Source organism: Nocardia sp. NPDC046473, from assembly GCF_040645995.1.
Taxonomy (GTDB): Bacteria; Actinomycetota; Actinomycetes; order Mycobacteriales; family Mycobacteriaceae; genus Nocardia.
This window is the reverse complement of record NZ_JBEYZJ010000001.1, coordinates 55,545-169,473: the sequence shown is the minus strand read 5'-3', so window position 1 is coordinate 169,473 and position 113,929 is coordinate 55,545. Positions and strand designations below refer to the sequence as shown.

Below are 113,929 nucleotides of genomic sequence, written 5' to 3'. Positions count from 1 at the left end.
CTTCGGCCACCTGAAGGCAACACTGAAGGGGCACACGGGCTGGGGCCCGATGGTGTTCATCAATGTCGTCGAAGAAATCACCAAGCCATTTTCGCTGTCACTGCGATTGTTCGGAAACATGTTCGCCGGCGGTGTGATGCTCTCGGTGATCACGTTGTTCCCCTTCTGGATCAGCTGGGGCCCCAATGCCGTCTGGAAAATGTTCGACCTGTTCGTCGGCGCTATTCAGGCGTTCATCTTCTCGCTGCTGACAGTCGTGTACTTCAGTCAGTCGATGTCGCTGGAGAACGAAAACCACTGATCGGCACATGCCGATCTGGACAACATCCGAGAATAGGAAGTAGAAAATGGCAGACCCCACCACCGCGTCCATCATCCAGGGCGCCCTCATCGGCGGCGGCATCATCATGGCCGGCGGCGCCATCGGTGCAGGCATCGGCGACGGCCTAGCCGGCGCTGCGCTGATCAATGGTGTCACCCGTCAACCGGAGGCTGAGGGGCGGTTGCGCGGCATCTTCTTCCTGACCGTCAGTCTGGTCGAGGCGGCCTACTTCATCAACCTAGCCTTCATGGCGCTTTTCGTATTCGCGACTCCCGGCAAGTAACCGGGCATGTCTCCGAGAACCGATGTAGTTGCCGCGGAGAACTTCCTTATCCCCAACGGCACCTTCTTCGTCGAGTTGCTGATCTTCCTGATCGTGCTCGGCGTCATCTGGTTCTTCGTCGTTCCACCGATCCGCAAGGTGCTGGAGGAACGCGAAGAGCGGACCGCAGAGACCATGGCGACGACCAAAGAGGCGAGGCAGTTGTTCGCCGAGGCCGAAGCCAAGCATCAAGCGGCACTGGAGAAGGCGCGGTCGGAAGCGGCCGCGATCCGGAGCAAGGCGCGCGCCGAGGGCCGGGAAATTCTCGAGGAAATGCGCGGGCAGGCGCAGCAGGAGGCCAACGGCGTTGTCGCGGAGGCCGAGGCGCAATTGCGGGCGCAGGCAGATCAAATCGCCGCGGAGTTGCGTGAGACGGTCGAGCCACTCGCTCGGTCACTGGCCGACCGCGTGGTCGGCGTCGATGATGAGCGGCGGGCCCGAACAAGCCGAGGCCAGCAGACAGGACGGGCGTCGTCATGACTCCTAGCAGCGACATCCTTGCCGAAGGTATCTACCAAATCCATTTCGAGTGGCAGGTGTTCGTCAGCCAGCTGTTCGGCTTCGCGGTCATTATCTGGGTCTTCGTCAAATACCTTCTGCCGATTGTCAAAAGGATGATGGCCAAGGCGCAGGGCGACATTCGGAAACAGATCGAGGAGAACGAGCAGGCGGCGGCCCGCCTCAGCAGAGCCAAGCAGGTGTACGACGAGGGCCTGGCCGAGGCGAAAGCCGAACTCGCCCAACTGATCGAGGACGCGCACGCCGACGCCGACGCCATCGTGGTGAAGATGCGGGAGACCGCCGCCGCCGAGGTCGAACGGGTCGGCAAGCAAGGCCGCGACCAGATCGAGTTGATGCGCAGGCAGCTGATCCGCGACCTCAAGGCCGATTTCACCAAGCAGGTCATGACGCACACCACCGAGAGCGTGCGCGAGCAGGTCCAGTCGCCACAGATCAAGTCCGACGCCGTCGAACGGTTCCTGGACGACCTGCAGGCGATGGCGAACACCGGCTCGTCCGGCCGGACGCACACGCAATCCCAGTGGAACTGACAACCCACCCTCGACGGACCTGAGCCCCACTCGCCGCACTCGAGCGGGGCCCTCCGGCAAGAAAATCGCTCGGCCATCTCCGACTGCGGTCATTATGCTGGCGCTTGTTCGAATACTGCCATGCCGTTATGGATCGGAGTTCAACAATGACGGAGGCAACGCCCACCCTCTACGAATGGGCCGGTGGCACAGCGGCTTTCGAGGCGCTCACCGAGGTTTTCTACCGCGAGGTCCTGAAGGACGAGCTGGTCGGCCCGCTGTTCGCCGGCATGGATCCGGGACATCCGAAATATGTCGCGATGTGGCTGGCCGAAGTCTTCCGCGGACCCGAGACCTACAGCACCGAGCGTGGCGGCTACGCCCATATGGTCCGCCAGCACCTCGGCAAGGCGATCACCGAACCGCAACGCCGTCGATGGGTGAATCTGCTCATGGATGCCGCCGACGAGGTGGGCATGCCCGACGACCCGGAGTTCCGCTCCGCCTTCTTCGCCTACATCGAGTGGGGCACCCGCCTCGCCCATTCGAACTCCCAGCCCGATGCCGCACCGCCCTTGAAAGCGCCGATGCCGCACTGGGGTTGGGGCGAGGCGCCGCCCTACCAGCCCTGAGTCAGCTGAAGTAGTCCTTGAACAGGATCTCGCTGACCTTGGTGACGGTCTCCTTGCCGACCTGGTAGCCGTTGTCGACCACCTGGGTGTTGTTCATGATGGCGACGGTGAACTGCTCACGCGGCCCGACGAATCCGACCGAGTTCATCAGCCATGAGCCGTCGTCGTTGTCGTCGGACCAGCCGTTCTTGTTCCCCGGCGCCGCCTTGTCGCCCGCGCCCCAGACACCCCACTGTTGGTTGGTGTCGAGCGAGTCGCCGCCGTCCACCGCGCGCATCTCGCCGACCAGGTAGTTGCGGTGCCGCGCGGGCACCTTCTCCAGGACGAAATCGATGAGCTGCTCGAGGTCGTTGGCGGTGGCCAGGATCCAGCCCCAGGAATCCGGGTGGCCGTCGGCGAACTTGATGCCCGCCATGCCGAACGACCGGAACCGCGGCGCGAACGCCTTCTCGCCGCCGTAGCGTTCCCACAGGGTGGTCGCGGCATCGTTGTCGCTGGCGTGCAGCATCCGGTGCATCAGCTCGCGGTCCTCGGCGCCCAGCGTGATCGAGCCGAGGTCGTCGCGCAGCAGCAGGTCCACCGCCATCGCCAGCTTCGGCGTGGAACAGGCCCAGATCGGGGTCGCCGCATTCGCATTGCGCCACACCGCACCCGTGCGGCGGTCGCGCACCACGATGCCGGTGAACCCGGGACGGCTCTTCGCATAGGCCTCCGCCTGGGTGATCCGCGACTTGAACGCGGGATCGAAACCGCGCGGTGATCCGATCTCCTCGCGCGCCGGACCCGTCGGCGCCGGCGCCGCGTGCTCCGCGCCGCGTGGCTCGTACATCAACGCGGCCGCGACCAGCGACCCGGCGACCAGTAGACCGGATAGCACCAGGGGCACCCTCGACTTCCGCATGAACGTCCATCCCTCGCTGTGTCGCTAGACAGAAAACGCAGGTCACCGGTAGTTGCATCCTTCCCAGCAGACCGCGCCGGAGCAACCCGACACTCGGAGGAGGCGGTAAATCGCGGTGGGGCGGCGCTGCCCCCGACGCCGGGGGCACGATATTCAGTGCGCCCCGGATTGCGTGAAACTTAGTAACACGCACCGCAATTGACCCGATGACTAGTTGTCAGCGCAGGTTCGTGGATGGAGGACCACGTTCGTGCCCCGGGCGACCGGAGCAGTTGCGCAGACCCCGCACTACGGAAAACTACAGACGACCACACCGATTCCGGGGGTTCAATGAACATCAAGTCATGGGCTTTTGCCGCACTGGCCGCGAGCGTCGTCCTCGGCGCGACCGGCTGCGGTTCGAGCAGCCCAGAGCCACAGGCGACCAGGACGCCGATCCCGTCGGCCGCGCCCGCAGCGCCGAGCACACCGGGTAACGCATCGGGTCCGGCGCAGCCGGGCAACACCGATCAGCCCACCAATCCGCCGCGGGCGCAACCGAACGCGCCGGAGACCAGCGAGGCACCGCCGCCCGCGAGCGTGCCGGTCAATCAGCAGGAACCCGCACCCGCACCGCCGCCGGCCTCGAACCAAGGGCCCTACGGCAGTGGACACGGGTTGTGCTTCGACCTGAACTCGGAACTCGCCCACAACGCGGTCGGCCGCTTGGCGCCGAACGCCGGGGGCTACCCGTGGACCATCGTGGAGGCGAGCACCGATCCGATCTCGGCGGGCTGCTCCGGCTTGCTGTCCTACTTGGTGGTGAACTGGGACGGCAGCCATCCCGGGTACCACGTCTTGTACTTCACCGACGGCAAGTACCTGGGGACGGCGACGTCCAAGTACTACGCCTACACCACGGTGCTCGGTAAGACCAGGAACACCGTTTCGCTGCAGTACCGCTGGGCCAAGCCGGAAGACGCGCTGTGCTGCCCGTCCGGCGGACCGAGCAATGTGACGTTCACCTTGAGCGGCACCACCGTCACGGCACAGGGACAGTTCCCCCCGAATCCGGACAAGTAAACCGCTGGTTGGTCAGCGCAGGTTCGCGGATGGAGGACCGCGTTCGTGCTCCGGACGGCCGGAGCAGTTGCGAAGACGAGCAGCAGTAGCGATCTATCTACGACAACACCGATTCCGGGGGTTCGAATGAACATCAAGTCATGGGCTTTTGCCGCACTGGCCGCCAGCGTCGTCCTCGGCGCGACCGGCTGCGGTACCAACTCGACACCACAGCCGACCAGGACGCCGATCCCGTCGGCCGCATCGCCGGGCCGGCCCGCCGATGCATCACAGGCCACCATCGCGCCGCCACCGGCGAGTGTGCCCGTCGACCAGAAAGAACCGGCGACGTCCCCGCAGAACGCCGACCAGGGACCCAATGGCAGCGGACACGGCCTGTGCTTCGACGTGAACTCGGAGCTGGCCCACAACGCAATCCAGCGGCTGGGCACGCCGCCCGTGGGCAGCAACGCGCAATGGGAGATCGTCGGCAGCGGCACCGAGCCCATCTCCAGCGGCTGCTCCGGCGTCCTGTCCTACCTGACGGTGGAGTGGCAGGGCATCCATCCCGCCACCCACATCCTGTTCTTCGCCAACGGAACCTGGCTCGGCACCGGCACCGCCAAGCCCTACAGCTACACCCAGGTGCAGGAGCGAACCAGGAGCACCCTCGCGGTGCAGTACCGATGGGCCAAGCCCGAAGACGCGCTGTGCTGCCCGACCGGCGGACCGAGCATCGTGACCTACGTCTTGAACGGAACCACGGTCGAGGCGCGCGGCCAGTTCCCGCCCGACAACTGACCCGACCACGATCCTGACCGCTCCACCGCGGTCAGGATCGTTCCGCCACCCTCGTTATCCAAAGCGCTCGGGCCGCAACCACAGCCAGATCGCCACGCGAGAACCCATCCCTACCCCCACCATGTGTCTCACGACCATCCTGGCAGCGGGCGTATACGCGGTGTACGGCTCACAGAAACGGTGAGCGCTGTCATCGGGCTGTAGGGCGGGACCCCGCTGTTGGTGGCAGGCGCACTCTCTCTCGGGATCTGCACTCGGAATAGGGCCCTATTCCGAGTGCAGATCCCGAGAGAGTGCGGATTTTCGGCGCTGGGGGCGGGGGTTAGGAGGGTTCTGCGGCGGAGCGTAGTCGGGCTAGGTCTTGGTGGAAGGTGTGGGTGAATAGTGGTGTTAGTAGGCGCATTCCTAGTGTGCCTACCAGGCCGAGCGGGGGGTGTAGGTGCTCGGTCCAGGCGAGGTGGGTGCGGGTGTTGGGGAGTTCTGTCAGGTGGATGTCGCCGCGGCCCTTGACCCAGCCGAGGTGCTCGATTCCGAGGTGGGCTGGGCTCGATCCGTTCGGCGGGTCCCACACGTCGACGCGGATCCGGTCGCGGGTGGCGATGCCGGCGATTCGCACGGTGGTCGCTACCGTCACGCCGACGCCGGAACGGTGTGGTGAGGTCACTTCGAAGTCGGAGGCTTCGCGCATCCACTCGCCCTGGTTCTCCCAGTCGGTGAGCAGGTCCCACAGTCGTTGTGGCGCAGCCGAAATGTCGGCGCTTACGGTAACCACCACGGGGCGCATCGTGAATCACCGCCCGATCAAGGCCACGACGGCTTTGGGTGCGGCCAGCCATTCGCGGATGTTGTTGCGTATCAACGTTGTCCGACGGCAATCACAATAGGCGGTGACCCCGTCGGCATCGATGCCTTCGGCGCGGCACAAGGCGACGGCTCGCGGCACATGCCGGTACTGGGAGACGATGATCGCGCGATCGATGCCGAACAGCCGCTTGGCGCGTTCGCAGGTGGCACGGGTCGACAAACCTTCGCCGTCGGATCGCACGAGCGCCGGATCGACACCGTGGTCGACGAGATACTTTGTCATCGAGGCGATCTCATCTCCTGAGGTACCGGCGGCGTCACCGGACACCAGGATCTCACGGGCCTTACCGGCCGCCAGGAACTCGATCGCGACATCGAGCCGTCCACGCAGATATGCCATCGGCGCACCGTCAGGGCCGACCTTAGCTCCGGGCACGATCACGACCGGAACCGCCGGCGCCGCCTCAGGGCTGAACCGATGGCCCGACGACACCATCCGCAGCCGGACATTCGAGCCGACCACGACCAGCACCAGTCCCGTCGCCGCGACCGCAGCCACGCCGAGCAGCCTGCGCGCCCAGCGCTTCCCCGCACCGCCCGGTAGCTTCCGATCGTCCGCCAAAACAACCTCTTCCAGTCGGTCCCGCCGTGCACATGCTGACTACGGCTGACGTCGGTCGTTATCAATGACAAGCGTAGGCGACCGGGTAGACAACGCCGGCCACAGCAGCAACCGCCACGTCGTTGACCAACCGGGCCGCCTCCGCGAGCAGTCCCCGCATGGCTGTTACGTCGGGCTCGATACTTCCTGTGTCACAGCGTCTTCGGGCTCAATCGGCTTACCCGCCCGCGACCTGGTGATCGCCACACCGGACAGGCACAGCAAGCCGCCGACCACGGCGAGCGGCCCGGGGACCTCGTCGAGCGCGATCCACGCCATCACAATCACCAAGGCGGGGACGGCGTATGTGGTCACGCCCATCTTCCCGGCCGTAGTACGGGACAGCGCGTAAGCCCAGGTGGTGAACGCCAGAGCGGTCGGAAACACGCCCAGGTACACCACGCTCAATGTTGCGGACAGCGGCGCGGCGGTGGCCTCGCTGAACAGCTGACCGGCGAACGGCAAGCAGGCAATGGCGCCGATGACGCACCCGCCGGTGGTCACCTGCAGCGCTGACGCGTGCCCCAGCGCGGGCTTCTGCGCGACGACCGCCACCGCCCAGGCCGCAGCGGCGGTCAGACACAGGACCACACCAAGCACGGCTGCGCTACCGCCGCTGGAATTCGACAGGCCGACCACCACCGCTCCGGCGAACGCGACCGCTATGCCTGCCATCAGCCGCCCCGGAAATCCTTCCCGCAGAACCAGTCCGCTCAGCACCGCGATCAAGATCGGCCCGATGTTGATCACCATCGCCGCGGTGCCCGCGTCGACGTGCTGCTCGCCCCAGTTCAGAGCCACCATGTAGACCCCGAACCACAGCACACCGGACACCAGAATCCCGGGCCACGCGGCACGGGCAGGCATGCCCTCGCCCCGGATGATCAGGATCAGCACCAGCGTGATGGCCCCGGTCAGCAACCGCCCCAACGCCAGCGCACCCGGCGAAAAGTCCTCCCCCGCAGCACGAATGAACACAAAGGCCGAGGCCCACAGCACCACGGTGACCGCGGCCGCGACAACGGCCTTCCGATCGCCCGAGCGAACGACTTGCTCCATTTATCGAACGCTAGAGCACCGGCGCCGCGAACTCACGCGGTTTTCGGACACCGCGACTGTGCCGCTCCGCACCTACGGGACCGCGATGGAATAGACCTGTTCGGCCAGCTCGGTGCGTTGACCGTGCTTGATGAAATAGACGTCGTAGAACCCGGCGCTGCCCGGTTTGGCGAGCTCGATCGTCGCACCTGCCGAGGTCTGGGCACGGTCGGCGATCGGCGGATCCAGCGGGGTCCAGCTGCGCTGGTTACTCTGCCAGCGTGTTGTCTGTGCGTCGGTCGGTTTGGTGAAGGCAGGCCAGCGATCGACGGCCAAAGTCGGTCCGTCGGGTATGTCCCAGCGGAGTTTCAGTGCGCTGGAACAGTTCTCGGGCGACGGGACGGTGGACTGCAGATCGCCCGACGACAGGTCGAGGAAGTAGACGACCGCCAGGCTGCACGCCATGTCGCGCAGATAGCTGCTGGGCACCGCGTATTGGGACAGTGCGGCCGACTTGCCGTCGGGACTGAAGACTGCGCTGTAGAAGTACGCCTTCAAGTCGGAGAGCGGTCCGTGCGTATGCGTGGTGCCGTCGGCGTCGATCGTGAAGAGCTGGCATTTGATCGAGTCGTACTGCTGCTCTATCTGATAGCGGTTCAGCAGCAGTTGATCCCCGTGGACGGCCAAGAGATCTACCCGTTCTTGCGTCTGTAGTGCGGGCGTGATCGTGCGCCATACCGTCGGCTTCGGCTGTGCCGCAACGAGATCCATGCGCATGACGGTGTCCGGTGCTTGCAGCCACACGATGGTGCTTGCGCTGAGCGGGAGGACCTGACGGCAGCCACAGGCGACCCGGAGGGGTGCCGCGGGTGCTCCGGTGGAGACCGCCGCGACGAAGGACCCGTCACCGCCGCGTGCATCTTCCTTCCAGAACGCGAATTTCGAGTCCTTGGTGACGCCGACGTCGCGCGTTGTATCGAAAGAGCCTGGCGTTCGGGACAGGATCGTGGTGCCGTCCGCGACAACCAGTTCGGTACTTGTCGCGTACGCGAATATGTCCGTGCTGGCGACAGGTTCGGTCGCGCTCGTCGGCGGGCCCGCGCAACCGGTGGCAACGAGCATCGCCAGCGCCGCGAACGCCACCAGTCGACGTCTGGTCACCTTTGCCTCCTCAACGGCAGCACCCCCGAGATGTGGTCTGGATCGGGGCGAAAGGCCGTCAGACAAAGTCTGTCCGATCACCACGCATCTGGTGGTCGATTCACAACCATGGCACGCCCGCACGAAGCAGCACGTTGGCATAGGGCCGCGCCTCACCCGTGCGAACGACGAAGCGGCACTGCCCGATCCGCCGTTTGAACTCTTCGTGCGCGAGCAACTCGGCATTCAACCGGGTCAGGATATCGGCCGCCTCCGGATTCGCGGCGACGACATCGGCGCTCCCCCAGGCGGCTTCGACGGCAACCTCATCGAGGATCAGCTCGAGCACGGGCGCGAATCGCGGCATGCCGTAACTGATTCCGAGATCGATCACCGATACACCGGGCGGCACGGGCAGGCCCGAGTCGCTGACGGCGAAGGTGTCGGTGTGGCGGAGGGCGACGAGGGCCGACATCAGTTCGGCGTGAATCAATCCACCGGTGCGCAAGGTGCTTCCAATCTGGTTGTGCGGAAACTCGAGTCGGCGGGCGGCAGCGCCGCGACAACCTGCTCCCGAGTGGGATAGGAGGCGTGGGTGCCCGCCGACTGGACAGACAGCGACGCGGCCGCCGTCGCAAAGGCCACCGCCGCACTCAGGTCGGCTCCATCGGCCAGCGCGGTGGACAACGCACCGACGTACGCATCACCCGCCCCGGTCGAATCCACCGAGTCCACCTGCGGCGCAGGCTGATACCTGACGCCGACGGACTCCGCCGAGCGTTGGGCCAGGATCGACCCGGCGGCACCCAACGTGACAACGACCGACGGCGCTCCGCGCGAACACAGCGACCGCGCGGCTCGACCTGCCTGCTCCCTGGTCGCGGTCGGCGCCCCGCTGATCGTGGCCAACTCGTACTCGTTCACCACGAGCGGATCACACCGCCGCAGCAGTTCATCGTCGAGCTCCGCCGCCGGAGCGGCATTGAGGACGAACCGCCGCGCCAGTCCTGCGGCCCAGGTGACCACTGCGAGCGGTATTTCGAGCTGTGCGACAACCACATCCGCCGACGCGAGCAGCTCGGCCTCGGCCAGCTCCGCCAGTTCGGCGTCGGATTCCCAGGCGAAGTTGGCGCCGGGGTCAACGACGATCTGGTTCTCCCCGGCGGCGACCGTGACGTAGGCCCGACCGGTCCGCATCCCTGGAACCTCCCGCAACGCAGCCGTTTTCACGCCCGCCTCGGCCATCGATTCCAGCAGGGCCGCCGCGGCCGAATCGCCGCCGACCCGGCCGACGAACTGCACACTCCCGCCCACCTTCGCCGCAGCGACCGCCTGGTTGGCCCCCTTACCACCCGGATTCGTCCGCGCCCCGACGGCCAGCACGGTCTCCCCCGGCCCGGGCAACCTCGCCACCTCGCAAACCACATCTTGGTTCATCGATCCGATGACCGTGATCCGCCCGGTCACGAGACCTGTTGTTCCACAGCAGGCTTCGTCTCCAGGTTGCCGGGCGCGGCCCCGGTGATCAGCGCAACCAGCCGGTCGCCGTCGATCTCGCCCACTCGATGCGCGGCCACCGAACGACCGCGCCGCAGCACCACCACGTTGTCGCAGATGCGCATCACCTGCGCCAGATCATGGCTGATGATCAGCACGGTCACCCCGCGGTCGCGCAGCCCACGCACCAGTTTCTCCACCGCGGCGGTCTCCCGAACACCCAGCGCGGCGGTCGGCTCATCCATGATCACCATCGATTTGCCCCAGGCGACCGCACGGGCGATGGCGATACTCTGCCGCTGACCGCCGCTCATCCGCCGCACCGTAGTGCGGACCGAGGGCACATCCACGTCGAGATCCCGCAGGATCTCCCCACTCCGGCTGATCATCGCCTTCCGATTGACGATCTTGATCGGCCAGGACGGATAGACGAGTTCCCGGTTCAGGAAGAGGTTCTGCCACACGGTCAAATCGTCGATGAGCGCGAGATCCTGATACACGGTCTCGATCCCCATCTTCCTGGCATCCTCCGGCGAGCCGAGGCGCACCGGCGCGCCACCGAACAGAATCTCCCCGGAATCGGGTGGGTGCACTCCGGTCAAACAGCGCACCAGGGTGGACTTGCCCGCCCCGTTGTCACCGACGAGCGCGGTGACCTCCCCTTCCGGAATGGTCAGCGAGACATCGTCGAGCGCACGGACGGAGTCGAACGACTTCGTCAACCCGCGAGCCTCGAGCATCGGCTTGGTCATGTGTCGTACCTACTTCCGGAATCGCGAAATAGCCGCGGCGAGAAGCAATACCGCGCCTACCGCGATCGGCTGGTAGTACTGCGAGATGCCGAGGATGGTGAATCCGTTGATCAGCGAGGTGAACAGGATCGCGCCACACACGGTGCCGAGCACCGACGCCTTGCCGCCGCTCAGCGACGAACCGCCGAGCACCACCGCCGCGATCGAACTCAACAGGTAGGTGGTCTGCAGAGACGGGTCGGCACCGCCGTTGCGGGCGACCAGCATCACCCCGGCGACGCCGCACAGCAGCCCGCACGCGCTGTAGGCGAGCAACCGGATCCGGCGCACCGGAATGCCGGTCTCCCTGGCCGAGTCGATATTGCCGCCGGTGGCGAGCAGATGCGTGCCGACCCTGGTCCGGAACAGAATGCCCGCCACACCGAGCGCCGCGACCAGGGCCAGGAGCCAGAACCAGCGCAGCGGTCCGGCACCGTCGAGCGCGAGACTCTGCAGGAACGGCGAATTCACCGCGACGCTGTTGCCGCTGGTGAGCAGCAGGGTGCAGCCGCTGAGCACGCTCAGCGAGCCGAGCGTGACGACGAAGTCGGTCATCTGGAAATGCCCGATCAGCACACCGTTGATCACCCCGACCAGCAGTCCGCCCAGAATCGCCACCACGATGCCGGTCGTCACCGGATACCCGTGACTGGTGAAGTAGCCGAGCAGCGCCGCCGACCATGGCAGCGTCGCGCCGACCGACAGGTCGATGCCGCCGACCACCACGGCGAACTGCTGCCCCAGCGCGAGCACGGTCAGAATCGTCGACGCGACGAGCAGATCGTCGATGTTGCTGGCGGTCAAGAAGTTCGGCGTCGCGATGAAGAACCCGAGCCACACGATCACCAGCGCGATCGGGGCCGCGTAATCCGCCAGCTTGGCCGGGATGCGCCGCTCACCCAGCCGCCCGGGTGCGGCGCGCGCGACGTCGGCGATGCTGATCATTTGTTCACCAGCCCGGCCAGCGGATTGTCGAACGTGGCGATGGGCTGAGGAAACGCGCTGATCTGCTGGTCGACGTTGTCCTGGCCGATGAACGCGATCGGCGCGACCACCCGGTCCGGAATGCTCTTGCCCTGATGCTTCGCGAGACAGGCCTGGACCGCGAGTTGGCCTTCGGCGTAAGGGTATTGGGTCACGGTGCCGTAAACGGCGCCCGCCTTGACCGCGGCCAGCGCCGCCTGGATGCCGTCGACCGAGATCACCTTGATCTGCCCGGTCCGGCCCGCGTTCTTGATCGCCTGCGCGGCGCCGAGCCCCATGGTGTCGTTGGCGGCGAAGATTCCGGTGATGTCGGGGTGCGCCTTCAGGATCGCCTCGGTGACGGTGAGGCCCTTGTCCTGCTCGTAGTCGGCGGGCGCCCGCTGCACGATCTCCAGCTTGCCCGCGACGGTGTCGGTGAAGCCTTTGTCTCGGTTGATGCCGTTCTGCTCACCCGCGATGCCTTGCAGCACAATCACTTTGCCGGTGCCGCCGAGCGCGTCGAGCATCTTCTCGCCGGCGATCTTGCCCGCCGCAAGGTTGTCGGAGCCGATGAAGCTCGCGAAGTCGACCCCGGCCTGCTTCGAGGCGTTCACGTCGATCTGGGTGTCCAGGTTGAGGATGGGAATGTTCTTGCGGGCCACCGGAACCAGCGGCGTGATCACGTTGGTCGCGTTGACCGGCACCACGCCGAAGCAGTCGTAGCCCTGCGCGGCCAGGGTGGAGATCTGGGCGTTCTCGCCATCCGCGTCGGTCTCGGACTGCCCCGCCTGCACTGCGACGTCGACCCCGAGCCGCTTGCCCTCCGCCAGCGCGCCGTCGCGCAGCGCCGCCCAGTACGGGTTGGTGAAGTTGCGGGTGACTACGGCAATCTTGAAGTCGGACGAGGCGTCGCCGCCGCGGCCGCATCCGGCGGTGAGGGCCGCCGCGCTGACGAGGGCCAGGGCCACAAGCCCGATCCGGTATCGAGTGCTCATCTGGTTTTCGACCTATCCTGTACGAGTTCAACTCGTGTTGACAACACGAGTTGATGTGTAGTGTGTGACCCGAATCACGAGACTGTCAAGGGTTCTTCGACAAGCTCGCACGAATTGCCAGCACGACAGGAGCGACCCGATGGCAGTCACCCGAGCCGACGTGGCCCGGCTCGCCGGCACCTCACCCGCCCTGGTGAGCTACGTCCTCAACGACGGCCCACGCAGCGTCGCGCCCGCGACCAGGGCCCGCATCGAAGCCGCCATCGAGCAGCTCGGCTACCGCCCCAACATGTCCGCGCGCAGCCTGCGGATGAACCGCGGGCATGCGCTCGGGATGGTCATTCCCGATGGTGCGAATCCGTTCTTCGCCGAGCTGTCCGCGGTCGTCGAGGCGGCCGCGTTCGCGCGCGGCTTCCCGCTGATCGTCGGGAATGCCGCGGGCGACGAGGCCAGGGAGCGCGCGTATGTGAGCGCGTTCATCGATCGTCGGGTCGAAGGGCTGCTTGCGATTTCGTCGTCCTGGGAGTCGGGCATCGCCGACGCCTGCGCGGCGGCGGACATGGCGTTGGTGGCGGTGGACCGGATCATCGATCCCGCCCGCTGCGCCCATGTCATGTGTGATTCCCTTGCCGGTGCACGGATTGCCGTGGAGCACTTGATCTCTCATGGGCATCGCGAGATCGCCTGCCTCAGCGGACCGCACGTGTCGACCGCCGACGAGCGGGTCGCGGGTTATCGGCAGGCACTGCACGATGCCGGATTGCCCGAAAGTGTCATCGTCCGTGCCGAATTCGGCGGAGCCGCCGGCTATCACGCGCTGGATGAGCTGATGAGCGGTACGAACACACCAACCGCGGTCTTCGTGACCAGCGACCTGCAAGCAATGGGCATGCTGCGCGCGGCCTACGACACGAACCTGCGCGTCCCGGACGATCTCGCGATCGTCGGGTTCGACGGTATCGAGTACGCCCGCTACACCCGACCCGGGCTGACCACCATGGTCCAGCCGACCCGGAAGATGGGCGAACTCGCGGTCGAACTCTTGCTGAAGCAGATCGACACCGGAACGGCCGAGCCAGGAGTGGTCAGCCTCGGCGCGGAATTGAAGACGCGCGGATCCTGCGGCTGCACGGATGAGTTCTGAGCTGAACCACTGAGGCGCAACGTATTACGCGATGCGGATGCTGCTGCTGAGATCGCCGTCGAGCAGTGCCGCGCCTAGCGTCGTCACCTCGTGGCGCATGGCATTGCGGTGCCGCCAGCTATCGACCAGCCCGGCCTCGCGCAGGATCGACGCGTGCTCGCTCGCCGTCGCGGGCGAAACCCCCAGTCGGCGCGCGAGTTCGGTGGTGCTGCAGCCTTCCGCGATCACCTGCAGTGCGGCGGCCCGGGTGCGGCCGAGCAGGGCGGTCAACGCCTCGTTGGTCGCGCGCGGACCCCACGCTGCCGCGAAATCACTGATGTTGCGCAGGACCGGAACGATCACCATCAGCGGTCCGTCCTTGTCCATGAGGGAGTGCAGGGTGAGCGGTTCGGGCCACGCGAACAGGGACGGAATGATCGTCAAGCCGCGGCCGTCGAGCTGCTCGTCGTGGCAGTCGAGCTGCCTGTGTACCTCGAGCACCGGCGCGCGCCAGGTCACGTAGGGCGTCAGCCCGGCGAACAGCTGCTCGACACCTTCGGTGGCGATCGTTCGGGCCATCCGTTCGGCGGCCATTTCGAGGTAGGACTGGATGTGCGCCCAACGCCCGGCGAACGCCACCGAGTGGAAGGCCTCCACGGCCTCCGCGACGCTGCGGCGGGCGGTGCCGTCCCGATCGGCCAGCTCCATCGTCCATGCGGGCAGGGGTGGCTGTCCCTTCTCCGCTCGGCGGCGAATGACACCCTCCACCTCGAGCCGGAGCTCGTCGCGGGACGCCAGATGCAACGCCTCGATACCCGCGGGCATCGAGCGTGCGCCGAGGGTGGGGGTGATCAGGTCCAGGAACGAATCGTCGGCGGGCAGGATGTCGGTGAGCACACCGAAGTTCGCCGGAATCGCGCCGCGTACCTGACTGCGCCAGCCTGCGAAACCGGCGACATTGCAGCGCTGCACCACCCGGGTGGCCAGCATCGTTTCCGCGATGGCGCCCAGCGGAGCTCCGATGCGGATACGCATCAAATCATCTGGCGTGAAATAAATCCGCTTCACCCGCGGCTACCTCGCCTTCGCTCGGACGGACCGGCCGCGCCTGATCCCGCACCAATTCGATACCGCAGAACGGCACCTCTGATCACCAAGAACCTCGCCACCGTACCGCGGTCAGCGGATCAACCTGCAGCAAAAGCCCATTGGCACTCGGTGGCGCCAGCGGCTCCTTCGCTACCGGTTCATCCCGACGCGACAACATCGGTGCCAACCATCGCCGCCCCCGTTTCCATTCCGTCACCGCACTGTCGGCCAGCCGGGCCACCGCCATCGCGACACCGCCATCGGCTGGCACCGCTACGTCTTTCATCATCTTCGAACTCCTCGTTGTCACTGCTCAGAGCCTATGAACGAGGAGGGGGCGCGGTCACCATCATTCGGTTCAGGCCGAAACACCGAGCAAGCGGCGAGCTAGGGGAAAGCTCTCGGCGTCAACCTCGCACGGAATCATCCGTGGTCGGCGACACTCGAATTCGTGACGATCGACTGCTCCACCCAGGTGCGTTCCTGGCTCGAACCACGTACCGATGAGATGGCCGACCTGCTGACCGCGCTGGTCGCGCACGAGACGGAGAATCCGCCCGGCCGCGGGCTGCGTGATTGCGCCCGTGCGCTGCGCGACGCCATGGCCGGTCTAGGGCTCGATGGCGAGATCATCGGAGTGCCCGCGGTGGACGCGCAGGAGGATCCGTGCATCGTCCGCGCGACCGTCGGCGATGGCCCGAAAACCCTATATTTCCATGGGCATTTCGATGTCGTGCCGGTGCAGGATCGCGGGCAGTTCACCGCTCGGCGGGCCGACGGCAAGATCATCGGGCGGGGCACCGCCGACATGAAGGGCGGGATCGTCAGCATGCTGTACGGCGCCGCCGCGGCGAAGGACCTCGGGCTGCTCGGCGACGGCAAGATCGTGATCCACCTGGTGTGCGACGAGGAGACCGGCAGCGTCGCGGGGTCGGGATACCTACGGCAGCACGGTCTGATCGATCCGACCGCGGTCGCCATGGTCACCGCGGAGCCGAGCGCGGGCAAGATCTGGCACGCCGCGCGCGGCGCGGTCAGTTTGCGGGTCACCGTGCATGGGCGCGAGGCGCACGTCGGGCAGGCGAACTTCGGCATCAACTCCTTCCAGCACATGGTGCGGATCGCGGCGCCGCTGGAGAAGTACGTCCGCACGATGCTGGACAAACACACCGCGTTCGCGATGGACGGCAAGGACGCGCGCGGCTCGATGGTCGTGGTCGGCGGGCTGTCCGGCGGTGGGTCGAACTTCAACGTGGTCCCCGGCACCACCTGGTTCACCATCGACAGCCGGTTCAATCCCGAGGAAGACCTCGAGGTCGAACTGAAGCACCTGACCACGATCATCGAGAACGCCGCCGACGCCATCGGCGCCGAGGTCACCGTCGAGCTGACCCAGTTCCAGCCCTCGGCGAGCACCGATCGGCACCATCCAGCCGGACAGGCTCTGGCCCAATGCATCTCGCACGTGACGGGCGCGCAACCATCGTTCGAGATGTGCGCGGGCATCCTCGACACCCGCTGGTACGCCCAACTCGACATCCCCGCCTTCGCCTATGGCGCCGGGCGACTCGACGTCTCACATGGGCCGCACGAGTACGTCGACGAGCATGAGATGTGTTCGGCCGCAGCCGTTTACGCCCTCTACGCGCGGGAACTGCTGCAGTGACGCCGAGGTGGCCGCGCGGGCTCCCCGGCGCCCGCCGACCCGCCCGACTCGGAATTTCCGCCAGTCGTTGACCTGGCCGGCGGGCGATGCGGGCCATAGTGGACTCATGGGTAACAAGACGACGGTCGCGGCGGTGTTCGAACCTTTGGCACGGGCCGCGCTCGGGTCGCATCCGTCGGTGCGATTCGAGTTCTGGGACGGCAGCTCGATCGAACCCGAGGGCGCGAGCGCGGGGACGATCCGGATCAACTCCAAGGACGCGCTGAGTCATATGGTCTGGGCGCCAGGCGAACTCGGCATCGGGCGGGCGTTCGTGTCCGGTCTGGTCGACCTGGACGGGGATATCTTCTCGATCCTGCGATCGCTGGCCTCGACGGCGCCCGGTGATGCCAAGCTCGGCCTGCCCGCGGCGTGGCAGGCCATCGACGCGGCCAGGCAGCTCGGCGCGCTCAAGCGCCGTCCGGAGTTACCGCCGGAAGAGGCGCGGCCCCAGCGCGGGCCGCTGCACACCAAACGGCGGGACGCGGCGGCGATCAGTCATCACTACGACGTCGGGAACGACTTCTATCGGCTGGTGCTCGGCGAGAGCATGACGTACTCGTGTGCGCGGTTCGTCGCGGACAGCGACGACGGGCAGGTCGGTGCGAACGGAAGTGTGTCCCTGGTGGATGCGCAGCGCGCCAAGCACGATCTGATCTGCCGCAAGCTCGCTCTGCAGCCGGGGATGCGGCTGCTCGATGTCGGGTGCGGGTGGGGATCGATGGCGATCCACGCCGCCGCGACCTATGGCGTGCAGGTGGTCGGCGTGACGATCAGCAGTGCGCAGATCGAGCTGGCGCGCAAGCGGGTCGCCGACGCGGGGCTGTCCGCGAACGTCGAGATCAGGCTGGCCGACTATCGCGATCTGCGCGGCGAGCAGTTCGACGCCATCTCGTCGATCGGCATGTTCGAGCATGTCGGTACCAAGCGGGCCGCGGCGTACTTCGAGACCCTGCGTGCCTTGCTCCGCCCCGAGGGTCGACTACTCAACCACGCGATCTCCTCCGCGGGCGGGTCCGTGATGGGCAGTCGCTCGTTCGTCGGCCGCTACGTCTTTCCGGACGGTGAGCTGGTCGATGTCGGCGAGGTCGCGTTGGCGATGCAGCGGGCCGGGTTCGAGGTGCGCGACGTCGAGGCGCTGCGCGAGCATTACGCGCTGACGCTGCGCGCGTGGGTCGCCAATCTGGAAAGTGCTTGGGATCAAGCGGTTTCGCTCGCCAGCGAAGGGCGGGCACGGATCTGGCGGCTGTACATGGCCGCCTCGGCGTTGGGCTTCGAGGACGGCGGGCTCGGGCTGCACCAGGTGCTCGGCGTCGTACCGGATCCGCAGGGGCACACCGGAATGCCGGGAACCCGGCGCGCATGGATGTGAGCGCCGGGCCTGGCTGATTCAGCAGCGGGTGCGCACCGGTTCGCCGCGATAGCGGGACCGGCCGCCGTTGATCCGCAGCAACCGCCACGTCAGCTTCGCGGCCGGGTTCATCAGTCCGATATCGGACGCGAGCATCCGGGCCTCGCCGAAGAAGTCGCGGCGACGAGCGCGCGCTTCGGCGCTGCGCCAGAACAACTCCCGGCGAATGCGCAGCGGAATATCGAACTCGTGGAACAGCGAACGCGGCGGCTTCACGATCAGGTCGCAGGCGATGAACATGATGATCGGGTAGGCCAGCGACAGCGTGCCTCGCTGCACGCGACCCAGCTTCGGCACCCGGTGGCGCAGGTATTCGTGCGCGAAGGCGATGTGGCGCGCCTCCTCGGCGATGTGGATCCGCATCACGTCGCGCATGATCGGGTGCACGTTCTCCCCCGCGCGCAACACCGACTTCTGCACGTGGTCGATCGGCTCCTCGCCCGCGAGAACGGCGACGAAGAAGGTGGTCGGGAAGAACCGGCCGAGCAGCGGCACCAGCGGTCCGGCCACCTTCATGAACCGGCTCATGCCCGGCACGTCCGCGCCGATCCGGTTCACCATCTCCTGGAACATCAGGGTGTGGTTGATCTCCTCGGCAACCTCGTGATTGAGGTACCGGAATTCGCCGGATCCGTTGGGCACCACGGCGAACAGATAGTTCATCACGCCGCCGATCAGCACCTCTTCGAACTGCAGCCCCACCTTCGCGATGTTGGCCTGCCGCCACATGCCGATCTCGATCTTGCGCGCCTCCGGCAGCGCCAGATACCAGGGATGCGCGCCGAGCGGATCACTGTCCGCAGGCAGGATCCAGCGCGGATCGTTCGGCACCACCGCCCACTCCGGCGCATCCCAGTCGATCTCGGTATACGGATCGAAGTGCTTGTTCACCGACCCTTCGGACAGCGTGGTCAGGATCCCCGCATACGCGCTCCGAGACGGCGCCGTTGCCGACTTTGTAGCCATGACGTCTACCTCATATCCAGTCGAGGTTAATGTGACACACGTTTACAGTAACAGCCTGTCTCACTCAGATCCAGACCTCGACGTGGAACAGATCAGATAGCTCGGGCGTTGCCATGCCCGGGGGTCGAGACGAGATTTGAGGAAAGACGTGCGGGTCGAGATTTGGACCGATATCAACTGTCCGTTCTGCTACCTGGGCAAGGAGCGGTTCGGGCAGGCCTTGGCGGGGTTCGCGCATGCGGGCGAGGTCGAGGTGGTGCATCGGTCGTTCGAGTTGGATCCGACGCTGGCCGCCGATGAGTCGGGGCCGGTGATCACGGAGATCGCGCGGAAGTACGGGATCAGTGAGGCGCAGGCCGCGGCGAACGAGCGGGGTATCGGGGCGCAGGCGGCGGAGATCGGGCTGCCGTATGTGACCGAAGGGCGTGATTACGGGAGCTCCTTCGATATGCATCGCCTGCTGCACTTCGCGTTGGCGCAGGGTAAGCAGGAGGAACTGCTGGACGCGCTCTATCGCGGGAACTTCGCCGAGGAGCAGTCGCTGTTCGGCGATCATGAGCGGCTGGTTCGGCTCGCGGTCGACGCGGGACTCGACGAGCCGGGTGTGCGGGCGGTGCTCGCCGATCCAGAAGCCTATGCCGACGCGGTTCGGGCCGATGAGAAGGAAGCGGCGCAGTTCGGCGCGACCGGCGTTCCGTTCTTCGTGATCGACCGCAAATATGGTGTGTCCGGCGCGCAGCCGGTCGCGGTGTTCGCGCAAGCCCTCGATCAGGCGTGGGGCGATCGCGCTCCCGTTATCCAGACGATCGGCGGCGCGGACGCGTGCGGTCCGGACGGCTGCGAGCTGCCGGCCCGCGATTGACCTGCTGGACAAGCACATCGAATGCAACAAAATGCCCCTGACCGATAGCGCCGGCTACCGGTCAGGGGCACCTGTCTGACTAGGCGCAGTTACTCGGGGCAGGCCTGCCGCTGTATCGACCGTCGAGCCAGTTCAGCATCGAGGGGAAGCCGATGACCGCGGTGGTCAGGTGGTCCGGCGAGGGGAAGAGTTCGGATTCCACCCGCACGCCCGCACGGCAGTAACGGTTGACCGTGTTCGCGATGGCGTCCAACGGGATCAGGTTGTCCTGCGGGGAATGCCATTCGAAGATCGGCGCATCGGGCACACCGCCGTAGAGCTCGACGCTGTTCTCGTCCGCCACCGCCCAGGCCTTCGGATCATGGGCCATCACATTGTCTTTCGCGTAGTCGTCGAAGCTGTGCCCGACGCCACGCGCGATCAGGTCGTTGGTGCAGCTGTTGGCGATCTCCCTGGCCGCGGCGAGCCCACGCTCGCTCAGGGCGTCGGTGATCGGCAGCCGGTCCGGGTATTCCCGCTCCAAGCCGAGCACGGCGGCGAAGCCGAGGCCGAACGCCGGATGCTGGTTGTGCCCGATGGCCCAGCCCATCGTCTGCAGGTTCATCGGGACACCGCCCTCGGCGGCGCCGACGATGTTCAGCTCCGGCGCGTACTTCGGCGCCAGCGCGGCGGCCCAGGCGGTCGCCATGCCGCCGCCGGAGTAACCGGCCAACGCCACCGGGCTCTTCCCGAGGCTGAGCTGCGACAGCCGCTGTGCGGCGCGGACACCGTCGAGGGTGATCTGGCCACCCAATTTCGCTGCGCCGTAGGCACTGTTCGGGCCGAGGTGGTCGGGCAGGGCGACGGACCAGCCGCGCAGCAGCGCGACGTTCAGCGCCGGCGCGAACGGGACGATGAAGTTCGTGTCGTTGGCGTAGAGGCCGTGCGAGATCGCGCACTGGGTGCCGAGCCCGTTGATGATGTGCTGGAACGACAGCAGCGGCGCGTCCGCACGGTGGCCGTTCGGCGTCAGCACCGTGGTGGTCGCCGCGATCGGCTTGCCCTGCGAGTTGGTCGAGCGGAACTTGATCAGGGTGACCGAGGCATTGGGGAAGTAGAACAGCGGCGGCATCGGGCGGCTGTCCAGCACGTCACCGTTGGCCTTGCTGCCGATGTCGGCCGGCGCGGCGTAGAACGGGTCCGGGTCCGGGTTCGGCCAGATCGGCTGGGCGTTTGCGGTGGCCGCGCCCGAGGTGACCATGACCGCACTGATCGTCAGCGCGCCGAACGCCGCGAGGATCGGTCTCAGTTTCGTGCCACCGGTTGCCAACCGAAAAAGTCGTCTACCCACTGGGCTATACCTCCACTGCATCGCGAGAATTTCAGGTGATCCGGTGAACTGCATTTCACGTGCGCGAAACGACGATAGTCATCGACTCACCACTTGTCGTGGGCGTGCCGGTGCGAAAGTGTCGCAGATTACATGCCGGTCTTTATACGAATTAAAGTTGCGCTTCAACCGCGGCGCCCAGCCGGTTGTCCGAACACGCAACAAGCCTGTTGGCCAGGGGTTTTCGTCATCGAAACGACCACCCGCGACCTCGGCGAGAAAAGATTCGTCGGCGCTGTGTAGACCGCCTTGAATCGTATGTAGTTTTCCTTAAGAGATTTTCCTGGGATTATCGGTAATTATCCGAACGTGGCGTACTCCCGAGTTGGCTGTCCCGTTGCTGTCGTGCGGTCAGCGTAATGGCGGGGGCAGCAGCGGTCTATCGGAGTAAGTACCGGTACAAAGAATTCATGTTGCTCTAACGAGGAGCTCCGGCGAAATTCACCGCGCGTGAGTCCCCCACACGCTGAACCCGGTCACTGGGTGATAGCCGACCCCATACCCCCGGCCGCACACCACGGCAAGCGGAATAATGAACGCCAACCTGACGATTGGACCGACCATGACCAGCGCTGACTTGTTGATCGATGCCTTCGGCCGGGTGCAGGAGAACGTGCACGGCGCCGTGGCCGACCTGACCGCCGACGAACTGGCCGTCCAACTGGATCCGGGCGCCAACTCCATCGCCTGGCTGATCTGGCATCTGACCCGAGTGCAAGACGACCATGTCGCCGACGTCGCGGACGTCGAACAGGTGTGGACGGCGGCGGGCTGGGCCGAGCGCTTCGGCCTGCCGTTCGACGACTCCGCGACCGGCTACGGCGACAACCCGGACGAGGTAGCCCAACTCGGCGCGGTATCGGCGGAGCTACTCCTCGGCTACTACGACGCGGTACACGCGCAGACGATCAAATATGTCTCCGGCCTCACCGACGCCGACCTCCCCCGCGTCGTCGACACCCGCTGGGATCCTCCCGTCACCCTCGCCGTCCGGCTGATCAGCGTCGTCGACGACGACATCCAGCACTCCGGCCAGGCCGCCTTCATCCGCGGAGTTCTGCTGCGCCGCAGGTGAATCCGCCTCGATCAGGCCGGTGGCCAGTTCTTGAGGACAGCGTCCAGGGCGTCCAGCGCCCTGGACCAGGAGTCCTCCGCTTTGCGCGGGTGGCTGTCGTAGCGGCCGGTCGTCTCCAGCGTCACGTATCCGTAGAAAGTACCGTGTAGCAGGCGGATCGCGTCGGTCTGGTCGGGCTCGGACAGGTCATAGCCGCGCAGGATCGCGCGGGTCATCTCCGCGTGCCGCATTGCCGCGCTGGCGGCGGCCGTCGCCGGGTCGAGGTCGAGTTGCGTTGCGGCGTAACGGCCCGGGTGCTGCTTCGCGTAGTCGCGGTAGGCGTTGGCGAAGGCGACCAGTGCGTCCTTGCCCGCGCGACCGGCCAGCGCGTCCGCGACCTTGTCGGCGAGTTCGGCCAGCGCCAGAACCGCCACCTTTACCCGCAGGTCGCGCGCGTTTTCCAGGCGTGAGTACAGGCTCGCGTCCTTGACACCGAGCTTGCGGGCCAGCGCCGAGACGGTCACGTTGTCGAAGCCCACCTCATCGGCCAGCTCTGCCGCCGCCTGGATCAAGCTCTCGTCGGTCATCCTCGCGCGTGCCATGTCGCCCTCCTCATTGCCTACATCTCTAACTAATTTGCCTAATAGCTCTAGGTAGTTTAGCGTACGTACTTGTCAAATGAGCTAGTAGGTACGATTGAGGGGAGACCTCCACCATGAACGCATCGGTTTCCCATGCCGCGCGCCCGACCGAGTTCGGCCGGATCTTTCCGCCGGACGAGAGCTGGCTGGCCGGACAGGCGCCGGAGCAGATCCTGCTGCCCGAGCTGCCGATCATCGATCCGCATCACCACCTCTGGTACCACCCCGGATTCCGTTATCTCCTAGAGGAATTCGCGGCGGACACCGGCAGCGGGCACAACGTGATCGCGACGGTGTATGCCGAGGCGATGTCGGCCTACCGCACCGACGGGCCGACGGAACTGCGGCCGGTCGGTGAGACGGAGTTCGTCGCGAATCTGGCCGCGGCCGGCGACGAGGCCGGTGGCCCGACGAAGGTGGCCGCCGGAATTATCGGGCGGGCCGACTTCGGGCTCGGCGCCGACATCGTCGACAACGTCATCGAGCACCACATCGCCGCCGGTCAGGGTCGCTTTCGGGGCCTCAGGTTCGGAGCGAGCTGGGATGCGAGCGAGGAGATCAAGCTCAGCCATCCCGGCAATCGTCCGCGCATGCTCGCCGAACCAGGCATTCGCGAGTGTGCGCGGGTCGTCGCCGATCGCGGCCTGACGCTCGATCTGTGGATCCTGGCCCCGCAGCTCGCCGACGCCGCCGAGCTGGCCGACGCGATTCCCGAGTTGCGGCTGGTGCTCAACCACTGCGGTGCGCCACTCGGCTTCGGGCCGTACGCCACCGACCGGGCCGAGCACTTCGCGACCTGGGCCCGTGGCATCCGTGAAGTCGCCGAGCGGCCGAACGTCGTCTGCAAACTCGGTGGCATTGTCGCCACCGCCGCCGCCTTCGACTATCGGACCGCACCGACTCCGCCGACATCGGAAGAGCTTGCCGCCCTGTGGTTTCCATGGTTCGACACCTGCATCGAGGCGTTCGGACCGCAGCGATGCATGTTCGAGAGCAACTTCCCGGTGGACAAAATGGGAACTCGATACGCGACGCTGTGGAACACCTTCAAGCGGCTCGCCGCCGGTGCGTCGAAAACCGAACTGGCCTCGATGTTTTCGGAAACTGCCCGCCGAACATATCGCCTGTGAATTTTGTGAACTCTAAGGAACACCCCATGACCAACTGGATCACCACCCCGATCGAATCCCCCATCCTGCGTGGCGCACTCGACCTCGAGCGCACCGCGAACGGCATACTGCCGCACCGCCTTCCGGCATGGGCGCGCAAGCAGTTCCCGGACGACTATCTGGCGATGGTCGAGGCGCAGCCCACCGGCGTGCGACTGTCCTTCCGGACCAGTGCGACCGCCATCGAGCTGGACGTGCTGCCGACGCGGACCGTCTATCGGGGCGCACCGCAGCAGCCGGACGGCGTGTACGAACTGCTCGTCGACGGCAGGCCCGCGGGCCGGGCCAGCGTGCCCGGCGGCACCAGGCACGTCGTCGACATGGCCACCCAGTCCAAGGTCACCGAGCAGGGCACGGTCGGCACCGTCCGATTCACCGACCTGTCGGCCGAGCCGAAGGACATCGAGATCTGGCTGCCACACACCGAAATCACCGAACTTGTCGTCCTGCGCACCGACGCGCCGGTCGAGGTGACTCCGGACCGCGGCCGCAAATCGTGGCTGCACCATGGCAGTTCGATCAGCCACGGCGCCAACGCCGACGTTCCGACGGCAACCTGGCCCGCGGTCGCCGCCGCCCGCAGCGACGTGCAGCTGACCAACCTGAGTCTGCGCGGCAACAGCCTGCTCGATCCGTTCGTCGCGCGCACCATCCGCGACACCCCCGCGGATCTGATCAGCCTCAAGATCGGCATCAACATCGTCAACACCGACGTGATGCGGCTGCGCGCCTTCGGTCCCGCCGTGCACGGCTTCCTCGACACCATCAGGGAAGGACACCCCAGCACACCACTACTCGTCGTCTCCCCCATTCTCTGCCCGATCCACGAGGACACCCCCGGCCCCGGCGCCCTCGAATTCGACGGCACGAGAGTGACTTTCCGCGCCACCGGCGATCCGGCCGAACGCGCGGCCGGACGACTCACCCTCAATGTCATTCGCGACGAACTGGCCCGCATCACCAAACAGCGCGCCGCCGACGATGCCAACCTGCACTACCTCGACGGCCGTTCCCTCTACGGCGAAAAGGATTTCATCGAATTGCCGCTGCCCGACCAGCTCCACCCCGACCCCGCCACCCACCGCCGGATCGGAGAACGCTTCGCCGACTTGGCTTTCGGCGAAGCGGGGCTGTTCAACGCCTGAGCACAGGCCACGTGGGCAATGCTGTCCGGTCGACAGCATTGCCCACGGCCCCGGGTTAACCGGTCGTCGCGCTCGGGCATACTGGCCGCTCGACGTACTCAAATATGTTGTGCTGCTTAAGCAAATTAAGTTGCGGTGATATTTGTTGTGTGGCGGTGACAAAGACAACATGATGTCAACCGAGGTGTGTCGTCGTGGTCACTTCACGGACAGATAGTGGGTCTGGACTGATTCGCAGAAAGGGGTCCAGTTTATGCGCCTGCAGCCCGTTGTCTGGATGACCGTTGCCGCGATTTTCGCCGGAGCTCTGGCCGCGCCCGCTGCTGCGGGCGGGCCGGGCGACGCACGATCCCAGCTGCCCGTCTCCTACCTGTTCAACGATGCGGTGGACGCGGAGGCGGACAATCCCGGCGCACCGCCGATCGGCGCCAATGACTGGACGTGCAAACCCACTGAGGCACACCCGAATCCGATCGTGCTGGTGCACGGCGGGCCGGAGACGGTCCGGCTGGACTGGGGTGCGCTCGCGCCGTTGCTGGCGAACAACGGGTACTGCGTGTACGCCCTGACCTACGGTTCGCTTCCGGGCATGCCCGCACCGCTCGGCGCGCTCGGCGGGCTATTGCCGATCGAGCAGAGCGCGCAGCAGTTGCGCGACTTCATCATCAAGGTGCGGGCGGCGACCGGTGCGCACAGCGTCGATATCGTCGCGCATTCGGAAGGCAGCTTGGTCACCGACTACTACGCCAAGATCCTCGGTGGTGCGAACAAGATCGATCGTTTCATCTCGATCGGTCCGGGCTGGAACGGCACCAACTCGCTCGGGTTCGCGGCCCTGTTCACCGCGCTGGCCGCCAGATTGAAGTTGACGCCCGCACTGGGGGCGGTCGTCGACCCGATCTGCGCGGCCTGCTTGCAGATTCAGACCGGCTCGGAGTTCCTGCGCAAGTTGAGTGCCGGTGGCCCAACGGTTCCCGGCGTCACCTACACCAACATCGTCACCAGTCATGACGAGTTCGTGGTGCCGTACACCAGTGGGATCGTGCAGAGTCCGAGCGTGACCAACCACGTCGTACAGGACTACTGCCCCGGCGATCTCACCGACCACCTGCTGCTGCCCTACGACAAGGTGGTGGCCCAGCTCGTGCTCAACGCGCTGGATCCGAGCAACACCGCGCATCCCACCTGCACGAGCACCCCGCCGAACAGCTGACGTCGGCGAGCTACCCGCCACGACAACATAACTCGTCGCCCGCCGCACCAAATCCCATGGTGCGGCGGGCTTTGTTATCGATGCGAGAGTCGCGTTCGATCAGCACGACTGCCGGAAAGCGCCACGGACACAACAGGTCCGCCGACCGCTGGCCACGGTCGGCGGACAACAAGGCACCGCCGGACGCGTCGTCGAGTCCGGCGGCACCGCTAGTGCGGCGAGTTACCAGCCCCCCTTGCCCGCGAGCTGCCCGAGGAGGTCGTCGAATTCTTGACCCCACGCGCCCCACGGCGAATCGCCGCCGTTGCTCGAAGGCTTGTCGAAGCCATTGCTCCACGGGTCCCATGCCGTGTCGCCGTTGCCCGGCTTGGCGTCGCCATTGCCCCACGGATTCCAGCCGCCCCAGGGATCCCCGGAGTCGCCGCCATTATTGCCGCCGTCGCCCCACGGATCCCACGGCGAATTGTCGCCGTTGTCCGGATTACCGTCGCCCCATGGATCGCCGCCATTGTCGTCGGAACCATCACCCCACGGGTTCCACGGATCCCAAGGCTTATTGTCCCCGCCGCCGGGCTTGCCGGGCTTATCGCCGCCGTCGCCGGGTTTACCGGGCTTATCCCCGCCGTCGCCGGGCTTACCCGGCTTATCGCCGCCATCCGTCGGCTTGCCGGGCTTACCGGGCTCGGCGGGCTTCTCGTCGCCCTGCCTATTGGATGTGCCGAAGTCCTGCGTCCAGTAGGCCGTGCCGTTGCCCGCCTTGGCGTAGCCGACACCGATGTCCTTGAGCCCGCAGTTCAGGATGTTCGCGCGGTGGCCCGCGCTGTTCATCCACGAGTTGAGCACCTCGGACGCACTGCGCTGACCGGCGGCGATATTCTCCGCCCAGGTCTGCGCGTGATAGCCCGCGGCGCTGATCCGGTCGCCCGGATCACCCTTCGACGAGTTGTGATCCATGAAGCCGCCGGCGGCCATATCCTCCGAATGGCCTTGCGCGGCTTGGGTAAGATGGCTTTCCGCTTTCAGCGGTGCGCAGCCCGCCTTGGCGCGTTCATTGTTGGTGAGGCTGACCACCTCATCGGCGACGGACTGCGATTGCGGCGCCGCTAGGGCCGCTGGGGCCCCGGCGACAGTACAGAGCGCAAAAGCCGAGATGCCTACTGCGGTGGAAAAGGACAGCATTGTAGCGGGAGAGAAACGCACTATTTCCTTCGCGAGTTGTCGATCTTATAGAAACCAAAAACAGCTCAGCCCGCGGTGCTCGGGCCGAGCGAGAGCGGGAGCCACACAGCGTCGTCGCCGGGAACGCCGGAGTCGGCGGCGGCACCGTCGTCGGCGACATCGCCGGCGGCACCGAAATTGGCGGTGTCATCGTCGGCAGCTTCGGAGTCGTCGTCACCTTCGGCACCGAAGTCGGCCGTGTCATCGTCGGCGGCACCGGAATCAGCACCAGCGGCACCGAAGTTGGCGGTGTCGTCATCGGCCGCACCGGAGTCGGCCGCATCGTCCGCGGCGTCGAAGCCGGCGTTGTCAGCGGCGCCACTGTCGGCGTCGTCCTCGTTGTCGGCAACACTCGCGGCGGGCGCGGGTGCCGCGTGCCGAGCCTGCGGGCTCGGCGGGTTGCCATTGGCGATCAGCTCGATCAAGCCTTTCGCCACTACCGGACCGACCTGCTTGACCAGGTCCTCCAGCACGGTGCGCAGCGGTGCGGGCAACGCCGCGCTGCCGGTGGCGAGCGCGTCGACAACGGCGGCCAGCGGCGCCCCGGTGCCCGGCTTGGCCGCACCGCCGGGCTGAGCGCCCATGCCCGGCTTCGCATTTCCGCCCGGCCGACCGGCCGGCCGATCAGCGCGATGCGCAGGCCGCTTGGCTGCGACGGGCGCGATGCGCTCCGGACGAGTCTGCTGCTGGTAGGTGGCGGGCACAGCCGTGAGCACCGGCTGCTTCGGCGGCGCGATCCACACGCCGTCACCCGAGGTGGTGGAGTTCGTGTCCTCGGCGATGGCTTGCCCCGCAGCGCCGTTGGCCGAGACCGCCAGGCCGATCAGCGTCGCCGTCGAGAGCATCGCCAATCGGGCGGGGACGACGTTATTTCGCGGCGCGCTGTGCTTGCCCATGAGTGCCTTCCTTCGAAATGACCGATCGCTGGCGAAGCCGACAGCCCACCGCTTGGTACGACCTGGGTTCGAACTTGCCGGTCGGGAGCCGTTCGACCGCCGCTCTGCGGTCAAGTACGCGGCAATTCGGGCTGTCGGCTTCCATCTGGAAGCGTAGAACTCGGCGATGTGACGAACAAGCAGAACGGACATTCTTACATCGAATCAAGATGCGATTAACTGTCGTGTGGACAACTAATCACAACCAGATCACACTCGGTACCCCAGCAGATCACCACAGCATCACGGCACAGACACGAACAGTCCAGTCGGACGTCGCACATCGAATCGATGGGAACGCTGAGATCGCAGGTCGCGAATGGTATCGATGCACTGTTGTTAGGGGAGCTAAAGTCATGTCAGATTTCCCTTGAATCAGCACCTCGGCAAGGCCATTTGTGGTCAAAATAGGTACGTGACATGCATCCTGCGACCGCGAAGGAAGGTCATGCGCCCTCACTTGGCGAGTGACCGTTCTCCAATGACGATCCCCAGGTCGAGGCTTCGGCGAGTTATGCAGTTGAAGTTACAAGGTGATCTAGGCAACAGGAAGGTTTAGCTTGGCGTAACGTTTGACGTAACGATCAACGCAGTAGATACTGCTTGCACACAAGTCGGCGTAACACCTCGAAGGCAGTCCTTCAGACTCTCGCCACAATTCGCGGATGAACGCACAGTTAACGAAAGAATGTGATGTGTTTGCCGGTCCACGCCGACCGGCAGGTGCCAGGACTCGGTGACGGAATGCTCACTTAATTTTCAGTGATGGACCGAAGGTGCTGCAGATGAGCCGACGGCTCGATACAAAGGTTGCCGATGTCTGATTATCCCGTACTAACTTCCAATACGATCACGCTCCGCCAGTTCGATTACTTTGTGAACGCGGTACAACTCGGCTCGCTCTCGGCCGCCGCCAGGCGGTTCGGAATAACGCCGTCCGCGATGTCGCAACAGATCGACGCGTTGGAGACCTCGCTCGGCCGGAAGGTGTTCGATCCGCGCTCGCGCAGGTCGAGACTCACCAAGTTCGGCCGCGAGTTCTTCACCCAGGCCTCGGATGTCGTCGAGTCCGCTCGACAGGCGATGGCCATGGGGCAGACGTTCGGTGACGGCGTGATGACGGTCGGCACCACGCCGACCATCGCGCAGAAGCTGTTGCCGCCGCTCATCTATCGGATGCGGCACGAACGAAATATCGACAGCATCGAGGTCAGGTCGTTCACCGACATCCGCGAGCTCAACGCGACGCTGGAAGAGGGCGCCCTCGACGTCGCCGTCGGACCGCTGGAACAGTCCAGCTCGCGGGTGGTGCATTGCTTCGGCGAGGAAGAACTCGTCGTCGTCTGCCATCCCAGCCAGCGCAGCAGCTTCGACGGGTCATGGAAACAACTGGTCGAGGCGCCGTGGATCCGCTGCGGCGCGAATTCCGATCTCACCGATACCGTTTCGCGCGAGGCGGGCCGAGCGGGCGTGCATGTCCGATTCGCCGTCCGCGCCCCCGACGTGACCACCGCGCTGAGCCTGGTGGAACACGGCGTCGGCGTCGCGCTGGTGCCGAAGATGGCACTGCACGGATCGGCCAGGCTGCTGTCCATTATTCGGCTGTCCCGTCCGATTCGCCGGGAATTGACGGTGCATGCGCGCGACAAGTCGCTGCATGTGGAGAAATTCCTCGAGGTCATCAGCGACTCCGAGCTGGTCCGAAAGTTCGGGGCCGCAGGACTGCTGGAGGTCCGGCGACCGGAACCCGAAGTGGCGCATCGCACACCGATGCCAGTTGGACCATTGCCCAGTTGATCCCCACTGCGGCAGGTGAATTCAGGAAGCGCCAGGTAAGCGCCGCGCGATAGCGGCGCTTACCGGCGACTCCGGCAGCTACGCCGCCATCTGCATTTGCATCTGCAGCAGTTCTTCGACGTGATAGATCTCGGTGATCCGACCGTCGACCACACGGACGATGTCGGTTCCGGTGAACGACACCGGACGCCCGCTCGCGGGCAAGCCGAAGGCATCGCCGGTGTGCACGGCCGTCATCCGCCAATGGTTCACCACCCAGCCACCCGGCAGTTCCTTTTGAAACACGATCTCGTGCTGCGTATCGGTGAACCCATCACGCACCTCGCCGATCAGTAGGCGCATGCCGTCGATCCCCGAGGTCGTACCGGGAACCGGGTTGTGATCGATCAGGTCGGGCGCGAACACCTCGTCGACGCCGGCGACATCTCCGGTGTCATACAGCAGGTAGTTGCGCGTGGCGACCGCGAGAGCCTGGCTGATGGTCATGGTCATGGCTTTCTCCCTTGGTTGACGTCATAGCTGGTACACGCCTATAGTTCCTTTTAGGAATCAGTTACCTCAAGGGAACTAATGGAGAAATGATGAGTGAGCTGCCTCACCCGCTGCCGGAATGCCCGATCGCGCGGTTCCTCGTCGTTCTCGACGGACCGTGGGCCACCCTGATCGTGCGCGAACTACTCGGCGGCCCCAAACGCTTCACCGCGCTGCGCACCGCACTCCCCGGCATCAGCCCCAAAACGCTGTCCGCACGATTGCAGCGATTCGAACTCACCGGACTGGTCACCCGCACCGCCTACGCCGAGGTACCGCCGCGGGTGGAATACCAACTGACTCCAGCCGGCCAACGCCTCGACTCAGTCCTCGCCAGCATGGCCCACTGGGCCGAAAACGACCTCCCCCAGGCGAACTCGTCGGTCACCGCGACCGCGTGAAACCGCACAAATAGGTCAGGCCCCGCCGAAGCGGGGACCTGCCTGCTATACCGAACCGGTATTACTTGGCCGGCGCGGGGGCCGGATTGAACGGCTGGTTGATCGTGGTGAAGTACTGAATTGCCGCACCGATGGCGACCGGGGCGGTGATCAGGATCTGGCCTGCGACGGTGCCGAGGGCGCCGACGGCGATGATGCCGCCGAGGCAGCCGACGGCGGCGGCGGGGATGAACGGGCCGAACAGGCCGATGATGGTGGCCGACGCCGCGACGACGCCGACGATGCCGCCGAGGACGCAACCGACGGCCGCGCCGCCGATGCCGCCGACCAGGGTGGCGATGCTGGCGCCGAGGCCGATCGTGCCGGTCATCCGGGACCAGGCGGCCTGTTCACGGTCGTACTCCGACTTCCACGGCGCCTTGTCCTCGAAGGGCAGGGCGACCGGGGTGTAGACGGCCTTGCTCATGTCGAGCTGCGGAGTCAGGGTCGCGGTACGGCCGGCGATGTCCGCGGCGATGGGGAACGTGAAGTCGTCGAGCCGGAACTGCAGCGGGGTGCCCGCGACAACATTTCCGTTGGCGGCCTTGATCTTCAGCGCGCCGTCCTCGGCGACGATGGAGCCCGAGTCGATGGAGATGATGGACTGCGAGTCGGTGGACTCGGCCGTGAAATTGATCGGGGCCTCGACGTCGGCGGCGGGGGCCGCGTTGACCGTGCCTGCCGCGATGCCGAGCGCGGCGATCAGCAGCGTGGCCGTCGCGGCAAAGTTCCTCATCAACATTCAGATCCTTCTTAGGTGTGGTCGGGATGAGGCGAGCTTAGGGTAGCCACACCTAATCCTGTCAAGCGGTACGTTTTTGCCCTAGCAACCAGTTCCTAACGCGCTTCACCGCCCCGGATGCCATGACAGACAACGAGTTACGCGATTCGCCGTCGATCGGCGGTCGGCCGAGCCGACTCGGCGCCACCTTCCCAACCGATCAATGCCACCGGCCACACCACCGACAGCCGAATCCAGCAGGCCCGCGCCTCGGAAGGCATCGCCCGCTGTCCCGCGACACTCGGCGACACCGCCGCTGCCGTCACCCATCTGCGCCACGCCGTCGACCTGTACCGCCACCTCGGTGCCGCCGAAACCGATACCGCGACAACCCATCTCGGCACACTCGAACCCCCACCGCACCGCAGGTGAGAGGTGGTCTCGCGTGCGGCGTAAGGCTGCCTGTTGCGGCATTGCTCACGGACCGTCCTGCTGGGCGATTACTGCCGAACAAGTTAGTACGCTAGGCTAGGCAAACCTAAATTCAAACCCTTGCTCGAGGATTGTGTTCCCGCCCGGCGGTACCTTCGCCGAAGGCCTTGTTACAGCTCGGAAGTCGTGGAGAAATACCAGATGGAAGGTACGCGCGCACGAACCAAGCGCTGGCCGGGGTGGCTGCTGGCGGCTGCCGTACTGATGGCCGTCTGTTTGCTCAGCCTCGTGATCGGCACCAAGGCCATTCCGGTCGGGCAGGTGTGGGATGCGCTATTGGGCACCGACGGGTCGGCGGACGCGCTGGTCATCACCGAGTATCGGGTGCCGCGCACGCTGCTCGGCCTGCTCGCCGGACTGGCGCTGGGCGTGGCAGGCTGCCTCATGCAGGGGCTGACGCGCAATCCGCTGGCCGATCCCGGGCTGCTCGGCATCAACGCCGGAGCGGCGTTCGTCATCGCGATGGCGGTCGCTTTTCTGGGCGTCACCGAGATCACGTCGTACGTGTGGTTCGGGTTCATCGGGGCCGCAGCAGCCTCGGTGGTGGTGTATCGGCTGGGCACCGCGGGCAGGCAGGGCGCCGATCCGGTTCGGTTGACGCTGGCCGGCGTCGCGATCACGGCCGTGCTGTCCGGACTCACCAAGGGGTTGATACTGCTGCACCCCAAGGCCTTCGACCAGATGCGGAACTGGGAGGCCGGCGCGTTGACCGGGCGCGGGCACGACGTCATCGCCGGCGCCACGCCGTTCATTCTCGTCGGCCTGATGGCGGCGGTGATCGCCGCGCGCTCGCTCAATGCCGTCGCCCTCGGTGACGACCTCGCCCACGCGCTCGGGGTGCACATCAGGCGAACCCGGCTGCTCACCATCGTGTCGCTGACCCTGTTGTGCGGCACCGCGACTGCCGCGGTGGGGCCGATCACCTTCGTCGGCTTGGCGGTGCCGCATATCGCGCGCTGGATCGTCGGACCCGACCAACGCTGGATCATCGCCTACTCCATGCTGCTCGCGCCGATTCTGGTGCTCGGTGCGGACATAGTAGGGCGGATAATCATTCGGCCCGATGAAGTGGCGGCGGGATTGGTGACCGCCTTCCTCGGTGCACCCGTCCTGATCTGGCTGGCGCGGCGTCCCCGCGTGAGTACGCAATGACCGCCATCGATTTCGGCCGCTCGGTGCTGGTGGTCCGGACTCGTCGCGTCGCCGCTCGCGTGGGTGTTCGCACCGTGGTGGTGTGCGCGATCCTCGTTATCGCGGCACTCGCCGTGGCCGTATTGTCGCTCGGCACCGGCGATTACCCGATTCCACCGGGTCGGGTGCTGCGCGCGCTGTTCGTCGGGGATCAGCGTTTCGATCGACTCGTGGTGTGGGACTGGCGATTTCCGCGCGTGGTGCTGGCGCTGGCGCTGGGCGCGGCACTGGGGGTGAGCGGCGCGATCCTGCAATCGGTGACCCGCAATCCACTCGGCAGCCCGGATCTGGTCGGCTTCACCACCGGCGCTTACACCGGTGCGCTCGTCGTCATGCTGGTGCTGGGCGGCGGCGGATTCCAGACCTCCGCGGGTGCGTTCGTCGGCGGATCGGCTGCGGCCCTTGCCATTCAGCTGCTGGCATTCCGGCACAATGTCACCGGTTTCCGGCTCATCATCGTCGGCATCGGCGTCAGCGCCATGCTCGCCTCGGTCAATACCTGGCTCATTCTGCGCGCCGATCTCACCACCGCCATGTCGGCGGCCGCCTGGGGCGCGGGGTCGCTGAGCAAGGTCACCTCGGCACAGGTCGCGCCCGCGCTCATCCTGCTCGCGGTACTGGGCGTGGCCGCGGTCGCCGCCGCGCCCCGCCTGCGGATCCTGGAATTGGGCGACGATCTGGCGCAGGCGTTCGGCATCCGGGTCGGCCGTGACCGTCTGCTTTTGATCGGGCTCAGCGTCGCGTTCTGCTCCGTCGCCACCGCCGTCGCCGGACCCATCGCCTTCCTGGCCTTGGCCGCACCGCAATTGGGCCGCCGCCTGGCTCGCACGGCCTCCACCGCCTTGGCTCCGGCCGCCGCGATGGGTGCGCTGCTGCTGGTGACCTGCGACTGGATCTCGCAGCGGATATTCGCGCCCACCACGCTGCCGGTCGGCGTCGTCACCGTGTCGGCGGGCGGGCTGTATCTGGCGTATGTGCTGGTCGCCGAGGCGCGACGGAACTAGGGGAAGCGACGATGAACGACAACCACGGCACACCGGCGGCTCGGATCCGATTGCGGGCCGACCGGGTGCGCCTCGGCTATCGCGGCCGCACCGTCAGCGATCAACTCTCGGTGGATATTCCGGACGAGGCCTTCACGGTCATCATCGGTCCCAATGCCTGCGGGAAATCCACCCTGCTCCGGGCGCTGGCGCGGTTGCTCACTCCGGAAGACGGCGCCGTGCTGCTCGACGGCAAGACCATCCCCACCTATCCCGCCAAGGAGGTGGCCCGCCGCATCGGCCTGCTCCCGCAGTCGGCCATCGCCCCGGACGGCATCCGGGTCGCGGATCTGGTTGCGCGCGGCCGATATCCGCACCAGACCCTGCTCCGCCAGTGGTCGCAGGCGGACGAGGCCGCGGTCGCCGCGGCCATGGCGGCCACCGGCGTCACCGACCTGTCGGCCCGCTCGGTGGACGAGTTGTCCGGTGGGCAGCGGCAGCGCGTCTGGATCGCCATGGTGCTGGCGCAGGAGACGCCGATCATTCTGCTCGACGAGCCGACCACCTACCTGGACATCGCGCATCAGATCCAGCTGCTGGATCTGTGCCGCACACTGAACCGGGAATCCGGCCGGACCGTGGTCGCCGTGCTGCACGACCTGAACCACGCCTTCCGCTACGCCGATCACCTCATCGCCATGCGGGACGGCCGGGTGATCGCGGCCGGTGCGCCGCGCGAGATCGTGACCGCCGAGCTGGTGCGGGAGGTCTTCGCCCTCGGCTGCCGGATCATCGACGACCCGGAAACCGGTGCGCCACTGGTGATTCCGCTCGCCGAGAACGCGGCGGGGGTGAGCTGACGCCGCATCGGGCGGCGGTCGATGCGGTGACGAGGGGATTCATTTCCCATCGGAAGCGAATTTAGGTTAGCCTATGTTTCTCTACTTCCTCGGTGGCAGCGCACCGGGTGGACCGAGGGCGGGGTCGCAATACGTTGATGGTGAAGGGGTTGGGGTGGGACTGGTGGAAGTCGTCGACGCGCGCGCAGGTCAGCCCGGTTTGCCATGCACCGGAACGCAACTGGGCTGCTGGCACGCCCAGCGCCTCGCCCCGGCATCGCTCAGTTACCCACGGGTCTCCCCACAAGACAGAAAGAACACCCAGCCATGTCGCCTCACCGAATGACGGCACGCGCCCGTGCCGCCGCCGCTCTGCTCATCCTCGCACTAGTCGCGGTGCTGGCAGGCTGCGGAAGCTCGGCCTCCGAAGTGGAGAGCACGTCCGACACCCGCCAGGTGCAGACCGCCAAGGGCACGGTCGCCGTGCCCGCCGATCCGCAGCGGATCGTGGTCGTGAACGGCGGGCTCGCCGGATTCCTCTACGACCTGGGTGCGAAGGTCAAGGCCGCGGATCCGCGGATCCTCGGCGTCACGCTGAAGCCCGGTGAGTTTCCCACCGCCTGGGCCGCGGACGCCAAGCAGCAGGGCACCGTGACGGTGCCGTCCGGTGACAGCATCAACCTGGAGTTCATCGCCGCCCAGCAGCCGGACCTGATCATCGGTGGCGGGCCGGGCTTCCCCGGCCAGCAGTCGATCAACGACTACGACAAGCTCGCCGCCATCGCACCGACCGCACTGGTGCCGTCCAACAGCAGCAATTGGCAGGACCAGCTGAAGTCGGTGGCCGACATCGTGAATCGGTCCGCGAAGGTGGACGACCTGATCGGCGCGTACAACGACAAGGTCGCGAAGGTCAAGGCCAGGCTGCAGGCGCCGAAGGGCGCGGCGGCGGTGTTCCAGTCGCGCGGGGATCTCAAGCCTTCCGTGATCGCCCCCGGCACGCCGCTGGCTTCCCTGCTGACCGCGGTCGGTATCACTGTCGACGACAAGGTCGAGGCGAAGGCAGGCAACCCGAGCCGCCCCGCGGCCGCCGACTGGGTGGCCTTCAGCCCCGAACTGCTGAGCACCGTCGTCGACGCCCCGGTGCTGTTCGTCGTGCGACTCGAAGGCGGCCGGACCATCGCCCAGCTGAAGGACGATCCGATGCTGGCCAAGCTGCCTGCGTTCCAGGCAGGCCAGGTCTACGAACTGCCCGCGACCAGCCAGCGTCCCGACTACCGCAACGCCATGGCAACCCTCGACCTGCTGGCCGAGCGCTTCAAGTGACGGCCGTCGGCGGCCTGCTCATCGATACCTCGTCGCAGCGACGTCACCGGCCGCGGCGCCGCTGCTGGGAAAGGAAACGCCTTGATGGATCGTGCCGCCTACACCGAACGGATCGTGGAGGTGCTCTCGGGTGAACACGGAGCCAAAGTCGGCTATCCGATCGGATTGTGCGAGGTGGCGGTGCTCCGCACCGAAAAGGTCGGCACCGGCCTGCTGCGCATCACCTTCGGCGGCGCGGATCTGGCCGGGTTCCACAGTTATGTTCCGGATGAGCATGTGCGCCTGATCTTTCCGGACGAACACGGTGTGCTGCTGCTGCCCCGCAAGGACGGGCTCTCCCTGGAATGGGGCTCGCCGCGACCGATATCGCGCGAATACACGGTGCGCCGCTTCAGCGCCGAGGACCGCGAACTCGATATCGATTTCGCCATCCACCCCGGCGGCCTCGCCTCGGACTGGGCGCTGAACGTGCAGCCGGGCACCAGGATTCACATCGCGGGCCCGCCCGGCGGTGTCGTGGTGCCGAAGACCTACGACAAGTATCTGCTCGTCGGTGACATCACCGCCCTGCCCGCCATCGCCCGCTGGCTGGAATGGTTGCCGCGCACCGCATCCGGGTGGGCGATCATCGAGGTGCGCGGGCCCGAGGAGGAGATTCCCCTCGATCCGCCGACCGCCATCGACGTGCGCTGGGTGCATCGCGGCGATGCCGAACCCGGCACCGGAGACACCTTCGAAAAGGCCGTCCGCAGTATCGAAGTGCCTGCCGGAGAACGGGTTTACGCGTGGCTGGCCGGCGAGTCGGGCGTGCTGAAACCGCTGCGCCGCTGGGTGCGCAACGACCTCGGCATCGATCCGAAGGACTATCTGATCGCCGGGTACTGGAAACGCGGCGTCGCCGACTACGACCGAGACGAATGAGTAACGTCGACACCGCGGTCGGCCTCGGGAGTTGGTCGACAGGAGGGGTTGAGCACCTGATGAACGAACGTTTTCGCGACCGGCCGGAGCAGTCCGCCCGCCGACGGGTACTGCGGGCGGTGGCCGGTTGTGCCGCAGCCGTGTCGGTGCTGCTGGCGACCGGCTGCACCACAGGCGAGCAGTCCACCGACACGGCCGGCGCCTCAGTGGGCGGAGCCTTCCCGGTCACCCTCCAGTCAGCGCTCGGACCGGCGACGATTCCCAAGGCGCCGAAGTGAGTGGTCACCCTCGGGTAGGGCTCCACCGACACGATGTCCGCGCTCGGCCTGCCGCTGGCCGCGATGATCGGCGGATTGCTCACCGGGACATTCGTTCTCGTGGTCAGTGCCCTGAGCAAAGCGGGAAATCAGCGGCTGGTGCTCGTTGGCGTCGCGGTCACCGCGATCATGTCGGCGTTGACGCAATGGATGTTGGTGCAGGCCGATATTCGCGATGTCGGCCAGGCGCAGCTGTGGCTTGTCGGGGCGTTGGAGCCACGGCAGTGGTCGCAGGTGTGGCTGACGTTGTGGGGCATCGGCGGGCTGACGATTCTCGCGATCGCCCTTGCCTTTCCGTTGCGCGCGATCGCACCGGGCGAGGACGTCGCCGTCATGCTCGGCGTCCGGATCACCGTGGTGCGGCTGTTGCTGTTGCTCACCGCAGTGCTGTTGACGAGTATCGCGGTCGCGGCGGCCGGACCGGTCTTCGCGGTGGCATTGATCGCACCCCAGGTGACGGTACGACTGAGCCGACTCGCGTCGCCGCCGCTACTCGCCTCCGGAATCATGGGAGCGCTGCTGCTGACCGCGGCGGACCTCTGCTCCCGGACCCTGTTCGCCGATCCACTCCCGGTCGGCGTGGTGACGGCGGCGATCGGCGGTCCCTTCCTGGTGCTGGTGATCCTGCGCGCGAACCTGGCCACCGCCGTCGGGCGCGCGCCGTTGCGGCGATGGTGGCCATCACGGAACTGAAAGTGCTGGGGCACAGCGCAGTTCAAGGGAGACGTGCTCAGCGAGCCGGTTGGTACCGGTTCTTCAGGAAGTAGTCGACGACCGTGCGGCCGAGGGTGTAGCCGTTGTCGAGGGACAGCCGGAAACCCGCGGACTGCTGCTCGAGGTGGTCGAGCACGCTCTGGCCGGGATAGGGCTGGTCGAAGTTGCTCACCGTGCGCAGCGACAGATACCGGTCGAGGTAGCCGTGGCGGTCCAGCACGGCGGCGGTGGCGTTGTCTTCCATCTGCGTCGTGCAGTAGTTGCCCTGGCCGTTGGTGCGCACGCCCATGATGTGGCGCGCGGTGTCGGAGAGCTCCTTGCCGGAGTACCAGTCGTCGCCGGTCATGGTGTCGCACTTGACAACCGACGGCTTGCGGTCGCCCTGCCCGAACTGGGCGCGTTCGGCGGCGGCCTCGGGGCTGTCGGCCAGGGTGGCGTGCTCGGTCAGGCCGAACGCGGTGTCGACCAGCTGCTCGTTCAGGTGGTAGGCGGCGGTGTTGTAGTTCTCGACCGGGCGGTAGCCGTGCGGCAGGCCCGGCGCCTCGGCCGGGACGAGGTGGTTGCCGAGGTCGAAGTCGACGATCCAGCGGGCCCAGGTCGCGGAGCCGAGGGTGGCCTGGTCCGGCGGCGCGCCCGCGGTGCCGACGGTGAGGAAGTGGGCGTTGCTGAAGTCGAGTTTCGGGCTGTCCAGCACGGCCATCATGGTGGCCGCGGCATTGGTCTTGCCCTGTCCGGTCTCGGCGACGCACAGTCCATCGGCATTGCAGTGCACCGGCTTGTACGACGTGGGCACGTCCACGGTGATCGGCAGCGACTCGCGCTGCAGCCACGGCTCGACCTCCGGGTCGAACATCGTGATGACCAGCACACCGACCTTGACCGGCGCCGCGTTCGACGCACTCCCGCCGCCGCAACCGGCCGCCATGGCGACCGTCGTGAACACCGTCAGTGCGACTATCCAGCGACGTAGAAGCATCAGATGATCCTATGACAAGCCCCCTTGCCACCAACCGGTGGACCGCGACCCGCACGAACGCCCGGTCACGCCGACCGAGGCCGACCCGACAAGCCCGAAAGGGCACCCATGTAGGTTGGACGGCAGGTTTTCTTGCGGCACAAGCGGAACCACCAGACCGCCGCTACCTGCGGATTCGGTGGGCTCGCTTGGTCGGGCGGTCACTTGCACGCTCGTTTGTCGAACAGTCGGTGGAGCGCGGCGAGGTCCGCGCCGAGTGAAAGGCCCATCAGCATGACGTCATCGGCGGGATCGAACGCACGCGCCCACATCGGGGTCACCGGCCTCGCAGTGATGGGGAGCAATATCGCGCGCAACTTCGCCCGGCACGGACACACTGTCGCGCTGCACAACCGCAGCATCGCCAAGACCGACGCGCTGCTCGCGGCGCACGGCGACGAGGGTGACTTCGTCCGCACCGAGACGATCGAGGAGTTCGTCGGCGCGCTGCAGAAACCGCGCCGCGTGCTGATCATGGTCAAGGCCGGCGATCCGACCGACGCGGTGATCGAGGAACTCGCCGCCGCGATGGACGAGGGCGACATCATCATCGACGGCGGCAACGCGCTGTTCACCGACACCATCCGCCGGGAGAAGTCGCTGCGCGAACGCGGCCTGCACTTCGTCGGCGCCGGCATCTCCGGCGGTGAAGAGGGCGCGCTCAACGGTCCGGCCATCATGCCGGGCGGGCCCAAGGAGTCCTACGAGGTGCTCGGCCCGCTGCTCGAGTCGATCGCCGCGCAGGTCGACGGCACCCCGTGCTGCACGCACATCGGGCCGGACGGCTCGGGTCACTTCGTGAAGATGGTGCACAACGGTATCGAGTACGCCGACATGCAGCTCATCGGCGAGGCCTACCACCTGTTCCGGGACGCGCTCGGCTTCGACGCCAAGCAGATCGCCGACGTGTTCACCGGCTGGAACCAGGGCGAACTGGAAAGCTACCTGGTCGAGATCACCGCCGAGGTGCTCAACCAGACCGACGCCAAGACCGGCAAGCCGCTCGTCGACGTCATCCTGGACGCGGCCGAGCAGAAGGGCACCGGCCGCTGGACCGTCAAGGCGGCGCTCGATCTCGGTGTCCCGGTGACCGGCATCGCCGAGGCCGTGTTCGCCCGCGCGCTGTCCGGCGCCACCGACCAGCGTCGCGCCGCCGTCGGCCTCGCCTCAGGCAAGCTTGCCGACAAGCCCACCGACGCAGAGCAGTTCACCAAGGACATCGAGCGTGCGCTGTACGCGTCCAAGGTGGTCGCCTACGCCCAGGGCTTCGACCAGATCGCCGCCGCCAGCACCGAATACGACTGGGATCTGCACCCCGGCGACCTCGCCACCATCTGGCGCGGCGGCTGCATCATCCGCGCCCAGTTCCTCAACCGCATCAAAGACGCCTACGACACCAACGCCCAGCTGCCGAGCCTCATCCTCGACCCCTTCTTCCAGGAGGCCATCGAGAACGCCATCGACAGCTGGCGCCGCGTCGTGGCCGCCGCCGTCCAACTCGGCATCCCCGTCCCCGCCTTCGCGTCCTCCCTCGCCTACTACGACGGCCTGCGCGCCAAGCGCCTCCCCGCCGCCCTCACCCAGGCCCAACGCGACTACTTCGGCGCCCACACCTACGAGCGCATCGACCTCCCCGGCAAATACCACACCCTCTGGAGCGGCGACCGCACCGAAATCCAAACCGACTGACCACCCACCCAAGTGCCCGGCCACCCATCGGCCGGGCACTCGCCATTTCTCCCCACGTCCACGCCGCGCACAACGTCACCCGCCGCGTTCGATACCGCCAACGATCTCGAGCGCGGCCCGAAAAGACATGCGCGGCAGTCAGTCTCGACTAGGTGTCGATGGTGGCGCAATGCGCAGCCACGGTGTCGACGAGCCGCGTACGCAATCGCGCCAATACCGGGTCGGTGCTGCTGCGATCGGCGTCGGCCAATGCGCCGGGCAGTCCGGCGGCGATTTCGCGAGTCCGTGCGACGAGTCGATCAGGATCCGTCCCTGCCTGCTGCGCGAACTTCTCGACGTGATGCAAGGTGACCTCACCGAACTTCGACCGACCCCCGATCGGCATCGCCACTCGACCCAGATCCGATCCGCGTTCCGGATCGTATGGCAGCGAACTCGCTACGTCGTAGATCGGCGCGAGAGCGATGTCGAGTCCGTTGAGGACGACCGAGTAGTTCTTGGCATGGGCATCCGGTGCGCCGAGCAAGTATTGGGCGACAACAATATCGGTGAATCGGTCGACGTCGCGCCTACTGGCCTCACGGGCGAGTAGGCCCGCGATCGCAGTGGCCGACGGCCCACCTTCCGAGGCATACTTGCGCTCGGGCGGCACCGACAGCGCTTGGCACATGTCCTCCTGATGCAGCCGGAGCACCTGGCCATCAGCACCGCGTAACCGGTCGTACCGTTCGACAACAATCGCCCCGACGCCATCGAACTCGATGAATTCCGATGCCGCTGCAACGATCCCGAGCGCCTCCAGCGCACGCAGGCACAGATGCTCGTTGAACGCCTGCCCCGGAAAGCGTCCGATTCCCGGTTTGATGATGTGCGTGCTGGCCGCGTTGCCATGCACATATGCCCACCCGCCCGCGGTGCGGACGGCTGCGAACTTGGACTGGGCTCCCGCCAAACTCCAACGCTCGTCGGCGCGGGTCCACTGCGCCGGCGCACTCCGCAGGCCGCGCAACCGCGCACCGATCTGCACGTCGGTGACTTCTTCCACGCTGCCTGGCCGGGTCAGCACATCCTCGACATCCTCGGGTGCCGCCAATTGCACAGCGCCGGCACAGTCGCGACCGATGTGTTCGAGCAGTGCGGTCGCACTGGGCGACGACACATCGAACTCGCGAGCCAGCCGTTCCCGCACATTGGCATCATCGGGCAGCAGGTTCGTCAGCCACGGTGCGGTGACGCGATGGTCGTAGGTTCGTCCCACCGCCGGAGGCATCGACAGCGACAACGGGGTGGCATCGAGGTCGACGGCGTAGTCGTCGACGTAGGTGAAGCGGGGCCGCCCGCCGACGTGCGTGACGGCCCCGACCAACACTCCGTTGAGGATCACCACCAGATCACTCATGAGGCTCCGGCGGTTCCGGGTTCGGCGGCTCCGCACCCTGCCGGATCCGATCGAAGACATCCTGAATCGCCTGTTGATCACGTGAGGTCGTGGTGCGGTGCGACATGGGCACAGTGACCACTTGCAGGCCTAGCGCACTAGCGATTTGGATGATGCGACCGATCTCCCCGTTCGGGCTACCGGTCTCGACCCGACTGACAAGTTGGCGAGAGACCCCCGCCAACTCCCCCAGCTGTTCCTGGGTCAACCCCGCGTCAACACGCGCCTTACGCAACGCCGCGCCGAGCTGGACCAGCTGGCGTCGTGTCCGAGGTTGCGTCATGACGTTACGGTACCATCACCGGCACCGCATGTTGTGGAACTACAACATTGTCCATGACAATGATGGCTCAACAGTGCACAATGTTCCAGATCCATTACATGGCGCACATGTTATAGATTCATAACATGGACAGGGCGCCCCGATGGCGGACGACCAGCTCACGCGATCGCGACGCGGGCCGGAGGTCAGTTGACTTGGTACTCGGCGCTGCATTCGCCGTTGGTGTAGTTCGGGCCTTCGCCGTGGTTGAAGACGCCTAGGTTCAGCAGGACTCGACCCGGTTTGGTGGGGAGGCCGGTGATGGTGAGGGTGTTGTCGGAGCCTTTTACCTGGGCGGAGGTGTCGGCTACGCCGCTCTTGCCGGTGGTGATGTTTGCCCAGTTGACGGTGAATTTCTGGTCGTAGGCGAAATCTGTGCCGGCGTTGGTGTGCAGTTTCAGATCGACGGCGCCGTTGCTCGAGGTGGCGAAGACGTCGCTGACGGCCGGGGTTTGGAACGGTTCCACCGGGACCGGGTAGCTCATTGTGCATATCGGCGCCGAGGGATCGTTCGGGGCGGCGAAGGCTGCGGGTGCGCCTGCGGCGGTTACGGCGAGGGCTGCGATCGCGGCGATCCGCAATAGGCCAGTGCGGGTTCCTGATTTCATCGAACCGTCCCATCAATCATCGAGATGTACTGGATGAACATGGTTGCCGCGCTGTGGAATAACGGCCGACAACGTCGGCAACCGACACAAGCCTAGCGAGCACAACGGCGTCGTGGCAACGCCAGAGAATTCGAAACATGCTCTAGCAAAAGGGATCTCGACGAGCAAGACGTCAATATATCTGGGGCACAGCAATTCTGGCGATGACCTGCGAAGACACGACGAACGGTCACGCTGCGCACCGAACCGCTCGCGAACCGATCACCGTTGTCCGACGGGTCCGAATCGATATCCGGCAACCCGGCCGAGCCGCACGAGTGTGATCCACGACACGATCTCCGGAGAAATTGCTGGCAGCTTGCAGTTGTCCCGGTCGCCGTTGCGCATCGAGGTGGCGGCACTTTGCACGTCAGGCGCGAATTTTGCCGAACGGCGCGGCATCATGGCAGATATGCGCGTACTTATTCAGCTTCGTCCGACCGTCGATCTGATTACCGCAGTGGCCGACCGTGCGGTTCCGGTGGCCTCCGCAGATGTTGCCGGGCATCTGACCGGGATCGCGTTGGATCACTCCTATACGCCGGTCGCGGTGCCGAAATCCGTTCCCCCGGTGTCCGATACCGGTCCGCTGAGCTATTCGCTAGACCCGGCGGACGCCTCGGTGCTGGTGCGCGGCGAGATCGACGATGACGACATCGCCGACAGCGTGTCGCAATTGTCGGCAGCGCGCGGTGTCACCGGCGTTTTCGCCGATCCGGTGATCCAGACCAACCTCACGTGTGGCGACACCCCCGCGGTCGGCAACTGGCACGATGTCGAAACCCTGTTGCACCACGGCGATCTGGCGGCCGCGGGCTTGGACGGTACGTCGGTGGCATTGGCCATCGTCGACACCGGTATCAACGCCGCGAAGGTCAAGCAGGTGCGCGGCGGGCAGGTGACCATCGATAAGGCGCGCAGCTGGAATCCGGCCGGGGTCACCGGCACGGCGGGCGAGTTCCCGGTGGACCACGGCTCGATGTGCGCGTTCGACGCGCTCATCGCCGCACCGAAGGCGACGCTGCTCGACCTTCCGGTGCTGCAGAGCAAGCGGCAGGGCGGCACCGTGATGGAGGGCCTGCTGTCGGACGCACTGGCCGGGTACGCCCACCTGCGCACGGTGCTCACCGATCAGCCTGCCGCGTCGCGGGCCTTGGTGATCAGCAACAGCTGGGGATCGTTCTCGCCCAGTTGGGATTTCCCCGTCGGGCAGCCCGGCAACTACTCCGACAATCCGTCTCATCCGTTCAACGTGATCGTCGGCTCGCTCGAGGCCGCGGGCGCCGACATCCTCTTCGCCGCGGGCAACTGCGGGCGCGAGTGCCCGGACGGCCGGTGCGCGTACACCAGCAAGCCGATCGGCGGGGCCAACTCGCATCCGAGTGTCTTGTCCATCGCGGGCGTCGACACCAAGGGCCAGCGGGTCGGCTATTCCTCACAGGGCCCCGGCCGATTGACCGACCGCAAGCCGGATATCTGCTCCTACACCCACTTCCTCGGGTCGACGGTGTTCGGCGCCACCGATCCGGACACCGGCACCTCGGCGGCCACTCCGGTCGCGGCGGGCCTGGTCACCGCCATCCGTACCCGATGGTCGGCCACTGAACTGCCGCCCGCGCAGCTGCGAGCGTTGTTGCAGCGCACCGCGATAGCAGAGGCCGGTGGTTACAACTACGACTACGGATACGGCGTCGCTGACGCCGCCGCGATCCTCGCGGAGCTGAATCGAACGGCGGCCCGCGCGTAACGTAGTGGCCATGCCGCTGCTCACCATTCGGCTCCCGCAGGAGGCGACCCTGGAGGCCGCCCTGCGGGAGCTGAAGCTCACCGCTGACGACGTCGATACCGCCTATGGCCTGGTCGCCGTGGATCCCGCGAACGGTCTGTACGCGCTGCGGGTGACCGACGCGGCCGCCGCACGCATGACCACCGCCGGACCCGGTGTCGAAGTCTTCGCCGACCCCCGCATCGAACCGGGCAACGGATCGATCGATCCGAAACCCCGTACGTAAGAATCAGTTCCGGAAAAGCAGCATCCCGGCGATACCGATCGGTGACGCCGGGACGCGAACTGCTATCGGGCGATCGAGTCCGCCCATTCGATGACGGCGGCCCGATACTCGGCGGTGTTCGGTGCGAGATTCACCGAATGCCCACTGCCGGGCAACACAAAGGTGCGCAACTTCGCGTCGGGGCCGAAATACGGTGCCTCCGCGGCCTGCAGCGTCGCGCTGTTCGCACAGATCGCGAAACCCGGCCCACAGGACAGGATGTCCATGCTGCCGTTGACCACCATGGTGGGTGCGGTGATGAGGCTGGACATGCCGGGCAGGGTGGACATCAGCCCGTCGGGATATTCGGTGAGCGAGAAGGTTTCCTTCGTCGCCTCGTCGGCCGCGACCACCTGTGGATCGAAGTTGTCGGGGCCGTAGAAATCGGCTCGGCGAGCGCCCGGCCGGGACACCAGGTAGCCGGGATCGTATCCGCGAAGGGCGAAGGCCGGATCCTGGACGGCCGGATAATACGTGCTGATCACACCGAGGACTCCGGGAATGTTCAGCGTGTGTGAGTATCCGGTGAGCAGCACGCCGTCGACGTCGTGATACTTGGTGGCCTCCATGACGGAGGTGCCCGAGCTCAGCGAGTGCCCACCGGTGATGACTTTGCCGAACGGCCGTGCGCCACCGAGACCCTGCCGCAGCTGCTGCACGATGAGGTGCAGCGCCTCCGCGGTGGCGGTCGCCGTCAGCGTCACGCTCGGCGGCCGAGTGCTCGCGCCGTTGCCGAGCCGGTCGACCACCAGCGTCGCATAGCCCGCGCTATTCATCGCACGCCGGAAGTTGTACGTGTCCGGCTGGTACTGGAAATCCCAGTACGAGCCGTTGTAATTGGAACCCGCCATCAACACCATGACGGCGTCCGTCGGTTTGTCCGTCGCCTGGCACAGCGTTCCGGCCAAAGTTCCCTGCGGCACCGGGAAAGTGATCTCTCGGCATTGATCCGGCGGCGAAACTTGATCGGCTAGCGCAACACCCGGCGTCAGACAAAGAATTGTTGACATGACAAAAGCCCGTATTGAGGCCCGCACGCGACGCGCTCCCCTCGGAGGTACACGAGGATAACCACTGTGGCATCCTTGTTGAGTCATCAACCGGGAGGCTATCCCGCGTCCGGTTGATGCGCAATACCTATCGCGAAGTTGTGGCTACTCCGGTCGTCCGCCACCGCCGACGGAGATGTGTTGCCGCACTTGACAACCGGCTCCATCCGTCGGGCAGCCGGCCGGACTTCGCTTTTCGGGCAAGCCGGGTCGCGACCGCCTGCGGGCGGGAGCTCGGCCGGCTCCCGCCCTCAGGGCTATGCGTGGTCCACCTCCGCATTCACTCGCGCGGTGTGGTCATCGGAACATCGCCGCCAGCCAATCCTGCACTGCGGCTTGATAAGCAGCGGTATTCAGCGCGAGATTCACCGAATGCCCGCTGCCGGGCAATACAAAGGTGCGCAACTTGGCGGCGGGAGTGAAAAACGGTGCCTCTTCGGCCGCCAAAGTCGCGGTGCTCGCGCACGCGTTCAGGCACAACCGATCCAGGCTGCCGTCGACGACCATTACCGGGACATTGATGAGGTCGGTCGCAGGCGGCAGGGTGGATGTCAGACCGTCGGGATACTCCGTCAGCGAGAAGACTTCCTTGGTGGCCTCGTCGGTCGCGAGCACCGCGGGGTCGTAGTCACCGGCGCCGTAGAAATCCGCCGCCCTGGTTCCGGGTCGCGTGGTCAGATAGCCGGGGTCGTAGCCCTGACCGGCGAAATGTGGATCTTCGGCCGCCGGATAGTAGGTGGCCACCACGCCGGTCGTCCCCAGCAGGTCGAGACTGTGCGAAAACCCGGTCAGCAGAACACCATCGACATCATGGTTGGTGCTCGCCTCGATGACCGCGACACCGGAACTGAGCGAATGGCCGCCGGTAATGATCTTGCTGAACGGCTGCACGCCGGGCAGCCCCTGCCGTACCGCACCGACGACCTGATGCAGGGCGATGACCGAGCCGGTCGCCGTCAGCACCGCGCTCGGCGGCCTGGTGCTCGCACCGTTGCCGAATCGATCGACCACCAGCGTCGCATAACCCGCGGCGTTCATCGCGCGCCGAAAGTTATACGTCTCCGGCGCATACGGGAAATCCCAGTAGGTGTGGTTGTAATTGGAGCCCGGCATCAACACCAGGATGGTACTCGTCGGTGTCGCCGGCATACAGAGAGTTGCGGCCAATGTCCCCGTCGGCGGCACCGGAAAAGAAACCGCCGTACAGGTATTCGGTGGGGGGTTGTTGTCGGCGTGGGCAACCCCAGGCACCAGACACAGAATTGTTGACACGACAAATGCTTTTAAGAAGGCCCGCACGAGACGCGCTCCCCTCGGTGTTACACGAGGATAACCATTGTGGCACCCTACTTCAGTGATAAACCGGAGGCTAGCTCGCAATCTGGTTGATGCGCAACACCTATCGAAAATATCTACACACATTCGTGACTGTCGGAACCGCCGACGGAGAGACGTTGCGACACTTGCAAATACCGCACCAACCAGTTGGACAAATGCTCAGTTATTGATCGGCGGAATGAATTTCACGAAGCCGACCTCGGGGGCGTCCGGGTTCACCGCCCCGGCGACGACCTCGAACGCCCGCGCGTCCCGCGCCGCGCAGCCCAGCTCGGCGAGGCTTGCGAACCGAAACTCGCTGCCGGACTCCCGCATCGCGTTGTCGAGGCCTTCCTGCGTGTCGTAGGTCGCATGGAGAAGAGCTGCCGCGCACCATGATCGGCCATGGCGTGCGGGATGGTGTCGTATTGCTTCTTCATGGTCGAACCGACTCCCCGGCATGGGCTGGTCGTACTTGACCCGTCGCTCGGCGAATGATGTTACTCCCCAAAGCAATTGGCGACAGTCGCCGGGAACGGCGAAGCCCGCGCACCGCCACCCCGCCGAGGCTGGTAACAGTACGACAACGAGTCGTATCGCACAGCCCGCACGATCGCGCGCAGCAAACCGTCGGTCTAGTATCCGACCCATGGGTACGCGAGCGGTGCACTTCGTGGGAAGTTTTCCGGCCGAGAGCACTGACGCAGCAATGAGAGCGATGCTGGACAGCGCCGGGCCGCAGCTACGGACGCTGCCGACGGGCGAGACCGCCCGCTACGAGTTCTACATCCGCCCCATCATCGAGGATCTGGTGAAGCAGGGCGCGCTGGAATCGAAGCGCCCCGGCCAGTGGCGCACGAGTCGGGAACGGACCATTTATCGAGCCGCGGGCGGCAAGAGGCTCACCGGCGACATGATGGATCTCGGATATTTCCGCGAGGCCGAGGAAGCACTGCCGGTGTTCAACGCACTGCGCGCCGAGCGAGATTTGTCCGGTATCACCCTCCAGCTCGGGATGCCGACCGATTTCACCATGGCGTTCATTACGATGGGCGCCGCCGGCCTGCTGCGAAACAAAAAGGCCTTCACCGACGCGACGGTGCGCGACATCGCCGCGATTCGTGAATTGGCCGGGGACGACGTCGTCATCCAGTTCGAGGCGACCGCAGAGCTGGTGCTGATGGCGCACACACAGCCGTTCCACAATCTGATCAACTGGGTGTTGGGATTGGGTAAGGGCATCGCCGAACTCGCCGCGGCATGCCCGCCGGGTACCCGGTTCGGAGTGCACCTCTGCCTCGGCAGCATGAACAACAAGGCGCGGGCAAAGTTACGGACCGTTCAGCCGTTCGTGGATCTCGCCAATTCGATAGTCCGGCATTGGCCCGCGGAGCAAACCCTGACCTTCGTGCACGCACCGTTCGCGGCCGGCGAGATCCCGCCGTCCGAGAAGCCCGAATTCTATGCGCCCCTTGGGAACCTGGCGCTGGGCGAGGGCACCGACTTCTATGCGGGCATGGTGCACGACACTCCCACCGAGGCGGAGCAGCTGCACACGTTGCAGGTCATCGAGCAGGCGCTGGGCCGACCGGTCGACGGCGTCGCCACCGCGTGTGGACTCGGCCGCCGCCCACGTCCGGTCGCCGACGCGCTGATGGCGCGAGCGAATACACTTGCCGCCAAAGGGTGATTCGGTAAGTGGGCTTCGGCGCGTCTGCACCACTGTGGCATAGCACAACATTCCGCCGGGAAGATCGCTACGATTGTGGTCGAGGATCGGGAGGACACCTTGTCGGACATCGATCGAGCGCCAGGACTCAATCCGAATGTGCCGAGCTCGGCCCGGATTTATGACTACATGCTCGGCGGCAAAGACAACTACGACATCGACCGTGAAGTCGCGCACCGCATGCTGGCCATCGCACCCGACACCAAGACCTTGGCGTGGTTCATCCGTCAGTTCCTGGTGAAGGCGGTCGAGATGGCCGCCGACGCGGGTGTCCGGCAGTTCATCGATCTAGGCGCAGGCATCCCCACCTCACCGAACGTGCACGAGACGGCCCGCAAGATCGAACCATCGGCGCACGTGGTCTACATCGACAACGACCCGATCGTGCACGCGCACTGCGACGCGCTGCTGGCGCATTCGCCCGGTGTGACCGCCTTGAAGGCCGATATTCGCCAGCCGGACGACATCATCGACCGGCTGAAAACCGGCTCGCTCATCGATTTCAACGAACCGGTTGCCCTGCTGATCATCGGCGTGCTGCATTACGTGATGGACGACGAAAACCCGTACGGGATCGTCGCCAAGTTCCGCGACGTGATGGCGCCGGGCAGCTTCCTCGCGATTACGCACGCCTCCGGCGACACTCATCCGGACTTCATCGGTCAGTCGCAAGAGGACACCAACAGCTCCCCCTCCCAGGTCGTGTACCGAACTCGGGAGGACACTGCGGCGCTCTTCGACGGCTTCGACCTCATCGACCCCGGTGTGGTGCCCGCGCAGGAATGGCTCGACGACGACCTGCCCGCTACCCGACTGGTGATCTACGGCGCTATCGGCCGCAAGTCGAGCTAGACCTGTCAGCTTCGGCGACGGCGCCCGTCCGACTGTTCCAGCGGCGGAAGCCGGAAACCGATGCGCGCCCCAGGCCCGTGCTCGGCGAAAACCGTGCCGTGGTGTGCGGTGATGATGTCCTCGACGATGGCGAGCCCGAGCCCGGACCCCGGTGTGCCCTGGGTGTTCGCGGCACGATAGAACCGATCGAAGATCGCGGCGGTGTCGTCGGCGGCGATGCCGGGTCCCTGGTCGCGCACCGTCAATTCGGTGCGGTGGATGTGCACGTCGACCGGGGTGTCCGGCGGGCTGAACTTGATCGCGTTGCTGAGCAGATTGTCGATGCACCGGGCGAGGGCCCGCGGCCGAGCCAGCACGGGTCCGGGATGGTCTGTGGTGACGGTGATGGTGCGGCCGCTGCGATGGCGGAAGCGTTGTGCGCACTCCTCGGCCAGCGTCGGCAGGTCGAGTTCGGTGGGTTCCTCGGCGGTGTGCTGGTCGGTGGCGAGTTCGACGAGCTCGGCGACCAGGTCGTCGAGCGCGGCGGACTCCTGCACGAGGGTGTCGAGGACCTGCGTCTCGTCTTCCGGCCCGAGCCGGCCGCGGGCGCGCTGCAAGAGTTCGGCACTGCCGCGGATGGAGGTCAGCGGGGTACGCAGTTCGTGGCTGGCATCCTGGACGAGCCGGTGTTGCTGCGCGCGGGAGCGGCGCAGGGCGGTGAGCATGGTGTCGAAACTGCCGGTGAGCCTGCCGATTTCGTCGCGGCCGGTGGGCGGCAGCGGCACCGACAGGTCCTGGGTGGAGCTGATGTGCTCGGTGGCGGCGAGCAAGCGGCGGACCGGTCGCAGGATGCGGCCGATGGCCAGCCAGCTCAGCAAGGCCGACAGCGCCACCGCGATCGCGGTGATACCGCCGGTGCGCCACAGGAATTCGTTGTCGATCCGTTCCGGCTCGTGGTAGCGCTGCGCCACCATCACCGCACCGCCGCCGGGGCGCGGTTTGGTGCGGATCCCATAGGGCTCGCCGTCCAGGTCGAGATTGTATTCGGCTGTGCCGCTACCGGTTCGGGCCACGACCCGATCGGCCTCGGCCACCGGCAACGGCATCCGGTCCGGCATCAACGGATGCGCCGTACCGTCGGCCGACAGCAACTGCTCGATGGTGTCGGACCGCTCGGGCAACACTGCGGGCAGCACGGCGATGACGGCGTCGACCCGGTCGTTGAGGCTGCGGTCGATCTGATTACCGACCAGCTCACTGACCCCGCGATACGACGTCGCGAGCGTGACGACGATCGCCGCCACCACGGCGACGATAACCACGAGGGTGATCCGGGCGCGCAGCATCACGCGGGCCGAACGGCGTAACCGACGTTGCGGACGGTGTGAATCAACCGGGATTCGCCCTCCTGCTCGGTCTTGCGGCGCAGGTAACCGATGTACACATCGAGCGAACGGGAATCGGTGTCGAAGTCGAAACCCCAGATGTGTTCGTAGATCCGGCTGCGCGTCAACACGATTCGCGCGTTGCGCAGCAGCAGCTCGAGCACGTCGAACTCGGTCTTGGTGAGCTCGATAACCCGATCACCGCGATACACCTCGCGGGTCGCCGGATTCAAGGTCAGGTCCGCGACCGACAGCACGGTGTCGTCCTCGTCCAGGGTGCTGCGCCGCAGCAACGCCCGCAGCCGAGCGAGCAGTTCGTCCGTCGCGAACGGTTTCGGCAGATAGTCATCGGCCCCGGCATCCAGCCCGGCGACGCGGTCGCCGATCTGGTGGCGAGCGGTGAGCACCAGAATCGGCAACCGATCCCCGCGTCGGCGCAGCAGCCGACACAGCGACAGTCCATCCATTCGCGGCATGACCACGTCCACCACGGCCATGTCCGGCTGGATCTCGGTCAGCATTTCGAGCGCCTGTTGCCCGTCCACGGCCAGGTGCACGGTGTAGCCCTCGAAGCGAAGCAGCTGGTCGAGGGTGCTGCGCACGTGCGGATCGTCCTCGACGACGAGCACCGATGCGGCGGGTGCGGACGAGCTGGGTGTGGTCACGCTGTCATTGTTGCTGGTGAGTAGCGAGTTTGTGGGTATCGGCCTGTTCACTTCGTGACCGCCGTCACCGCGACGGACGCCAATGATGGCCACGCTGGTTCTCGCGCGCATCGCCCAACCCTCGCCGACCCGCGGCAAGGCAGCACGAAGCTGGTGCCAGAAGCGGGTAAGAATCCAGCTCGGACTCGGGCGTGCGGATTCTTACGTGATTCTTCCGTGGCCCTCGCCGACCATTGACTTCGGCCGTCCAGGATTTCTCTCAACGCTCCGCTGAATGTGGGAGACGTACCGAGGGAAGGGATTTCGAGGATGCGCAACGGAATGCGGGCAGTCGCATGCCTGGTAGCCGCACTGGCCGCTACGACTCTGGTCACGGCGTGTGGTGACAGAGAACCAGCCGGTCCCGACTGGTGCCCGACGGTGCCGGGACATCAGGTCGATTGCGGCGTGCAGTCACGACCGCTGGTCGCGGACAAGCCCGAATTGGGCACCATCGCAGTGAGTTACGCACTCATCAAGCGCAGCAATCTGGACGTGCCTGCCGCGGGCACGATCGCCCCGAACCCGGGCGGGCCCGGTGTCCCGCTGATCGACCATGCCGCGCAGGCCACTCAGCTGTCCGCGCACTTGCTCAACGATCACGACCTGCTGCTCATCGATCCGCGCGGCACCGGGCTGTCCAGCCCGTTGGACTGCGGCGCGGACGAGGCGGGCTACGAGGTCGGCACTCGCGAATACCAGCAGCAGACGGTGGCCCGCTGCGCCGAACAGCTCGGCCCCCGCGCCGCCGGCTACACCTCGGCGGCCACCGCCGACGACTTCGACGCGATCCGCGCGCGGCTCGGCATCCCCAAACTGGTCCTCTACGGCATCTCGTACGGCACCTACCTGATGCCGATCTACGCCGAACGCCACCCCGACACCGTGCAGTCCATCGTGCTCTCCGGCGCCTACCCGCCCGACTTCGACCTGCTGTCGCGGCCCAATGCCGAAGCGGTATCACTTGCGCTGCAACGGATCTGCGATCGCAGCCGGGCTTGTGACGGCGCGACCGCCGTCGCCGACCTGCGCACCGTGGCGCAGCGATTGGCCGTTCAGCCGCTGACCATCGCCGGCCGTAATCCGTTGCAGCTCAGCGAGAGCAAGCTCGCGACCCTCGTCTTCGAGGTGGCCAGCACCAATGTCGGCGCCGATCCGACATCGCCGACCCTGATGGGCGCGCTACCTGCCGCGCTGCACGGCGCCGCCAACGGCGACGACACCGGGCTGCGGCAGTGGGCCGAGCAGGCAGGCAGTGAGCCGACCGCCGAGAACATCGACCTCTTCATCACCGTCGCCTGCAACGACTACCCCAACCTCTGGCAGCGTCAGTCCTCGCCCGCCGAGCGGGTACAGCAGTACCGGGACGGGCTCGCCACGGCCGGACCCGACGGCGTCGGCGCCTTCAGCGCAGCGGGATTCAGCGCGGGCGTGCGCGACGGCGGTGACGCCTGCATCCAGTGGCCGGCCGTCACCAGCGCATACCCCGGCCGCCCGGTCGCCGCGCTGCCGAATGTCCCGGTGCTGGTCATGTCCGGCGACCTCGACGCCATCACCCCGGACGCGAACGGCAAGCGGGTGGCCGCCGGCTTCCCGAACGCGACCTTCCTGTCCGTCCCGAACACCGGCCACGTCCCCGACCTGGAGCCCAGCGGCTGCGTCACCGACCTGGTAGCCCGCTTCATCCGAACCGGCAACACCGGGCCGACCGGCTGCGTGGATTCGATCCCGGCCATCGCGGTCACCCCGATCCCCCGCTGATCCAGCCTGCCCGACGCCCAGCCCCGAGACAGCGCGCGCTGATCGAAAGTCGAACAGCCGCAATGCCATTCCCGTGAAAGCGGGAGGCAGCAGCTGTTGTCGGGGCTGGGCGCTTCCGCATGTGCACGGCCTCGAAACTCGCGTGTCGCCAGTCACTTTCCCCATCTTGCGTGACTGCGATCACTTCGCTATCTTGTGCAATGTCACACGTCACATGACATCCAGACTGGCTGTTGGTCTGGACAATCGCGCAGATGGAGGCTTCACATGTCCGAACCGATCACCTCAGCCGTGACCAAGCCCTGGCACGGGATCCTGGTCGCGACGACGCTGCCGTTCGCTGAGGATTACTCGGTCGACTACGACGCCTACGCTCAGCACGTGCAGTGGCTGGCCGCGAACGGCTGCCACGGGGTGAGCCCGAACGGGTCGCTCGGCGAATACCAGACCCTTGACGACGAGGAGCGGGCCAGGGTGGTGACGACGGCCATCGCGGCCGCACCGGACGGCTTCACCGTGATGCCGGGCATCGCGGCATACGGGGCGTTGCAGGCGCGCAAGTGGGCCGCGCAGGCCGCCGAGGCAGGGGCGCAGGCCGTGATGTTGTTGCCGCCGAACACCTATCGCGGCGGACGCGACTCGATCCTCGATCACTACCGGACCGTGGCCGAGGTCGGCCTGCCGATCGTGGCCTACAACAACCCGTTCGATACCCGCATCGACCTGACTCCCGACATCCTGGCCGAACTGTACGGCGAGGGCTTGATCGTCGGGGTCAAGGAGTTCACCGGCGACGTGCGGCGCTTCTACGAGATCAAGGAACTGGCACCCGAACTCGACGTGCTGGTCGGCTCCGACGACGTGGTCCTGGAGCTCGGCATCGCGGGCGCGGTCGGCTGGGTGTCCGGGTACCCGAACGCGATCCCGCGTGCGACGGTCGAGCTGTACAACGCCTCGGTGAACCGGGATCTGGACAAGGCGCTGCCGCTGTACCGCGAGCTGCACAAACTGCTGCGCTGGGACTCGAAGCCACAGTTCGTGCACGCCATCAAGCTGTCCATGGATCTGGCCGGCCGACCGGGTGGCAAGTGCCGCCCACCGCGGGTTCCGCTGGCGCCGGAGCTGGTCGCGAAGATCACCGAGGACACCCGCGACGTGCTCGCCAAGGGCTACCGGTAGGCAGTTCGTAGCCGGTGCACACGAAAGATGAGGAGCAGTCGATGACCGAGAGCACGGTCGAATCCGTTCGCGACACCACCGCGGCGCAGGTCGATGCCATGGCCGCGGCAGCCGCGGCGGCCGCGGGACCTTGGGCGGCAATGGCACTGACGGACCGCGCCGGGGTGTTGCGCGGTATCGCCGATCAGCTCGATGCGCAGGACACCGAGCTGATTCCGTTGGCGATGCGGGAGACGCACCTGTCCGAACCGCGGCTGCTCGGCGAGCTGAAGCGCACCAGTTTCCAGTTGCGGCTGTTCGCACAGGTGGTGCTCGACGGTGATTTCCTCGACGTGCGCATCGACACCGCGGACCCCGAGTGGCCGATGGGTGCGCCGCGGCCGGATCTGCGGCGGATGAACATCGCGCTCGGCCCGGTGGTGAACTTCGCGGCGAGCAACTTCCCGTTCGCCTTTTCGGTCGCGGGCGGCGATACCGCCGCCGCGCTCGCGGCGGGATGCCCGGTGATCGTCAAAGCGAGCCCCGGGCATCCCGCGCTCTCCCGGGCGGTCGGACAGTTGATAGATCGGGTGCTTGCCGAATGTGGTGCGCCGAGTGGGACTTTCGGGCTCGTCTTCGGCCGCGACGCCGGGGTGCAGGTGCTCACCCATCCTGCCGTCGCCGCCGCGGCGTTCACCGGCTCCACCGCGGGCGGGCGAGCGTTGTACGACCTGGCATCCCGTCGTCCGGTGCCGATTCCGTTCTACGGTGAACTCGGCTCCATCAACCCGGTATTCGTCACCGACCAGGCCGCGCGCACCCGAATGGCGGAGATCGCGTCGGGGCTGCTGACTGCGGTCAGCGCGAGTGCGGGTCAGCTGTGTACCAAGCCGGGCTTGGTCGCGATACCCGAGGAATCGGCGGTTTTCAGCGAGCTGGCCGAGCTGATCCGGAGCCGACCGGTGCCGACCGGGGACATGCTCAACGCGGAGATCGCCGCCGGATTCACCCGCTCCGTCGAGCAGGTACGCGCACACCCGAACGTGGAACTGCTCGCGGGCGGCGGACCGGACGAGGCACTGCTGCTCGCCACGACGGCGCGCACGGTGCTGTCCGATCGCGACCCGCTCTTGCACGAGATGTTCGGCCCAGCAACACTTCTGGTCAGCTATCGCAGTACTGACGAACTGCTAGAGCTGGCCCGCTCGGTCGGCGGGCAACTGACGGTCTCCATCTTCGGCGACCAGGTCGACGACACCGTCCGCGCGCTGACCGCCGCCGCGGTGGGCGCGGCCGGGCGGGTGCTGTGGAACAGCTGGCCCACCGGACTCTCGGTGACCTTCGCCCAACAGCACGGCGGTCCCTACCCGGCGACAACGGCCCCGACGGCGACCTCCGTTGGCACCGCGGCGATTTCGCGCTTCCTGCGCCCGGTGACGTATCAGTCGGTGCCCGAGGACCTGCTGCCGCTCGAATTACGCACGGACAACCCACTTTCCGTGCCACGCTCGGTGAACGGGGCACGCGCACAATGACCGGAGCCGCGCCCCGCGCCACTTCCCTGCGGGGAACAGACGTCCTGATCATCGGTGGCGGCATGATCGGCTGCGCACTCGCGGATCGGCTTGCCCTGGACGGTGCCTCGGTCCGCGTCTGCGAGCGGGGCGGGGTCGCCTCCGGCACCACGGCACATGGTGAAGGCAACGTGCTGGTCTCGGACAAGGGGCCGGGGCCCGAGTTGGCGCTCGCCCAGTTGTCCCGGCGGCTGTGGCTCGCCGTCCTCGAACGGCTATCGTCCGGCGCGACCGTCGAATGGGAACCCAAGGGCGGCATAGTCGTTGCCACCACCGACGCCGGCGCCACCGCATTGACCGCGTTCGCCGACGGCCAGCGTGGTGCCGGGGTTCGCTGCGAGCACCTCGACGCGGATCAGTTGGCCGCGGCCGAGCCCGCACTCACTCGCGACGTATGCGCGGCCGTGTACTACCCCGAGGACGCCCAAGTTCAACCGGCCGGCGCCGCGACCGCGCTGCTCGAATCGGCCATCGCGGCAGGCGCGGTGGTCGAGACCAGCTGTGCGGTCACCGGGCCGCTGATCCGCGGCGGCCGACTGATCGGCGTGCAGACGACCCGCGGACAGCGGCATGCCGATGTCGTGATCAATGCGGCCGGCCCGTGGTCGGGCGCGGTGTCGGACCTACTCGGCGCACCGATCGCGATCAAGCCTCGACGTGGGGATGTGCTGATCACCGCACCCATGCCACCGACCGTGTTCCACAAAGTCTACGACGCGGATTATGTTGGTGCCGTTGGCAGTTCGGACGCAGCCTTGCAATCGTCAGCGGTGGTCGAATCGACCAGAGGCGGCCCGCTGCTGCTCGGCTCATCGCGGCGCCAGTGCGGCTTCGATGACCGGATACGCCCGGACAGCCTGGCCGCCATCGCCCGAAAGGCGTTGCGGCTGTACCCGATCCTCGCCGACGTCGCGATAATGCGGGCCTATGGCGGCTTCCGCCCCTACGTAGACGACCACCTCCCGGTCATCGGCCCCGATCCGCGGCTCCCCGGCCTATGGCACGCAACCGGCCATGAGGGTGCAGGCATCGGCCTGTCCGTCGGTACCGCCCAACTGATTTCGTCAGCCCTGACCGGACACCCGGCCGAGGTCGACATCGCCCCCTTCGCCGTCGACCGCCCCGCCGTCCTCACCAGTCCCGAACCGACCCCCCAGAAGGCATCCCAATGACCGAACCCACCACCCCCCACTCGACCGAAGGGCACCTTCAGTCGTCCAGACCGACCGAAAGCGCCCTTCGGTCGGTGGTGGATGTTCGACCGGGGGCGACCTTTGGTCGGTTGTACAGGGTGAAAGTCGCCTTCGGTCGGAATGGGGGGATGGTGTGAGTCCGCATGTGATTCGTCCGGATGGTGATCCGGTTGGCCGCTGTGATCGGTCGTTGACTGTGACTGTCGATGGCATGCCGGTTGCTGGTGTGCACGGTCAGACGCTCGCGACGGTGCTGCTCGGCGATGGACGTTCGCACTGGCGCACCGCGACTACCGGCAGTCCGCGCGGCGTCTTCTGTGGCATCGGTGTGTGTTTCGACTGCGTCGCCACCGTCAACGGCGTTGCGGATGTTCGGCTGTGCCGCCGGCCGGCACGCGACGGCGACACCGTCGCTACGCAGACCCGGCTAGCGGGAGAGACGAAATGAGCCGACATGTAGTGGTGATCGGTGGCGGTCCGGCGGGCACCGCGGCGGCTGACTCCGCGCTGCGACAGGGTGCGACGGTGACGCTGATCGACTCGAACGAGGCACTCGGCGGACAGTACCACCGGCGCATCCCGGCCGCGTACGGCGTCCGTCAGCCGCTCGCCATCGGGCACGGATACGCCGCGGCCGCGCGCCGCGCTCGCCTGCTGATCGAGCACCCGCGCTGTGCGTACCTGCCGTGGGCAGCCGTATACCAGATCGAGCGGCATCTCGAAGGTGGTTGTCCCGCAGTACGTTTGCTGATCGGTGTCGAGGGTGATCGGCGGGAGCATCGCGTCGTGCAAGGTGACGCACTGGTTCTGGCCACCGGCGCCTACGACCGAGTGTGCCCGTTCCCCGGCTGGGATCTGCCCGGCGTCTATACCGCCGGTGCCGCACAAACTCTCGCGAAGACGCAGCGGCTGTTGGTCGGCCGGTCCGTATTGCTTTCCGGCACCGGTCCGTTCCTCCTTCCGGTCGCACAATCGTTGGCCGAGAACGGCGCTCAGGTGCGGGCGGTGCTCGAGGCCAACCCTGGTCGCAAGATCGCGCGGCACTGGGCCGCTCGACCGTGGGAACTCCGGCACAGTGCGAGTAAAGCCCTGGAACTGATCGAGTACGTGGCTTGTGGTGTGCGGCATCGGATTCCGCTACACACCGCGCAGGCGGTGGTCGCGGTGGCCGGTGACGGTCAGGTGGAGGAAGCCACCGTCGCCCGGCTCGACGAGAACTGGACGCCGATTCCCGGCAGCCACACCACGGTGCCGGTGGACGCGGTCGCGGTCTCGCACGGCTTCACCCCGCAGCACGAACTCGCCGTCGCCGCCGGGGCGAACCTCACCACGAACGGCTTCGTGCAGGTCGACGACAACCAGCAGACCAGCGCCGAATGTGTTTGGGCGGCAGGCGAAATCACCGGCATCGGTGGTGCCCAGGTCGCCGCCGTCGAGGGGACCGTCGCCGGACTGGCCGCGGCGGGCGCCACCCCGGACCGGGCGCTGCGGGTCCACCATCGCACGGCCGAACAGTTCGTGGCCCGCCTCGCGGCCGCGCATCCGATCCGGCCCGGCGTGCTCAGCTGGTCTCGACCGGACACCGTCATCTGCCGCTGCGAGGGCACCACCTGCGGCGAGCTGACCACCGCCTGGTCCAGCGCCGCGGGCGATGGCTACCGCTGCGCCAAATTGGCCACTCGCGCCGGACTCGGCCCATGCCAAGGTCGCATGTGCGCGGCGAACATCGAGGCGTTGCGCGGCAGTCCATCCGCCGACGCGACCACCGCGACAACAGGTCTCGCCGCAGCCAGTCCCGCCTGGCGTCCGCTGGCCGCTCCGGTGCGGTTGCGTGAACTCGCCGACATCGACAGTGACGCGGCGTACGTGACCGGCCCGAAGGCGGCAGCCTGCCTGAACTCGCCCGAATCGACAGTGAAGGACAGTCCTGATGCGTAGCAACACCATCATCTCGGCGATCGACACCCACACCGAGGGCATGCCGACCCGGGTGATCACCGGCGGCATCGGCGCCATTCCCGGCGACACCATGGCGGCCAAGCGAATCCACTTCATCGAGCACCTCGACGGATTGCGCAAGCTGCTGGTCAACGAGCCGCGCGGGCACGCGTCGATGAGCGGCGCGATCCTGCAGCAGGCGACCACCGACGACGGCCACTACGGCGTGCTGTTCATCGAGGTCAGCGGCCTGCTGCCGATGTGCGGGCACGGCACCATCGGCGTCGCGACCGCCTTGGTCGAGGCCGGCATGGTGCCGGTGACCGAGCCGGTCACCGAGATCCGCCTCGACACCCCCGCCGGACGCGTCGTCGCCTCGGTCGCGGTGACCGGCGGCCACGCGGATTCGGTCACCCTGCGCAACGTGCCCGCCTACTGCGACAGCCTGGACAACGAGGTCGAGGTGCCCGGCCTCGGCGCGGTGCGCTACGACATGGCCTACGGCGGCAACTTCTACGCCATCGTCGACCTCGGCAAGCTCGGACTGCCGTTCGACCGCGCGCACAAGGACCGCATCCTCGACGCTGGCCTGCGAATCATGGCCGCCATCAACGAGTTCCGGCGGCCGGTGCATCTCGAGGACGAGCGCATCGCCGGATGCAAACACGTACTGTTCCTCGATCCCGCGTCCGAGCCTGCCCACACCCGCCATGCCATGGCCATCCACCCCGGCTGGTTCGACCGCTCCCCCTGCGGCACCGGCACCTCCGCCCTGCTCGCCCGCCAGCACGCCCGCGGCTTCCTCACCGAAGACCAAGTGCTACAGAACGATTCGTTCATCGGCACCACCTTCTACGCCCGCGCCGTGGAAACCACCACCGTCGGCGATCACCCCGCGATCGTGCCGACCATCACCGGCCGCGCCTGGCTCACCGGCACCGCGAACTATCTCCTCGACCCCACCGATCCCTTCCCCGAGGGCTTCGTCTTCTAACCGTCACCACCCGCTCCACTGCTCCACCTCGAGAGGCCCGTCAATGAAGACAGTCACCAGACCCGCACGCCCGCCGCTCACCAAGAGCGGCGTCCTGCGCCGAATGCCGGTAATCGTCGCCGACACAGGCGATTTCAAGAAGAGTATGGGGCTGTGGCAACTGGTCGCATTGAGCCTCGGCGGACTGGTCGGCGCGGGGGTATTCTCGCTGGCCGGTGTGGTGGCCAACGAGGTCGCGGGTCCGGCGGTGCTGGTCTCGTTCGCCATCGCGATCATCGCGTCCGGTGCGGCCGGGCTCTGCTACGCCGAGTTCGCGGGCATGGTTCCGCGCGCCGGTTCGGCCTACACCTACTCCTATGTGGCGCTCGGCGAGATCATCGGCTTCATGATCGGCTGGGATCTGTTGCTGGAGTACACCGCCATCGTGTCGGTCGTCGCGATCGCGGTGTCCGGGTACCTGAACTACATCACCCACTACATCGGATTCGATTTGCCCACTTGGGCGCTCGGTGCGCCGGGCACCGGATCCGGGCACAAGGTCGACCTGTTCGCCGTGCTGCTCTGCCTGCTCTTGGCGTTCCTGCTGTCGCGGGGCACCCGCGAATCCGCCCGCGTGCAAACGGGACTCGTCGCGTTGAAGATGGTGATCGTCGCGATCGTGGTGGTGGCGGGCGCATTTCACATCAAGTCGGGCAACTATCAGCCGTTCTTCCCGTTCGGCGTCGGCGGCGCGGTCTCCGGTGCCGCGCTGGCCTTCTTCGCGGTCTACGGCTACGACGCGATGAGCGCCGCGGCGGAGGAGTCCAAGGACGGCAAGAAGCTGATGCCCAAGGCGATCATGATCAGCCTCGGCATCGCGTCGGTGGTCTATCTGCTGGTCTGTCTGGTCATCGTCGGGATGGTCAACTACACCGACATCAATGTCTCCTCGCCGTTCTCCAGCGCGTTCGACTCGGTCGGCATGGGCGTCCTCGGATTGATCATCGCGGTCGGCGCGGTCGTCGGCGTCACCACCTCGGCGTTCGCCAATATGCTCGCGGTGACCAGGGTCGGCTTCGCGATGAGCCGCGACGGTCTGCTGCCGTCCTACTTCGCCAAGTCCAGCCCGGTGCGCAAGGTGCCGACGCGGGTGATCTGGCCGGTCGGCATCGTGTCGGCGCTGATCGCCGGATTCCTGCCGATCCGAGAGGCCGCCGAGCTCACCAATGTCGGCATCCTGATGGCGTTCATCGTGGTGGCGCTCGGCGTCATGCGGCTGCGCCGGACCCGCCCGGAGGTGGAACGCGCGTTCCGCACGCCGTGGGTGCCGGTGGTGCCGCTGATCGGCATCGTCTTCTCGATCTGGCTGATCAGCCACCTCACCTGGGTCACCTGGCTGCGGTTCGTCGTCTGGCTGCTGCTCGGCCTCGGGGTGTACGTAGCCTTCAGCTACCGGAACTCAAAGCTGAACGACGTCGACAGTTCACTAACCTGATAGAAGTCGTGCTCGCACACAGGAGAAACCCGGAGCGCCCTTGATGATCGAACGGTTGGATATACCCAAGCGGCCCACGCTGCGCGATCACGTGTCGGATGCGCTGCGAGCGGCGATCATCTCCGGTGAGCTCGAGCCCGGAGTGCTCTACTCGGCGCCGTGGTTGTCGGAGCGCTTCGGGGTTTCGCCGACGCCGGTACGCGAGGCGATGCTGGATCTGGTCAAGCAGGGACTGGTGATCTCGGTACCGAACAAGGGTTTCCGGGTCACCGAGATCTCCGATGCCGACCTCGACTCGATCGCCAAGATCCGGATGCTGCTGGAGCCGCCGAGTGTGCGCTCGATCGTCGGCGATATCCCCGAGTCCGATATTCCGGGGCTGCGGAATCAGGCCGACAAGATCGTCGACGCGGCCAAGCGCGGCGATCTGGTCGAATACGTCGACGCCGACCGGCAGTTCCACCTGATGCTGCTGGACTACTGCCACAATCCGCGGCTGTCACAGATCGTCGGCGACCTGCGCGCGCAGACCCGGCTGTTCGGCCTCGCCGCGCTCGTCGAGCGCGGCGAGCTGGACAAGTCGGCGCAGGAGCACCACACGATCATCGACCTGGTCGAGCAACGCCACGACGAGGAGCTGGAGCAGTTCCTGCGCAAGCACATCGGGCACGTTCGCGGCATCTGGGCGGCCGGGAACGCACCCGATGAGGATGTTCCGTAGGACTATCGGCTCCGCATTCTCTTTGTCTCAAGCTCGCTGGACACATCCGACTCCGCGAGAAATTCCGCGGTTCTTTTCGCGAGCGTGTCGGCCCACCAGAACGCGCTGGCGATCTGCAGGAATCCGTTCACGTCATGGTTGATCGCCAGGAACGAGACCCGGGTGCCGTTGCCCGCGACATAGAACATTGTCTGGATCTGCAGGCCGCCGCCCGCGCCGATCACCATCGCCATCGCGGGCTCATGGTCGGCCAGCAGCCTGCGGGCGTCGCCGGGATTCAGCGCGCGCACCGTCCAGAACTCGCCGATCCCGGGCGTCTTGTAGTACTTGAGCCTGCGTTCGGTGAACGAGGGATTCCTCGTGGCCGCCATGTGCACCGCGGCGGCCACCGTGTTGATCGGCGCCGCGGCGGTGAGCACAATGCCGACCTTCGCGGGAGCGATCAGACCTGTCATGCGGTTCCTGAGGTGAGCCATATGAGGCCAACGTTAGGGGCCGCAGCGGTCGGTCTGTATCCGTCGTTCGACCGACTACGCCAAGCGTCCTGGCTTGCGCCCGAACACCATTGACGTGGGACCGATCAGGTGCTGCTTCTTGATGTGCACGAAGCCCGCGTCCCGCAGCCAGCCCGCGCACTGGGTGGTGGTGGCCTCGAAGCCTTCGCGCATCTCCAACATGATGTTCAGGCTGGACAGGGAGCTGACCAGGTTGTTCTTGCGATCGGGGTCGGTCATCGCGTCGTAGACGAGCAGTGCGCCGCCGGGCGGGACGGCCTCGAAGGCCTTGGCGATCAATTCGCGCCGCACGGTTTCGCTGTAGCCGTGCAGCACGTGGCCGAAGCTGATCACGTCCGCACTGGGCAGCGGACCGCCGAACATGTCACCGGACACGAATCGGATCCGGTCGCCGAGCCCGAACGATGCGACGTACGCCTCGAAGATCGGCTGCACCGCGGGCAGGTCGTAGCTGACCCCGCTGATGTGGGAGTGAGTGAGCGCGACCCGAACCGGCAGCGCCCCTTGGGCCGCACCGACATCCAAGAAGGTCTGGAACCGCCGCCACGGAAAGCGCGCGGCGATCAGCATCGCCTCGCCGGTCGAGATTCCGGTCATGCCCGCCAGGAATTTCCGCAGCGCTACCTGATCGCCGTAGAGCGAGGAAAAGAACTCGCTCTCCCCTTGTTCCTCTTCGGCTCCCGGCTTGCCGGTCCGGAGCAGATCGCCCAGCCCGGACCACAGATCGTAGAGTCGCGTGCTCGACAGCTCCATCAGCCCGCCGATGTAGCTCGGCTTGGCGCGGTCCAGGAACAGCGCGGCCTGCCGCGAATTCGTATATATCCCAGCACGGTCGCGCCGCAGCAGACCGATGTCGACCAGCGCACTGAGGAACGGGCCCGCCGCGCGCGGCTGCCAGTCCAGCCGGTCCATCAGTTCCTGCTGCGACAGCGGACGCACCGCCAGCTCGGTGAACACGCCGTACTCGACCGCGGTGAGCACGACCCGGGAGGGCCAGAACCCCATCCCGGTCTCCAGGATCTGCTGTGGATCGGCGAAGCGTCGCAGCAGCGGGCCGCCGATCCGGCTCTGAAATGCCCGCATCAGCAATTGCTCGCGGCGCAGATCGCCGGTGCGTGCGCCAGGGGCCGGGTCGAGCACGGCGGGATTCGCCGGATCCGGCACCGGTGCGCGGTCCTCGGTCGGGCTCTTGGGATGTGCCATCGTGCAACTCCTCGGATGTACTGACCTCGGGCCACTAGCTGCTGATCATCGGGCGATCACGTAGCCGTCGTCTGGGCGGTGGTCGCGGGAACGGCGGAGGTCGGCTATCGCGAACGTGCGTTGTACCCAGCGGTCCGCGCCGTCATAGCGGGGGTGGAAAGCAGTGCGGCCATGCACGGTGACTCGATTGTCCACGATGACGAGGTCGCCGGGGGCGAGTCGGGTGATATGCGCGACCGTGTTGCAAGCCTGGCCGAATTCGGTCAGTGCCGCTTCGGCGCGGGGAGTGAGCGGGGTGGTCGCGATGGTGGCCATGCGGATATCCGGGTCTTCGACGGCGCCGGACAGCAGGGGTTTCGGTGCGCGGGCTTCGCTGTCCGAGGGGAAGGACGGCGGCGGCGCGGTGATGAATTCCGGGGCGAACAGTGTTTCGCGGCTCGCGGGTGTCAGCAGTGGCAGCGCTTCGCGGAGGCAGGCGGTGCGCAGTCCGGCGATCCGGTCGTGGTCGGCGCGCAGGCACAGCAGCAGCACGTAGTCGGGTTCGTGCTGGTGGAAGGCGTTCTCGTTGTGGAAGGTCAGCAGCACCGAACCGGCGTTGCCCGAGAAGGTTTCCTTGCCGCGCACCGGCACGACATCCTGCACGAGGGCGCCGGACTTCTCGGCGAGATACGCGGCGGGATCGCCGAGCCCGCAGGCCAGCATGGCGAGCACCGCGGCGGAAACGGTCGCGGCCCGCTGCACCGAATCCGGGGTCGACGGCGTGGCGGGCAGCATCGCCTCGTCGACCGGCAGACCCTTGATCTGCAGCGTGCCACGCGCACCGGAATGCCGCCGGAATTCGCGGACGCTGCGGCGCAGCGGAAGAGGCAACGCATCCCAGGAATGTCTTGCGCGAGCGACCCATTCGGGATCGTCCACCCGGTCCTGCGCACCGCAGAGCGTGCGCGCTACCCGGTCGATCTCGGCCGTGTCGGCATGGCCCAAATCCACGTCGACGACCGCAGTTTCGGTGATCTCGTACGTCAACGCTCGCTCCTGGCTCGGAAAGGTGAAGGCGGCGAATCACTCTCGACTGATCAGCGTTGCCTGCGGGTCGTGATGACGTCGGCGAGGTAGTGGTCGCCGAAGCGGATCAGCGGCGCGTATTGGGCGGCGCGGCGGTGCCGCATCAGCCGGAGTTCGCCGACGGCATTGTCGGGTCCGGTGGGCAACTGCGCGATGGAGCGGCGCAACCGCACCATCGAATAGGCAAGCGTGACATGGCGTTCGCTGTCCACCAGGTCGGCTTCGAGCAGCGCGTCCCTGGCTTCAGCGAGTTCGGGGTCGCGGGCGTGCAGCTCGGTGAAGGTGTCCGGGACTACGGTGAGCAGGTCTTTCATCGCGCCGCGGAAGGTCTTGTAGCCGCGATGTTGGCGGCCGCTCAACGGGATCGAGACATCCGGCGGCTGCATGGTCGGGCGCACCGAGGCCATGTAGTACTCCACCGGGATGGTGCTGGCGTGGGTCATCGCCGCGGGGAAGCCGCGCACATAGGTGGTCGCGTGGTCGAGCCTGGCCAAGGCGGCATCGGTCGCGCCGTCGCGAAGATGTTGTGCGGCGTCGGTTACCGCGACCGCCGCGCAGATGTTGAACAGAACGTGGACCTGGTGCCCGACGAGCCAGCGCGCGGTCCACTCGCGCTCCAGCGAGATGCCGTCGGTTGCCTGTGCGCCGGGCAGGGACTCGACGGCCGGCCCGTCGGATGCCGCGGTACCGGTGAGGTCGAGGGTGGCCTGCCGCAGCCCCGCGACCTCCCCCGCCAAGTCGGCACCCGACAGCGGGGCTCGACAGAGATCACGCAGACCGCGATGGACAACCAGGACTCCGTGCAGAGCGGCCTGCTGATCGGTCAGGTCCACCTCACGGACCCGAAAGAACGACTGGCTCACCGATTCGGCGGGCAGCTTCTCGCCGACGATGGGCCCCGACTGCGCCGCCAGCGCGTTGACCAGCTCACCTGCCGCAGCCGCCGCTCGTTGTAGGGCCGCGGTGCGTTCACTGGGACCGGCATGTGTCGGCACTTCGGTCAGTGTCAGCGCGGTTCGTTGCGCTTCCGATCGGATATGAGAGTTCAACTGCGGGACGGTTCCTCCGTCCCTCAGTCCCCGGAATACGGCCACGGGCGGATGCGGGTCTGCCACCGAGGTACCCATGTGCTGAGGATATCCGGAACACGGTCGTTCCGCTGGGTTGTCCCATTGGTCGACGCCACGAATTCCGTTGTCTGGTCAGCTATCTCGAGCGTGGCTCGATCGACCCCCGTGCCGAGTGCTCCCGGTTCGGCCGATCATGTACAGCGGATCGTCGGCGGTCTGCCTACCCAGCGCTCAGTCTTCGATCCAACTCCATCGCAAATGGATGCGCCTGCGCCTTCTCGCCACAATTCCCGCATCTGACCCGCGCTCCGCAGTATGCGTAGCGCCTCCCAGAACTCGAGCCTATAGCGCGATTTCTTCCATGCAATAAGACCTCCGTTCAGCAATAATAGATCTTGCTAAGAAAACCGCCCAGCAGGCTTCCGGATCCCGTCCGGATCGCGGATTACCTTGCAAGACTGGAAGTCTCACCGAGCAGGCTTTTTGCGCCATTCTACGCCCAATTATCCGGCATGCGGCATTCCGGCGGAGTTGATGATTTCGCTGTAACCCGACGTCTCAGCTATTGATGTCACGTAGTAATGGCCGGTAACTTTTTAATCGACAGCACGTTCAATTCGCTGCCATGTTGTTCATTCGATTCACTGTCTTTACTCAAAAGGAGTGTGCAATGCTCAGCAAACTATTCTTCGCACGGGTGTCGCTCGCCGCGGTGAGTTGTACAGCGGCCGCGGTGGCCCTCGGCGCCGGTCCGGCACAGGCCGCGGGCTCGACCACGCTCGGCCCGGCCGGCGCTGCCGTCTCGGCCACCAACCAGGGCGCCGTGACCGCCACGGCAGGCCCGGTGACCGTCACCTGCAACACCGTCACCGCGACCGGTTCGGTGCCGACGGCACCGAACAATCAGAACCCGAGCGGCCCGGTGACCGTGCAGATCGGCGCACCGAGCATCAGCGACTGCTCGACCAACCTGCCCGGCCTCACCGCCACGGTCACCACCAGCGGCACCTGGTCGGTCTCGGTGCAGAACGGAGCGCCGATCGTCGGTAGCCTGACGATTCCCAAGGGCGGAATGACGGTCCACAACAGCGGATTGGCCACCTGCACCACCGTGGTCGCGCCGAACGGGCCCGCGACGGTGGCAGGCACCTTCACGAACGGCAACCCGTCGACGGTGACCAGCAATGGTTCGGCGCCGGTCAGCATCACCGGTGGTCTCCTTTGCCCGACTGCCACCTCGGGCACGGTGTCGGCCACCTTGGTATTGAAGAACACCAGCGATCCGTCGCAGCCGATCACCGTCGGCCCGTAACTCCGATCGAACCCGACCGCGGGGCCCGCATACAGAACTTTGTATGCGGGCCTTGCGGTTTCGTCACTTCGCTATGCGGGCCCTCTGGGTAGAATCCCCAGTTGCCCGATGCCGGCGCCGGCATCGCTCAGCTGGTGAATGTGACGTCGGCGGCGTTCGTCACCGCGGCAGTGCGGCCCGGCGCCGTCTGGTAGTGCCAGTAGAGGTTCGTGTGCGCGATGACCTGCTCCGGCGGCGGGGCGCCCCACTGACTCTTGTCGAAGGTGGTGTGCGCGTCACCGACGAGGGTGACGTCGTAGCCGCGGGCGAACGCGCCGTGGATGGTGGACCTGACGCAGGCATCGGTCTCGGCACCGGTCACCACCAGGCGTCCGATACCGGCCTTCGACAGCACCTCTGCCAGGTCGGTATCCTCGAAGGAGTCACCGAACATCTTGTGCACCAACGGTTCCGACTCCAGTCGAACCAGCTCCGGGACGTACTCCCAGCTCTCGCTCCCCCGCACCAACTCCTCGGAGTTGTGCTGAATCCAGACGACCGGCGCACCTTGCTCGCGCGCCCTGTCGACAAGCTCGGCGATGGTGGCGACGACGGCGTCCCGCTGGTGCGCCTCGGCCACGACGCCGTTCTGGACGTCGATCACCAGCAACGCGGTGTTGGGTCGATCCGACAGCACGGTCATGATTGGTCTCCTCTGCTGGCCTGACAACGCGGATCACGGTAGACCAGGCCACCGACAATTACCGTCGACCCGAGATGTCCCGCAAACGAATTCACCGACGCTCGGCGAGTTCGGCCAATCGGTCCAGCGATGCCTGCAGCTTGCTGGGCGTGGTGGCACGGGCGCGGACCATGCGCTTCTCGTCGGTCAGTTGCGACCAGTCGTAAGTGTGGGTGACGCGGGTATGCGTCTCGTCGATGGGCTCGACCTCCCAGCGCCACAGGTGGCCCGGCGGCTGCTCGCCCGGTACCGACGGCAGCCAGGCGATGCGACGGCCCTCTTCGAACTCGACGACGCGGTTGTCGCGGTCGGCGCCGGTGGTGAGCGTCATGGTGAACACGTCACCCACCGCGCGGATCCGTTGCTCCGCCACGGCTTTCGCCAGGTTTTCGTTGCCGTCCCACAGCGGCTGCTGCGCCGGGTCGGCGATCAGCTCGAAGACCTGTTCCGGCGTGGCCGCGATGTCGCGGCTGGCGGTCACGGTGCGCGAAGGCTCGATGTTGTCCGTCATGCTCCTGATCGAAGCATCTCGCGGCCGGGTCGCGCCAGGTGTGCGGCCGTGATCACCTCGCCCGTCTCGCAGATCCGATGCATCAGACGGGCGTGTCCGCAACCTCCTGTTTGCCCGAAAGAGGCGGATTCGTCCCATGTTCACCGCGCGCAGTTCGTTCAGCCCAGTTAAACGTTGTCACTTCAATCCACCGGACAGGGGAGACTGTAAGTGAACGATCGTTATACCCAGTTGTGTATTTCCAGGCGCGGACTGCTGGTCGGCGCGAGTGTCCTCGCCGGGAGCCTGGCGCTACCCGGTATCGCCAACGCGGACAGCAAGTTTCCGATGCCGACCGGCCCGGACATCAATGTGCTGATCACCGGCGACGCGGGCACCGGTGAAGCCGGGCAGCGCGCGGTGGCCACCGCGGCGAAGCGGATCTGCCAGGCCGAGAGGGTGTCGCTGGCGGTCGGGCTCGGCGACAACATCTACGAGGACGGCGCGGAAACCGATGACGACGACGAGTTCTCGACGAAGTTCGAACAACCCAACGCGGGCATCGACGTGCCGTGGTTGATGGTGCTCGGCAATCACGACTGCAGCGGGACCTTCCCCGGCAGCGGCGGAAATCCGAGCAAGGGCGATCACGAGGTCGCCTACCATCGACGCTCCGCCCGCTGGTACATGCCGTCCCGGTATTACCAGGTGGCGCTGCCGACCTCGGGCGAGCCGCTGGTCGAATTCTTCGCGCTGGACACCGTTCCCGTCTCTTCGACGGTGCTGCAGACCGATCCGAACTATCAGTGGAACGGTCCCTACATGCGTCAGCAGCGCCAGTGGCTGGATCGCGCGCTGACCGCGTCCCGCGCGACATGGAAGATCGTGCTGACCCACCATCCGTATCGCAACAACGGAAAGCACGGCAACGCAGGCGCTTACGACGGCGTCACCGTCGGCGACTACATGAGTGGCAGGCACCTGAAGGAGCTCTTCGAAGAGGTCGTCTGCGGCAGAGCGGATTACATCCTCTCCGGCCACGACCACACGCTGCAGATCCTCGATACCGCCGGCGCGGCCCGTGGCACCCAGCAGATCGTCTGCGGCGCCTCCGCCAAGCAGAACGACGGCTCGTCCGCGATCACGAATCAGTCTTTCTGGCAGGACTTTTCGAGCCTCGGCTTCATGATCGCGAAGATTCGCCGCGGTGCGGTCACCCTCGACGCCTACACCGTCGATCCCGCGAGTGGAACGGCGCGACCGGCCTATACCCACGTTCGTCAACGCTGATTTTCCCCAGTTCGCAGCCCGGCAGGTGAGGTCAAACTTGTTGGGCCACTTTGTGCTACCCCGCACAATCCCGAGATTCGGCCCGGCCCCGGATGATTCGTCCAGTTTGCCATCGATCCGACGTCCGATAGCGGACCGATGATCATGAAAACGTCACGAACGCGTCATCGCCGCCTGGTCGACTCGACCTCTGCCCGATCCGGAATCTATGAGATTCGAGGAAGTGCCATGCCGCTACCAAAGCCCACCCGGCTCAGCATCATCGCCGCACTCGCCACCACCCTCATGGTGGGTGCCCCGCAGGCCTCCGCAGCACCCGCATCGACCCCTGAACTCAGGGTGCTGACGTACAACACCTTCCTGATGAGCAAGAACCTGTACCCCAACTGGGGCCAGGACCATCGGGCCGCGGAGATCCCGAAGACCGACTTCTTCAAGGGCAACGACGTTGTCGTGCTGCAGGAGATGTTCGACAACGAGGCCTCCGACGCGCTGAAGGCGAAAGCCAAGGCCGAATACCCGAATCAGACGCCGGTCGTCGGCCGTTCGAAGGACGGCTGGGACGCCACCGGCGGCAAGTACAGTGCCGCGACGCCGGAGGACGGCGGCGTCACCATCCTCAGCAAGTGGCCGATCATCCGCAAGGAGCAGTTCATCTTCGCCGATGCCTGCGGCGCCGACTGGTGGGCCAACAAGGGCATCGCCTACGTGGTGTTGTCGGTCAACGGCAGCAAGGTGCACGTGGTCGGCACGCACAGTCAGTCCACCGACTCCGGCTGTGCCGCCGGTGAGGCCGCGCGCGACAGGTCCTTGCAGTTCAAGGAGATCGACGCGTTCCTCGCCGCGAAGAACATCCCCGCGACCGAACAGGTGCTGCTGGCCGGCGATCTGAACGTCGACTCGCACAGTGCCGAATACGGTTCGATGCTCGCCGACGCCCGCCTCGAGCCCGCCACCGCCCGCACCGGCCACCCGTACTCCTTCGACACCAAGGAGAACTCGATCGCGAACTACCGCTACCCCAGCGACCCCCGCGAGGACCTCGACTACGTCCTGCACCGCAAGGGCCACGCCAAGCCCGCGAGCTGGCAGAACCGCGTCGTCAAGGAGACCTGTCCCGCCTGGACCGTAACCAGCCAGGGCAAGGACTACACCTACACCAACCTGTCCGACCACTACCCGGTAACCGCGGGCGTCTGATCCGCTGCATGACCCCGTCCGCCCCGGTGTCATCCGGGGCGGACGGGGTTCCCGCTGATCAGGGACAAATCCTGGGCACTGGTTTCGGGCCGGTGGTGGGGACTGAAAGTTGTTGCCACGGAACCGGGTCGCGCGTCCTATGATCGCCACACAGCGAGAGTGGAGACGTTTCATGACCACAGTTGCCGACGCCGGTGCCACCGGGTATGCCCGGGTAATCGCGCCGCCGGGGTGGAGCCGCTGGCTGGTGCCGCCCGCCGCGCTGTCGATTCATCTTGCGATCGGGCAGGCGTATGCCTGGAGTGTGTTCAAGCCGCCGTTGGAGAAGGCGATGGACATCTCGGGGACCGGGAGTGCGCTGCCGTTCCAGATCGCGATCGTGATGCTCGGGTTGTCGGCGGCCTTCGGCGGGACGCTGGTCGAGCGGCGGGGGCCGCGGTGGGCGATGACCGTTTCGCTGGTGTGTTTCTCGTCCGGGTTGCTGATCTCGGCGGTCGGCGCGTACGCGAATGCGTACTGGCTCATCGTGTTCGGGTATGGGTTCGTCGGCGGGATCGGGCTCGGTATCGGGTACATCTCCCCCGTCTCCACGCTGATCCGCTGGTTTCCCGATCGGCCGGGCATGGCAACGGGTTTCGCGATCATGGGCTTCGGTGGTGGTGCGTTGATCGCGTCGCCGTGGACGACCCAGCTGCTCTCGACCTTCGGCAAGGACAACGTCGGCATCGCCGAGACCTTCCTGGTCATGGGCTTGGTCTACGCGGTGTTCATGTCGGTCGGCGTCTTGCTCGTGCGGGTGCCGCCGCCGGGATGGCAACCGACTGGCTGGGTGCCGCAGGCGAAAACGGCGAAGCTGGTCAGCGACCATCACGTCACGGCCAACGACGCGATCCGGACGCCGCAGTTCTGGCTGCTGTGGATTGTGTTGTGTTTCAACGTGACCGCGGGCATCGGCATCCTGGAGAAGGCGGCGCCGATGGTGGTCGAGTTCTTCAAGCAGACCTCGACGCCGGTGACGGCGGCTGCCGCGGCGGGCTTCGTCGCGGTGCTGTCCGCGGCCAATATGGCCGGGCGGATCGGCTGGTCGTCGCTGTCGGACGTGATCGGCCGCAAGAACATGTACCGGATCTACCTCGGCGTCGGCGCGATCGCCTACGCGATGGTGTGGTCGGTCGGGCAGACCAACAAGCCGCTGTTCATTCTCGGCGCGATGGTGATCCTGTCGTTCTACGGCGGTGGATTCGCCACGGTGCCGGCGTATCTCAAGGATCTGTTCGGGACCTACCAGGTGGGTGCGATCCACGGTCGGCTGCTCACCGCGTGGTCGGTGGCCGGTGTCGCCGGGCCACTGATCGTCAACGCCATCGCGGATTCCGGTGCGCGGCACGGAAAGACGGGGCCGGCACTGTACGGCCCCTCCTTCGCCATCATGATCGCCCTGCTCTGCGTCGGCTTTGTCGCCAACGAACTGATTCGCCCGGTGGCGGCGAAACACCATCGGAAGGCCCCCACGGCGGCCGATCGCACGGAGGGAAGCCCCGCATGACCGAACTAGACAACGCCGAAACGGCCGCGCCGCGGCGAATTCCGCTGTTGATCTTCGCCTGGCTGTGGGTCGCCGCGCCCTTCGCCTACGGGCTGGATCGCTTGATCGTGAACTTGCTCAAGCTGTTCCAGTAAGTCAGGTGGTCGTGTCACCGGTGTAGACATGCAGCGGGTGCAGTCCCCACGACCTGGCCACCTTCTTCGCTTGGTCGGCTAATTCCGCTGCGGTGTGCGCCATCTCGGGTTTGAAGGCTTCCAGCGACCAGTGGATCCGACCGCCGGATTCCGACAGCCAGGTCGCCAGCGCGACCGGTTGCCTGGCGGTGCGCGGTGCGTCGAGGCCCTGGACCACGGCGCGCTTCATGTGTAGCGACGGCTCGAAGTGGCCGAGTTGCGGCGCGATGTACGAGTCGAGCACGCCCATGTTGGAACACATTCCGACGGTGATCGGCACCGTCTCCAGCAGTCGGTGCACGACGCCGTCGGGCAGCACGTCGAGCAGATCGGGTGGCATCTGGCGCGGCTGTGAGAGCACGCCGGAACCGACCGTCGCGACCGCCTCGAACGCCGCCTTGCTCACCGCGCGCAGCGCGGTCAGGTCGTGGCTGTCCAGCCAGTCGCGCTGCACCACCACCGGCACCCTGGTGAACGAATTCGCGTCCTGCTGATCGTGTGCGCGCAGGATCCGCACGGCGGGCGTCAGGACCGGCGGGATGTTGTCGATCAGCGGGCAGCGGCGCAGCAGGTCGGCGGTCAACGCCAGATACAGCGTGTTGGTCGTGCCGCCGTCGCGTGCGGCCGCCGATTTCCATTGCGCCGCATCGAAGGTGACGACCGCTGACTGCTCGCGCCAACCCTGTGGGTCCGGTTCGGGTTCCGGCGTGCGAGAGAGCAGTGCCGCGCGCACGGCCGCGCGGTGCCGGGGATCGCGGGCGGCCCGCCTGATCTCCGTAACGGCCTGTCGCGCAACGGTGATGCCGCGGTGCGCACCGTCGGCGAGTTCGTCCCACAGGCCGACCCGAGCATCGAGACCGCCGCTAGTGGCGAGTTGTGGGTCGACCAAGCCGGCTTCGGCCAGCAATCCCGCATGGCCGTCGGCGACCGCGTGCGACTTGGTCAGGCAGACGACCATGCCACCGGAATGCGTTGGCACCGCCGACAATCGCCACCCGTATCCCCCATCGGGATCGAGCCGATACTGCCCCTGCTCGTTCGCCCACGTCAACGCGTCGGCCGCATCGATCGGATCGGGCGCGACATACAGCGGCAGCGCGGTGTCGGCATGCACCCAGCGCGCCCGCGCGAACGGTACCGCCGGGCGGTGCACCCGCCGCGTCAACGGCCCGGACTTCAGCAGCTCGTACATCGCATTCAGCTGCTCGTCGCTCGGCCGACAGCCCAGCACGGTCAGCGTCTGCGTGACAACGGGCATGCCGTAACCGTGGTGCAGCCGCAGGAACGCCTTGTCGGTGAGATTGACATACACCGGCGCAGCCGACGAGGCCCCACCCTGGCGACTGATGTTGTCCCGATCGGCCCGGAAGCCGCGAGTGATGGTTGCCATGAACGCTCCTGTACCTCAGGCCGCGCGATCGATCACGTCTTCGTCCGCGGCCGAGACCGACCCGCTCGTCGGTATCGAGAATTTCGGGCAATACGCCCAATCAGCGGATTCCGGTTATTCGCACCGAATAGTCACGCATCCGACACAGGTTGTCTCCCCGCCGGATTGGAAAGCAAAACGCTCCCACCGAATACGAGTACTCATTCGTTAATCTACCGTAACCGCCGATCCCGAACACCGGTGATTACGACCACATAAATAACCCGTAAGTTTTGGTTCGCCGGGCGGGGCACCCGCAGCGCGGCTCGATGTTGCGCGGGACGGCCGCTCGTCCGGTGTTTCGATCCCGCGTCGCCGGGTATCTGCCGGACGTTCGGTTCGACGGAGATGAGGGCGTCTGATGAGTGGGTTGTCGGCTGGGACGGAGCGGGCCGGGGGTGGGAAGACGTCGTCTGCGGCGGGGCGGATCGCGCAGAACGGGGTGTTCGAGCGGTTTGCGCGGGGCGGGTTCGTCATGACGGGGATCGTTCATTTGATCGTCGGGTACATCGCGATCCGGATTGCGCTCGGCGGGTCGGGGGGCAACGCCGACCAGTCGGGGGCCATGGCAGAGTTGGTCAGCAAACCTGGCGGCGTGATCGTCATGTGGATCGGTGTTTTCGCGTTCCTGCTGATGGGGCTGTGGCGGATTGCGGAGGCGGTCTTCGGTAGTGCGTCGAAACCCGAAGCCGATAATAAGAAGAAAGAGGCGTTCCATCGGGTCAAGGCGTTTTCGCTGGCAGTGATCTACTTCTCGTTCGCCCTGTCCGCGTTCGGATTCGCACGCGGCAGTGGCAAATCCAGCAGCCAGCAGAGTGCCGGAATCACCGGGCGGTTGATGCAGAATACGGCGGGCAAGGTCGCGCTCGTCGTAGCCGGACTGATCATCATCGGGATTGGTGGATACCACGTGTACAAGGGGATCAGCCGGAAGTTCCTCAAAGACCTCGATGGCAACACCGGTGACCTGGTGCGGCGGCTCGGTATGGCCGGATACCTCGCGAAGGGTCTCGCTGTTGCCGCTATCGGGTTGTTGGTGATCCTCGCCGTGGGGCATGCGGAGCCGGGTAAGGCCGCCGGGCTCGATGGGGCGTTGAAAACCCTTGGGGCGCAGCCTTATGGCGTGATTCTGCTGGTCGTGGCCGGTCTCGGCATCATCACCTATGGTCTCTACAGCTTCGTCATGGCGCGCTACGCCAGGATGTAGTGATCGGCGGTGGGGCAAGATCGAGGTATGGGCCCTACCACCGGACCGCCGGTACCTGAGACCGTGCACGAGTTCCGCGGTCTCGCGCGCACCCGGCTGCGCGAATTCCCGCACACCGAAGTTCCCGACGCCCCGGGTATTCGGCGGGCGGCCGTGCTGCTGTGTGTCGTCGGCGAAAGCGACGGCGCACCGTCGGTAGTCGTCATCAGGCGGGCCTACCGTGGGCGCAATGCTGGGCAGTGGGGATTGCCGGGCGGTCGGCTGGACGCGGGTGAGACCGCGGAGCAGGCCGTATTGCGCGAGCTGCACGAGGAACTCGGCCTGACCGCCACCCCGGCCGACCTGCTCGGCAGGCTCGATGACTTCCCCGCGGCTTCGGGTTTCGTGATCACCCCTTTCGTCGCCGCGTTGGCTGATACCGCTGATCTGAAGCCGAGCCCCGACGAAGTTCACTCCGTGCACCTGGTTCGGCTCGCCCGACTGGTCGCCGACGACGTACCGCACTGGGTCGCTCGGCACGAGGCCGTGCCGCAGCCCGAACTGCGCGACGCGGCGGCATCCGTCCCGGAAAGTGTTGGCCTGCTGCAGATGCGGCTCGGCGAGGGCATGACCATTCATGCCCCCACCGGCGCGCTGCTCTGGCAGTTCCGCGAGGTCGTGCTACTCGGGCGCGATCACGCCGACGCCCGAGTAGCCCACTTCACCCAACCCGACTGGACTCAGCACTGACGCCGAGTTCAGGCCGCGCGGCGACCCATTGCGTGCACGGTGCCGTCCGTGGTGAGCACGAACAACCAGTCACCCGTCACCGACATCGCCGAGGCAACCGACCCACCTAAGTCGTACTGGCTCAGGACTTTTCCGGTCTTGCGGTCGAGCACAACCAGCCGCCCGTCCCAGGTGCCGACGTAAACCACGGTCTCGGTGGTCAGCGCGTGCATCGCGGGCGTGTTGGGCGCGGCCGTACACCCCGCCGCCACCCGCGCGGGATCATCGAGCGGACCGGTGCCCGGCAGGTAGCCGATTCCGGTCTGCCACAAGGGTTCAGCCGGTTTACTCGCCGAGGTGTCGAACGCACGAACGGTGCCATCGATGGCCGCGACATAGACCAGCTGCCCGCGAACGGCGGCACTGGTCACCGGCGGCGGCCCCGGTTCACAAGCGCTGCCCGGGATGTCCGCGTGCCACAGTGCGCGCCCGTCGCGCGGGTCGTGGCCGCTGAGACCCCCACCGGTCATGGTGATCACTTGGCGGTTTCCATCGGTGAACGCCGGAGACGAGTGGCTGAACAGTCCGCCCGCGGTATCGACGGAATAGCGGCGGCCGCAGGTGGTCAGGTCCATCGCGATGAGCGTCTGGCTCGAACCCGACTGCAGATAAGCGGTTTTCGCGTCCGACCCGCGCACGGCAGTGCTGTGCAACTCGCCCCAGCCCGCGGGTGCGGCGAAGCCACCGTCGAGCCGCTTCCCGCTCCCGGCGTCCCGGCAGACGATCTGGTCGTACGCCTGGTAGACCGCGACCGCGCGATGCTGCTCGGGTAGGTCGAAGACGCTCACCGGACCGCCAGCCCGGCCATACCGGCGCACGGTCTTTCCGGTGCGGTTCTCGTCATCGATGGTCTGCCATTCGACGGCACCGGTGCGCGAGTTGAGCGCGTAGACGCGGCCGACCGCGGTGCTGAGATATACCCGGCCGCCCTGCACGGTCGGGAAGGACTCGGCGTCACCGTCCAGATAGGTCCGCCACAGCTCCCTGCCGGTGTCGCGGTGGTAGGCCAGCACCTGGTTGTAGGGCGAGGCGAAGGCCTGGGCGGTCACGATCACGAGGTCGCCTGCCACGGCGGCTCCGTTGAGGCCGAAGTGCTCGCCGGTGTTGGCCGACCACTGCTGGTCCAGCACCGCACCCGGGTCGGATGCCGCGGCGGATCCCCCTGATTCGGTACCGCCCTGGCGCAGCCAGTCGGCACCCGCCGCAGGTGGCGAGCCGACGGGCAGCACGCGGAACGCGCCCTGCATCGCGGGCCATTTCCCGCCCGCGGTATCGGTCGCGGTCGCCTCGACGCGGTAGGTCCCCGGCTGCAGAAACGGAATGCTGCCGTGTGCGGTCGCCCAATTGGCGCGGACGGCCGGGCACGACTCGGCCCGCCCACCCGGCGGGGTGTAGCAGTTCACCCAGCCGGGCGGTGCTTGCGTGCTGCCGAAGCGCAGATCCGCGCGCCACACCTCGCCGCCACGTTCAGCACGCACCAAGACCTGAGCACCAGCCGGAGTCCGACCGGCATCCTCGACGTACAGGTCGACCGGGATGGCGACGCCTGCCCGATGCGCGCTGTCCGGTGCGGGACTGACCAGTGCCGTGCGGTCGCGCACGAAGAACTGCCGGTGCGTGCCGGAAACGTAACCGGTGTCCTCGTTCACCGGCGTCGCCGGATCGTCGGTGATGCCGGCGAAGTCCAGTACCTGGTAGCCGGGCCGCGCGCCGTCGATGCCGTAGGTGGCACCCATGTTGTTGACCTCCACCGAGCGTCGGAACGCGCCGCGGCGGAACTCGGTCTGCTGATTGTGGCCCGCGGCGAACATCCGCACGTCATAGCGGGCGAGTTCGTCGACGATCGGCTGAATGGCTTGTCCCGCGCCCCATTTGGTGAACAGCGAGCGATGCGCGAAAACGAAAACCTGTTTGCCGGTGGCATGGCGGCGTAGATCCTCACGCAGCCATTGCAGCTGTGGGCCGAGACCGGAGGTGTCGTAGTTGTCCTCCAGCACCACGAGGTGGCGGCCGTTGCGGTCGAAGCTGTACCACTCCGGTCCCATGTTGCGCCGATAGATCTCCATGCTCGCGGCGTATCCGGTGGTCTTTCCGGTCCCGCCCGCGTCGTGGTTGCCCATCACCGGATAGAACGGACGACCGAAGCGGCCCTTGGTCAGGCCGGCGCGCAGGATGTCGTAGCTGCCTTGGCGACGCTCGGGCGCGGTGTAATCGGTGACGGTGATGTCGCCGGTCGCGATGGCGACGGTGGCTTCCCGGTTCCGCGCCATTGCCTCGACCTGGCCGGTCCACTGGGCCAGCGTGCTTGCGGCGGAGGCGTCGCTGCGATTGTCGGTTTCGCTGTCGGACAACATCAGCCACGGTTCACGCGGATCCGCCGCACGCTTGTCGGGGACGAGGGCGAAGTCGATGTTGTCCTGCCGGGGCTTGCCCTCGTCGAGCGCGCGAAAGTAGCGCGGCACCGAGTCTTCCCGCAGTACCGGGGTGTACCCATCCGGGGAGACGATGTTGATCAGATCGGTTTCCCGACGACCCGGATCGATCCGCAGCCGGTAGCCGCCGTCTATATCGGTCGTCGCCCAGACCGCTCCATCGGTGACAGAGACACCTGCCAGTCCTTGCTCGCCACTGTCACGAATTCCGTTGCCGTTCAAGTCGATGAATACCGTGCCCCGCGCCTCGACCGAGGCGTCCGCCGCGTACGCCGGACCAGGTGCGGCAATCACGGTCAGGATTACGAAAAGACCTATCAAACATTTCCACACGGAAATAATTCTATTGGAACAAACCCGCCGCGACACCGACTCTCGCTACAGTTCGCCCGCTGTATCACCGATGTTCAGGCTAGCAATTGGTGCTTCCACACGCGAAGATCGTGGCATCCTCGGAGGACGTGGCGGAGCCGACCGTTTCATTGGCTGCGTCGGTGAGTGACGCCTTGATCCGAACATCCTTGCCGGTATCCCATTCGGCCGAGGACCGGACTTTAACAAGCTCGGAGTGTATCGCGCCGTCGCAGTTCAGATTCCCCAGGTTTCCCTTGCCAGTCGCGCTTCCGTGGAATGGGACCTGGGTTGCGGTAATGCCGATTTTTGAGATCCCAGAACCGGGGTCACAGGCGTATTTGACGCTTACGGTGATCACTTGCGGTTCTTCACCCTCACCACCGTCAAAGCCTCGGGCCTCGGTACCGATGGAGAGAGTGGTCACCGCGTGTGCCAAGGGCGCAACACCTATCAATATGCCATTGAAAAGAAGTGCGCTGCCTGCGACGAGGGTGGCATTTCGGACACGACCAATACGCATCGCAATCCCATCTGTTGAGGTAAACCCGCTGGACGGGTTCACGGTACTGCCACGGATAGCTCGAGCTATCGGAAGACACGCCCCTAGTCCTCCACGAAGGTCGCGGCATTCCGGCGCCGGCGATCCACGGTCACCGTGAATACGTCGGGGCGGGCGTAATGACCGGTCGGGTCGAAATTCTGCCGCTCCCTTGCCACTTCGGCCGGATCTATATCGGCGATGACAAGGCGCTCTTCGCCGATCACCGGTTCGATCAGCCAGCTGCCATTCGGGCCTGCGATGGCGGACCCACCGTCGTATCCCGCTGACTTGTCGAGCGCGAGAAGTTCGTCGCGGAATGGGAAATCGGTTGGCACGTCGGCATAGTCGAGCACGGCGCCGACCGCGAGCGAGTACACCCGGCCTTCCATGGCGACGAACCGGGTGATGTCCCTGGTGTTTCGGACCGAGCCCGGCCAGGTGGAGACGTGCAGGGTCGCGCCGTCGGCATACAGGGCGTGCCGAGCCTGCGGCATCCAGTTCTCCCAGCAGGACAGTCCGCCGACCCGGAACTCGCCGACATCGTGCGCGCGCAGTCCGTGCCCGTCGCCGATCCCCCAGACCATCCGTTCCTCGTGCGTCGGCATCAGCTTGCGATGCGCGCTGACCACGCCGCGGGCCGGATCGATGGCGACCAAGGTGCAGTACACGGTGCCGCGAACGCGCTCGGTGATGCCGAGGTAGCAGAACACGCCGAGGTCGGCGACCGCCTCGCGTACTGTCGCGAGGTGCGGGCCGTCGAGAGTGACCGCCGCATCCAAATAGTAAGCGTAGGCGGCCTTTTGGGCCGGATTGTCGAATCGGGCTCCGCCGGTTCGCGCCAGCCAGATCGGGTAGCCGGACAGGAAGGTCTCCGGAAAGGCGACGAGATCCACCCCCGCCGCCGCGGCCTGGGTCAAGTAGTCGACAACAATCTTCGTACCGGCCGTCGGATCGAGCCAGGCAGGTCGTGCCTGCGCCGCAGCAATTCGCATGACCCGACACTAACCACATCGCCGAATGCACAAGGGCTTTGCCGGTTTCAATTGCCCTCGCCGATCTGCCCGTTCATCCAGTCACCGAGCCACTGGATGGCGTTGCGACCCGAGTCGTCGACAACGAGCGCACCGTAGTTGATGTGTGCGTTCGAGGCGAAAAAGCTTGCGGCGCTGAAGCCGTCGCGAATGAGGGCGAGCAGGTTGAGGCCTCGGGTCGGCGGCGCGGCCTTGGTGAGTGCGCCGCTCAGGTCGTCGAGGTCGAGGTGCTGGGAGTTGTTGCTGGTGAGCAGGCCGGTCGCGACCGAGGCCAGCTCGAGGCCGACCGGCAGCAGCCCGGACAGCACGGCCGCCGCACCGGCCGGGTCGGCCGCATGCCCGGGTGGCGGAGCCAGTTTCTCCAGCACGGACCACGCGATTTCCTGAATCTGGCCGACGAGGGTCGCCATCCGGATGACATCGACGTTGGACAGGATCGCGGTCATCGACGTCGCGATCTGGACGTAGCCCTGCGAGTTCGGCACCGTCGACAGCACCTGTGCGACCGACTTCAGGTCGGCGCTCGCGACCAGGTCGACCAATGGTTTGAACTGATTGTTCAGCGCACCGGCGACCTGATGGGCGCCCTGGGCGTCCATCGCCGCCACCTTCTGCGGCAGCAGTGCGAGGTTGTCCAGGATCGCGCGGAAGTCGAGCGCGGTGACGTTGGCGACGACATCGAGCGTCTGGTCGACCAGCACAGTCGGTCTCAGCATCGCCAGGATCTTCGCCGCCGAGCCGAGCAGGGCCGCAGGCAGGTCGGCCAGCGGTGCGACCTGCCCGACCAGTGCATTGATCTTGATCGTCAGCGTGGCCGCGTCGGGCGAGTTCACCTGGAGTGTGCGAATTCCCCGGCTCAACAGGCTGGTCGCGGTGTCGGCGATCGTGCTCACCGCCGTCGCGGCGCCGGTCAGGTCGGACTCCTCGACCTTGGACAGCACCTGGCCCGCATTGTTCTCGGCGGATCCGGCCGGGGCAGCGGCCAATCGATCGGCAGCGCTGGAATCTTGCAGACCGGCAAGCGCTTTGAGGGTGACCTCCAGCTTTGCCGCGGTGTCGCGGACGCGGGTCAGGTTGATGCCGCCTGGCGCGGTGAGGCTGGTGGACAGCTCGTCGACGGCACCGGCCAGACCAGGGAGGTCGGCCTTGGTGACATTCGCCGTCAGCGTCTTGGCCATGCTGGAGTTGCCGAGCACCTTGCTCAGGAGCGAGCCGAGCTTCCCGAGTAACGGGTTGTCGCCCTTCTTGATCGAGCAATACAGGTCGCCCGGGTCGCAGATCGAGCTGACTCGGCCGGTGAGCTTGCCCATGCCCGCCGGCCGGGGATCGGCGATCCCCGAGCCCGCGGTGTGCGGGCCGACGACCGTTTCGCCCTTGGTGCCTGCGGCGGGGTCGGCGATGAGGCCGACGGCCAAGACCCGCTCCGGTGGCACGGGTCCGCGGTCGTTGCCGATCTCGGCGGCGACATCGCCCGCGGCGTCCGCGCCCTGGCTGTAGCCGGTGATCGTGAATTTGGCGGCGGGACAACGCCTGTCGTAGTCGCGCAGCGCCTTGCGGGCATTGACCAGCGCGGTGTTCTTGCTGTCCGCGTAGGTGTGACCGTTGTCGAAGGCACGGGCCATGTACGGCGTGAAGTAGATGTCGGATTTGGGGCCCTGCTGCCGCTGGATCGCCTCGGCGATCGGCCGGAGCATGCCGATCGGCTGTGCGGGATCGGCGTTTTCGTTGGTCTCCCAGGTGCCAGGGATGAACAGATTGAACGTCTCGGCGCAGTCGGCCGGCGCCGCGTGCGCGAGGGCCGGAGCGGCGACGGTAGCGGAGGCGACGGCCACCCCGATGGCCATCATCGTCGCCACCACGTAGCGATTGGACGAATGCAGGACTGACATCGGAACCTCACTACCGAGCTCGGTCGACCGCTCAGCGCCGAACGGCGGAGTCGGCCGATTCGACCGGAGAACAACGGGGGAAGCGGGCGAGGAGGTATCGCGCGGAATTTCCTTGGCACTGCTCACGCATATTCAGCGCGGCGACCGTTGGCGCCGCGCTGAATATCGCGAATTACCGGTCAGGACAGATTGCCGACAAGCAAGCTGAGCAGTTTCAGGGCCACCTTGGCGATATCCAGCCCGGTGCCGAGCGATCCGGTCGATGACCCACCGCCACTGAGCGAATCGCCCGCATCGCTGGAGCCGGTACCGGCGGCAATGTAATTAACGGTGTCCATAACGCTGAGGAGAGTCGACATGTCTCAAACCGCCTGTCTTGTAACAGTATTACACCGAGCAGCACCTGAGCTCAGGTGCCGTGACTATGGGATGTTGGCAGCCACAAGATTCCCCTGGGATCCCCGCCGCGTCCAGACGGTCAACTGGGGAAGTTGGACCGCCGTGCACCATTCGGGGCGAATGCCGGTGGCGGACCGGCAGGTTTTCTGATCTCCCCACTGCGGACTGGGGAACGCTGATGAGGCTTTTTCGTGGCGACCGGCCGAAGATTGCCCGCCCCTTGCAACGGCGAACGAGCCGTATTGCAGACTATGCAATATCAATTGCGCCACTTGCGGACTGGTGTGACGTACGACATCCTGACCCGAACGCGGGACCGGCCGCGGGAGGGAAGGAGAAAACCGTGCGCGATGGTGAACTCGGACGACGGCGTCTGCTCGGGATAATGGGGGGCGCGGCGGGCGTCGGTGTCGCGGTGGCGACCGGAGTCCTACGTCCGGTGCTCGCGGGCGCGGCGAATGGGACTCGCGCGTTCCTGGGTTCCTATACCTCCAGTGGCGCAGGCGGTTCCGGTATCAGTGTCGCCACCGTCGATCCCGGCACCGGTCGGCTGACCGTGGAAAGCACTGTGGACGTTGCCGATCCGTCCTTCCTGGCGTTCTCGCCGGACCGGCGTTACCTGTACGCGGTGAACGAAGGCTCGGGCGCGGGCACAGCCACCGCGATCGACGTGCGCGCCCCAGCCGACTGTATTGAACACGGTTGCAGTGCAAGGCAATGCGCCCACGCACCTGTGCGTCACCCCGGATGGTCGTTACGTGCTGACCGCGAACTATGAGTCGGGCAGCGTCAGCGTGCTCGCCGTGGCCGACGACGGACGACTCGGCGCGGTCACCGATGTCGTCCAGCACACCGGCACCGGACCTGACCCGGACCGCCAGTCCGCACCGCATGCACATCAGGTGTCGATCGATCCCTCCGGACGCTGGGTGCTGGTGGTGGATTTGGGCGTCGACTCGATCTACGTCTACGAACTGGCCCGAGGCAAGCTGAATCAGCACGCGCAGGTCGCGATGACGCCCGGCAGCGGACCACGGCACCTGACCTTCCATCCCAACGGCCGCAACGCGTTTCTGGCCAACGAGCTGAATTCCACAGTGACGGTGCTCGATTGGCAGGCGGACCGCGGCGAACTCCGCGCCGGGCAATCGCTGCCCGCGGACCTGAACAGCGGCGGCGATCGGAACTACCCGTCCGCGCCGGTGGTCGCCAAGGACGGCCGGTTCCTCTACCTCGCCAACCGCGGTCACGACAACGTCGCGACCTTCGCCATTGTCGGCGGATTGCTGGTACCGATGGGCACCACACCGTGCGGCGGAAAGTTCCCCCGCGATCTGACGCTGAGCCCGGATGGCCGGCGGCTGTACGCGGCCAATCAGAAGTCGAACTCGGTGGCCTGGCTCGACCTCGATCCCACCACCGGCCTGCCCGCCGCGCCGTCGGCCACGCTGAACGCACCGGCGGCCACCTGCGTGCTGTTCGAGTAACGGTCGGTCCGCGAGTCACCTTCGCGCACAACGGATTCCACCTCGCCTGACGCGCCTGGCCGATCGGTCCCCAGTTGTGCGCCCAGTCGAGATGGGCGGCCGGGTGTGGTTCTACTTGGTCATGAATCACACCCATCGCAGTTACGGCGGAGTGATCGACCTACGCAGGATCACGCACATCACGCTGGGTTTGCTGATCGTGGCGGGCAGCGTGGTCGCCGCGCCCACCGCCCTGGCCGAGGCGGACGCCGGTCGGCTCGGCAATCTCAGCGCCATCGCCGACGACGGCGTGACGACCACCATGCACTCCGGCGCGGCCACGGTCCGGGTGAGCTTCCCCAACTCCGGCGCGGTGCGCGTGCAGCTGGCGCCCGACGGCAAGTTCACCGACCCGGCCCGCGACAAGATCGTCCTGCCGACCAAGCTGCCACCCGCCGCCGCGCACCGAACCGACAAGGGCGACTACTGGGCCATCGCCACCTCCGGTGTCACCTTGCGCGCGTACAAGACTCCGCTGCGCTTCGCGCTCTACGACGGTGCCGACACCAAGCAGATATGGGCCGAGACCGCGCCGCTGTCCTGGACCAAAACCGCGACAACGCAGAGCCTCGGCCGGGGCCAGCACGAGCAGTTCTTCGGCGGCGGCGAACAGAACGGGCGGTTCAGCCACCGCGACCAGACCGTCAAGATCTTCGCCGACGACAACTGGAACGACGGCGGCGCGCCGAACTCACAGCCGTTCTACCTGTCCAGCAACGGATATGGCGTGCTGCGCAACACCTTCGCGCCGGGCAACTACGCCTTCACCGATCCGGCACGCACCACGCACGAGGAACGCCGCTTCGACGCGATCTACGTCGTCGGCGACGGCCCCAAGTCGGTGATCTCCGCCTACACCGCGCTGGTCGGCAGGCCGTTCCTGCCGCCGATCTACGGGCTGGAGATGGGCGACTCCGACTGCTATCTGCACAACGCCAATCGCGGTGAGCGGCACACCCTGGACGCGGTCGGCATCGCCGACGGTTATGTGCGCAACCAGATGCCGAACGGCTGGATGCTGGTCAATGACGGCTATGGCTGCGGATACGAGAATCTGCCGCAGGTCGGCGAGGGGCTGCGCAAGGACAACATGCAGCTCGGGTTGTGGACCGAGAACGGGCTGCCGCATCAGGCAGATGAGGTCAAAGCCGGTGTGCGCGTTCGTAAGTTGGACGTGGCCTGGGTCGGCCCCGGATATCAGTTCGCCTTGGACGGCTGCGACAGCGCGCACCGCGGCATCGAGGACAACAGCGACGCCCGAGGTTTCGTCTGGACGCCGGTGAGTTGGGCCGGCGCGCAACGCTGTGCGGTGTTGTGGAGCGGCGACCAGTCCGGCAGCTACGACTACGTCCGCTGGCAGATTCCCACCTACGCGGGTTCGACGATGTCCGGCATCGCCTACAACAGCGGCGATGTCGACGGCATCTTCGGCGGCAGTCCGCGCACCTACACCCGCGACCTGCAGTGGAAGGCCTTCCTGCCCACCATCATGTCGATGGACGGCTGGGCGCCCAACGACAAGCAGCCGTGGCGCTACGGCGAGCCCTACACCTCGATCAACCGAAAGTACTTGCAGCTCAAGGAAAGACTGCTGCCCTACACGTATTCGTACTCGGTCGAGGCGAATCGTACCGGCGTCGGCCAGGTTCGGCCGCTCGCGCTGGAGTACCCGAAGGATCCCGCGACCTGGGGCGACCAGGCGCGCTACGAATTCCTTTCCGGGAAGGACTTTCTCGTCGCGCCGGTGTACAACGACGCCGAAAAGCGTGACGGCATCTACCTGCCGGAGGGCACTTGGATCGACTATTGGAGCGGCCGCAGCTGGACTGGGCCGACCACGGTGAACGACTATCGCGCGCCGCTGGACACGCTGCCACTGTTCGTGCGCGCGGGCGCGGTGGTGCCGATGTGGGCCGAGGGCACCCAGTCATGGCAGACCCGCGACAAGAGCGTGCTGGATCTGGACGTCTACCCGCAGGCCGCGGGCAACTTCACGCTGGTCGAGGACGACGGGGTCACCCGGGGCTACCAGCACGGCGAACAAGCTTCGCAGAACTTCGCCGTGCGCTCGGCCTCCGGTTCGACCGAGGTGACCATCGGCGCCAGCACGGGCTCGTATCCGGGCAAGCCCGCCGCCCGGCGCTACGAACTCACCGTGCACGCCGGTTCGGCCCCGAAGGCGGTACAGACCGCCGCCGGTCCACTGACCCAACGCGCCAGCCGCGCCGACCTCGATCGCGCACCCAACGGATGGTGGTTCGACCCGCAGGATCGCGGCGGCGTCGTGCACGTCAAAACCGATCCGATCGCTGCGGCGAACAGTCAGTCGGTGACACTGCGCTGATTAGCGGAGGGTGCGTGTTCGGAGTGAGGGTGGTTAACTCCTCCTCGGATTGTCGTGCTCGAAGGGAGTTAGGGGTAGGCGTGGTGCAACTCGGAGTGAACGAGTCATTCGCGGACTACCTCATCGAGGGCGTGCTCGGCCGGGGCGGGATGGGCACCGTGTATTTGGCACAGCATCCGCGGTTGCCGCGCCAGGTCGCCCTCAAACTGCTCAATCGCGAGGTCTCGGCGGAACCAGAATTGCGGCGGCGGTTCGAGCAGGAGGCCAATGTCGTCGCGCGGCTGGATCATCCGGGCATCGTCGGCATTCACGATCGTGGCACACACGACGGGCACCTGTGGATCGCCATGCAGTACATCCATGGCTCCGATGCCGCCCGGTTGAATCCGCGGGACGTGCCGATCGACCGGGCGCTGCGCATCGTCTCCGAGACCGGGGCGGCGCTCGATTACGCGCACAGCCGCGGCGTGCTGCACCGCGATATCAAACCGGCGAACATCCTGCTGTCGTCGCCGGACACCGGTCGCGCGGAACGGGCGGTGCTGACCGATTTCGGCATCGCCCGCCTGCTCGACTCGAACACCCAGCTCACCGTGAGTGGAACGTTCAACGCCACCCTCGCGTACGCCTCGCCGGAGCAGCTCTCCGGCGAGCCGGTCGATCACCGCTCGGATCAATACTCGCTGGCGTGCACTTTGTTCACGCTGCTGGCGGGGCACGCGCCGTTCGCGGCGACCAATCCCGGGCAGGTCGTCGCCGGACATATCAGTAAACCGGTGCCGCGACTCAGTTCCGTGCGGCCCGATGCACCGCCCGCACTGGACGAGGTGATCGCCAAGGCGATGGCCAAGCGGCGCGACGAACGGTTCGGCAGCTGTCGCGAGTTCACCTCGGTGGCGTGGGATGCGCTGCACGGCCGAGCGGCTCCGGCCCGAATAACCGCACCGCCCAACCGGATAGCGCCGACGGCGTTGAACCAGAACGGCCAGGGTCGGCAAGCCACACCGACTCCGGCACCTGCCGCCAAGCCTGCGCCGGTGCCTGCTGCCAAGCGTGCTCCGACACCTGTTGCCCAACCCGCCCCTGAATCAGCTGCCCGGCCGGTACCGGCGAGTGGTCGAGGCAGCGCGATGGGTGCGGTCATGCTCGCGTTTCTGCTCGCCTGCGTCGTCGCGGCGCTGGTGGCGAACCCGCGGGTACGGGTCGTTCGCGCCCTCATCGAGTTTCGGGACCTACACATCGCGCCCTATGCCGCCGTGGGGGTCGCCGCAGCAGCTGCGGCAGTACTGCTGCTCGGTGGCGCGCTGCTGCTGCTCGCGCGTAAGCGGTTCGGGCGGGTGCTGGTGGTTTTGGGGTGCCTCGGCTATCTGGCGAGCCTGGTGCCGGTCCGTTTCAAGTACGACAGCCCGAATGGCACCACCGGCTGGACGATGGCCGTGGGATTGGTATTGCTGTTGCTGACGCTGATATTCACGCTGTCCAAGCCGACGGCCCGCTGGTTGCGGGCCACCGGCTCCAGACGTCGGTAAGGCGTTATTCAGGGAGACTGTCGGCCAACGCGTTTCGCATCACGTATTCCACGCCGGGATCACCGGGCAGCGTCCAGTGGGCACCGACGAAGTACCTGGCCGCGTCCTTGTCTCCCTTGGCGAGATACTGCATCCACGCCAAGGTGATGGGGGCGAACGGGTTGTGCGCGGGATCATCCATCGGGGTGATATGGGTGCCGCCTCGAATACACGCCAGATACGCCGGAACTGTTATGGCGGTGTGGTATTGGGTCCACATGGGGTAGTACCAGTGCCAGACGATGGCGTCGTTGCAGCCGGTGAGATAGAGGGCAGGCACGTTGAGCAGAATGCCGAGCGCGTAAGGCGACGGCTCGGTGGGCACCGCGCCGATGATCCGCACATCCGGATCGATCATGTGCCACACGTCAGGCGGCAGGCTCGCATTGAGTTGGGTCGCGCCGCCGCCGCCGGAGTGGCCGGCGAAGATGACACGACTCAGATCCACCTTGCCGAACATCGGGCTGTCCGGATTCTTGTCGGCATTCGACAGTGCCTGTACGCCACCGAGACCCATTTCCGGGGTCGAATTGAGCAGGTCGTACGGTGTCGCGATCACATATCCGTAGCTGGCCCAGAAGCGCAGGCTCCAGTCGTAATACCCGGGTTCCTGACCGGTGCCCGGCGAGTAGACGAGCACCGGAAGCCGATCCATGTTCGCGATGTCCTTCGGGTAGTAGAAGGTGACACCGACCGGTGAATCCGTTCCCGACGGAAATATATTCGTGCACTGCAGTTCCGACTGATTACCCCAGAATCGCCAGGTGTTGTTGATGGTCGAGCCGTACGGCGAGGAATCGCAGTTGTGCGTCGCTGTGGTTTGTGCCGTCTCGTACGGGCCGGGTTCGGCATACCGGCTCAACGGCACATCGCCTGGTGCGAAACCATCTTCGGCCATGGCAGCCGGAGCAGTGCCGATCGCTGAACCGGCCAGGACAGTTGCCGATAGAAAGACAGCGCCAAGTGCACGGACGACTTTCGTCGGCCAACCCCCGCCGAATCGTTCGGTACGCAAACTCTCACCTCTCGTTTCCAAAGAATGTAAACAAGGGAACGCGACTCGACGGTCGCGGAAGCGAGATCACTGTGGGATAAATTCGGCGGCCAGTCAAGCAAACACGCGGACAAGCCGCCGCCCATCGTGTTAAATTATTAGCGTGTCTAATATCAGTCGCCGCAATCCGCTCATTTCGGTGGCCGCCTTGGGACTTATCGCGGCGCTCACCGCAACAGCCTGCAACTCCACTGCCTCGAAGAACGAGACGAGCTCCACGCCGAGCTCGTCGAGCGTTCCGGCACAAGACAATACGACGCTGTTCCACGACATATACAAGCAATTGGTGGAAACCGATACCTCGCACTCGACCGGCAGTACGACGGTCGCCGCGAACGCGATGAAGCAGCGCCTGCTCGACGCAGGCTTCGCCGAAGCCGATATGCAGATATTCGAGCCGGTGCAACGCAAAGGCGACCTCGTCCTGCGCTTCACCGGATCCGGACAACGTAAACCGTTGCTGCTCTTGGGACATCTCGATGTCGTCGAGGCCAAGCGCGAGGACGGCTGGCACACCGACCCGTACCAGCTCACCGAGACAGACGGCTTCTATGCCGCCCGGGGTTCGATCGACGACAAATCCATGGTGGCCGCCCTCGTTTCCGGCCTGATCCAACTGAAGCGCGAAGGGTTCAAGCCCAACCGCGACATCGTGCTTGCGCTGACCTCCGACGAGGAAGCCGGGACGGACAACGGCGCAAAATGGTTGATGGACAACAAATTCGACCTGATGAACGCGGAGTACGGCCTGAACGAAGGCGGTAGGGCGCTGCTGGTCGACGGCAAGCCGAGCCTGCAGGGCGTGCAGGTGGCCGAGAAGACCTACGTCACCTATCAGGTCGAAGCCAAGGCGGCGGGCGGGCACAGCTCGGTGCCGACGCCCGACAATGCCATCTACACCCTGACCGCCGCGCTGAATCGTCTTGCCGCGTACCGGTTTCCGTCCTCACTCAGCGACCCGACCCGCGACAACTTCGCCGCGCTCGCTGCGGGCCGCACCGGCCCGGAGGGCGACGATATGCGCGCGGTCGCCGCAGGCAACCCGAGCCCGGAGGCGGTGGATCGGCTCTCGGCCAATCCCGAATACAACGCCCAACTTCGGACCACCTGCGTGACCACCATGCTGAAGGCCGGGGAAGCCGAAAACGCGTTGCCGCAAACGGCCAACGCGACGATCAATTGCCGAATCCTCCCCCAGGACAAACCCGAGGATATCGACAAGCAATTGACGGCGGCCCTCGCCGACAGCAAGCTGACCATCACTCCCAAAGTGGATCCGGCGGGCGGCATCTCACCCACCAATGGCGACGTCATGGCCGCCGTCACGTCGCTGACGAAGGAACTGTTCCCCACCGCCGCCGTGAGCTCGTTCATGTCCACCGGCGCCACCGACAGCAAATACGCACGCAGCAAAGGGATTCCGATGTACGGCGTCAGCGGGCTGTTCATGGTGAGCGCCGACGCCGGTCGTATCCACGGCGTGAACGAACGGGCACCGATCGCGGGCCTGGATGCCAGCCGCGAATTCCTCTACCGCCTCGTCAAACAACTGTCCACGTAGTTTTCAGGCGGCCGCCGCGCCCACCGGGCGCGGCGAGTCACGCCGGCTGGTCCAGGGATTCGAGTTCGGTCCGCAGCGCGACGACCTCGGCGGCGAGTTCGTCGCGCAGCTGTTCGCGTTCCACGAGGCTGGCGCGCATGCTGTCGATGGTGTCGTTCATGGCGGCCAGCTTCTGGTCCGCGCCGGACAGGCGCCATTCGATGACGCCGCGGCGGTCGACGTCGCCGCTGGCCTTGCTCACCCACGCCACCACGTAGTCGAGCCAGTCCGGCTGCTTGGGCATCTCCTCGGTGGCGTCCCAGCCGCGCCGGACCGCCGTCTTCGCGGACAGCACCCGCTCACCGGCGAGGCCGTCGGCCGGCGCGTTCATCTGCACATGGCTGAGCTTTCCGGCGGTCGTCACGACGGCGGTCAGGCGGTAACGCCCGGCGAGATGCATCTTCAGCTCCGCCGCGCCACGCCCGTCGGCATCCATCGCGCCGAGCCACGGGCCGTCGGCCGCGTTGATGATCGACTCGAGCATGCCGAGCTGGCCGGCGGCGCGACGCACTCGGTTCGCATGCTCGCGTAGTTCGTCCGGTGTGGCGGTCATCTGGTCCCAGTGCATCGCACCTACTTCCTCGTCGACCGGCTCCCAAAGATTAGGAACTGCTACGAACGTACATTCGTCGCTCGCGCAACCGTGGGAGATGTGCGGCGTCGGCGGCTCGCGGCCACCCTTGACTTGGAGTGCACTCCAGGTCGTAGCGTGGGGACTCTGAGTCGCCCACACACGAGGGGATCGTTCAATGGAACTCGGTTTTCATATTCCGATATTCGACATCGACGGTGGCACGCCGGCGATCGCCGGCGAGCTGGCCAGGGTGGGTGCCGCGGCCGAGGCGTCCGGCGCGACCTGGTTGTCGTTCATGGACCACTACTTCCAGATCGAGCCGACCGGGCGGCCCGCCGAGTCGAACATGCTCGAGGGCTACACCACGCTCGGGTTCCTGGCCGCGCACACCTCGAACATCCAACTCGGCCTGCTCGTCACCGGCGTGACCTATCGCCATCCCGGCCTGCTCGCCAAGATCGTCACCACGCTCGACGTGCTCTCCGGCGGCCGCGCCGCGCTCGGCATCGGTGCAGCCTGGTTCGAGCGCGAGCACCTCGGGCTCGGCGTGCCGTACCCGCCGATCGCCGCACGGTTCGAGCGGCTGGAGGAGGCGCTGCGCATCTGCCTGCAGATGTGGGATCCGGCGAACAACGGACCGTTCGAGGGCAAGCACTATCAGCTGGCCGAGACGCTCTGCTCGCCGCAGCCGATCAACCGGCCCAAGATCCTCATCGGCGGCAGCGGCGAGCGCAAGACGCTGCGGCTGGTCGCGCAGTACGGCGACGCGTGCAACCTCTTCGGCAGCGCGCCCGCGGATATCGAACACAAGCTGGACGTGCTGCGTCGGCATTGCGACGATGTCGGCCGGGATTTCAACGAACTCCGGATCACCATCATGGCCAACAATCCACGGCCGACGCCGGACACCCGCGACGAATTCGTCCGCAGCATGGCCGATTACGCGAAGCTCGGCGTGCACGCCGTCATCATCACCCCGACCACCGGATCGCCCGCCGGGTGGATCGACAGCATGGCGCCGGCGGTTGCGCAGCTCGCCGAACTCGGCTGACGACCGCCCGCACTACGTATTCGCGACGCGGCCCGAAATGTACCCGACGGCGAAGGTCAGGTGCTGACGGGCCGCGCTGGAGAGCGCGGGCCGAACCGTTCGAGTCACAATTCCGCAGAGTTCGTCAGATACTCGGAATGGTATAACCGCGAATTCCGCTTCGACGAATTCCGAATAGTACTTGCGAACGCCTCGCGGAGCCCATCGCCCGGGCCGACACCCAGCTCCTCACGCAGGACTCGTTCCGCCGATTTGTACGCCTCGACAGCTTCCGCATGCCGGCCGGCCCGGTGCAGCGCTGTCATCAGCTGGACCCGCATTCGCTCGTTCAGCGGATTGTCGCCGATAAAGCGTTTCGCATTCATGATGACCCGTCGGTCCTCACCCAGCATGATCCACGCGTCGAGCAGTATTTCGCGGGCCGTTCTGCGCAGCTGATGCAGATCATCAGCTGCCGCGGCCGCGAGCGGTCCGTCCGCAACATCCGACAACGCATCGCCACGCCACAGACCGAGCCCCTCCTCCAGAATTGCCGCGACGACGGAGGGAACCAACGGGGCCAGGCTCATCGCCTGTTCCAGGTGCGTCACGAACCGGTGCGCGTCCACCGCCGACCGCGGCACCCCGAGTTGGTATCCCGCCGAGGTCGATTCGAGCACGGTGGCGTCGCCGACATGGCGGTGCAACCAGCGGCGCAGCCGCGCCATGTGCGCATGCAGGGTATTCGCCGCATTCTCGGTGGAACGAAGCAGATTCAGTTCCTCGATCAGCTCGTCACGACGCACCTCGGCGCCCGCGCGCAGCGCGAGGACGGCGAAGATGGCCTGCAGCTTACGACCCGGTACCGCTACCTGCACACCGTCGATGATCAGTTGCGTTGGACCGAGAATTCTAAATTCGATTCTTGACATCGGTTCCAGTCTTCCCCTCGGCGAGGTGGCTGGAAAACAACGCATGTCACCAGCAATGCCCACGCTCCCAGATAGAGTTACGACATCTTCGTGCGACCGACGCGGACGCCGGTCCGCACCGAGTATCCGCCGATTCGCCGGTAAATCCCGAGCCACTAGTTTCGGGGGCGGCGGTGGATTGGACACACTCGCCATTAAATCACCCGGACATCATGGATTCATCACTTGGGCATCATAGATTCGCCCCCTCATCCTTCGTCTCGATCGGCGGTCCACTTGCCCCGAAGAAGGCGAACCAGCCAGTCAGTATGAGACACACATAACAACCCGAGATTCTATCATTACGGAATGGTTATGTCAATATTGAATTCGATATCCCGAGTTAGTCGAAGCACTACAGGGATGGCGTTTGAAAAGCATTCTTTCCAGCAAACAAGCGAGCTAACTGACGATTAGCTTTCACATATCCGGACGAAATGCTACGGAAACTTACGCATTACCCGAAACGGACATCGAACGACGTCAACATGCAGAACTCGCCGCTGCGCCGATTCACCCAGCGTGCGAAGGGAAGGTCGCGCCGAGCCGATGCTGCCGAGGCGCCCGCCAGCGGCTCGAACCGCTCGGGACGGCGGCGACCTCATGGCGGCGTCGCCGGTCCGAATAGCAGAACCCGCCATAACATCCCACGGTGCCAGCAACCACGAACACCAGTGTTCGGCAAAGCCGAAGCATCCTCGTTCACGACGGTTCCGAAACAAGCCGAGCAACCATGCGATCACTCACATACCGGCTGTTGGTCGTAGACCGACCATGAGTCGGTTACGTATGCTGGCTATTGTGAGCGAGGTCAGGGCGAGCAGGCGCGACATGTATGCGGCGCTGACGAGGACGGCGATCCTCGACGCAGCGAAAGAGTTGTTCGTGGCGCGCGGCTTCGACGCGACGTCGGTCGATGACATCGCGCGCGAATCCCAGCTCAGCAAGGGTGCCGTCTACCACCACTTCCAGGACAAGCAGCAGGTCTTCGCCGAGGTCTACGCGGCGGCGGAGAAGGCCGTCTTCGATGTGGTGGCCGAAGCCGTCATCAAACCCGGCCTCGGGCCGTGGGAGGTCGCCGAACTGGCTGCGCGCACAGCCCTGCAGGCCTACGCCGCCGACGAGAGCACCCGCGCGCTACTACGTCAGGCCACCAGCGTCCTCGGCCAGGAGCGCGCCCGCACCCTGAACTCCGAACTCGCGCTGCCGATGATCCGGGCCCTGCTCGAGGCGGTAGCCGGACTCGGCGAGCTGCGACCGGTCGACATCGAGACGGCCGCGCAGATGGTGTTCCGCATGCTGGCGGAGGCCTCGATGCTGATCACGCTCGCCGATGATCCCGATTCCGCCTCGCAGAATGTCGAGTTCGTCGCGCTCAGCATGCTTCGCGGTCTGCGCGTTGATCCGAGCGCGTAGCAGGAGCCCCGCCACCACATTTCATCAGAGCGCCGCAGGTTGAGGATGGTCTCGACCTGCGGTTTTCTTGTGCGCTCAGCACGAAACGGGAGCGCGGCACCACCGCACACGGGCCGTAGCCGACCATTGACAGGTGAGCGACTTGAAGTATGGTAGATACCGAGAGTCTGTCGACTCTCGGTTGCCTCGGTGAATGGTGGGAGGGCCTCCGGTGGTGCTACTAACAGCTCTGGCTCGGCTCGCGCTACGCGCTCCTCGGACAATCGCTGTGGTCGGACTGGTCCTCGGCGTCGGCGCGGTGATCATGGCGGCACCCGCCCTGACCGGCCTGCCCGCCGGCGGGTTCGATGTGCCGGTGTCCGAGTCGATGCGGGCGGAGCAGGTGCTCAACGACCGTTTCGACGCGGGCGGCATGCCGATCGTCTTCACGGTGACCGCCGAAGCCGGCGTCGACAGCCCGGCGGCCAGGGACCGCGGCGAAGCGATCGTTTCGGCCTTGCGCGGATCGCCCTACGCCAAGCAGATCCTCTCCTATTGGACGACTCCGCAGCAGCAGCTGGCCGCCCCGCTGGCCGGCTCCGATCGGCGCACCGGCCTGGTCGTCGCGCGCATCACCGGCGGCGACAAGTACGCCCCCGGCCGGGCGAGGCAGCTGGCGGACTCGGTCCCGCACGACGCGAACGGCGTCACCGTCGCGGCGGGCGGACCCGCCATGGCCTACAGCGACATCGAGCGGCAATCCCGTTGGGATCTGGTCAAATTCGAGGCCATCGTCACCCCGGTCACCTTTCTGGCGCTGGTCTGGATCTTCGGCAGCGCGGTGGCCGCGCTGCTGCCACTCGCGGTCGCACTGTTCGCGGTCGCCGGCACCACGGCGGTGCTGTGGCAGCTGTACGCGTTCACCAACGTGTCGGTGTTCGCGACCAATATCGGCACGGCCTTGGGTGTGGCGCTCGCGGTCGACTACACGTTGTTCATCGTCAACCGCTATCGCGAAGAGATAGCGCAGGGCGCGACCATGCAGCGCGCCCTGATCGTCACCATGAACACCGCTGGACGGACGGTCACCTATTCGGCGTTGACCATGGCCCTGACCCTGTCGGCCATGGCCGTATTCCCGCACTATCTGCTGCGGTCGCTGGCCTATGGCGGCGTGGCCGCCGTGCTGTTGTCACTGGTCGGCTCGTTGGTGCTGGCGCCGGCGCTGATCGTGTTGCTCGGCAAGCGCATCGATTCGCTCGATATCCGCCGACTCGTCCGACGGCGCGCGGAACGAACCGCCGTCCCCGACGAGCAGTCGGCCTGGTACCGGATCGCCGCGTTCGCGACCCGCAAGCCCGTTCCGGTCGTCGGTGCCTGCCTGATCGCCCTGCTACTGCTCGGCCTGCCATTTCTCGGCGTGAAACTCGCGTACCCGGACGACCGCCAATTGCCGGATTCGACAACGTCACGTGCGGCGGGCGAAATACTGCGCTCGAATTTCGCGCAGGACTACGCGGGCACCGCACAGGTCGTCCTGCCTTCCGGCGTGAAATCCCCGGCCGACGTGACCAACTATGCGATGGCGTTGTCGAACGTGGACGGCGTCCTGCGGGTGGCCGGCCCCAACGGAATCTACGAGCACGGCCGGGTGATCAGCGCGGCGACGTTCGACTCGGCGTTGAAGGGCGACGCCGCCTATCTGACCGTCTCGTCCGACCGGGATCCGTTCTCGGATGCCGGGCAAACGCAGTTGGCCGCGCTCAAATCCGTTCCGGCACCGACGAAGACGCTTTACGGTGGCATGACCCAGCGCAATATCGACAACATTCGCGGAATCACCGATCGCATCCCGCTGGTGCTCGCGATCATTATCGCGATCACCCTGATTCTCACCTTCATGATGACCGGTAGCCTGATCATCCCGCTGAAGGTCCTGTTCACCAACGCCATATCGCTGACCGCCGCCTGCGGGGTGATGGTGTGGATCTTCCAGGACGGCCATCTCGGCGGTCTCGGCACGCTGACCACCGGGCATATCGGCGCCATCGTGCCGCTGCTGCTCGCCTGCATCGCGTACGCGTTGTCCATGGACTACGCCGTTTTCGTGCTCTCCCGGATTCAGGAGGAGTGGGCCGGGTCCGCGCGAACGCGAGCGGACAACGCTCGTGCCGTCGCGCTGGGGCTCGCCCGCACCGGCCGGATCGTCACCGCGGCCGCGACCGTCATGGTCATCGTCTTCATCGGGATCTCGGCCAGTGAGGTTGCGTTCATGCGCGCCTTGGGCATCGGGCTGATGGTGAGCGTGATCGTCGACGCCTTCGTTATCCGGGTACTACTGGTCCCCGGTTTGATGGCGCTGCTCGGTCGCGCGAATTGGTGGGCGCCCGAGTGGCTGCGGCGCTGGTATGAGCGTTACGGATTGCGCGAAGGAAATGATCGCGCCGCGATCGAATCTCCGCGCGTCGAGAAAGCAATGATCCCGGATTGAACATGTCGAAAGGACATCTCATGAGGCGACCTATCACGGTATTCCTTTTCCCAGCTCTCGTCGCGGCGCTGCTGGCAGGCTGCTCCAGCCAACACGACGATCATCAGTCCGCGGCAGAAACCACCGCGGCGGCGCCGGCCGACTGCACTCAGCAGGGAAAGTATCCGCCGACCCCCACCGTCGATCTGCTCAACACCCTGTTGCAGCGCGGGCTCGATCCGAACATCCCCGCGACGGACAAATTCGACCTGATGCAAGGCGCGGCAGGCGATCCGGATCTGTTCAATCGGATGATCCCGGCGCTGAACAAGGCGAACTTCGCGGTCGCGATCAAAGGTGTCACCGACTACTGCAATGGCACGGCCAACGCCGACGCCACGCTCAACTTCTACGGTCAGCCCAACGACAGCCAGGTCCCGCTCGTCGCCGAGGACGGCAAATGGAAGCTGGAACGCGTGTGGGCCTGCGGGCTCGCCGCCAGTCTCCAGCAGACCTCGCCGATCTGCTGATCGGACGCCGCGACCAATCGAGAGGTTCTCGACCGATGCCCGCATCCGACGCCCGTCGACCTGTCCGACTCCGAGTACGCCTGGTGCTGCTGGCTGTCCTGCTGCTGCCGCTGCTCGGTGGCGCGATCGCGGCGAGCTTCGTCCCCGATTCGACCGCGCCCGACGGCGGGCACCGCGTCGCGATCGTCCGGCAGTCCACCGCGGCGCCGGCTGCGGCAAGTGGCACCTTGACCACCGCGCTGACCGCTACCCCGGGCTTCGACTGGCAGGTCGTCACCGCGACCGAGGCCGCGCGGCGACTGTCGGATCGCTCGGTCTTCGCGGTCGTCACCATCCCGGACACGTTCACGACCAACAGCGCCCGGCCGGCCGGATCGAGCGGACGTCCGGCCGCCGGTGCACCGGCGGGCGGGCAGGTGCAGGTGGTGCCGAGCGGGAATCCGACGGATCCGGATTACGCTCGGCTCGAGCGTGCGGTGTCCGGCACCGCGGTCCGCGTCGGCATCGAGGGACTGCTGGTCTCGGTGTCGCAATCGCGGACCAACCTCAACGTTGCCGCGCTCACCGCAGCCGGGCTCAAGGCGGCCGCCGCGAACGCCGACGGCACCGTCAACGACGTGCTCAACAGTGTGAAACAACTTCTCGGACAGACTGATCCGCTCATCGATCAGGCACAGAGCCTGATCACCGCCCTTCGGCAATACACTGCCATTATCGACGAATTGTCCGGCAAGCTAACCACTTTCGCCGATAGCATGCGCGGCGTGACACTCACCCTCGGCGATCTGCAGCACGGCGTCGGCACCATGCACGCCGGGTTGGCCTCGGTCGACACCATGCTGCGGGACACGGCGGCGGTGCGGGCGGAGCTGAACAATGCGCTGTGGCCGATCGCGGATGTCCTTCGGGCCAGCGGTCTGCCGGACGGTCAACGCGTCGGTGATCAGTTGACCGGCCTGCTGACGATGGTCAGCGGCCTCGACGATCCGCAGACCTCGGCGCGCATCGACAGCCTGCAGGTCGGAACTCAGTTGCTGGACAGTCAATTACGCGATCTGTCCGGGTTGCTCGGCAGGCCGGTCGACGCGCAGACCCAACTCGTCGACGTGCTCGACCTGGCCGTCGGGCGCCTGACCGACATCCGCGCCTTCCTGGCCCAGGGCGACTCGACGATCAATCAGGTCATGGCGCAGCTGAACGACGCCAAGCAGCTGATGCCGACCATGGAGGGCCAGATCCGTGGCCAGCTCGAACAGCTCAAGGCCGCGACCACCCAGCTGGTGGTGTCGCTCAACAGCGGCGTCAACGGGCTGCCCGATACCTCGGCCGCCACGGCAAATCGGCTCAGCCAGAACAACATTGCCGCCTCGGCCGTCGACAGCAGGCAGCCGAGCGCGGATCTGTTGCGGGCGACGGTAACTCTGCTGCTCGGCGCCCTGGTGATAGCACTGCTCCAGGCGGTGACAGCGGATCGGCTGACGAGCCGTGGCTGGTTGCCACGCCGGGCCGGGACCGCGTCGTGGGCGCTCGCGGTCGTGCTTTCGCTCGGACTGGCCGTTATCCCCAGTCATTACGTCGAGCACCGGCACACCCTGATGCTGTACGGCTGCGCTGTGGTCGCCGTCTTCGCGGCGGTCACGATGTCGGCGGCAGTGCTTCGACTGTTCGGCCGTCTCGGCCTCGCCGGCCTGCTCACGACCATCGCCGCGGCGACAACCCTGGACATCGGCAGCCACCGCGACACCGCGCCCGGGCTGCGCCTGCTCCCCGGCAGCTATGTGCTGACCGGGCTCGACTCCGCCGGTGCCGCGGGTACGAGCAGCACGCTGCTGCTGCCGGTGATCGTGCTACTCGCCTGCGGTGGGTGCGCGATTGCCGTGTACCTGTGGGCCGCGAGAGCCGGTTCCCGAGCCGGTGAACCGGCCTAGCTTTCACGGTGACGAATGGGGGACGACACGCCGCTGACCTGCGATCGAGACCACTGCCAACAGACGAGTGAAATCGCGCCGAAACAGGCGCGGCGCAGTTTCAGGGCTCTTTCACGCGCATGTTCGAGACTGGATCTCGGCAGCATGATCATCTGCAATCCGGCACCGCGTCGGCCGATCACGCTGTGCCGCAAGCACTTCAGCTCTTGGGGGTTTTATGACAACCGATGCGCTCGCAAACGCCATCGAATCGCCATCGACCAAAATGTACTCGTACGGCAGCTACATCGCCGGTAAAAACATCGAGAGCGGCCAGTGGGTCCACGTGCTCGCCGCGCGTCCGATGCTCGACGATTCTTTTGCCAGTCTCACCTTGAAACGCCGGTTGGACAGTGGCGAATTGTCGCTGCCCGATCTGGACACGGATATCGTCCCCGGCCGCGTCGCGGTCGCGGACGCGGAAAACATTTCGGCCGCGTTGACCCATGCCGCGGCGGCGGCGCGCGAGTGGCGGACAGCCCCGATCTCGGTCCGGGTCGACGACTTTCTGGAGCTGATGTACACGAGCTTCGTGGAGAACGCCGAAGAGCTCGAATACCTGCTGACGCTGGAGGGCCATCCGCGCGAACTGGCCCGGTGGGAACTCACCGGGATGTTCTCGGTGACCGACCCGGGATCGCGCCAGTACTTCCGCGAACAGCTGTGGCGCGAGTTCACTCTCGACGGCCGTCGGCACATCATCCGCCGGCAGCCGGACGGTGTCGTGTGTCTGAACCCACCCGCGAACGCGCCGACCGCAAGCGCGTTGATGGCCATGCTCAGCCTCGCCGCAGGCAACGCCCTGGTGATCCGGGCGCCCCGGACGAACCCGCTGGGTGTCATGTATGCGGTGAACGAGCTGATGGGCCCGAGCCTGGCGGCCGTCGGCGCACCGGCGGGCATCCTGAGCGCGGTCTGCGGTAATCCCGAGCCGCTGCTCGACGCCTGGCTGGACAGTCCGCATGTCGACGACATCATGTACTTCGGCAGCTCCAAGAACGGGTTGGAATTCGAGCGGCGGTGTGTGGAGGCGCGCAAGAAGCCGATTCTCGAACTCGCGGGCAACGATGCCGTCATCGTCTGGAAAGACGCGAATCTGGAATACGCGGCGCAGGCGTTGATCGAAAGCTTCTACGGCTCCGGACAACTGTGCATGATCCCCAACCAAGTCATTGTCCATCCGGCGGTCGCCGACACCTTGCTCGAGCATTTGACGGCGGCGGCGCAGAACCTGCGGACCGGCTATCCGGACGAGGAGGGCGTGCTGTTGTCGCCGGTGTTGCGCAACGACGGGTTCTACGCCTGTCTGCGCGACGCGACCGCGAAGGGCGCGACCGTGGTGACCGGCGGGCACGGTTTGGCACTCGACGGAACACGGGATTCGGCGGGCTTCTTCCTGGAGCCGACGATCATCCGCGTGGACGGGCTCGCGAAGTCACGCGAGCTCGACGCGGTGCGGCACGAGACGTTCTTTCCGTTGCTACCGGTCGTCGTGCCCGAACCCATGGATGACGACACACTGCTCGATACGCTCATCGATTTCGTCAATTCCAATCTCTATGGACTGCGCAATTCGGTGTGGGCGACCGACACCGACGTTGTCGACTATCTGCTCGCGCACATCGTGAACGGCGGGCTGCTGAAGATCAACGACTCGCATATCGCCTTCGCCTCGGCGCTGCCGACGCACGGCGGAACCGGACTCACCGGCGGCGTATCCGGCGAGGCGAATTACCCCCTGTTACGCACCACCCACCTGCAGGGCGTCGTCGTGCTGGACGGCCGGACGCCGCCGAAATACCGGTAGGAGCGAATATCATGCGTAGCCTCGAATATGCGGACGCGATATGCGACGCTCATCTGCCCGGTCTGCTCGACGAATTGTCCGCCATCGCGCTGCCGGACCTGGAACGGCCGGGCAGCCCCGCGCTCGAACTGTTCCGCAAGCACGGTGGACCGGCACTGCTGATCCCCAAGGAATACAGCGGGCTCGGCGTGAGTCCGATCGACGCGGTGCACGTCATCCGGTCGCTCGGCGCCCGGGCACCCTCGCTGGCGGTTGCCACCGCGATGCACCATTTCTCGGTCGCGACACTCTTCGCACTGGCGGAGAGCCTGCGGTCCAGCGGGCTGGAGTGGGCGCTGCTGGAAGGCGTCGCCGAGCAGAACCTGCTGATCGCCTCGGCATTCGCGGAAGGCAATCCAGGACAAGGCATTCTGACTCCGACCATGACGGGTCGGCGCGTCGAGGGTGGCGTGGTCGTCAACGGATCGAAACGGCCGTGCAGCCTGTCGAGATCGATGGATCTGCTGTCGGCCAGCGCGGCCGTCGTCGACGAAGACGGCAATCGAGAAAGTGTGGTGCTACTCCTCCCGGCCGGTGAACAGGGCATCTCGATCCACCCGTTCTGGGGCAGCAACATCCTCGCCGGCGCGGAGAGCGACGAGGTTCGCCTGACCGACGTCTTCGTGGACGAGAAGCTGATCATGCCCGCCACCACCGGCAGCGAGGGCGACCTGGATGAGCTGCAGACGGTGGGCTTCGTCTGGTTCGAGATGATCATCGCCTCGTGCTATCTGGGCATGGCATCCGCGCTCGTGGATCGCGCCTTCGCCAAACCGACCCTCGGCCGGGAACGCGCCGCCGAGCTGGGGATCCGCCTCGAATCCGCGGCGTTGTTGTTGGAAAGTATCGGTCAGCTGCTGACCGCGGCCGATATCGACAATGCCGCCCTGGCCACAGCGACCATCGCCAGGTACGGCGCCGAGGACGCCATCATCGATGCCGCGAATCAAGCGGTCGCGGCTCTCGGTGGGATTTCGTTCATCTCCTCGCCGGATATCGCCTACCTCGCGGCAGCCTGCCAATGCCTGCGTTTCCACCCGCCCTCCCGAATATCCAGTCATGACGCGCTCGCGGCCAGTCTGGCCGGCGACGTGTTCCGGATCAAATGAAGGCCTAGGACATGACAAACGCACAGATCGCACCGGATTATCAGCAGATAGCGAGAACGTTCCGCACGAACCTCAGCAGTGGTCGGGCCCGGCTGGCGGATATGTTCGGCGGCTACGTCGAGGTGGAATCGAACGGGGCGTGGATCACCACCAGTGACGGACAGCGATTCCTGAATTTCGGCGGGTACGGTGTGTTTCTCGCCGGGGCCAGGCACCCGACCGTGGTCGCCGAAATCGAACGGCAATTGCACACCCATCCGATCAGCACCCGGATGTTCTTGGAGCCCGCGCTGGCCAGAGCCGCCGAGATGCTGACCTCGGTCACGCCGGCGGGCCTCGATCGCGTGCACTTCTGCTGCTCGGGCGCCGAAGCCGTGGAGGCGGCGATCAAGTTGGCGCGCTTGAACGGGCGCCCGTTCCTGATCTCGATGGTCGGCGGCTACCACGGCAAGACGATGGGCGCGCTCTCGGTCACCGCGCGGTCGGTGTTCCAGGATCCGTTCCGGCCGCTGCTGCCCGATGTCGCGCACGTCCCGTTCGGCGACTCCGCGGCGCTGGCCGCGCTACTCGAACAGCATCCCGACGAGGCCTGCGTGATCGTGGAACCGGTGCAGGCCGAGGCCGGCGTCGTGCTGCCGCCGCCCGGGTACCTGCGTTCGGTCCAATCGCTGTGCCAGGAGTACGGCGCGCTGCTCGTGCTCGACGAGGTGCAGACCGGTCTCGGCCGGCTCGGGAGCTGGTGGGGAGCCGACCGGGAGGACATCCGTCCGGACATTCTGTTGTCCGGCAAGGGACTCGGCGGTGGTGTCATGCCGGTCGCGGCGGCCGTGACGACGAACGAGATCTTCGAGATCCTCGATCGCGATCCGCTGCTGCACACCTCGACCTTCTCCGGCGCCCCGATCACCATGGCGGCGGTCTGCGGCGCCATCCGCGCGATCAAGGAGGACGGGCTGGTCGAGCGGGCGGCGGCCCTCGGCGAGCTGCTGCTGCACGAGACCGAGAAGATCATCGGCAGTCACCTGTCCGATCGGAATTGCCAGGTCCGCGGTGCCGGACTGCTCATCGCGGTGGATATCGCCGATCCCGGTGTCGCCGGTGAGCTGCTCATGGATCTGGTGAAGAACAACATCGTCGCGAACATCTCCTTGAACTCCGATTACGTCCTGCGTCTCACGCCACCGGCCGTATTGAGTGACAGCGACGTCGAATTCTTCCTCGAGCGATTCGAGGCCGCCGTGCGGGCAACAGCGCAGGGCAGTGGATAGAAGGGGTTGGTACATGAGAAGCCTACAAATCGAGCTACGCTCGGATGCCGTTTCGGCCGACGAAGCGTTCACCAAGATAAGCAAATTCGAACGCTATCCCGAGATGGTCGACGACATACGCAATGTCACCGTCCGGACCCGGGACGACGGGCACCTGGTCAGCGATTGGGAGGTCTACTTCCGGAACGGTCCGCTGTGCTGGTCGGAAATCGACTACCTACAGCCGGAGCGGCGGCGGATCCTCTTCGAGCAGATATCGGGCGACTTTCACATCTTCCGCGGCTCGTGGGCCGTCAACGAGGCCGGGCTCGGGTGTTACGTGCAATTCGAGGCGACCTTCGATTTCGGGATTCCGAGCCTGACCGGGATCCTCGATCCGATCGCAACGCGAGTATTCAAGGAACACATCTCGACAATCGTATATCGCCTGCTCGGCGGGGTTGTCGTGATCGGGGATCCGGCCACCGAAGCGGCGGTGGCACGCAAGATCGCACTCTCCGAAGGCTCGGACAGCGCGCTTATCCGCTGATATCGGATCACGATACCAAGGACATTGCCATGGACCATCACAATCGTTTCCAGAGCATAACCACCTATCGGTTGCTTCGCCTCGAATTCGGCATCGGGCTGATCGCGTCGCTGTGGCTGTTCGTCGACCATATCGGCGAAGTACGCTGGATTCCCGCAATCATCCTGTTCTTCTACATAGATCTGTTCGGATATATCCCCGGCATGATCGCGCATCTGCGCTCCAAAACCGGTGACATTCCCAAGGTCTATTACGTGCTGTACAACACGATGCACAGTGCCATCACACAGTCGGCCGTGGTCGGGGTCTGGGCGCTCGTCTACGGATGGGAATGGGCGCTACTCGTCATTCCGATCCACCTGTGCGGCGACCGTGCCCTGTTCGGGAATTTCATGAAATCTTTCCAGGTTCCCTTCGAGCCGAAGAAACTGCCCGCCTTCGCCGAGTTCGAAGAGCGGCTGGCCACCCAGTTCGTGCCGAGCAGGCAGGCGATGGAGGGCGTCTGATGCTCGTGCAGGCCGACCACAATTCGACGCCGGCGCCGGAACGCTGCTTGCAGCTGTATCGCAAGCTGGCGGGCGGGGTGACCATCCTGTCCGCCGAAGCGGCCACCGGGCCGGTCGGATTGACCGCATCGACCGTCACCTCGCTGTCGATGCACCCGCCACTGCTGCTGGCCGGGCTCACGGTCGGCTCCTACACCCTCGCGGCGATCGAGCAGCGCCGCGCCTTCGGCATCCACCTGCTCGCCGAGCAGCAACAAGATCTGGCCGAAGACTTCGCGTCCCCGACCGGCCCTCGGTTCCGCGGCCACGACCATCACTACGTCTTCGGCGTCCCCATGCTCCGCGACACGCTGGCCTGGGCGGTCTGCTTCCTCACCGACGCGCGGCGCTACGGCGATCACGTGCTGATCGTCGGTGAGGTGGCGGCGGTCGGTGTCGCGGACGGGCATCCCTTGATCTGGCACAACCGGAGTTTCGGTCGGCTGCGCGGCTATCGCGCGGTCGATTCGACCGCTGACCCGCACGACGAACGGTGGAACGAACTGTGGAACGGAACATGAAAACGACATCGGCACAGCGCGACTCAGGCCGGCCGGCGGCCAACGGGAAACCGGTGGTCTCGGCAACCAAGGCACCGGGCGACGCGCTGGCCACCCTGCGATCCTTCGGCCAACACTCGTCCGGCTTTCTGGCACTCAACTCCGGGAATGAATACTTCACCGTCGACGGCTCGTCCGGCATGATCGTGTACCGCCCGCACGGCCGCCGCTACTGGGTGCAGTTCGCGGGCCCGATCGCCGCACCCGAGGAGTGCGAACTCCTCGAACAGTCCTTCGCCGCGGCGGCAGCGCGCCAGCGGCGGCGGATCATCGGGGTGCAGTTACTGCGGGCGGACGCCGAGCGGGCCGCACGCAACGGCTACATCGTCAATCAGTTCGGCTGCTCGTACAGCATCGATCTGTCGCAGTTCAGCATGACCGGTCGTAAATGGCACAGCATTCGCAACATGATCGCCCGGTCGCGCCGCGAGGGCATCACGGTCTCGGAGGCGAATCCGGAACGTCAGGCGCAGCCGGAGTTCATCGATCGACTCGCGGAGATGGACGCCGCGTGGCTGCGCAGCAAGGGCTGGCACGCGAAGGAGCTGCGCTTCCTGATCGGCGAGCGCGGCGGCGTGTTCCAGGAACACCGTCGCGTGTTCGTCGCCGAGCAGGACGGCCAACCGATCGCATATCAGACGTACTCCCCCGTTTTCGGCGCGCAGAGCGGTTGGCTCGGCGATCTGGAACGGCGATTGCCCGGCGCGCCGCCCGGGGCCGCCGACCATATCTTTGCCGAAGCCGCGCAACAGTTTCGGGACGAGGGCGCGGGCTGGGTGCACCTCGGCCTCACGCCGTTCGTCGGCATCGATCCGGCGCACGCGGTCGACGGCGGCTCGAGCGCAGCGGTGACCAAGGCGATCGAGCTCGCCCGTAAGCACGGTGCCGCGCTGTATCCGGCCGAATCGCAGCTGGCGTTCAAACTCAAGTGGCGACCGCACGTCATCACCCCCGAGTACATCGCTTTTCCCGGTGGCCCCCGCGTGCGCGACGTGTGGTCACTGGCCCGGGTCACCAACGCGCTGTGAGGGTGAGATGTCCGACGCGCACGGATACGGCATTCCGGTATGGCAGGCGCCGGAGTCGGCCGGGCACCGCGCTCCGGCGAGCGGAATTCGCCGCTGCCACACCGCCATTGTCGGTGCGGGACTGACCGGCCTGTCCATCGCGCTGCGGCTGGCCGAGCAGGATCGCGAGCACGACGTCGTAGTCCTCGAGGCGGATCGGGTGGCCGGCGGGGCGAGCGGCCGAGGTACCGGGCTGGTCGGTCCGCGCGTCGGTCCGCCGCTGCCGTCGGCGCGCAAGCGATACGGCGACGACACCGCCCGTGCGCTGTACCGGTGGTCCGAACGCGCGGTCGACCACGTCCTCGCGGTGTGTGCCCGTCACCGCATCGACTGCGGATTGACTCCTGGCAGTCAACTGATGGTGGCGCGCGACCGGCACTCGATGGTCACCGTGGCACGTGAGCTCGAGGCCGCCGCCGCGCTCGGGATCGACCTCACCGCCGTGGCCGCGGACTCGGTGCCGGACCAGGCGGGGCGCTGCCTCGGCGGCCTGCGCTACGCACCGACCGCGACCCTCGATCCCGCCGCATTCACCAGGCAGTTGGCCACTACCGCCGAGCGGCTCGGTGCCACGATCTATGAAAAATGTGCCGTCCGACGCGTCGACCGCGGCACCCGGCTCGTCACCGATACCGGTGAGATCGTCGCCGACCGAGTGGTTCTCGCCGTGAACGGCACGAGCGCGGGCGCCGCGTTTCGCACCGGCGTGATCGGCATGCGGGTGCAGGCCGCCGCGACCGTTCCACTCACCCCACGCCAACTCGCCGACCTCGACTGGCTCAGGCACCAACCACTGATCGAAATGGGCGAGCTGGCACCGTATTACCGACTGACAACCGATGACCGATTGATCATCGGCGGCGGCTGTGTGCGCCGCGGCGCGGCCGACTCCGCCCCGCTCGATCCGACCTACCTGCAGGCCGCGGCCGGCCTGCTGCACCCGAGCCTGAAGGACATTCCGCTGGCCTACGCCTGGTCCGGACCGATCGGCATGACGCTCGACGCACTGCCGGTGATCGGCGTGCAGCGCAACGGCACGCTGGTGGCGGGCGGCTGGCGCGGCCACGGTGTCGCGGCATCGACCTACGCGGGCACGCTCCTTGCCGACTACCTGCTCGACAGCGAAAAAGTCGGCAGCACAATAGATCACGCGTTTCCGATACCGCGAGGTCGCGCGCGGACGCTGCCGTCGGTCCGACCGGTACTGGGCCTCCTCGACGCATATCTCTCCCGACTCGAGCGCGGGGCGGCCCGGTCGCTCGGCCGTCGCCGGTCCGGCGACTCTTCGACACCCAAGACCGCGGTCCCGGCCGCATCGACACAAGGAGATGAAAATCCATGAGCAACACAGAGTCTCGTCGATACGACGTGGCGATCGTCGGCGGCGGCATCGGCGGCTCCATCCTGGCGACCATCCTCGCCCGGCACGGCGTGCGGGTCGTGCTGTTCGAGGGGAGCGGCCATCCCCGCTTCGCGATCGGCGAGTCGACCGTGCCGGAAACCACACTGGGCCTTCGCATTCTGGCCGACCGCTACGACGTGCCCGAGATCGGGGATATGGCCGCCTACGGTTCGGTCCGTCGCAAGATCACCACCTCGTGCGGGGTCAAGCGCAATTTCAGCTTCGTCTACCACCGCGAGGGTGAAGCGTTCCGGGCCACCGAATGCACCCAGTTCCCGGCCTTGAGCGCACCCCTCGGCCCGGATGTGCACTACTTCCGTCAGGATATCGACGCCTGGGCCTATCAGCTGGCACTGTCCTACGGGGCCGACGGGTTCAACCACACCTTCGTGACCGGAGTCGAATTCGACAGCGACGGAGCAACTCTCACGGCGGCGGACCGGGGCGAGTTCCGGGTCAGGTACGTCATCGACGCGGGCGGGATGAACAGCCTGCTCGGGAAGCAACTGGACCTGCGGGTCGATCCACCCACGTATCAGACGCGGAGCCGGACGATCTTCAGTCATTTCGTCGGTGTCGAGCCGTTCGACCGGGTGGCGCCGCCGAGCAGCGAACACAAGATGCCGCAGGCGCTTTCGCAGGGCACGCTGCATCACCTGTTCGAAGGCGGCTGGGTATGGGTGATCCCGTTCGACAACCACCCGCATTCCACCAATCGCCTGTGCAGTGTCGGTATCTCGTTGGATCTGGACCGGTACCCGGTGCACGAGGACGAGTCGCCGGAGGAGGAATTCTGGGCTCACGTCAACAGGTTCCCGACCTTCGCCCGGCAGATGCGCAACGCACAGGCGGTGCGACCGGTCATCCGCACGGGCCGCGTCCAATTCCAGTCCCGCAAGGTAGTCGGCGATCGCTGGTGTTTGCTGCCGCACGCCTCCGACTTCATCGACCCGCTGACCTCCAGCGGCCTGTCGATCACGGCAATGGGCGTCAACGCCCTGGCGCATCGCCTCATCGACGCGGTGCGCACCGATGATTTCGCGCCCGAGCGATTCGAATACCTCGAAACATGGGTGAAGAACAGTTTCGCCTACTACGACAAGCTGGTCGGCTACAGCTACACCGCATTCGACAATTTCGAACTGTGGAACGCCTGGTTCCGGGTGTGGACGATCATGACCCTGTACGGCAGCAACGGGATGATGGAGGCGATGTTCGCCTTCGACCGAACCAAGGACCCTGCGGTATTCGCCAAATTGGAAGAGGCACCCTATCGCGGCGTGCAGGCACAGGACAATCCGTATTGTGCCGACCTGTTCGGCAAGGCCTGCCTCGCGATGCAGGAATATCGTGACAAGGAGATCACCGTCGACCAGGCATGCGAGCGCATCTACACGGCGCTGAAGCAGAGCGGTCTGGTGCCGTCCAGCTGGAAGCAGACCGATTCGACCGAACGGTCACCGGCGACCTCGCTCGCGCTGGTCCCGATGATCCGGGTGCTGGCGTGGGGCAAGTTCCGCAGTCCCGAGTTCGTGCGCGGCCAGTATCTAGAGCACGGATTGACCGAGATGTTGAGCCGGACCGGCACCTTCTACCGGGAAGAATTGCAGAAGGGCGCGGCGATGGCCTTTCACGCGACCCGCGATCTGCTGTTGACCGGCAATCGGGACTGGCGCAAAGTCGGTGGCGGACGGCGCACGCTCCCGGCGGCGTCGGAAACACCGAACGAGACAGCATCGGTGGCCGACGCCCGATGACAGTCGGTCGGCCGGGCCAAGGCCCGGCCGACCGGTTTCGCGACTACGTTGTCGCACTGACTATTTCGCGAGGGCTATGCGTTCTGCTGCGCCGTGTAGTAGGCGGCGATCTGTTCGGCCAGCTTGGTTCCGGTCTGCTCGGCGGCCGAATCGACCAGCGGCGCAATCGCCTTCGCCATCGCGCTCCCCGCTAGGCCGAAAAGATTGGTCTCGATCGACAGCTCGACCCGGCTACGCCGCTGTTCCAGCGCGGAAAACCGGAAGGTGAAGCAGGTATCCACGCCACGGATGGATTTCCAGCGCAGCACCGCGGGCTCGGCCCAGTCGACAATCTTCATGCGCGAACTCATCGCCACCGGACCGAGCCGGAGCTTGCCGTCGAACGTCGCGCCGAGACCGCGATCGAGCTCCGTCACCGGCTCGAACTTCGACAGGCCGTACAGATATCGAACAGTGTGACGATAATCGGCGACGTATCGAAATGCGTGGTCGACCGGGGCAGCACATTCCTTGTCGATATGTACAGTGATCATCGCACCTACCCGTCGAGCCTCGAATCCGGTGATCCGAGTTCGCCACCCTTATCGATAGCCATCTGGAACAGGCCGTCTCCGATATCGACGAGTCCTTCCGCCGACAATTATCGCGTCTGCCCGCTGACGTGTCGATGAATATCGGGTCAGGCGATTTCAGCCGAATTTCAGCGCCGGACAGACTGCGTGCACAGCAACTATTCGACGCCAGTGGACGGTCCGAGTTCGCCACCGTATTTCGGCGTGAGCACAACCGCCCTGACGATGCGCAGCGGCAGTACGGCAACGACCAGTGCCGCGATCGGCGCGACGGCCGGCGCCCAGGCCAGATGTGTGCCGACCGTGCCTGCGAGTGCGGCCGCGACACCGAACAGCACGGCCCCCACCGCACCCGCCCCCAGCTCACGAGCCGAGGCGTGGGTCCACTCGGTGTGTGTGCCGACCAGGTATGCCGTCGCAGCGAGACCGCCGACCAGCGCCGACCAGACATCGGCAGGTAGCAGGGCAAGTGCGACGCAGGCCACCAGCACCGCCGCACCCGCGCAGCGGCGGCTCCGCAGGCCCGCCACTGCGAGCGCGGCCACCACACCGGATAGTCCGACACCGAGCGGGGAGGTGTGCGCCGCAATGACGCCGGCCAGCAGGATGCCGCCCGGCAACGCAACGACATCGGCGGGCTTCACTGTGCCCTCCATCGAAAGTCGGAGCGCCGCAACGCGATACCGATGACCTCCGAGATGCGCTCGGCGCCGCCCCAGCCGAGGACTTCGACACCCGCGATGCCCATGTCTCGATACATCCCCGCGCGTTCGAAAGCCCACAGTCGCTCGATGAGCGGATCCTGGTCCGCGGCGAACAAGGACTCCGGCATGACGTCCACCACCAGCACTCGGTGTCCGCGCTTGCTCAGTTCGATGAGCGAGAGCCCGAATCCGCTGTCCAGCATGGCCGAGAGGGCGACGACGGTCGCCCCGGCGGGGATGGCGGCCGGTGGCGCGACGGTGCCGGTGAACCGGGTCGCCGGGCCGTTGTCCGGATCGAGCAGCGCCGCGACGATGCCGTAGAACTGCTGGCGACCGCCGCGGGTGGGGTACCACCCGGCCCGCTCGCCGATGCGCACCAGCCCGACCCGGTCGCCGGCCCGCAAGGCCGACCAGGTCAGCTCGGCGGCCCCGCGCACCGCACGGTCCAGCGGTTCGGCCGCGGATCCGATCGTGTGCAGCGTCTCGTCGAACACGACGACGATGTCGTTGGCGAGCTCGAGATACCGTTCGGTGGCCTGCAGGCTGCCGCGACGGGCCGTGGCCCGCCAATTCACCGTCCGCAGTTCATCGCCGGGCGTGAACGCACGAATCCCGGCGAATTCCAGGCCCGGTCCGAGGACGCGGGAACGGTGCTGACCGACCCGCAGCCGCGACGACACACCCGGCACCAGCACGCTGTCCGCCGCCACGAGCGGATACACCAGCAGCCGGACGGGGTGGCTGCGCGAGTGCACGACGGCGAGCCCGCCGCAGGTCACCGTACTCACCTGCACCGGAATCGAAT

General features: G+C 66.2%; 109 protein-coding genes (2 of these 109 only partly in view). 64 read left to right on the top strand and 45 right to left on the bottom strand.

Translation table 11 applies throughout. The annotated features are described in order from the left end of the window. From atpB to ABZ942_RS00820, 5 genes are all read left to right on the top strand, one after another. A protein-coding gene (atpB, locus tag ABZ942_RS00840) for a F0F1 ATP synthase subunit A (RefSeq protein ID WP_357379309.1) crosses the window boundary here: on the top strand, positions 1 to 301 show its final stretch. 374 nt of this gene lie to the left of the window's left edge; the window shows 301 of its 675 coding nt (coding positions 375-675); the start codon falls outside the window, past its left edge; its stop codon occupies positions 299 to 301. 46 nt (positions 302 to 347) lie between these two features. After that, a complete protein-coding gene (locus ABZ942_RS00835; RefSeq protein WP_357377673.1) occupies positions 348 to 605 on the top strand; it encodes a F0F1 ATP synthase subunit C in 258 nt (85 codons plus the stop codon). 6 nt (positions 606 to 611) lie between these two features. Next, positions 612 to 1,124 carry a F0F1 ATP synthase subunit B gene (locus tag ABZ942_RS00830; RefSeq protein WP_357377671.1) on the top strand — a complete coding sequence of 171 codons (513 nt, stop codon included), beginning with the start codon at positions 612 to 614 and terminating at the stop codon, positions 1,122 to 1,124. Next, positions 1,121 to 1,696, top strand: coding sequence for a hypothetical protein (locus ABZ942_RS00825; RefSeq protein WP_357377669.1), 576 nt, complete (start codon positions 1,121 to 1,123; stop codon positions 1,694 to 1,696). Before ABZ942_RS00830 ends, ABZ942_RS00825 begins: the two co-directional genes overlap by 4 nt. Before the next feature lie 146 nt (positions 1,697 to 1,842). After that, positions 1,843 to 2,307, top strand: coding sequence for a group II truncated hemoglobin (locus ABZ942_RS00820; protein ID WP_357377667.1), 465 nt, complete (start codon positions 1,843 to 1,845; stop codon positions 2,305 to 2,307). Position 2,308: 1 nt separating this feature from the next. Here the strand turns inward: ABZ942_RS00820 and ABZ942_RS00815 are convergent, their stop codons facing one another. Beyond that, on the bottom strand, positions 2,309 to 3,208 hold the full coding sequence (locus ABZ942_RS00815) for a serine hydrolase (RefSeq protein WP_357377665.1): 900 nt from the start codon (positions 3,206 to 3,208) through the stop codon (positions 2,309 to 2,311). Between the two features lie 330 nt (positions 3,209 to 3,538). Between ABZ942_RS00815 and ABZ942_RS00810 the strand changes: the two genes are divergently transcribed. Continuing rightward, entirely contained in the window at positions 3,539 to 4,270 is a 732-nt protein-coding gene (locus tag ABZ942_RS00810) for an LppP/LprE family lipoprotein (protein ID WP_357377663.1), read from the top strand. A gap of 126 nt (positions 4,271 to 4,396) precedes the next feature. Beyond that, positions 4,397 to 5,050, top strand: coding sequence for an LppP/LprE family lipoprotein (locus tag ABZ942_RS00805; protein ID WP_357377661.1), 654 nt, complete (start codon positions 4,397 to 4,399; stop codon positions 5,048 to 5,050). A 322-nt stretch (positions 5,051 to 5,372) separates the two neighbouring features. On the opposite strand, the gene ABZ942_RS00800 is transcribed toward ABZ942_RS00805, so the two are convergent. The 9 genes from ABZ942_RS00800 to ABZ942_RS00760 form a co-directional block, all read right to left on the bottom strand. Next, positions 5,373 to 5,825, bottom strand: coding sequence for an SRPBCC family protein (locus ABZ942_RS00800; protein ID WP_357377659.1), 453 nt, complete (start codon positions 5,823 to 5,825; stop codon positions 5,373 to 5,375). A 15-nt stretch (positions 5,826 to 5,840) separates the two neighbouring features. Continuing rightward, positions 5,841 to 6,476, bottom strand: coding sequence for an ElyC/SanA/YdcF family protein (locus ABZ942_RS00795; RefSeq protein ID WP_357377657.1), 636 nt, complete (start codon positions 6,474 to 6,476; stop codon positions 5,841 to 5,843). A 165-nt stretch (positions 6,477 to 6,641) separates the two neighbouring features. Beyond that, on the bottom strand, positions 6,642 to 7,574 hold the full coding sequence (locus ABZ942_RS00790; protein ID WP_357377655.1) for a DMT family transporter: 933 nt from the start codon (positions 7,572 to 7,574) through the stop codon (positions 6,642 to 6,644). A 72-nt stretch (positions 7,575 to 7,646) separates the two neighbouring features. Then, on the bottom strand, positions 7,647 to 8,714 hold the full coding sequence (locus ABZ942_RS00785) for a hypothetical protein (protein WP_357377653.1): 1,068 nt from the start codon (positions 8,712 to 8,714) through the stop codon (positions 7,647 to 7,649). A 100-nt stretch (positions 8,715 to 8,814) separates the two neighbouring features. Beyond that, positions 8,815 to 9,201, bottom strand: a complete 387-nt coding sequence (gene rbsD / locus ABZ942_RS00780; RefSeq protein WP_357377651.1) for a D-ribose pyranase — start codon at positions 9,199 to 9,201, stop codon at positions 8,815 to 8,817. Then, positions 9,183 to 10,160, bottom strand: coding sequence for a ribokinase (locus ABZ942_RS00775; RefSeq protein WP_357377649.1), 978 nt, complete (start codon positions 10,158 to 10,160; stop codon positions 9,183 to 9,185). The genes rbsD and ABZ942_RS00775 overlap by 19 nt, the downstream gene beginning before the upstream one ends. After that, complete coding sequence (locus tag ABZ942_RS00770; RefSeq protein ID WP_357377647.1) at positions 10,157 to 10,942, bottom strand: ATP-binding cassette domain-containing protein; 786 nt, start codon at positions 10,940 to 10,942, stop codon at positions 10,157 to 10,159. Before ABZ942_RS00770 ends, ABZ942_RS00775 begins: the two co-directional genes overlap by 4 nt. 9 nt (positions 10,943 to 10,951) lie before the next feature. Then, entirely contained in the window at positions 10,952 to 11,926 is a 975-nt protein-coding gene (locus tag ABZ942_RS00765; RefSeq protein WP_357377645.1) for an ABC transporter permease, read from the bottom strand. Beyond that, positions 11,923 to 12,939: a substrate-binding domain-containing protein gene (locus tag ABZ942_RS00760; protein ID WP_357377643.1), complete on the bottom strand. Its 1,017-nt coding sequence runs from the start codon at positions 12,937 to 12,939 to the stop codon at positions 11,923 to 11,925. The genes ABZ942_RS00765 and ABZ942_RS00760 overlap by 4 nt, the downstream gene beginning before the upstream one ends. 139 nt (positions 12,940 to 13,078) lie before the next feature. Between ABZ942_RS00760 and ABZ942_RS00755 the strand changes: the two genes are divergently transcribed. After that, positions 13,079 to 14,083, top strand: a complete 1,005-nt coding sequence (locus ABZ942_RS00755) for a LacI family DNA-binding transcriptional regulator (RefSeq protein WP_357377641.1) — start codon at positions 13,079 to 13,081, stop codon at positions 14,081 to 14,083. A 24-nt stretch (positions 14,084 to 14,107) separates the two neighbouring features. Here the strand turns inward: ABZ942_RS00755 and ABZ942_RS00750 are convergent, their stop codons facing one another. Then, on the bottom strand, positions 14,108 to 15,097 hold the full coding sequence (locus ABZ942_RS00750) for a winged helix-turn-helix domain-containing protein (RefSeq protein ID WP_357377639.1): 990 nt from the start codon (positions 15,095 to 15,097) through the stop codon (positions 14,108 to 14,110). A gap of 505 nt (positions 15,098 to 15,602) precedes the next feature. On the opposite strand from ABZ942_RS00750, the gene ABZ942_RS00745 reads away from it, so the two are divergent. Together ABZ942_RS00745 and ABZ942_RS00740 are read left to right on the top strand one after the other, a co-directional pair. Continuing rightward, positions 15,603 to 16,817, top strand: coding sequence for an ArgE/DapE family deacylase (locus ABZ942_RS00745; RefSeq protein ID WP_357377637.1), 1,215 nt, complete (start codon positions 15,603 to 15,605; stop codon positions 16,815 to 16,817). A 106-nt stretch (positions 16,818 to 16,923) separates the two neighbouring features. Beyond that, positions 16,924 to 18,228 carry a cyclopropane-fatty-acyl-phospholipid synthase family protein gene (locus ABZ942_RS00740; protein WP_357377635.1) on the top strand — a complete coding sequence of 435 codons (1,305 nt, stop codon included), beginning with the start codon at positions 16,924 to 16,926 and terminating at the stop codon, positions 18,226 to 18,228. An 18-nt stretch (positions 18,229 to 18,246) separates the two neighbouring features. Here ABZ942_RS00740 and ABZ942_RS00735 read toward each other — a convergent pair whose 3' ends face one another. After that, positions 18,247 to 19,233, bottom strand: coding sequence for a diiron oxygenase (locus tag ABZ942_RS00735; RefSeq protein WP_357377633.1), 987 nt, complete (start codon positions 19,231 to 19,233; stop codon positions 18,247 to 18,249). 148 nt (positions 19,234 to 19,381) lie between these two features. On the opposite strand from ABZ942_RS00735, the gene ABZ942_RS00730 reads away from it, so the two are divergent. Then, positions 19,382 to 20,095 (top strand): DsbA family oxidoreductase, encoded by a 714-nt coding sequence (locus ABZ942_RS00730; protein ID WP_357377631.1) that lies wholly within the window; start codon positions 19,382 to 19,384, stop codon positions 20,093 to 20,095. A gap of 79 nt (positions 20,096 to 20,174) precedes the next feature. On the opposite strand, the gene ABZ942_RS00725 is transcribed toward ABZ942_RS00730, so the two are convergent. Then, positions 20,175 to 21,335, bottom strand: a complete 1,161-nt coding sequence (locus tag ABZ942_RS00725) for a lipase family protein (protein WP_357379307.1) — start codon at positions 21,333 to 21,335, stop codon at positions 20,175 to 20,177. Positions 21,336 to 22,026: 691 nt separating this feature from the next. Here ABZ942_RS00725 and ABZ942_RS00720 point away from each other — a divergent pair. Next, positions 22,027 to 22,539 carry a DUF664 domain-containing protein gene (locus ABZ942_RS00720; RefSeq protein WP_357377629.1) on the top strand — a complete coding sequence of 171 codons (513 nt, stop codon included), beginning with the start codon at positions 22,027 to 22,029 and terminating at the stop codon, positions 22,537 to 22,539. 11 nt (positions 22,540 to 22,550) lie between these two features. Here the strand turns inward: ABZ942_RS00720 and ABZ942_RS00715 are convergent, their stop codons facing one another. Next, positions 22,551 to 23,120, bottom strand: coding sequence for a WHG domain-containing protein (locus ABZ942_RS00715; protein WP_357377627.1), 570 nt, complete (start codon positions 23,118 to 23,120; stop codon positions 22,551 to 22,553). Between the two features lie 113 nt (positions 23,121 to 23,233). Here ABZ942_RS00715 and ABZ942_RS00710 point away from each other — a divergent pair, with 113 nt between their 5' ends. From ABZ942_RS00710 to ABZ942_RS00700, 3 genes are all read left to right on the top strand, one after another. After that, a complete protein-coding gene (locus ABZ942_RS00710; protein ID WP_357377625.1) occupies positions 23,234 to 24,289 on the top strand; it encodes an amidohydrolase family protein in 1,056 nt (351 codons plus the stop codon). 26 nt (positions 24,290 to 24,315) lie between these two features. After that, complete coding sequence (locus tag ABZ942_RS00705; protein ID WP_357377623.1) at positions 24,316 to 25,473, top strand: GDSL-type esterase/lipase family protein; 1,158 nt, start codon at positions 24,316 to 24,318, stop codon at positions 25,471 to 25,473. 253 nt (positions 25,474 to 25,726) lie between these two features. Next, a complete protein-coding gene (locus tag ABZ942_RS00700) occupies positions 25,727 to 26,686 on the top strand; it encodes an alpha/beta fold hydrolase (RefSeq protein ID WP_357377621.1) in 960 nt (319 codons plus the stop codon). 222 nt (positions 26,687 to 26,908) lie between these two features. Here ABZ942_RS00700 and ABZ942_RS00695 read toward each other — a convergent pair whose 3' ends face one another. Further along, positions 26,909 to 27,865, bottom strand: a complete 957-nt coding sequence (locus ABZ942_RS00695) for a CAP domain-containing protein (protein ID WP_357377619.1) — start codon at positions 27,863 to 27,865, stop codon at positions 26,909 to 26,911. A 65-nt stretch (positions 27,866 to 27,930) separates the two neighbouring features. Then, on the bottom strand, positions 27,931 to 28,800 hold the full coding sequence (locus ABZ942_RS00690) for a hypothetical protein (RefSeq protein ID WP_357377618.1): 870 nt from the start codon (positions 28,798 to 28,800) through the stop codon (positions 27,931 to 27,933). Between the two features lie 855 nt (positions 28,801 to 29,655). Here ABZ942_RS00690 and ABZ942_RS00685 point away from each other — a divergent pair. Then, positions 29,656 to 30,636, top strand: a complete 981-nt coding sequence (locus tag ABZ942_RS00685; protein WP_357377617.1) for a LysR family transcriptional regulator — start codon at positions 29,656 to 29,658, stop codon at positions 30,634 to 30,636. A 78-nt stretch (positions 30,637 to 30,714) separates the two neighbouring features. Here the strand turns inward: ABZ942_RS00685 and ABZ942_RS00680 are convergent, their stop codons facing one another. Further along, entirely contained in the window at positions 30,715 to 31,128 is a 414-nt protein-coding gene (locus ABZ942_RS00680; protein WP_357377616.1) for an ester cyclase, read from the bottom strand. An 89-nt stretch (positions 31,129 to 31,217) separates the two neighbouring features. Here ABZ942_RS00680 and ABZ942_RS00675 point away from each other — a divergent pair, with 89 nt between their 5' ends. Next, the gene (locus tag ABZ942_RS00675) at positions 31,218 to 31,568 is read left to right on the top strand and encodes a helix-turn-helix domain-containing protein (protein WP_357377614.1); all 351 of its coding nucleotides are present in this window, start codon (positions 31,218 to 31,220) and stop codon (positions 31,566 to 31,568) included. Between the two features lie 61 nt (positions 31,569 to 31,629). On the opposite strand, the gene ABZ942_RS00670 is transcribed toward ABZ942_RS00675, so the two are convergent. Beyond that, a complete protein-coding gene (locus tag ABZ942_RS00670) occupies positions 31,630 to 32,349 on the bottom strand; it encodes a hypothetical protein (protein ID WP_357377612.1) in 720 nt (239 codons plus the stop codon). 612 nt (positions 32,350 to 32,961) lie between these two features. On the opposite strand from ABZ942_RS00670, the gene ABZ942_RS00665 reads away from it, so the two are divergent. The 7 genes from ABZ942_RS00665 to ABZ942_RS00635 all read left to right on the top strand — a co-directional run bounded on the left by ABZ942_RS00665 (position 32,962) and on the right by ABZ942_RS00635 (position 39,090). Beyond that, positions 32,962 to 33,972, top strand: coding sequence for an iron chelate uptake ABC transporter family permease subunit (locus ABZ942_RS00665; protein ID WP_357377610.1), 1,011 nt, complete (start codon positions 32,962 to 32,964; stop codon positions 33,970 to 33,972). Next, positions 33,969 to 35,015, top strand: coding sequence for an iron chelate uptake ABC transporter family permease subunit (locus ABZ942_RS00660; RefSeq protein ID WP_357377608.1), 1,047 nt, complete (start codon positions 33,969 to 33,971; stop codon positions 35,013 to 35,015). Before ABZ942_RS00665 ends, ABZ942_RS00660 begins: the two co-directional genes overlap by 4 nt. 11 nt (positions 35,016 to 35,026) lie before the next feature. Beyond that, positions 35,027 to 35,854: an ABC transporter ATP-binding protein gene (locus tag ABZ942_RS00655; protein WP_357377606.1), complete on the top strand. Its 828-nt coding sequence runs from the start codon at positions 35,027 to 35,029 to the stop codon at positions 35,852 to 35,854. A 321-nt stretch (positions 35,855 to 36,175) separates the two neighbouring features. Continuing rightward, on the top strand, positions 36,176 to 37,159 hold the full coding sequence (locus ABZ942_RS00650) for an ABC transporter substrate-binding protein (protein WP_357377604.1): 984 nt from the start codon (positions 36,176 to 36,178) through the stop codon (positions 37,157 to 37,159). A gap of 84 nt (positions 37,160 to 37,243) precedes the next feature. After that, the gene (locus ABZ942_RS00645; RefSeq protein ID WP_357377602.1) at positions 37,244 to 38,080 is read left to right on the top strand and encodes a siderophore-interacting protein; all 837 of its coding nucleotides are present in this window, start codon (positions 37,244 to 37,246) and stop codon (positions 38,078 to 38,080) included. A gap of 59 nt (positions 38,081 to 38,139) precedes the next feature. Then, positions 38,140 to 38,358: a hypothetical protein gene (locus ABZ942_RS00640; RefSeq protein ID WP_357377600.1), complete on the top strand. Its 219-nt coding sequence runs from the start codon at positions 38,140 to 38,142 to the stop codon at positions 38,356 to 38,358. Positions 38,359 to 38,391: 33 nt separating this feature from the next. After that, positions 38,392 to 39,090, top strand: a complete 699-nt coding sequence (locus tag ABZ942_RS00635; protein WP_357377598.1) for an iron chelate uptake ABC transporter family permease subunit — start codon at positions 38,392 to 38,394, stop codon at positions 39,088 to 39,090. A 37-nt stretch (positions 39,091 to 39,127) separates the two neighbouring features. On the opposite strand, the gene ABZ942_RS00630 is transcribed toward ABZ942_RS00635, so the two are convergent. After that, positions 39,128 to 40,087: a purine nucleoside permease gene (locus ABZ942_RS00630; protein WP_357377596.1), complete on the bottom strand. Its 960-nt coding sequence runs from the start codon at positions 40,085 to 40,087 to the stop codon at positions 39,128 to 39,130. A gap of 273 nt (positions 40,088 to 40,360) precedes the next feature. On the opposite strand from ABZ942_RS00630, the gene gndA reads away from it, so the two are divergent. Next, complete coding sequence (gene gndA, locus ABZ942_RS00625; protein WP_357377594.1) at positions 40,361 to 41,815, top strand: NADP-dependent phosphogluconate dehydrogenase; 1,455 nt, start codon at positions 40,361 to 40,363, stop codon at positions 41,813 to 41,815. 148 nt (positions 41,816 to 41,963) lie between these two features. On the opposite strand, the gene ABZ942_RS00620 is transcribed toward gndA, so the two are convergent. The 3 genes from ABZ942_RS00620 to ABZ942_RS00610 all read right to left on the bottom strand — a co-directional run bounded on the left by ABZ942_RS00620 (position 41,964) and on the right by ABZ942_RS00610 (position 44,183). After that, positions 41,964 to 43,214 carry a type II toxin-antitoxin system HipA family toxin gene (locus tag ABZ942_RS00620; protein WP_357377592.1) on the bottom strand — a complete coding sequence of 417 codons (1,251 nt, stop codon included), beginning with the start codon at positions 43,212 to 43,214 and terminating at the stop codon, positions 41,964 to 41,966. Further along, positions 43,207 to 43,536, bottom strand: coding sequence for a helix-turn-helix domain-containing protein (locus ABZ942_RS00615; RefSeq protein WP_357377590.1), 330 nt, complete (start codon positions 43,534 to 43,536; stop codon positions 43,207 to 43,209). The genes ABZ942_RS00620 and ABZ942_RS00615 overlap by 8 nt, the downstream gene beginning before the upstream one ends. Positions 43,537 to 43,721: 185 nt before the next feature. Beyond that, complete coding sequence (locus ABZ942_RS00610; protein WP_357377589.1) at positions 43,722 to 44,183, bottom strand: hypothetical protein; 462 nt, start codon at positions 44,181 to 44,183, stop codon at positions 43,722 to 43,724. A 451-nt stretch (positions 44,184 to 44,634) separates the two neighbouring features. On the opposite strand from ABZ942_RS00610, the gene ABZ942_RS00605 reads away from it, so the two are divergent. Together ABZ942_RS00605 and ABZ942_RS00600 are read left to right on the top strand one after the other, a co-directional pair. Further along, the gene (locus tag ABZ942_RS00605; protein WP_357377587.1) at positions 44,635 to 45,969 is read left to right on the top strand and encodes a S8 family serine peptidase; all 1,335 of its coding nucleotides are present in this window, start codon (positions 44,635 to 44,637) and stop codon (positions 45,967 to 45,969) included. Between the two features lie 10 nt (positions 45,970 to 45,979). Continuing rightward, on the top strand, positions 45,980 to 46,234 hold the full coding sequence (locus ABZ942_RS00600) for a hypothetical protein (RefSeq protein ID WP_357377585.1): 255 nt from the start codon (positions 45,980 to 45,982) through the stop codon (positions 46,232 to 46,234). A gap of 62 nt (positions 46,235 to 46,296) precedes the next feature. Here the strand turns inward: ABZ942_RS00600 and ABZ942_RS00595 are convergent, their stop codons facing one another. The 3 genes from ABZ942_RS00595 to ABZ942_RS00585 form a co-directional block, all read right to left on the bottom strand. Further along, positions 46,297 to 47,196, bottom strand: a complete 900-nt coding sequence (locus ABZ942_RS00595) for an alpha/beta hydrolase (protein ID WP_357377583.1) — start codon at positions 47,194 to 47,196, stop codon at positions 46,297 to 46,299. A 423-nt stretch (positions 47,197 to 47,619) separates the two neighbouring features. Beyond that, positions 47,620 to 48,435 (bottom strand): alpha/beta fold hydrolase, encoded by an 816-nt coding sequence (locus tag ABZ942_RS00590; RefSeq protein WP_357377581.1) that lies wholly within the window; start codon positions 48,433 to 48,435, stop codon positions 47,620 to 47,622. Positions 48,436 to 48,819: 384 nt separating this feature from the next. After that, positions 48,820 to 48,975 (bottom strand): hypothetical protein, encoded by a 156-nt coding sequence (locus ABZ942_RS00585; protein WP_357377579.1) that lies wholly within the window; start codon positions 48,973 to 48,975, stop codon positions 48,820 to 48,822. A 382-nt stretch (positions 48,976 to 49,357) separates the two neighbouring features. Here ABZ942_RS00585 and ABZ942_RS00580 point away from each other — a divergent pair, with 382 nt between their 5' ends. Together ABZ942_RS00580 and ABZ942_RS00575 are read left to right on the top strand one after the other, a co-directional pair. Further along, positions 49,358 to 50,329 (top strand): hypothetical protein, encoded by a 972-nt coding sequence (locus ABZ942_RS00580; protein ID WP_357377577.1) that lies wholly within the window; start codon positions 49,358 to 49,360, stop codon positions 50,327 to 50,329. Positions 50,330 to 50,404: 75 nt separating this feature from the next. Continuing rightward, entirely contained in the window at positions 50,405 to 51,220 is an 816-nt protein-coding gene (locus ABZ942_RS00575) for an SAM-dependent methyltransferase (protein WP_357377575.1), read from the top strand. 5 nt (positions 51,221 to 51,225) lie between these two features. On the opposite strand, the gene ABZ942_RS00570 is transcribed toward ABZ942_RS00575, so the two are convergent. Continuing rightward, a complete protein-coding gene (locus ABZ942_RS00570; protein ID WP_357377573.1) occupies positions 51,226 to 52,521 on the bottom strand; it encodes a HAMP domain-containing sensor histidine kinase in 1,296 nt (431 codons plus the stop codon). A gap of 23 nt (positions 52,522 to 52,544) precedes the next feature. After that, a complete protein-coding gene (locus tag ABZ942_RS00565) occupies positions 52,545 to 53,249 on the bottom strand; it encodes a response regulator transcription factor (RefSeq protein ID WP_357377571.1) in 705 nt (234 codons plus the stop codon). Positions 53,250 to 53,570: 321 nt separating this feature from the next. Here ABZ942_RS00565 and ABZ942_RS00560 point away from each other — a divergent pair, with 321 nt between their 5' ends. The 9 genes from ABZ942_RS00560 (at position 53,571) to ABZ942_RS00520 (ending at position 64,101) form a co-directional block, all read left to right on the top strand. Next, a complete protein-coding gene (locus ABZ942_RS00560; protein WP_357377569.1) occupies positions 53,571 to 55,049 on the top strand; it encodes an alpha/beta fold hydrolase in 1,479 nt (492 codons plus the stop codon). A 267-nt stretch (positions 55,050 to 55,316) separates the two neighbouring features. Then, a complete protein-coding gene (locus ABZ942_RS00555) occupies positions 55,317 to 56,228 on the top strand; it encodes a dihydrodipicolinate synthase family protein (RefSeq protein WP_357377567.1) in 912 nt (303 codons plus the stop codon). Positions 56,229 to 56,269: 41 nt separating this feature from the next. Further along, positions 56,270 to 57,742, top strand: coding sequence for an aldehyde dehydrogenase (NADP(+)) (locus tag ABZ942_RS00550; RefSeq protein WP_357377565.1), 1,473 nt, complete (start codon positions 56,270 to 56,272; stop codon positions 57,740 to 57,742). After that, the gene (locus tag ABZ942_RS00545; RefSeq protein ID WP_357377563.1) at positions 57,739 to 58,953 is read left to right on the top strand and encodes an FAD-dependent oxidoreductase; all 1,215 of its coding nucleotides are present in this window, start codon (positions 57,739 to 57,741) and stop codon (positions 58,951 to 58,953) included. The genes ABZ942_RS00550 and ABZ942_RS00545 overlap by 4 nt, the downstream gene beginning before the upstream one ends. 154 nt (positions 58,954 to 59,107) lie before the next feature. Continuing rightward, positions 59,108 to 59,422 carry a (2Fe-2S)-binding protein gene (locus ABZ942_RS00540; RefSeq protein ID WP_357377561.1) on the top strand — a complete coding sequence of 105 codons (315 nt, stop codon included), beginning with the start codon at positions 59,108 to 59,110 and terminating at the stop codon, positions 59,420 to 59,422. Continuing rightward, positions 59,419 to 60,912, top strand: a complete 1,494-nt coding sequence (locus ABZ942_RS00535; RefSeq protein ID WP_357377559.1) for an FAD-dependent oxidoreductase — start codon at positions 59,419 to 59,421, stop codon at positions 60,910 to 60,912. The genes ABZ942_RS00540 and ABZ942_RS00535 overlap by 4 nt, the downstream gene beginning before the upstream one ends. Next, positions 60,905 to 61,906 carry a proline racemase family protein gene (locus ABZ942_RS00530; RefSeq protein WP_357377557.1) on the top strand — a complete coding sequence of 334 codons (1,002 nt, stop codon included), beginning with the start codon at positions 60,905 to 60,907 and terminating at the stop codon, positions 61,904 to 61,906. Before ABZ942_RS00535 ends, ABZ942_RS00530 begins: the two co-directional genes overlap by 8 nt. A 43-nt stretch (positions 61,907 to 61,949) precedes the next feature. After that, a complete protein-coding gene (locus ABZ942_RS00525; RefSeq protein WP_357377555.1) occupies positions 61,950 to 63,380 on the top strand; it encodes an amino acid permease in 1,431 nt (476 codons plus the stop codon). A gap of 43 nt (positions 63,381 to 63,423) precedes the next feature. Further along, positions 63,424 to 64,101, top strand: coding sequence for a GntR family transcriptional regulator (locus tag ABZ942_RS00520; RefSeq protein ID WP_357377553.1), 678 nt, complete (start codon positions 63,424 to 63,426; stop codon positions 64,099 to 64,101). 2 nt (positions 64,102 to 64,103) lie between these two features. Here the strand turns inward: ABZ942_RS00520 and ABZ942_RS00515 are convergent, their stop codons facing one another. The 4 genes from ABZ942_RS00515 to ABZ942_RS00500 all read right to left on the bottom strand — a co-directional run bounded on the left by ABZ942_RS00515 (position 64,104) and on the right by ABZ942_RS00500 (position 67,879). After that, positions 64,104 to 64,556 (bottom strand): hypothetical protein, encoded by a 453-nt coding sequence (locus tag ABZ942_RS00515; protein ID WP_357377551.1) that lies wholly within the window; start codon positions 64,554 to 64,556, stop codon positions 64,104 to 64,106. A gap of 75 nt (positions 64,557 to 64,631) precedes the next feature. Further along, positions 64,632 to 65,819 (bottom strand): methyltransferase, encoded by a 1,188-nt coding sequence (locus tag ABZ942_RS00510; RefSeq protein ID WP_357377549.1) that lies wholly within the window; start codon positions 65,817 to 65,819, stop codon positions 64,632 to 64,634. Positions 65,820 to 65,864: 45 nt separating this feature from the next. After that, entirely contained in the window at positions 65,865 to 66,845 is a 981-nt protein-coding gene (locus ABZ942_RS00505) for a TauD/TfdA family dioxygenase (RefSeq protein ID WP_357377547.1), read from the bottom strand. Between the two features lie 50 nt (positions 66,846 to 66,895). Then, positions 66,896 to 67,879: a hypothetical protein gene (locus ABZ942_RS00500; RefSeq protein ID WP_357377546.1), complete on the bottom strand. Its 984-nt coding sequence runs from the start codon at positions 67,877 to 67,879 to the stop codon at positions 66,896 to 66,898. Between the two features lie 745 nt (positions 67,880 to 68,624). Here ABZ942_RS00500 and ABZ942_RS00495 point away from each other — a divergent pair. Beyond that, positions 68,625 to 69,266, top strand: coding sequence for a hypothetical protein (locus ABZ942_RS00495; protein WP_357377544.1), 642 nt, complete (start codon positions 68,625 to 68,627; stop codon positions 69,264 to 69,266). Positions 69,267 to 69,393: 127 nt separating this feature from the next. Here the strand turns inward: ABZ942_RS00495 and ABZ942_RS00490 are convergent, their stop codons facing one another. Then, positions 69,394 to 69,948 carry a cysteine hydrolase family protein gene (locus ABZ942_RS00490; protein WP_357377542.1) on the bottom strand — a complete coding sequence of 185 codons (555 nt, stop codon included), beginning with the start codon at positions 69,946 to 69,948 and terminating at the stop codon, positions 69,394 to 69,396. Between the two features lie 91 nt (positions 69,949 to 70,039). After that, a complete protein-coding gene (locus ABZ942_RS00485) occupies positions 70,040 to 70,498 on the bottom strand; it encodes an SRPBCC family protein (protein WP_357377540.1) in 459 nt (152 codons plus the stop codon). Positions 70,499 to 70,708: 210 nt separating this feature from the next. On the opposite strand from ABZ942_RS00485, the gene ABZ942_RS00480 reads away from it, so the two are divergent. The 4 genes from ABZ942_RS00480 to ABZ942_RS00465 all read left to right on the top strand — a co-directional run bounded on the left by ABZ942_RS00480 (position 70,709) and on the right by ABZ942_RS00465 (position 74,647). Further along, on the top strand, positions 70,709 to 71,767 hold the full coding sequence (locus tag ABZ942_RS00480; RefSeq protein WP_357377538.1) for a metallophosphoesterase: 1,059 nt from the start codon (positions 70,709 to 70,711) through the stop codon (positions 71,765 to 71,767). A 228-nt stretch (positions 71,768 to 71,995) separates the two neighbouring features. After that, a complete protein-coding gene (gene sph, locus ABZ942_RS00475) occupies positions 71,996 to 72,967 on the top strand; it encodes a sphingomyelin phosphodiesterase (protein WP_357377536.1) in 972 nt (323 codons plus the stop codon). Between the two features lie 172 nt (positions 72,968 to 73,139). Next, the gene (locus ABZ942_RS00470; RefSeq protein WP_357377534.1) at positions 73,140 to 74,513 is read left to right on the top strand and encodes an OFA family MFS transporter; all 1,374 of its coding nucleotides are present in this window, start codon (positions 73,140 to 73,142) and stop codon (positions 74,511 to 74,513) included. Continuing rightward, positions 74,510 to 74,647, top strand: coding sequence for a hypothetical protein (locus tag ABZ942_RS00465; protein ID WP_357377532.1), 138 nt, complete (start codon positions 74,510 to 74,512; stop codon positions 74,645 to 74,647). Before ABZ942_RS00470 ends, ABZ942_RS00465 begins: the two co-directional genes overlap by 4 nt. Position 74,648: 1 nt before the next feature. Here the strand turns inward: ABZ942_RS00465 and ABZ942_RS00460 are convergent, their stop codons facing one another. After that, the gene (locus tag ABZ942_RS00460) at positions 74,649 to 76,076 is read right to left on the bottom strand and encodes a hypothetical protein (protein ID WP_357377530.1); all 1,428 of its coding nucleotides are present in this window, start codon (positions 76,074 to 76,076) and stop codon (positions 74,649 to 74,651) included. Positions 76,077 to 76,476: 400 nt separating this feature from the next. Between ABZ942_RS00460 and ABZ942_RS00455 the strand changes: the two genes are divergently transcribed. After that, positions 76,477 to 77,322 (top strand): DUF1206 domain-containing protein, encoded by an 846-nt coding sequence (locus ABZ942_RS00455; RefSeq protein WP_357377528.1) that lies wholly within the window; start codon positions 76,477 to 76,479, stop codon positions 77,320 to 77,322. 27 nt (positions 77,323 to 77,349) lie between these two features. Beyond that, the gene (locus ABZ942_RS00450; protein ID WP_357377527.1) at positions 77,350 to 78,051 is read left to right on the top strand and encodes a CoA pyrophosphatase; all 702 of its coding nucleotides are present in this window, start codon (positions 77,350 to 77,352) and stop codon (positions 78,049 to 78,051) included. A gap of 8 nt (positions 78,052 to 78,059) precedes the next feature. On the opposite strand, the gene ABZ942_RS00445 is transcribed toward ABZ942_RS00450, so the two are convergent. The 5 genes from ABZ942_RS00445 to ABZ942_RS00425 all read right to left on the bottom strand — a co-directional run bounded on the left by ABZ942_RS00445 (position 78,060) and on the right by ABZ942_RS00425 (position 84,675). Continuing rightward, positions 78,060 to 80,855, bottom strand: coding sequence for a PQQ-binding-like beta-propeller repeat protein (locus ABZ942_RS00445; protein ID WP_357377525.1), 2,796 nt, complete (start codon positions 80,853 to 80,855; stop codon positions 78,060 to 78,062). A gap of 79 nt (positions 80,856 to 80,934) precedes the next feature. Continuing rightward, positions 80,935 to 81,396, bottom strand: a complete 462-nt coding sequence (locus tag ABZ942_RS00440) for a hypothetical protein (RefSeq protein WP_357377523.1) — start codon at positions 81,394 to 81,396, stop codon at positions 80,935 to 80,937. Between the two features lie 83 nt (positions 81,397 to 81,479). Continuing rightward, on the bottom strand, positions 81,480 to 82,409 hold the full coding sequence (locus ABZ942_RS00435) for a carbon-nitrogen hydrolase family protein (protein ID WP_357377521.1): 930 nt from the start codon (positions 82,407 to 82,409) through the stop codon (positions 81,480 to 81,482). A gap of 47 nt (positions 82,410 to 82,456) precedes the next feature. Then, complete coding sequence (locus tag ABZ942_RS00430; RefSeq protein ID WP_357377519.1) at positions 82,457 to 84,337, bottom strand: cutinase family protein; 1,881 nt, start codon at positions 84,335 to 84,337, stop codon at positions 82,457 to 82,459. Between the two features lie 179 nt (positions 84,338 to 84,516). Beyond that, positions 84,517 to 84,675 (bottom strand): hypothetical protein, encoded by a 159-nt coding sequence (locus ABZ942_RS00425; protein WP_357377517.1) that lies wholly within the window; start codon positions 84,673 to 84,675, stop codon positions 84,517 to 84,519. A 404-nt stretch (positions 84,676 to 85,079) separates the two neighbouring features. Here ABZ942_RS00425 and ABZ942_RS00420 point away from each other — a divergent pair, with 404 nt between their 5' ends. The 4 genes from ABZ942_RS00420 to ABZ942_RS00405 all read left to right on the top strand — a co-directional run bounded on the left by ABZ942_RS00420 (position 85,080) and on the right by ABZ942_RS00405 (position 90,135). Further along, positions 85,080 to 85,514, top strand: a complete 435-nt coding sequence (locus ABZ942_RS00420) for a beta-propeller fold lactonase family protein (protein WP_357377515.1) — start codon at positions 85,080 to 85,082, stop codon at positions 85,512 to 85,514. Next, positions 85,444 to 86,223, top strand: coding sequence for a lactonase family protein (locus ABZ942_RS00415; RefSeq protein WP_357379305.1), 780 nt, complete (start codon positions 85,444 to 85,446; stop codon positions 86,221 to 86,223). Before ABZ942_RS00420 ends, ABZ942_RS00415 begins: the two co-directional genes overlap by 71 nt. 121 nt (positions 86,224 to 86,344) lie before the next feature. Then, entirely contained in the window at positions 86,345 to 88,606 is a 2,262-nt protein-coding gene (locus ABZ942_RS00410) for a TIM-barrel domain-containing protein (protein ID WP_357377513.1), read from the top strand. A 95-nt stretch (positions 88,607 to 88,701) separates the two neighbouring features. Next, a complete protein-coding gene (locus ABZ942_RS00405; RefSeq protein WP_357377511.1) occupies positions 88,702 to 90,135 on the top strand; it encodes a serine/threonine-protein kinase in 1,434 nt (477 codons plus the stop codon). 4 nt (positions 90,136 to 90,139) lie between these two features. On the opposite strand, the gene ABZ942_RS00400 is transcribed toward ABZ942_RS00405, so the two are convergent. Further along, positions 90,140 to 91,072, bottom strand: coding sequence for an alpha/beta hydrolase (locus ABZ942_RS00400; protein WP_357377509.1), 933 nt, complete (start codon positions 91,070 to 91,072; stop codon positions 90,140 to 90,142). Positions 91,073 to 91,331: 259 nt separating this feature from the next. On the opposite strand from ABZ942_RS00400, the gene ABZ942_RS00395 reads away from it, so the two are divergent. Next, positions 91,332 to 92,789 carry a M20/M25/M40 family metallo-hydrolase gene (locus ABZ942_RS00395; RefSeq protein WP_357377507.1) on the top strand — a complete coding sequence of 486 codons (1,458 nt, stop codon included), beginning with the start codon at positions 91,332 to 91,334 and terminating at the stop codon, positions 92,787 to 92,789. 37 nt (positions 92,790 to 92,826) lie between these two features. On the opposite strand, the gene ABZ942_RS00390 is transcribed toward ABZ942_RS00395, so the two are convergent. Beyond that, positions 92,827 to 93,381: a hypothetical protein gene (locus tag ABZ942_RS00390; RefSeq protein ID WP_357377505.1), complete on the bottom strand. Its 555-nt coding sequence runs from the start codon at positions 93,379 to 93,381 to the stop codon at positions 92,827 to 92,829. Between the two features lie 196 nt (positions 93,382 to 93,577). On the opposite strand from ABZ942_RS00390, the gene ABZ942_RS00385 reads away from it, so the two are divergent. Continuing rightward, on the top strand, positions 93,578 to 94,453 hold the full coding sequence (locus tag ABZ942_RS00385) for an LLM class F420-dependent oxidoreductase (protein ID WP_357377503.1): 876 nt from the start codon (positions 93,578 to 93,580) through the stop codon (positions 94,451 to 94,453). Between the two features lie 104 nt (positions 94,454 to 94,557). On the opposite strand, the gene ABZ942_RS00380 is transcribed toward ABZ942_RS00385, so the two are convergent. Next, the gene (locus tag ABZ942_RS00380) at positions 94,558 to 95,364 is read right to left on the bottom strand and encodes a BTAD domain-containing putative transcriptional regulator (protein ID WP_357377501.1); all 807 of its coding nucleotides are present in this window, start codon (positions 95,362 to 95,364) and stop codon (positions 94,558 to 94,560) included. Between the two features lie 840 nt (positions 95,365 to 96,204). Here ABZ942_RS00380 and ABZ942_RS00375 point away from each other — a divergent pair. From ABZ942_RS00375 to ABZ942_RS00315, 13 genes are all read left to right on the top strand, one after another. Next, positions 96,205 to 96,819 (top strand): helix-turn-helix domain-containing protein, encoded by a 615-nt coding sequence (locus ABZ942_RS00375; protein ID WP_357377499.1) that lies wholly within the window; start codon positions 96,205 to 96,207, stop codon positions 96,817 to 96,819. A gap of 268 nt (positions 96,820 to 97,087) precedes the next feature. Next, positions 97,088 to 99,289, top strand: coding sequence for an MMPL family transporter (locus ABZ942_RS00370; protein WP_357377497.1), 2,202 nt, complete (start codon positions 97,088 to 97,090; stop codon positions 99,287 to 99,289). Positions 99,290 to 99,309: 20 nt separating this feature from the next. Beyond that, positions 99,310 to 99,798, top strand: a complete 489-nt coding sequence (locus tag ABZ942_RS00365; protein WP_357377495.1) for a hypothetical protein — start codon at positions 99,310 to 99,312, stop codon at positions 99,796 to 99,798. Between the two features lie 35 nt (positions 99,799 to 99,833). Continuing rightward, positions 99,834 to 101,726 (top strand): hypothetical protein, encoded by a 1,893-nt coding sequence (locus ABZ942_RS00360; RefSeq protein WP_357377493.1) that lies wholly within the window; start codon positions 99,834 to 99,836, stop codon positions 101,724 to 101,726. A 217-nt stretch (positions 101,727 to 101,943) separates the two neighbouring features. Next, on the top strand, positions 101,944 to 103,572 hold the full coding sequence (locus ABZ942_RS00355) for an aldehyde dehydrogenase (protein ID WP_357377491.1): 1,629 nt from the start codon (positions 101,944 to 101,946) through the stop codon (positions 103,570 to 103,572). Between the two features lie 11 nt (positions 103,573 to 103,583). After that, positions 103,584 to 104,720: an acyl-CoA dehydrogenase family protein gene (locus ABZ942_RS00350; protein WP_357377489.1), complete on the top strand. Its 1,137-nt coding sequence runs from the start codon at positions 103,584 to 103,586 to the stop codon at positions 104,718 to 104,720. Between the two features lie 11 nt (positions 104,721 to 104,731). Continuing rightward, positions 104,732 to 105,988 carry an aminotransferase class III-fold pyridoxal phosphate-dependent enzyme gene (locus ABZ942_RS00345; RefSeq protein ID WP_357377487.1) on the top strand — a complete coding sequence of 419 codons (1,257 nt, stop codon included), beginning with the start codon at positions 104,732 to 104,734 and terminating at the stop codon, positions 105,986 to 105,988. A 13-nt stretch (positions 105,989 to 106,001) separates the two neighbouring features. After that, positions 106,002 to 106,517, top strand: a complete 516-nt coding sequence (locus tag ABZ942_RS00340) for an SRPBCC family protein (RefSeq protein WP_357377485.1) — start codon at positions 106,002 to 106,004, stop codon at positions 106,515 to 106,517. A 29-nt stretch (positions 106,518 to 106,546) separates the two neighbouring features. Continuing rightward, positions 106,547 to 107,023 carry a hypothetical protein gene (locus ABZ942_RS00335; protein WP_357377483.1) on the top strand — a complete coding sequence of 159 codons (477 nt, stop codon included), beginning with the start codon at positions 106,547 to 106,549 and terminating at the stop codon, positions 107,021 to 107,023. After that, positions 107,023 to 107,583, top strand: a complete 561-nt coding sequence (locus tag ABZ942_RS00330; protein WP_357377481.1) for a flavin reductase family protein — start codon at positions 107,023 to 107,025, stop codon at positions 107,581 to 107,583. The genes ABZ942_RS00335 and ABZ942_RS00330 overlap by 1 nt, the downstream gene beginning before the upstream one ends. Then, positions 107,580 to 108,650 carry a DUF2156 domain-containing protein gene (locus ABZ942_RS00325; protein WP_357377479.1) on the top strand — a complete coding sequence of 357 codons (1,071 nt, stop codon included), beginning with the start codon at positions 107,580 to 107,582 and terminating at the stop codon, positions 108,648 to 108,650. Before ABZ942_RS00330 ends, ABZ942_RS00325 begins: the two co-directional genes overlap by 4 nt. 7 nt (positions 108,651 to 108,657) lie before the next feature. Continuing rightward, entirely contained in the window at positions 108,658 to 110,031 is a 1,374-nt protein-coding gene (locus ABZ942_RS00320) for an FAD-binding oxidoreductase (RefSeq protein WP_357377477.1), read from the top strand. Then, positions 110,028 to 111,848: a tryptophan 7-halogenase gene (locus ABZ942_RS00315; protein ID WP_357377475.1), complete on the top strand. Its 1,821-nt coding sequence runs from the start codon at positions 110,028 to 110,030 to the stop codon at positions 111,846 to 111,848. The genes ABZ942_RS00320 and ABZ942_RS00315 overlap by 4 nt, the downstream gene beginning before the upstream one ends. A gap of 74 nt (positions 111,849 to 111,922) precedes the next feature. Here ABZ942_RS00315 and ABZ942_RS00310 read toward each other — a convergent pair whose 3' ends face one another. The 3 genes from ABZ942_RS00310 to ABZ942_RS00300 all read right to left on the bottom strand — a co-directional run. Next, the gene (locus tag ABZ942_RS00310; protein WP_357377473.1) at positions 111,923 to 112,381 is read right to left on the bottom strand and encodes an SRPBCC family protein; all 459 of its coding nucleotides are present in this window, start codon (positions 112,379 to 112,381) and stop codon (positions 111,923 to 111,925) included. A gap of 197 nt (positions 112,382 to 112,578) precedes the next feature. Beyond that, positions 112,579 to 113,064, bottom strand: a complete 486-nt coding sequence (locus ABZ942_RS00305) for a hypothetical protein (protein ID WP_357377471.1) — start codon at positions 113,062 to 113,064, stop codon at positions 112,579 to 112,581. After that, positions 113,061 to 113,929, bottom strand: partial view of a DUF58 domain-containing protein gene (locus ABZ942_RS00300; RefSeq protein ID WP_357377469.1) — the 3' portion only. The gene runs 403 nt beyond the window's last position; only the last 869 of its 1,272 coding nucleotides appear in the window; its start codon lies beyond the right edge, outside the window; the stop codon is at positions 113,061 to 113,063. Before ABZ942_RS00300 ends, ABZ942_RS00305 begins: the two co-directional genes overlap by 4 nt.

Coding starts and splice junctions, on each gene's coding strand:
- ABZ942_RS00510 (WP_357377549.1), bottom strand. CDS start 65,819: ATGGCACATCCCAAGAGCCCGACCGAGGACCGCGCACCGGTGCCGGAT.
- ABZ942_RS00440 (WP_357377523.1), bottom strand. CDS start 81,396: ATGCGTATTGGTCGTGTCCGAAATGCCACCCTCGTCGCAGGCAGCGCA.
- ABZ942_RS00725 (WP_357379307.1), bottom strand. CDS start 21,335: ATGGTCACCTCGGGCGCGGCCACCGCAAACGCCCAGCCGATCTGGCCG.
- ABZ942_RS00425 (WP_357377517.1), bottom strand. CDS start 84,675: ATGGACACCGTTAATTACATTGCCGCCGGTACCGGCTCCAGCGATGCG.
- ABZ942_RS00830 (WP_357377671.1), top strand. CDS start 612: ATGTCTCCGAGAACCGATGTAGTTGCCGCGGAGAACTTCCTTATCCCC.
- ABZ942_RS00615 (WP_357377590.1), bottom strand. CDS start 43,536: ATGACGCAACCTCGGACACGACGCCAGCTGGTCCAGCTCGGCGCGGCG.
- ABZ942_RS00515 (WP_357377551.1), bottom strand. CDS start 64,556: ATGACAGGTCTGATCGCTCCCGCGAAGGTCGGCATTGTGCTCACCGCC.
- ABZ942_RS00325 (WP_357377479.1), top strand. CDS start 107,580: ATGAAAACGACATCGGCACAGCGCGACTCAGGCCGGCCGGCGGCCAAC.
- ABZ942_RS00435 (WP_357377521.1), bottom strand. CDS start 82,409: ATGCGAATTGCTGCGGCGCAGGCACGACCTGCCTGGCTCGATCCGACG.
- ABZ942_RS00555 (WP_357377567.1), top strand. CDS start 55,317: ATGTCCGAACCGATCACCTCAGCCGTGACCAAGCCCTGGCACGGGATC.
- ABZ942_RS00620 (WP_357377592.1), bottom strand. CDS start 43,214: ATGAGTGATCTGGTGGTGATCCTCAACGGAGTGTTGGTCGGGGCCGTC.
- ABZ942_RS00470 (WP_357377534.1), top strand. CDS start 73,140: ATGACCACAGTTGCCGACGCCGGTGCCACCGGGTATGCCCGGGTAATC.
- ABZ942_RS00715 (WP_357377627.1), bottom strand. CDS start 23,120: ATGGCACGCGCGAGGATGACCGACGAGAGCTTGATCCAGGCGGCGGCA.
- ABZ942_RS00525 (WP_357377555.1), top strand. CDS start 61,950: ATGAAGACAGTCACCAGACCCGCACGCCCGCCGCTCACCAAGAGCGGC.
- ABZ942_RS00360 (WP_357377493.1), top strand. CDS start 99,834: ATGCCCGCATCCGACGCCCGTCGACCTGTCCGACTCCGAGTACGCCTG.
- ABZ942_RS00650 (WP_357377604.1), top strand. CDS start 36,176: ATGACGGCACGCGCCCGTGCCGCCGCCGCTCTGCTCATCCTCGCACTA.
- sph (WP_357377536.1), top strand. CDS start 71,996: ATGCCGCTACCAAAGCCCACCCGGCTCAGCATCATCGCCGCACTCGCC.
- ABZ942_RS00820 (WP_357377667.1), top strand. CDS start 1,843: ATGACGGAGGCAACGCCCACCCTCTACGAATGGGCCGGTGGCACAGCG.
- ABZ942_RS00705 (WP_357377623.1), top strand. CDS start 24,316: ATGACCAACTGGATCACCACCCCGATCGAATCCCCCATCCTGCGTGGC.
- ABZ942_RS00605 (WP_357377587.1), top strand. CDS start 44,635: ATGCGCGTACTTATTCAGCTTCGTCCGACCGTCGATCTGATTACCGCA.
- ABZ942_RS00355 (WP_357377491.1), top strand. CDS start 101,944: ATGACAACCGATGCGCTCGCAAACGCCATCGAATCGCCATCGACCAAA.
- ABZ942_RS00390 (WP_357377505.1), bottom strand. CDS start 93,381: ATGACCGCCACACCGGACGAACTACGCGAGCATGCGAACCGAGTGCGT.
- ABZ942_RS00660 (WP_357377608.1), top strand. CDS start 33,969: ATGACCGCCATCGATTTCGGCCGCTCGGTGCTGGTGGTCCGGACTCGT.
- ABZ942_RS00430 (WP_357377519.1), bottom strand. CDS start 84,337: ATGTCAGTCCTGCATTCGTCCAATCGCTACGTGGTGGCGACGATGATG.
- ABZ942_RS00350 (WP_357377489.1), top strand. CDS start 103,584: ATGCGTAGCCTCGAATATGCGGACGCGATATGCGACGCTCATCTGCCC.
- ABZ942_RS00460 (WP_357377530.1), bottom strand. CDS start 76,076: ATGGCAACCATCACTCGCGGCTTCCGGGCCGATCGGGACAACATCAGT.
- ABZ942_RS00600 (WP_357377585.1), top strand. CDS start 45,980: ATGCCGCTGCTCACCATTCGGCTCCCGCAGGAGGCGACCCTGGAGGCC.
- ABZ942_RS00680 (WP_357377616.1), bottom strand. CDS start 31,128: ATGACCATGACCATCAGCCAGGCTCTCGCGGTCGCCACGCGCAACTAC.
- ABZ942_RS00610 (WP_357377589.1), bottom strand. CDS start 44,183: ATGAAATCAGGAACCCGCACTGGCCTATTGCGGATCGCCGCGATCGCA.
- ABZ942_RS00805 (WP_357377661.1), top strand. CDS start 4,397: ATGAACATCAAGTCATGGGCTTTTGCCGCACTGGCCGCCAGCGTCGTC.
- ABZ942_RS00585 (WP_357377579.1), bottom strand. CDS start 48,975: ATGCGGGAGTCCGGCAGCGAGTTTCGGTTCGCAAGCCTCGCCGAGCTG.
- ABZ942_RS00645 (WP_357377602.1), top strand. CDS start 37,244: ATGGATCGTGCCGCCTACACCGAACGGATCGTGGAGGTGCTCTCGGGT.
- ABZ942_RS00640 (WP_357377600.1), top strand. CDS start 38,140: ATGAACGAACGTTTTCGCGACCGGCCGGAGCAGTCCGCCCGCCGACGG.
- ABZ942_RS00545 (WP_357377563.1), top strand. CDS start 57,739: ATGACCGGAGCCGCGCCCCGCGCCACTTCCCTGCGGGGAACAGACGTC.
- ABZ942_RS00825 (WP_357377669.1), top strand. CDS start 1,121: ATGACTCCTAGCAGCGACATCCTTGCCGAAGGTATCTACCAAATCCAT.
- ABZ942_RS00740 (WP_357377635.1), top strand. CDS start 16,924: ATGGGTAACAAGACGACGGTCGCGGCGGTGTTCGAACCTTTGGCACGG.
- ABZ942_RS00670 (WP_357377612.1), bottom strand. CDS start 32,349: ATGTTGATGAGGAACTTTGCCGCGACGGCCACGCTGCTGATCGCCGCG.
- ABZ942_RS00750 (WP_357377639.1), bottom strand. CDS start 15,097: ATGCGTATCCGCATCGGAGCTCCGCTGGGCGCCATCGCGGAAACGATG.
- ABZ942_RS00815 (WP_357377665.1), bottom strand. CDS start 3,208: ATGCGGAAGTCGAGGGTGCCCCTGGTGCTATCCGGTCTACTGGTCGCC.
- ABZ942_RS00755 (WP_357377641.1), top strand. CDS start 13,079: ATGGCAGTCACCCGAGCCGACGTGGCCCGGCTCGCCGGCACCTCACCC.
- ABZ942_RS00765 (WP_357377645.1), bottom strand. CDS start 11,926: ATGATCAGCATCGCCGACGTCGCGCGCGCCGCACCCGGGCGGCTGGGT.
- ABZ942_RS00735 (WP_357377633.1), bottom strand. CDS start 19,233: ATGGCTACAAAGTCGGCAACGGCGCCGTCTCGGAGCGCGTATGCGGGG.
- ABZ942_RS00665 (WP_357377610.1), top strand. CDS start 32,962: ATGGAAGGTACGCGCGCACGAACCAAGCGCTGGCCGGGGTGGCTGCTG.
- ABZ942_RS00720 (WP_357377629.1), top strand. CDS start 22,027: ATGACCAGCGCTGACTTGTTGATCGATGCCTTCGGCCGGGTGCAGGAG.
- ABZ942_RS00655 (WP_357377606.1), top strand. CDS start 35,027: ATGAACGACAACCACGGCACACCGGCGGCTCGGATCCGATTGCGGGCC.
- ABZ942_RS00760 (WP_357377643.1), bottom strand. CDS start 12,939: ATGAGCACTCGATACCGGATCGGGCTTGTGGCCCTGGCCCTCGTCAGC.
- ABZ942_RS00835 (WP_357377673.1), top strand. CDS start 348: ATGGCAGACCCCACCACCGCGTCCATCATCCAGGGCGCCCTCATCGGC.
- ABZ942_RS00345 (WP_357377487.1), top strand. CDS start 104,732: ATGACAAACGCACAGATCGCACCGGATTATCAGCAGATAGCGAGAACG.
- ABZ942_RS00635 (WP_357377598.1), top strand. CDS start 38,392: ATGTCCGCGCTCGGCCTGCCGCTGGCCGCGATGATCGGCGGATTGCTC.
- gndA (WP_357377594.1), top strand. CDS start 40,361: ATGACGTCATCGGCGGGATCGAACGCACGCGCCCACATCGGGGTCACC.
- ABZ942_RS00380 (WP_357377501.1), bottom strand. CDS start 95,364: ATGTCAAGAATCGAATTTAGAATTCTCGGTCCAACGCAACTGATCATC.
- ABZ942_RS00330 (WP_357377481.1), top strand. CDS start 107,023: ATGCTCGTGCAGGCCGACCACAATTCGACGCCGGCGCCGGAACGCTGC.
- ABZ942_RS00550 (WP_357377565.1), top strand. CDS start 56,270: ATGACCGAGAGCACGGTCGAATCCGTTCGCGACACCACCGCGGCGCAG.
- ABZ942_RS00310 (WP_357377473.1), bottom strand. CDS start 112,381: ATGATCACTGTACATATCGACAAGGAATGTGCTGCCCCGGTCGACCAC.
- ABZ942_RS00675 (WP_357377614.1), top strand. CDS start 31,218: ATGAGTGAGCTGCCTCACCCGCTGCCGGAATGCCCGATCGCGCGGTTC.
- ABZ942_RS00695 (WP_357377619.1), bottom strand. CDS start 27,865: ATGCTGTCCTTTTCCACCGCAGTAGGCATCTCGGCTTTTGCGCTCTGT.
- ABZ942_RS00490 (WP_357377542.1), bottom strand. CDS start 69,948: ATGACCGTGCTGTCGGATCGACCCAACACCGCGTTGCTGGTGATCGAC.
- ABZ942_RS00410 (WP_357377513.1), top strand. CDS start 86,345: ATGAATCACACCCATCGCAGTTACGGCGGAGTGATCGACCTACGCAGG.
- ABZ942_RS00535 (WP_357377559.1), top strand. CDS start 59,419: ATGAGCCGACATGTAGTGGTGATCGGTGGCGGTCCGGCGGGCACCGCG.
- ABZ942_RS00630 (WP_357377596.1), bottom strand. CDS start 40,087: ATGCTTCTACGTCGCTGGATAGTCGCACTGACGGTGTTCACGACGGTC.
- ABZ942_RS00710 (WP_357377625.1), top strand. CDS start 23,234: ATGAACGCATCGGTTTCCCATGCCGCGCGCCCGACCGAGTTCGGCCGG.
- ABZ942_RS00455 (WP_357377528.1), top strand. CDS start 76,477: ATGAGTGGGTTGTCGGCTGGGACGGAGCGGGCCGGGGGTGGGAAGACG.
- ABZ942_RS00690 (WP_357377618.1), bottom strand. CDS start 28,800: ATGGGCAAGCACAGCGCGCCGCGAAATAACGTCGTCCCCGCCCGATTG.
- ABZ942_RS00520 (WP_357377553.1), top strand. CDS start 63,424: ATGATCGAACGGTTGGATATACCCAAGCGGCCCACGCTGCGCGATCAC.
- ABZ942_RS00365 (WP_357377495.1), top strand. CDS start 99,310: ATGAGGCGACCTATCACGGTATTCCTTTTCCCAGCTCTCGTCGCGGCG.
- ABZ942_RS00810 (WP_357377663.1), top strand. CDS start 3,539: ATGAACATCAAGTCATGGGCTTTTGCCGCACTGGCCGCGAGCGTCGTC.
- ABZ942_RS00400 (WP_357377509.1), bottom strand. CDS start 91,072: ATGGCCGAAGATGGTTTCGCACCAGGCGATGTGCCGTTGAGCCGGTAT.
- ABZ942_RS00465 (WP_357377532.1), top strand. CDS start 74,510: ATGACCGAACTAGACAACGCCGAAACGGCCGCGCCGCGGCGAATTCCG.
- ABZ942_RS00320 (WP_357377477.1), top strand. CDS start 108,658: ATGTCCGACGCGCACGGATACGGCATTCCGGTATGGCAGGCGCCGGAG.
- ABZ942_RS00770 (WP_357377647.1), bottom strand. CDS start 10,942: ATGACCAAGCCGATGCTCGAGGCTCGCGGGTTGACGAAGTCGTTCGAC.
- ABZ942_RS00450 (WP_357377527.1), top strand. CDS start 77,350: ATGGGCCCTACCACCGGACCGCCGGTACCTGAGACCGTGCACGAGTTC.
- ABZ942_RS00495 (WP_357377544.1), top strand. CDS start 68,625: ATGCTCAGCAAACTATTCTTCGCACGGGTGTCGCTCGCCGCGGTGAGT.
- ABZ942_RS00560 (WP_357377569.1), top strand. CDS start 53,571: ATGCGGGCAGTCGCATGCCTGGTAGCCGCACTGGCCGCTACGACTCTG.
- ABZ942_RS00790 (WP_357377655.1), bottom strand. CDS start 7,574: ATGGAGCAAGTCGTTCGCTCGGGCGATCGGAAGGCCGTTGTCGCGGCC.
- ABZ942_RS00590 (WP_357377581.1), bottom strand. CDS start 48,435: ATGCCGGGCTCCAATTACAACCACACCTACTGGGATTTCCCGTATGCG.
- ABZ942_RS00385 (WP_357377503.1), top strand. CDS start 93,578: ATGGAACTCGGTTTTCATATTCCGATATTCGACATCGACGGTGGCACG.
- ABZ942_RS00335 (WP_357377483.1), top strand. CDS start 106,547: ATGGACCATCACAATCGTTTCCAGAGCATAACCACCTATCGGTTGCTT.
- ABZ942_RS00700 (WP_357377621.1), top strand. CDS start 25,727: ATGCGCCTGCAGCCCGTTGTCTGGATGACCGTTGCCGCGATTTTCGCC.
- ABZ942_RS00530 (WP_357377557.1), top strand. CDS start 60,905: ATGCGTAGCAACACCATCATCTCGGCGATCGACACCCACACCGAGGGC.
- ABZ942_RS00315 (WP_357377475.1), top strand. CDS start 110,028: ATGAGCAACACAGAGTCTCGTCGATACGACGTGGCGATCGTCGGCGGC.
- ABZ942_RS00340 (WP_357377485.1), top strand. CDS start 106,002: ATGAGAAGCCTACAAATCGAGCTACGCTCGGATGCCGTTTCGGCCGAC.
- ABZ942_RS00685 (WP_357377617.1), top strand. CDS start 29,656: ATGTCTGATTATCCCGTACTAACTTCCAATACGATCACGCTCCGCCAG.
- ABZ942_RS00580 (WP_357377577.1), top strand. CDS start 49,358: ATGCTGGACAGCGCCGGGCCGCAGCTACGGACGCTGCCGACGGGCGAG.
- ABZ942_RS00485 (WP_357377540.1), bottom strand. CDS start 70,498: ATGACGGACAACATCGAGCCTTCGCGCACCGTGACCGCCAGCCGCGAC.